Origin of the sequence: Haloferula sp. BvORR071 (assembly GCF_000739615.1) — a bacterium.
Lineage (GTDB): Bacteria > Verrucomicrobiota > Verrucomicrobiia > Verrucomicrobiales > Akkermansiaceae > Haloferula.
The window spans coordinates 1-100,887 of the sequence record NZ_BATP01000061.1; the positions used below are offsets into that span (position 1 = coordinate 1).

The window sequence follows — 100,887 nt, forward strand, 5'->3', positions numbered from 1 at the left end:
TAGGGCGCGCTGGCCTCAGCGCGCCGCGAGCGATGTGGGGATCATCCGAGAGCGTAGAAGAATGTTGAGGTCCCCGCGGATCGCCCGCGGCTTCTTGGGGCCAGGCAGCCCTACCGAAAGCCACCTCCGCGGGGTCCGGGCTTTCCAAGCCAGCGGAAGACCCGCGTTTACGGAAGCGTTTAGACCGGATGCGCCTTGTCCCCTTGGTCCGCCTCGCCGCCTTCATCTCCACCATATCCCTCGCCGCCGCCGAAGAACCCGCAGTCGCCTCCAACACCGCCTTCCTCGAAAACGGCAAAATCAAGCTAGGCGTCGACCTCGGCTCCGGCGGCTCGGTCTTCTGGTTCAGCAATCTCCCCGACGGCCCGAACCTCCTCAACCACGCCGACCGTGGCCGCTTCATCCAGCAGTCCTACTACGGCGCGCCGGATGGCTCGGTCTGGGGCGACAAGCCCTGGCGTTGGAACCCGGTCCAAGGCGGCCACTACCAAGGCAAGCCCGCCAAGCTCCTCGACCAGAAGAAGACCGACACCGAACTCTACACCAAGAGCATCCCCGTGAATTGGGCCGGCGGCCAGTTGTTAGAAGACTGCCGCATGGAAGAATGGATCACTCTAACCGATGACGTCGCCACCATCCGTTTCCGCTTCAGCTACGATGGCCAGCAAGAGCATCCGCCCATGCATCAGGAGCTACCGGCGGTCTTCATGGACTACGCCCTGCCCAAGCTCGTCTTCTACAAAGGCGACCAGCCCTGGACCGGCGCGGCCCTAACCGAGGAAATCCCCGGCTGGCCCAACCAATCCCGCACCTGCGATGAGGAATGGGCCGCCTACATCGGCCCCGATGGCCGCGGCCTCGGCGTCTATTTCCCCGGCAACAAGGAGATCACCTCCTACCGCTACGAAGGCCCGCCCGGCCCCCAAGGCATGGGTTGCTCCTACTTCGCGCCGATCCGCACCATGACGATCAAGCCCGGCTTCCGCCACGACTACTCCATCCACCTCAAGATCGGCACCCCCGAGGAAATCCGCACCGCCTTCACCAAACTCCACGCGGCAAGCGCTAAGAAAGAGTGATCGGTCGTGGAGGCGCTGTCGAAAAACGGCAGGGACCGTCGCTCCGCGCGGCCCGGCTTATCGCACCCCTCCTCAGAGCCCGGCTTGGAACTTTGGGTTGTAGGCATCCCCAGCCTGACCTTTCGCAGAAAGGTCCCTGCCATTCTGACCATCACACAGCCGCTCAGGAAAACTCCGCCTCTTCCAGACGCCGTTTGATCTCGCGCCAACCCGGCAGGAGGCTGGAAAGGAGTTGGTAGAAGCTGCGATTGTGCGCGGGATGCCGCAGGTGGCAAATCTCGTGAACGATCACATAGTCGATGCACGGGGACGGCACATGAATCAGTTCAGGATTCAGGGCGATCCTGCCTTGGCTTCCGGCACTGCCCCAGCGTTTGGGCATTTGGCGGATCTGGAGCTTGGGCTCTGGGAGGCCATGCTTCCGGCACCAATCGTTCCATGCGCTGATCCTTCGAGAGAACTGCTCCTTAGCCCGCTCGCGGAACCATCCGCCCAGCGCCGCTTCCACCTCCGCAGGAGATCGATGCGGGGTTGTCACATGGAAATAGCCGCCCTTCAGCCGCACGCTCGATGACTTCCCGCTCTCCAGCTTGAGACGGTATTGCCGCCCGAGATAGCGGTGGCTCGCCCCGTTCACATAGCGGCGCGGCACAGGCTCCGCGTTCATTCCCAGGAAGCTCCGGCGTTGGGTGGCAATCCAAGCGGCGCGCTTGGCGACCTTGGCAAGAATGTCATCCAAGGATGCCCCGAGCGGCGCGCTGAGCTCCAAACCGCCGTCCGGATGCACGCTGATGGCCAAAGTCCGGCGTGCCGTCCGCTTGAGCAGTGCCAGGCCGGACGTTGTCTGGACAGATTCCGCTTTAGACATCGTCGGTGCGATGAATCGCGATGCTGATCGCCGCCTCAATGATCGCATCCATCTGATCGTAGCTGATGCTGATCCCACGATCCTTCTGGAGCTTGAAAAGGAAGTCGTCCAGATCGTTGCGCATCCGGTTCTGGGCATCCACGTTCTCGCGCCACCGCACCACCGCGTGGCGGCGGATGATGTCCTCCATCGTGCAGGCCGCCTGGGCGAGGATCCGCTCCAGCGCAGCCTCCGGTCCGCCATGCGATTCCGCAGGCTCCTCGCGGAGGGTGGAGGAAAATGTATTCGCGCTTCTCGGGGCCGGCGCTGACATCTTCTCCTTGAGCGCTCCAAAGAGCGCCCGCGACAGGTCGCGCTCCTTCAGCATTTCGGGGGCCTCCTTGGCCCTTCCATCGCGGACTTGGATCATAATCTCCATCACTCGGCTCAGATATTCGGCATCGGAGATCCGCTCGGCGCGGTACTCATCGATCGCCTGTTGGAGCAGCTGAGAAAACTTCCGGTAGAAGAACGGGTCCTCATCCATCTTCTCGGTGATCGTCTTCTTGGTCCGGTTCGCGATCGTGTCGGCTTTGGCCCGGGTGCTCTGAGCCCGGTCCACCTCGGCTTGGAAGGCCTCCCGCTCGAAGATGTTCACCGGATCCACGATCTGGATGATCTCATCCGCTTGCACGTAGGTGTTCAGCATCTTCTGGATCTGCTTCTCGTAGTCGCGGTAGTCGATCTCCTCCGCATACCGCAGCTTCACGCTGGCCCTCAGCTTCTGGAAGAAAGCCGCGTCCCGCTTGTAGCGCTCCACCTTTTCCGGTGCCGTCTCCGTGATCCAGCGCAGGCTGGAGAGCGCCATCTTCAGCACCCGGGAGAAGCGGGATAGCCGCGTGTAGAAGTCATCGCGGACTTCCTTCGCCTCCAGCGCGATCTCGAAAGCCTCCTCGTCCTTCTTGTTGCCGACCGCCTTGAAGACCTCCCAAACGGCATCGTGCAGGGCCGGGAGCTTCTTCAGCTCGGCCTCGATATCGGTGAGAGTCCCGTTCAGATCCGCTGCCTCGAACTTCTCGCCCAGGCTGCCATAGAGCTCCAGTGCATCGTGGAGTTCGCCCACCACGCCGTAGTAGTCGATGATGTATCCGTAATCCTTGCCCGGATACAGCCGGTTCACCCGCGCGATCGCCTGGAGCAGGTTGTGCTCCTTCAGGCTGCGCGCAATGTAGAGCACCACATTGCGCGGCGCGTCGAAGCCGGTGAGCAGCTTGTCCACCACGATCAGCACTTCCGGTTCCTCTCCCTTCTTGAAGGACGAAATGATCTGCCGGTTGTACTCCTTCTCGGAGCCATACTTGGCCATCATGCCCTTCCAGAAGAGTTCCACGCTCTCGTCCTTCTCGGCTTCCTTGTGCTCCTCGGGGTTTTCGATCTCCCCCGGACCGGAAATGATCACCTCGCTGCTGATCTTGCCGAATTGATCCAGGAAGGATTTTAGCAGCAGCGCCTCTTTCTTGCCGGGTGCCGTGAGCTGCCCCTTGAAGCCGGTGCCCTTCCACTGCTTCGCGAAGTGCTGGGACACATCCCAGGCGATCAGATAAAGGCGGCTGTTCAGGCGGTTCAGCTCGTCGCGGGCCGCGAACTTCCGCTTGAGGTCGGACTTCTGCTCCTCATTCAGGCCCTCGCACATCGCCTCGAACATCGGGTCGATCGCCTTCCGGTTGACCTCCTGCAGCACGTGCCGCCCCTCGTAGAGCAGCGGCACCACCGCCTCGTCCTCCACGGCGTCGCGGATGGTATAGGCGGGCTCGATGAAGCCGCCGAATTTCCGCGCGGTGCTCTTCTCCTCCTTCATCAGCGGCGTGCCGGTGAAGCCGATGTAGCAGGCCTTCGGCAGCGCCTTCTGCATCAGGCTGTTCGCCTCGCCGTAGTGGCTGCGGTGGCTTTCGTCCACCAGCACGAAGAGGTTCTCGTCGTCCACCGTGAAGCTCTTCGCTTCCTTCGCCGCCGCCGCGAATTTCTGGATCAGGGTGGTGATCACGGGCACCCGCTCGTCCTTCAGGAGCTGGATCAGGTGGCTGCCGGTCTTCGCCTGCTGCGGGTCCTTGCCGCATTGGTGGAAGGTCTTCCAGATCTGCTCGTCCAGGTCGATCCGGTCGGTCACGATCACCACCCGCGCGTTCGGGATGCCCTTGTCCATCGCCAGCGCCTTGCCCAGCAGGACCATCGCCAGGGATTTGCCAGAGCCTTGGGTCTGCCAGATCACGCCACCCTTGCGGCGGCCCAGCACATCGCGCTGCCGCACCCGCTCTAGCGTGCTGCGGATCGCGAAGTACTGCTGGTAGCGCGCGATCTTCTTCACCGCGCCGCCCTCGTCATAGACGATGAAGCGCCCCGCGAGCTCGATCAGGCGCTCCGGCCGGCACAGTGACCACAGTAGGAAGTCCTGACCAGTGGGCTCGCGCCCGTGCAGGGCCTGTTCCTCAATCTCCTCCTTGGCAAAGGCGAAGAGACCCTTGAAGAGCTTCGCATGCTCGTCCGGGCGCAGCGGGGCGTTCACCGCGGCGCGGACTTCCTCGCGCACATCGTTCATCTCCCGCCACTTCGCCCAGAATTTCGGCGGCGTGCCGGTGGTCGCGTAGCTGCCCTCGTTCTTGTTCAGGGCCAGCAGCACTTGCGCGTGGATGAAGAGCTGGGGAATCTCATCGCTCTCCTGGTTGCGCCGGTTCTGGTTTACCGCCTGTTCCAGCGAGTGCTTCACATCCGGCCGCTTGCACTCGATCACCGCAAAGGGGATCCCGTTGACGAAGCAGACGATGTCCGGCCGCCGCGTTTCATGGCTGCCGCTGCGCGCGACCTCATACTCGGCGGCGATGTGGAAGCTGTTGTTCCAGGGATTCTCCCAATCGATGTAGCGCAGCGTGAAGCCCTTGGTCTCGCCATCGATTGCCTGGTCCAGGCTCTTGCCGAGCGTCAGCAGGTCGTAGATCTTCTCGCTGGTTCGCACCAGGCCCTCGAAGGGGATGTCCCGCAGCGCCTCGATCGCCTTGGCGATGTTCTCCTCGGAGAAGGCGACCTCGCGTCCCTTGAAGGAGATTCGGTTCAGGCGCCGGAGTTGGCGGGCCAGGGTGTCTTCCAGCAGCACCCGGCCCAGCTTGCCCCGGCGTTCCACCGCCACTTCCTCCGTGCTCAGGTAGCCGTAGCCCAGTTGCTGCAGGAAGCGCAGCGCCGGGATCTGGCTGATCGGAGCCTCTTTGAAATCGGGGATCATTGACGTGGCCTCCACTTCCCGTCGTCATCGTAGTTTATCGAGCCGCTTCTACCGCACGCGTTCCATACTTGGTCGAACAGAGGGCGAAGCAACGCTTCAACCGGCTCGTTGAGCGATTCGACCAGTACCTCTTCCGTGAGCAGGTGGTCGCGGTCGATTGCTACATTATCGTAGTGAACGAAATGTGATGGGTTGGCATACATCCAGAATCCTCGGACGTTCAGCAGGCTCAAGCTGAGGGAGTAGGGCAGTGGTATCCCGATTGAACCCAAGGATTTGAGGTAGCCGGGTAACGATTCGAGGATCTTTTGCTCCCAAGCGATCGATGGAATGATTTTGGCCTTAGGGCCATCGTTCCTCATCTGCCTAGGTTCGAGCAATTGCGTCTCGACGGCCTCAATGAACCCTTTCCTGAACAGCTGCACGTAGGACTTCGACTTGCCGTCGTGGTCCGAAGATTTGACCAGAAGCCCGTCGAAATTAAATGTTTGCCCCCATCCGCCTGCATTCATGGGTTTCAGCTGAAAATTTTGATCCGCTTTACGGAGTTCTTCGGTCTGCAAACGGCCCTCACGCCGCACTCCGTCAAGCGGAAGAATATGTAGCACCAAGAGGTGATCGCCCGACAATTGCACGGGCGCTTCACCGCTCACCAAGCGATTGATGCGATCTAGTCGGAAGGATCTCAGACGCTCGGCATAGGTTTCGCCGGCATTGAAGGCGAGGCGGAGCTCATGCACATCGAGGTCATACTTCCCGTTGGAGTTCCGTCCGCAAAAGCGACTCACCCCGCGATGGTTTACCATGTGAGGGGCCGAAAAACTCCGGGGCATGCGGATGATCAAGGCATGCTTTCCTAAGCTCAACGCGACTGCTCGCATCTGCACGCCAATAATTCGAGGTTCGACGAAATCCCTCAGCAGGTTCTCGATCTTCCCTTGAGCCTCGTCGGGGATCAGGTTGTTCAGGCCCACCAGTTCCCCGGCAGCCCCTTCGGTTTCGGAGATCCCGAGCACTAGGTCGCCTCCATCCGTGTTCGCGAACGCCGTCAGATCGCTGAGGAACTCTCGCTTTTGCTCGTCGGTGACATACAGAAGCGCCTGCTTGTATTCGATGTTTTTGCTCTCCGGAATGCGCTCGTCGACGAGTCGCTGGAGGTCTCCTTCGGAGATGGAATCGAGCGCGAGGTGCAGAAGAGACATTGGCAGCGTTAGCAGTTCGGGGTTTAGCTAGGGTCTGAAGTTCACGTTCCAGTTGTAGCGAATGGGATGCCTAGGGCGTGGAAGTAGGGCCTGAAGCTCTCCTTCACGATGTCGCTGATCAGGTCGAGGAAGGGCCCGGGATCGCCATGAACATGGTCGCGGTCCAGTGCGGCGTAGTAGTCCAGGCGACGCTCCACCGGCAGCACCGCAGCGGGATAGCCTGCCTTCAACAGTTCCAGATTCATCAGCAGCCGGGAGGTCCGCCCATTGCCATCGGCGAAGGGATGGATCTTCACGAAATCGCTGTGCACCCGCGCCGCGCGTTCCACCGGGTGGAGATCGGTGGCCTCGTCCTGATACCAGGCGATGAAGCGCTCCATCAGCTCCGGAACCACCACCTGGTCGGGCGGCAGATGCTCCGCGCCGGCGATGCGGACGTTCACGCTCCGGTACCGTCCGGCATTGTCGTCGTCGATGCCCTTCAGGATCAAATGATGCAGCGACTTGATCGTCCACTCGCTCAACGGTCCGGCCTCGCGCACCAGATCCTCCAGCAGCAGGATCGCGTCGCGGTGGTTCACCGCTTCGAGGTGTTCCCGCAGCGATTTGCCGCCGATGGTGATGCCCTCCAGCGCCACCTTGGTTTCGCGCAGGGTCAGGGTGTTGCCCTCGATCGCATTCGAGTGATAGGTCCATCGAACAATCAGGTCCTCCCGCAGATTGGCGACAATCGCCGGGTCCAAGGGCCGGTGTTGGTCGAGGGTTGCCTTGAGCTGGTCGATGGTTGCGTTCATGCCTTGACCCGGATCTTGCCGGTGAGGAGGCGCTGCATCAGGCCGCGCTTCTGTTCGTCGATGGCTTCGCGTTGGCGGCGGAGGAGGCGAATCTCCTCGTCGCAGGCATCCAGAATGTCGGCTATCTTACGTTGTTCTTCGATCGGCGGACAGGGGAATGTGAACTCGGCGAGGTCCGAGAAATAGATTCGGATGCGAACGCTTCCATTGCCGCCCTTAGTAACGAAGGATTCCCACATCCAGGACCTGCGAACGTGGTCGAGGTAAGCAGGCAAGAGCCGATCTTCGAAACAGCGGAAGACAACGTAGTCGCCGCTGACCATCACGGTTTTCTTTCCCTGCCACCGCGCGATAGATCCAATATTGATTCGCATTGGATTGTAGGCGAACCAGTCGTGTTCGAGCAGCTTGCAACGGTGGAAAGTCTCGCCCTTTACATGTTCCCTCATAGGTACAACTCCTTCCGCTTTGGTGACGCCGTGGAGGAGTTCGGTGCCTAGCTTGCTCTTGTTCTGCTCGGAGCAATTCTCGGCCAAGTCTCCCAGTCGCATCTTCTTCCACTTGCCTGCCGCGCCCTTCACCCGCTTTTTGCCGCTGAGGAGCTGTTGCATGAGCGCTTGTTTGCGGCGGTCCTTGGCTGCGGTGAGGGCGTCGTGCTTTTCGAAGGCCTCGTCCCAGATGCTGAGGATCTGGGCGATCTTACCTTGTTCCAGAAGTGGCGGAATATTGACGGCAAGAGTGGTAATGTGCCCTTGGAATAAATTGGTCTGCGCCGATTGGCCTGCCGCCAGGCGCATTTGTTCTTGAACCGCGTCTGACAAGAGTTCTTGGTACAAAAACTCTGCGAGCAGTTCCTCGTGGTTTGGTCTTACAATGGCGACGCTTCTCACCATCGAGAAACGCAGTCCTTCCGGAACAAGGCAAATTCGGCCGATCGATCCTGAGCACGAAATGAGAACATCTCCAGCTTGGGGAGTTATCCTTTTGGAAATTCGCTCGTATTCAGCTTCTGGAATGTAGTCGACTTCATCGAGGCGTAATTTGCCATTGGTAATGTTTCGTGCAGAAAGCAGCAGGACACCTGAGTCGGCGCGTTTTGGGGTCTGATGTTCTCCGTCCGTAATCTTCGAACAAATGTTCCCGAGCTTCGTGCGCCTCCATGAAGAAGGGAGCAAAATTGATTTTTTGCTGTTCACTTTAGATTCTTTCATGTCCCCAGTTCCTCCAAGTATCCCTGCATCTTGGCCCGCACTGCTGCGAGTTCCGTTTCCAATGTGCTGATCTCCTGCTCCACCGCGTCCAAATCGATCTCCGCCTCCTCCTCAAACGTATCCACGTAGCGCGGGATATTTAGATTGAAATCGTTGTCCGCGAGTTCCTGTGGGGTGGCGCGGTAGGCATACTTCTCCACGCTCTCGAAGGCGCGGTAAGTCCCGACGATCTTTGCGAGGTTTTCCTCGGTTAGAACATTCTGATTCTTCGCGTCCTTGAACTCCCGGGAAGCATCGACGAAGAGCACGTCGCCATGGGTCTTCCCCTTGTTGAAGAGCAAAATGGCGGCGGGGATGCCGGTACCGAAGAAGAGATTGGCGGGCAGGCCGATCACCGCTTCGAGCAGGTTGTCCTCGATCAGCTTCTTGCGGATCTTTCCCTCCGCCGCGCCGCGAAAGAGAACCCCGTGTGGGACGACCACACCGATCCGGCCGCTGCCCTCGCGGGCGGTCTCAATCATGTGGGTGATGAAGGCCCAGTCACCCTTCGACTTCGGCGGGATGCCGCGGTGGTAGCGCAGATAGGGATCGGCTTCCGCCGCGTCCTGACCCCACTTGTCGAGTGAGAAGGGTGGATTGGCGACGACGATATCGAACTTCATCAGGTGGTCACCCTCGATCAGTTGCGGGTTGCGCAAGACGTCGCCACGTTCTATCCGGAAATTGTCCATGCCGTGCAGGAACATGTTCATCCGGCACAACGCATGGGTGGTGCCATTCATCTCCTGGCCGAAGAGCGCGAAGTCCCGCTTGTCCGCCTGAAGGCCGACCTTGATCAGCAGCGAGCCGGAGCCGCAGGTGGGATCGCAGATGGTGTCACCCTTCTTCGGGGCCAGCAATAGGGCCAGCAGCTTGGAGACTTGGCCGGGGGTGTAGAACTCGCCGGCCTTCTTCCCGGCATCCGAGGCAAAGCGCTCCAGGAGATACTCGTAAACATTGCCGATCACGTCCTCCTCTCCGACGATCGAGGGCCGCAGGTCGAGCTTGGACGAGGCGAAGTCCTCCAGCAGGTGCTTGAGCTTGGGGTTGCGGTCGCGGGCGTGGCCGAGCTTGGATTCGGAATTGAAGTCCACCTCGCGGAACACGCCTTCCAGCTTGGCCTTGTTGGCCTCCTCGATCCCCGCGAGCGCCACGTTCATCCGCTCGCCGATGTCGGTCGTCGTGCGCTGGGAATAGATGCTGTAGAAGTCGCAGCCCTCCGGCATCTGGAAGCGCTCGCGGGCCATGCGCCGGGCGACCCGGGTTTCATCGCCATCGAACTCGCGCAGGTAGGCCTCGCGGTGGTCGCGCCAGACGTCGGACATGTATTTCCAGAACAGCATCACCAGGATGTAGTTCCGGTAGTTCTCGGCATCCACGACGCCGCGGAAGGTATCGCAGGCACGCCAAGCGACGTCATTGATCTCGGATTGGTTGATCTTGGCCATGGGAAATCGTTCTTATCGGGACTGCTTCTTGGCGAAGCGCTGAAGGGCGGTCTGGAGCAGCAGGCTCTGCTTTTTCTCAAGCAGCCGGGAGAGTTTTCGCTCTTGGAGGGCCAGCTGGTCGAGTTCGACAATGCGGGATTGATCGGGCAGGGGAGGGAGGGGGATCTCAAATTCCGCAAGTGACGCGGTCTGGAGGGTCTGAACCAAGGTGCCGCGGCGGCAGGTATGGAAGTATTGGGCCGCCTCCGTGCTGCGCAGGCACCACGCAAGGTAGGCGGGGTCGATCATCTTCTGGTTCGGCCGCAGAACGAAGAACTGGGCTCCGACAATCACGTTCTCCAGCGGAAGCTCGAAGGCGAGTGCCGTGGTGCGGGTGCCACGGTTCGGGAACAGCACGTCGCCGGGTCGCAGGAACTGGTCGGCGCTGACACTCCCGCCCGGCTCGAAGCGATGGAGTTCCTCCGCCACGAGCTCGCCATCGTCGGAGATGTCGCCAATCCGGATCATGAGGCAGGACCCTGCGGGGTCATGACGGCTCGCGTCACGACCCCGGAGGGTGACTCCATTGCGGATTCTGGCGATGGAGCCGGTTCTGATCACGGGCACTCGGGCAGGGAGAGCAGATTGTTCGGCTGCTCGCCGTCGTTCTCGGTCTTCAGGTACTTCCGGCCAGCGGCGCTCACCGCGACAATGACGCGGACTTTCCTCCCGGCCTCCATCACGTAGAAGTTCCACTTCTTGGCTTCGATGCCGGCGATGGCTTCGTCGACGCTCAGCTTCCAGCGGGTGCCGTTGTCGTTGATCCCCCCGACGTTCTGGATGCGCTCGTGCGCAGCCTGGCGGTGGGTCTTGTTGATGCAGCGGATTTGGACTTCGATGGACATGGTAACAATTGGTCTGTCCCGGCGCCCCGCCTGCCGGTCTCTGGTTTTGCTTGCTGCCAGCCCCTTCTGAGTTCACGGTCAAGTTGCTGAGGCCGCCGCTTTCTTCGGAAGGTGCCGGACGAAAAGGGCTCGGAGACTTGTTCTCCGGGCTCTCTTTTTCGACGGACGGCTGATTCATGCATTAGCTGTGTTCGCTAGACAAGGGGAAATATTGGATTTTTTTGCAAACATGCTAATCGTGCGTGAAGACGCGCGTGTGGAGAGAGAAGACTCAGCTGAGGGTCAAGTCGCTTGACCGCGGTCGCTCGGACCTAAAACTCCTGCCCGCCCTCCTGCTCTGGCGCATCCTCCTTGCCACTCGTCTGGTAGCTCTTGATGGCATCCACCATCCACTTGAATTCATCCGGGTGGACCTTCTGGTAGTTCTGGTAGCCAGCCCTGATCGAGTCCAAGCGCTGGGCCAGATTGTCCGCGGTGAGCTTCACGCCATAGTCCGCTCCGGGACCCTCGATCGGCCAGCCCATGATCCGGGCCTGCATCACGTCGCCCAAGGCCTTGCGGGCGTGGGTTCCGTCCAGGAACCAATGCATCCGCGCCTCGTTGGTGGTCGGCAGCGGCTCACAGTTCATCTCGTGATAGTCGTTGAAGTCCCAGATCTCGGCCGGCGGCGCGTCTGGATGCGCCTTGTTCGAGTCATCGACCAGCTTCACCAAGGTCTCGCGGTCGGTAGAGAAGACCGGATCAGGATCGCCGAAGTACTGATAGACGCTGATGTAGATCCCCAGATTCGGCGGGATCGCGATCTTGAGCGCCACGCCGTGCTTCTTGCAGTCCTCCAGGATCTGCTTGGTCAGGCGGGTCTTCTCCGGGTCGGCAGGGATGCGGCCATTGTTGTCCGCAGCGATCTTGTCGCGTCGGCGCACGCCCTTCATCGCGTGCGGAATCGCGTCGCGGCGGATTCCCGCGGCCACGTTCGGCTTGTCCTGGTGGCGCAGGCGATGGCCTTGCGGCGTGTATTCCGGCAGGACAAAGCCCGGCTTGTTCCGGCGGTTCCAGTAGCCGAGGGTCTTCACTGCGGTCTCGAAGGTCGAAACCCCCGCCACGTAGCGCAGCTCGCGCTCCACCGCATCACCCTTCGGGTTGAAGGGCGACTCCATGTAGCCGGTGCTCTTGATCCCGCTGCCGGAGCCGCTGATGTCACCCAGGTCGATCCCCACGATGGCGGTCTCCAGCGGGCAATGATCCAAGGTGTAGCGGACGATCCCGGCGGTCTCCGGCAAGGTGCCGGCGCTCACCGCCAAGTTCACGGCCTTCTTGCCCTGCCACTGCGGCAGCATCGGGTCATAGGCGATATCCACCCGCGAGGAGCCGAAGAAGCCCACTTGCCACGGCATTGAGCGGGCGATTCCCGCCTTGCCGGTGCGCTGCTGGCGGTAAATCGGCCGGTATTCGGCGAACTTGTCGTCCGTCCACGGGCTCTTGGACACCCACAGCGGGTTGATCCAAGTGTTGAAGGCGGTGAAGACCAGCAGCACGCCCGCCGCGAATCCGAGGATCACGCGGTTGAAGCGGCGGTAGGGCTTGGGGCTCAGGCCGGGCATCGGTTCAGTGCGTCAGAATTGGAAGTAGATGAACTCGCTGACCTTGTCGAACTGGTAGATCGAGCCCGCCACCAGCAGGATGATGAAGGTCGCCCATTGCCAGGTCGGGCGCCACTGCCAGAAGCGCCGCGGACCGGGCGAGCCGGTCTTCCCAGTCAGGCCGCGCAGGCCGAGGGCAGGGTGGTAGCGGCGCATGACCTCCTGTGAGTTTGGCAGGAGCCAGACGATGAGCAGGCACATGAAGGCCCGCTGCGACCACTCGATCTTGATCTCCTGCGAGGCGAGGTTCGGCCAGGATTGCCAGCCGTGGAAACCGAACATCGATGCCAGGATCGACTTGGTGGCCTCCAGCGCCCTCGCCGCCGAGCCATGCACTGGGTCGAGCTCCAGCCCGCCCGCCTTGAAAGGCACCCAAGCCGCGAACACCACGATGCACGTGAGCACGATCGCCACCGGTTTCGGGAGTGCTTTAATCGAGTGTTTCTTTCGAAAAGCGAACCAAGCATGGTTCACGCACAGGAACATCCCATGCATCCCGCCCCACAGAATGTAGGTCCAGCCAGCCCCGTGCCAGAGCCCACCCAGCAGCATCGTGATCAGCAGGTTTGAGTAGCGCAGGAATGGACCCTTCCGATTGCCGCCCAAGGAGAAATACACATAATCCCGCAAAAACCGGGAAAGGGTGATGTGCCACCGTCTCCAGAAGTCCACGATTGAAACACTCTTGTACGGACTATGAAAATTGACCGGCAGCTTGATCCCAAACAGCCGCGCCGCACCGATCGCCATGTCCGAGTAGCCGGAGAAGTCGAAGTAAAGCTGCAGGCCGAAGGAGATCGCCGCAGTCCACGCCTCAGCCATCGTCAGGTCGCGGTCACCACGGGCGGCGAGGATGAAAAGCGGGTTCGCGACCTTCGCCAGGTTGTCGGCGATGACCACCTTCTTGAAGAGGCCGATCGCGAACAGCGAGATCCCCGTCGACAGGTCCATTGAGCGCCGCGAGGGCGAGACCGTCCGCTGGATCTGCGGCATGATCTCGTTGTGGTGGACGATCGGTCCCGCGATGAGCTGCGGGAAGAAGGTGACGAAGAGCAGGAAGTCCAGGAAGTCGTACTGCTTGGTCTTGCCCCGGTAGGCATCGACGAGGAAGGCGATCTTCTGGAAGGTGAAGAAGGACAGGCCCAGCGGCAGGACCACATCCGGCAGATTGAAATGCCCGCCGGTGATCGCCTCGAAGGTCCGCTCGAAGAGGCCGATGTACTTGTAGTAAAACAGGACCCCGAGGTTCGCCGAGAGACCCAAGGCCAGAATCCCGCGCCCCTTGGCAGTGAAGGTATGGGCCGCCAGGTATCTGCCGATGAAGAAGTTGATGCAGCACGAGGTGCAGATCAGCAGCAGGTAGAAGGGCGTCCAGGCGCTGGCCTGATTGGGGTCCGGATTGGGATTCCACCAGCCGTAGTAGACTAGGCTCATGGCGACCAGCCAGACCATGGCCGCCCGCTGGCTGCTCTGGCGCAAGAGCTGGAAGACTACCAGCGTGAGCGGCAGGAATAGGACCAGGAAGGTGTAGCTATTGAAAAGCATCGGGCCGCCGCAAGTGCAGGAACTAGAACTGGAAGTAGATGAACTCGCTCACCTTGTCGAAGGCGCGACCCACCGCGTAGAGCACCCCGAGGGTGAAAAGCGCCCAAGGAACCGTCGGTCGCCAGTGCCACCAGCGGTGCGGGCCAGCCTTCATGTCGGAGAACTCCTTGAGATTCAGCGCCGGTAGGTAGCGCTTCATGAACTGCTGGGTATTCGGGAAGGCCCAGCACAGGACCAAGCCGCCGATGATGGGCTTCCAGGCGCGGTCGTCCTTGACCACGATCATTGAGTCCGGCGGCCAGCCGCTCCAGCCGTGCCCGCCGAACATGGCGTAGAGCATGTTCTGAGCGGCGCCGAAGTCCTTGGACTTGAAAAAGACCCAGCCGATCAGCACGGCGAAGAAGGTCATCCCGATCGCCAGCGGCTTGGGGATCGCGGGCAGGCTCATCTTCTTGCGGAAGGCGAACCAAGCGTGGTTCACGCAGAGCAGGGCGCCATGCAGGGCGCCCCAGATGATGAAGGTCCAGCCAGCCCCGTGCCAGAGGCCGCCCAGCAGCATGGTTACGAAGAGGTTGACGTAGCGGCGGCCTGGACCCTTCCGGTTGCCGCCCAGCGGGATATAGAGGTAGTCCCGCAGGAAGCGCGACAGGGTGATGTGCCATCTCCGCCAGAAATCGACGATCGAGACCGCTTTGTAGGGGCTGTGGAAGTTCAGCGGGAAGCGGATGCCGAAGATCCGCGCCGAGCCCAGCGCCATGTCCGAGTAGCCTGAGAAGTCGAAATAGAGCTGCAGCGTGTAGGACAGAGCCCCGGCCCAAGCCTCCAGCATGGTTGGGTCGCGGCCATCGCCAGCGGCCAGTTCGAAAATCGGACTGGAGGTACGCGCCAGATAGTCCGCCACGACCACCTTCTTGAACAGGCCCAGTGCCAGCAGGGTCAGGCCCACCGACATGTCGTTCGAGTGCAGGCCGCGGTTCTTGTTCTTCGCGAACTGCGGCATCATTTCCCGGTGATGGATCAGCGGGCCCGCGATCAAGTGCGGGAAGAAGGTCACGAAGAGCAGGTAATCCGTGAAGTGGTACTCCTCGGTCTTACCCTTCCAAGCATCCACCAGGTAGGCGATCTGGAGGAAGGTGAAGAAGGAGATCGCCAGCGGCAGGATGATGTGCGGCAACTCCGCCGGAAAACCGGTGAGATTCTGGGAAATCCCCGCCAGGAAAGTCGCATACTTGAAGTAGGCGAGGGTCGAAAGGTTGGCCGCAATTCCCAGTCCCAGTATCGCTTTGCCCGGGCCGGAGTGCTTGAGGGCGGATAAGCGTTTGCCCAGGAAGTAGTTGAAGGTGCAGGATCCGAGGATCATCAGCACGTATTTCGGGCTCCAGGGCTGGGTCGGATCCGGATTCCACCAGCCGTAGAAGGCCAGCGACATCAGCACCAGCCAGCCCAGCGAAAGCCTCAACTTGCTGTGCCGGAGCAGGTGAAACCCGATCGCCACCAACGGCAGGAAGAGCAGGAGGTAGGTGTAGGAATTGAAAAGCATGCCGCCTGTCGCGCCGGAGCCGCGCTTTTTCCAATCGGGGGGAGGCTTTGTCGAGAGTGAAGAGGGCAGGGTTACAGGGCTTCCTACAGGCAGCCCTGCTATCAGCTTGCCTTTCGGCCCGTGGCCGTGTTCCGTAGTTCTGCGGACCCCCTCAGTCCGCGCCCCGCCGTCCCCCCCCCGGTTCCTCCACCTTGGCGCTCCATCCCCGCCATCCCCCGTGAAAACTGCTGCATCCCCCCGTCCAACGATCTCGTTTGGCTTGGCCCTCTCGCTGGCCGCCTTGCTGTGCTGGCTTTTTTCCCACCGCAATCCGGTCCCGGCTGCCAGCCTGCCACTGATTCCGGTCTCCACCTCACCGGTGGTTTCGGAGGCTCCCTCGCTGGTCCAAGGCAAGGACTACACGCTGGTGCACAGTGACGGCAGTCCTGAACCGGCCCCAAAGCGGGAAGCGCCGCAGAAGGCCAAGACTTCCTCCTCGTTCTAGTCCGCTCGAGGAGGCGCTTATTTCTCCACCGAGCCGGACTTCAGGCCTTCCTTCCACTCGAGGTCCCGCTTGCCATCCTGGGTCAGGTAGCGCTGGTAACCGGCACCCACCTCGCTCAGGTAGGCTTCCAGGTTTCCCGCGTTCAGCTTCTTCCCGATCTCTTGCCATTCGGGGTGGGGGAGCTGCCAGCCCATCATCAGCGCCAGCATCTCGGTGCCCACCTCGGGGTGGAAGTGTCCGAGATCATTCCAGTGCTCGATCCGGCCTTCCTTCGGGTTGTCCAGCGGCAGCGGCTCGCAGTTCAGGGGGTGGTAGTTGCAGAAGTCCCAGAGGGTGATCTCCGGGAATTCCTCCTGTAGCTTCACCAGCTCGCGGCGCTCTTTCTCGAACGGAATCACTCCGCTGCCGATGTGCCCGGCCTCGGCGTGCATCAGCGCGTGGTTTGAGTGCAGGAAGAGGATCACCCGGCACTTCCTATCCCGGCATTCCTCTAACAGGGCCCTCAGCTTCTTCAGCTTGCCTTCGTTCAGGGGGCGGTCCGGGCCGGCGGCATCGGTGGTCTCCAGCTCGGTCCGGGTGGTGATGGTGCCTGCGATGAACTTGAGCTGGCTCTTGCCGTGCTCCTTCGGCACTTGGCGCATGCCCCGCGGCCCGTATTCGGCGAGTTGCTTGTGCCGCGAGCGGTCCAGCGTCTCCAGCGTGGCATCAAGCGTGGATAACCCGAAGACGTAGCGCAACTCGTTGTCTGTTCCCGCATCCGGCGAGAAGGGCGAGCTTTCGAAATCGAAGAGCGGTCGGGTGTCCACCTTCGAGGTCAGGTCGCCCGGATCGATCCCCATGATCAAGAGCTTCGCCGGTTCGTGCTCGACGAAGTATTTGGCGATGGCGGTGGTCTCATTGAGGAAGGCCGCATTGCAGCCAAGATTCACCACCGCATCACGGTTCGAGTCTCCGCTGCCCCATCCCTCCAGATTGGGATCGAAGGCATTGGCCACCCGTGAAGAACCGACCATGGCGACATTCCACTGGCCGCTGCGCAAGAGTCCGGCCTTGGTCGTCCGCAAATGCTCCGACTCACCGCGATAAGGGTCGTAAGCGGAGTTCTGCCACGGCACTGGCGTGATTCGCCAAGGATTCACCCGCGTGTTCGCCAAGCCCACCGCCACCAAGCACAGCCCCGCGATCCCGATTACGATCCGGGCATAGCGTTGGGTCTGTCGGCTCCGCGCTTTCATCCGCTCTATCGATCGTGCAGACCTAGCCAGGACACCGGCACCAGCTTCTCCGGCTCCTCGATGCTGTAGCCGAGCGCGTTCGCCCGTGCCTCGAACTTCTCGGGCATGTTGGAGAACGAGGGCTTGAGCTTGTTGAGCAGCGAGCCCTGCTCCTCGCGGAAGGTCTTGAAGTAGGCGCCATTCACATCCGGGCGCACCTCGTGCTTCAGCTCCACCCGCGGCATGCCAAGCCAATCGGTGATCGTATTCAGGATCGGCGCCGGCTCCTTCACGAACTCCTCGTAGCGGAAGATGGCCACGTGCTTGAGATGGCTCATGTCGCTGAGGAAGCGCTCGTAACAAATGATCGAGTGCTCTAACAACTCGGGGATGCTCGTCTTGCTCCACTTCCGCGTCGCGTAAGAAACCGCGAGCGGGTGGCGCAGGATCACGATGAACTTGGATCCCGGATAGAGTGCCTGGAAGTAGCGCAGCCGCACGATGTTCGGCGGGGACTTCTCCAGCAGGAACTTCTTCGACATGTCCCAGTGCTTCGACCACTCCTCGAAGAGCTTGTCGGCATTCGCCGGCGTCGCCAGCGGGTGGGTCTCGTCCATGTGCGAGGCCTTGTCGAAGCCGAAGCGTCCTGGTCCGCCGAACTCGCTGGCGCGCGGATAGACGGTCTGGAGGAACTGCCCCTCATCCTGCGGGAAGCCGGTCTGGATGAAGCCCGTGGCCTCCGGGCTGCCGCGCAGGATCTCATGGACCAGCGAGGTCCCGCTGCGGTGCAAGCCGCCGATGAATACCATTTGGTGCGCGATCATGGAGAAGCTGAGAGCGGAGGGCTGGGAGCGAAGAGAGTTAAGGTTTAGGCTTTAGGAGTGATTCCTTCCACGCCACATCCACGGCGCCGGGCCCGGCGAGATAGGTGCGATAGCCCTCGCGGACAAATGCCAAATACTCTTCGATATTGTCCCGGGTGATCTTGCGTCCCTGGTCGGCCCACTCGGGGTGCTGCAGCTCCCAGCCGAGTGCCCGGCCCAGCACGGATTCGCCCAGCTCTACGTCGTAGTGGCCGAGGTCGTTCCAGTGCTTCATGCGGTCGAGACCCTGCTTGTCCGCTGGCAACAGCTCGCAATTCACGGGGTGGAAATTGCAGAAGTCCCAGTAGCTGACAAAGCCACCCGGGCGCAGCGCGTTCGCTTCCTCGGTGATCTCCAGGATCTTCCGCCGTGTAACCTCGAAGACCGCCGGCGGATTGGCTGCATCCTCGGAGCGCGCATGCAGGAGCGCGTGGACCGGGTGCACAATTAGCACCACCTGATAGGAGCCCTTCGCGCAGTCCTTGAGGAAGCCGCGCAGTAGTTCGGCCTTGTCCTTGTCGATATTGCCGGTGGTGTCTTCCTTCTCGGTCTTGAGCTGGTCGCGGATGAATTTCATCTGCGAGCGCGACTTCGCCACTTCCGGCCGCAGCCGCAACCCGTGTGGGGTGTATTCCCCCGGGCTGTGCTTGCGTGCCCGGCCGAGGGTTTCCAGTGAGGCCTCGAAGGTCGAAAGCCCGACCACGTAGCGCAGCTCCCGGTCGAGGTCGTCCTTTTGCGCGTAGGGCGAGGTGTAGTAGTCCGACTTCGGCCGGGTGTCGTTGTCGTTGCTCATGTCACCGGGGTCGATCCCGATTACCAGCAACTCCGGCTGCTGCCGTTCCAAGAAGTAGCGCGCGGCACCGATCGTCTCGTAGATGAAGCCGCCGCTGCCGCCGAGATTCACCACCCGCTTGCCCTGCCAGCCCGCCGCGTCCGGATTCCAGGCATTGTCCACCCGCGAGGACCCGAAGAGCCCGACCTGCCACTGGCCGGAGCGGATCAACCCGGCCTTCCCGGTGCGGATCTGGCTGGAGAGGTCCTTGTAGGGCTCCAGATTCTTCATCTGCCAAGAGACCGGGGTCACCCGGAAGGGATCCACGAGGGTATTCACCGCCGCGCAGACGGCACAGGCCAGCAGCGCTCCCCCGATCACGAGGAAGGAGTAAAGTCGCTGGGGCCGCATGCGGGAGGGTCGCTTTTGCGGGGGCGGGAAGTCAATGGCCTATGGCGTGCGGCGGCACGACGCCGCTTTGGCTGCGGGTTGGTAATGCTGTGGCAGGCGGCCACGGATTGGCAGAAAGTGGCTATTTGGTTGACGCTTCGGTGATGCTGCAAGAAAGGACCACGAATCGGCAGAGTCTGGGCCACCCCCGGAGCCAGAGCGGCGCCGTGCCGCCGCACTCCATAGGACTTTCCCCTTGCGCATAGCCTTACCCGCCGCCCAAATCCCCTGCGGCGTGCCTGATACCCAGATCGTCTTCCTTCTTTCCATGCCGCGGGCAGGGTCCACCCTGCTGCAGCGCCTCCTGATGGGCAGCGGAGTCGTCAAGACGGTGGGCGAGCCGAGCTTCCTGCTGCGGCTGCTCGGCCTCGGAGGCGATCCGCTCCTGCGGGCCTCGACTTACTCTGAGGCCCTCGTCGAGACCGCCATGGATGACATGCGCAAGGCCTGGGGCGGCTTCGACGCCTGCTGGAAGAAGGGCGTCCATGATATGGCCGTCTCGATCTACAATGGCCTTGCCGGCGGCTTTCCCTACTTCCTCGACAAGACCCCGCGCTACAGCCTGATCGCAGAGGAACTGGTCGAGGTTTTCCCCGAGGCCAAGTTCATCGTCCTCTGGCGGCATCCGCTGGCGGTGATGAACTCGATGAGCACGACCTTCCGCGAGGGCTACTGGGAGCCGAACTCCTTCGATCTCGATCTTTACCATGGCATCGACCAGCTCCGGAAGATTTGTGCCAAGCACGGCGACCGGGTGCACCAGGTGAAGTACGAGGATCTCGCCGCGAACCCGCAGGAGGAGCTCGCCCGCCTCGGCGCCTACCTCGGGATGCCGAATCTGGCTGAAGTGGCCGACAAGGAGTTGGCCAAGGGCAACGAAGGCAAGCTCGGTGACCCGACCGGGGTGAAGAAATACTCGAAGGTCTCCGCCGCCAGTATCTCCGAATGGGAGGGCGGCATCCGCAATTGGTACCGCGAGGGCTGGGTGAAGAAATACTTCAGAGGCGAGCGCGCCGAGTTCTTCCGCTCGATGGGCTACGATCTTCCGCAGAGCATGAAGGAGGGCAAGGTCCCCTTGGGCCTGTTAGACGGCATCCGCGATTGGCTCTATGCGAACCGCGTCCTGAACCGGCGGATCCTTCGTCCGCTGGGGGCCAAGCGCCGCATCAACAAGCAGGCGAAGCGGCGGGGGTATCACGTGACTTTCCGCTGAGGGGGCGCGGCTCTGTCTTAACCGCGGAATCACGCGGAAGCGCGAAATTTGAAAGGCGGAAGACTCAAACTCACTTGCGGCGGCAGGTTAGCCGGCGACCTTGCTTTAGGTGGCTTCCCGGCTGTTCAAATTTCGCGGGTTTCGCGTCTTTTCGCGGTCCAAATCAAAGCCTCTTTAAGTTGCGCGGCGTCTTGCCACGTCATTGTCACACTCGCGGTTTCGTTCTAGTGGCGGCGCTCTCCTTCGATCGGCGCATGCAACGTACTTACTCCTTTGCCTTCTCCCTGATCTTGCTCGCCGTCGCGCATGCCGAGCGGAAGCCGAACATCCTGATCATTGTCGCGGACGACCTCGGTTATGGCGAACTCAGCTCGCAAGGCTTTACCAAGGAGATCCCCACACCGCACATCGATAGCATTGCGGCGAATGGGATCCGCTTCACCAGTGGCTATGTCAGTGGTCCCTACTGTAGCCCCACCCGCGCGGGTCTGCTGACAGGCCGCTATCAGGAACGCTTCGGCCATGAGTTCAACCCCGGCCTGCCTGCCGATCCCTCGAAACCGATGGGCCTGCCGGTGAGCGAGACCACCATCGGCGATCGCTTCAAGGCTGCAGGCTACGCGACCGGCTGGTTCGGGAAGTCCCATCTGGGCGTCGCCCCGGAGTTCCATCCTTTGAAGCGCGGCTTCGATGAGTTCTTCGGCTTCCTCGCACCGGGCTCGCACGACTACCTCACTGCTGGCAAGGGCCAAAACGCCTTGCTCCGTGGCACCGAGCCGGTGCCCTTCTCCGGTTACCTGACCGAGACACTCGCCAGCGAGGCGATCTCCTTTATTGAGCGCAAGAAGGACCAACCGTGGATGGTGTACCTGCCATTCAATGCGGTCCACAGTCCGCTGGAGGCCACCGCGAAGTACGAGGAGCGCTTTACTTCCATCACAGATCCCAAGCGCCGCAAGTTTGCCGCGATGCTCTCCGCGATGGATGATGCCGTGGGCAATGTGCTCGCCAAGCTCCGCGAGCTGAACCTGGAGGAAGACACGCTGGTCTTCTTCTTCAGCGACAATGGTGGTCCCACCGATTCGACCACTTCCCGCAATGGTCCGTTGCGTGGCTACAAGGCCTTCACCTCCGAGGGTGGTATCCGCATTCCCTTCATGGTGCAGTGGAAGGGCAAGCTTCCGGCGGCGAAGGTGGATGATCGCCCGGTGATCCAGCTCGACATCCTGCCGACCAGCCTGGCTGCGGCCGGTGTGGAAGTGGATCAGGCATGGAAGCTCGATGGGGTGAACCTGTTGCCCTACCTCAAGGGCGAGAACCAAGCCGCTCCGCACGAGGCCCTGTATTGGCGCTTCGGCCAGCAGCTCGCGATCCGCAAGGGCGACTGGAAACTGGTGAAGTCCGCCGCCGATGGTGTGATCGAGCGTGCCGAGCCCGGGACTGCCACCGTCGCAGGAGCGAAGCTCTATAATCTCTCCAAGGACATCGGTGAGTCCTCCGACCTCGCTGCGGCGAATCCGCTGAAGGTCGCCGAGCTTTCTGCAGATTGGAATGCGTGGAATGCCACGCTCGTCGCTCCGCTGTGGACCCCGCCGGGCTTTCATCCGCAGGGTGGCCGGATCAAGGGTAAGCAGAATACAGAGGAAGAGACGGAGAAGGTTCTCGTTTCGGCCAAGGGACCATGGCAATCCGGCGATGCCTTGAGCGGTGAACGCTCGCCACGCATCGCGGGCAAGGCCTTCGAAGTCTCCGCTCGCATTGAGCCGGAAGGTCTGGCGCAAGGCGTGATCATCGCCCTCGGCGGAGCGAGCCGCGGCTTTGCCCTACATGTCGCTTCCGGCAAGTTGGTCTTCTCGCTGCGCGAAGATGGTGAAGTCAGCAACATCGCTTCCACGGCTGTCTTGTCCGCAGGGCCGCACCAAGTCGAAGCCAGCCTTGATGCCCAGGGTGCGGTCACGCTCAAAGCTGATGGTGCGGTGGTAGGAGAGGGGAAGTTGAAGGGGCTACTCAAGCGGCAGCCCGCAGCCGGCCTCTCGGTGGGCAGCGACACCGGCTCACCGGTGGGTGACTACCCGGAAGGCAATCCCTTCAAGGGCAAAGTAAGCGATGTCTCTCTAGAGATCGCGGAGTAGCGCAGCTTTGAAAGTTGCGGATGGGGCGTGCGGGGCCTGATGAGCTCCGGGCCCGCCTTGGCCGGGGATGATCCCCCAGCACAACTTGCAAAGTCGTGCTACTTCGCCAGTCCCGTCTTCACCAGCTCTTCCTTCCACTTCACGTCCTCCGCGCCGGTCTCCTTGAGATAGGTCTGATAGTCAGCCCGCAGCTTCGCGATCCGCGCCTCGACGTTGCCGCTGGTGATCTTGTCGCCATAGGCGGCGAGATCAGGATTCTCCACCGGCCAGCCCATCATCTCGGCAAGCATGCCATCGCCCACGTCCTTGGTGAAGTGCTCGAGGTCGCGCCAATGCACCAGCACGGACGGCTCATTCTCCAGGGGGCGCACCCGCTCGCGGTTGTAGGGATGATAGGAATAAAAGTCCCACAGCTCGACCGCCGGGCCGCTGCCGCCTTCCGCATTCAAGCGCTCGACCATTTCCACGAGTGCCTTGCGGTCGGTCTCAAAGGGAACCCAGTCCTTGCCCAGATCCGCGGACTTCGCCTGCAAGAGCACGTGGTTCGGGTGGAAGAACATCACCAGCCGGATTCCCTTCTCGCGGCAGTGCCGGATCATGGTCTCCAGCTTCTCGGCTTTGTCCTTGTTGACCGTTGTGCCCGCACCGGGCTTTGCCGGAACCCGCGCGTCATCGACAAAGCGGTTCTTGATGAAGTTGAGCTGGCCCTTGCCCGGTGCGGCGCCACCGCCCCCGGAGTGTCCCGGCCGGTCGCGGAAGCCGTGGGCATTGTATTCGCCCGGCGTCTTCTTCGACTGCAGCACCAGGGTCTCCAGCGAGGTCTCGAAAGTGGAGACCCCAAAGACGAAGCGCAGCTTGCGGTCCAGCACTCCGTCCGGGTTCAGCGGCGAGGACATGTAGTCGACCATTGGCCGGGTATCGCGCGTGTCGGTTAGATCGCCCGGGTCGATCCCGAAGATCACCAGTTCCGCCGGTTGCCGCGCGATGAAGTACTCGGCCATGGCGATGCTCTCATACATCAGCGCTCCCGGCATCCCGAGGTTCACCGCCTTCTTGTCACCCCAGGCGGGCGACTGCGGGTCGAGCGAACTGATGACCCGCGAGGATCCGAAGATCCCGACCTGCCAGTCCTGGTGCGAAAGGATCAGGCCAGTCTTGCCGGTGCGGGTGCTGGCGGAGATATCGCGATAGGGATCGATCTTCTTGCTCGCCCATGTTGCGCCCGTCACGCGGAAGGGATCGACCCAAGTGTTCACCGCCGCGGTCACCACCGAGGCGAAGATCACCCCGGCGAGGAGGAGCCCCGCATAGCGTTGAGTCTGACGGTTCGTTCGCATCGGGAATGAGCTACTTGGTCTTCTGGATTCCGAAGAGCCCGCGCAGCCAGCGCTTGAAGGCCTTTTTCCGGTAGCGGGCCGCCTCGCCTAACATGTGGTCCGCATACAGGCGGTTCACGGCGGGGGACTCGGCCTTGGGCGGATACTTCAGCGGGAAGCTCATCGCCGCCGTTTTCGCGCGGGCCACAAAGCTGGTGGAATCCGTGGTGTGCGTGGCATCATCGCCGAAGCCGAGGTTCGAGATCTGGTTCACCGCCGGGGAGATGCAGAGGCCGCGGCGCTTCATCACCGCATACTGCCACTGGTAGTCCCACACGTCGTGGTGATGGTGCTCCAGGGTCGAGACCACGCGGTCGCGATGCGCCTCGCGCCGCAAGTTTTCCACGCCCGCCACATCGAAGTCCTGTGCCGTCGCCTCGCGGATGCCCCTCGCGTCGTAGTCGAAATTCTGCCAGGCCCGTGCCCAGGAAGCCCAGCCCCAGGCCTGGGCATAGCGACAGAAGCCGAAACTAGATCCATCGTAGATCTGCTCCGGCCGTGCGGGTGCGAAATTGTTGCCGTTGATGTGCATCACCTCCGCGTCATCGGCATAGCGCTCCAGCAACTCCGCGCAGAAGGGAAAGAAGCTCAGCTCTGGCAGGCAATCGTCCTCCAGGATAATCCCCGAATTCTCCTGCGAGAAGAACCACGAGATCGCATTGCTCGGTCCGCGGCCGCAGCCTTGGTTCACCTCGGAGAAGCGGGTCTTCAGCTCACAGGGCCAATCGACCTTTCCGGCCAGTGCCCGGCAAGCCGCAGTCAGGTCCGCATCGCTCGGCCGGTTCTCCCGCGCGCCATCCACGGCGATGTAGAGCCGTGGCGGCCGGGCATGACGCACCCGCTCGAGGACCTGAAGCGCCAGATCCGGGCGGTTGAAGAGGATCATCAGCACCGGCGGGCACGGGCGTCCCTCTGGGCCATTGGCCGTGGCGGGATGCGTGGTCGTGTCAGGCGGCATGCGGCACCCCCTTGGAATCCCGCATCGCGCCCCGGCGCAACGAAATTCTCCGCCCCGGCGCGTCTCAGGACTTCTTCCCGCGGGTCGAAGTCTGGCGAACGACCCGCTTCGCGGGCAAGGTCACGTCCTGGGCCTTCTGCCGGGACGCGGTCGCAATGCCTGCCGGAGTGGCCAAGCGATCCAGGATGTCCTTTCGCACGTCCGGATTGCATGACATCAGCGCATGGATCGGGCAGGATACGGTCACGTTCTCCGCGCGGGCCCAGTTGCAATTCTGCGAGGGCACGATCATCAGGTCCGCGCAGGTCCGGTAGGTCACCGCCGGCATCTTGCCGAGCTTGTATTCGGTCGAGGCCAGCTTGGTCAGCCAGTCGCTGCCCGGGCGCATCTGGTGGGCACCTTCGCCGTACCATAGCCAAGCGGTCCGGGTCCCGTAGTGGGGTGTGGCCACCGTGATGATCCCATCGCAGCGGCTCGCGCCGCCCAAGTCTTGCAGATAGCTGCGTCCGACCAAGCCGCCCATGCTGAAGCCAATCAGCACGAAGTGCTCGTTCGGCTTCCACTTGGCATCGACCGCCTGCTTCAACTGCTCCGCCAGCGCCGGAAGGCCGTTGCGTGCGTCTGCTGGTTTCAGCGAGGGGCAGATGCACTCGACCCCGCGGGCTTCGAGTTCCCGGCGCAGATGGCCAAAGCAGCGCCACTCGTTCTGGAAGATCCCATGCACCATCACCACCCGGCGCACCGGGATCGGCTGGCTCAGGGGGCTGCTCTCCGCACTGAAGGCGGATCCGGCAAGCGACAGGGCAGCGGCCAAGCAGGCCAAGGCTTTCTTCATCGCGCGCATGGAAGCAGATATTTCACCAACCGCAACCTAACTGAGTCCGCACTTGCTAGCCCGGAGGCCAGTCCAATTGTCGCCCGGCGAGGATGTGGATGTGCAGATGCGGCACCGTCTCACCGCCATTCGGGCCGTTGTTCACGACCAGGCGAAAGCCGGCTGCCGCGAGTCCTTGCTCGCGAGCAACTTTCCCCGCGGTCACGAACAAGTGACCCACCAGTGGCTCATCCGACTCCACCGTCTCCGCGATCCGCGGGATCGGCCGGCGCGGCACGAGGACGAGATGCACCGGTGCCTGCGGCGAGATATCGCGGAAGCACACGCACTGCTCGTCCTCGTAAACGATGTCCCCCGGGATCTCCCGGTCGCAGATCTTCTCGAAAAGGGTCTTCGACATGCAGGGAGCCTAGAGCGGAGGAGTTGGCCCTGGCACGAAGAAATGGCTAGCGCTCCGTATCGAGCTTGAAACGCATCGGCCTGCGCAGGGGATTCCGCTCGCGGTCCATCTCATCAAGAAAGTTCCGGATATCCGCCAGCAAGGCATCACAGCGGTGATCCCATTTTTCAACCGCGCACAGCACCAATGCGGCTTCCTTCAAGCCGGTGAAGCGGATCTCCTCCGCTCCCGCTGCTTGCAGTTCTGCGAGTTCCTCCTTCACCAACCGGAAGAAGGCCAGCTCGAAGCCATTTCCGGCCTCTCGGGCGAGTCGCACCAGCGACAGCGGCACCGGCGGTGCCAGCGCTTCGAGCTTCTCGGCAATATTCTCGCAGCCGATCCGCACCAGCATGTAGCGGACGCGCTCGAAGAGATCGTGCAGGGGCAGCAGGCTCAGCGGGCACTTCGTTTCGAGATAGCTCTCAATGCCCAAGCGGATTTCATCGACGAAGGGGAAGTCGTGACGCTCGGCTGCGGTCGCAGCGCGGCGGATCGCCACCGCCAGCCAGGCGGTGTCGTAGTTCATCACTTGATGACGCCCCACCTGGATGGCGGGACGGGAACCGATTAGGGAAATCACGTCGGAGTTTTTCGGATCAAGTTGAGGCGGGTGTGGGCAGGGTTGTGGGTGAAGCAGCAGTAGCGTGGGAAATGGCGGGAGTGGGGGGCATGGGGGAGTCGTTCAATCTTTGAAAAGGCGGCGTTGCATCGGATCACGCGAGGGCCGGCGCTCGAGCGCCTGGATCTCGCGGATGAATTCGCCCACGTCCTCGAACTGCCGGTAGACCGACACATAGCGGACGTAAGCCACCGGATCGATTTGATGGAGCTTCTCCATCACCTTCGCGCCGATGTTCGAGGAGGGCACTTCGGAGAGGTGATCCTGGTGCAGCTCGGTGAGGATTTCTTCCACCGCGCGGTCCAGCCGGTCCATCGAGACGGGGCGCTTCTCGCAGGCCTTGATCATGCCGCCGATGATCTTCTCGCGGTGAATCGCTTCGCGGGTTCCGTCGCGCTTCACGACGCGGAGCTCGGTCCGCTCGATCTGCTCGTAGGTGGTGTAGCGATAGGTGCAGCCCAGGCATTCCCGGCGGCGGCGGATCGTGGTGCCGTCCTTCGACATCCGAGAGTCGAGCACCTTGTCCTTGAATGAGCCACATTGCACGCACCGCATACACTTCCCCGAAAACGATGAGGTGGAGGGTGCCTACCATCCATGGCGGCGTCAACGTGAAAACTATGCCATATTTAGTAGAATGCTCCGATAGTCCGGATTTGTGGACCTAACTTTTTAAGGAAGGGTGTGAACTTGCCGGTAGGGTCTGCATCCTTATAAAACAAACGCGCCATCCTGGATTCAGGATGGCGCGCGATAAGTCTCAGGCGATGGTCACGCCGCTTACGTCACTTCAAGTCTGCCGGCTTCACGCCCTTCTTGTAGGCATTGTTGCCGAAGCCCGACGGCTCGTATTTGCCAACTGGCGTAGTATCCAGCTTGGCGGGAATCGCCAGCCCGGTGCCCCAGTAGACGGAGTTGGTCACGAAGCGAGCCAGCCCCGGTGAAACGAAATCGGTAGCCGCGCCCATGGTGGTGCAGATCACTTTTTGGGTGCGGCCCTTCTCGGTGGTTCGCTCACGCACCCAGGCCACCGGCATCATCGGCTCGTTCTTCTTGTCCTTGAGAATCTCGTCCTGCGGTTTCATCCCGGTGAGGATGGCACCGCGCAGCAGGACCTTGGCATCGTCGGGCAGCGTCTTCACCTCGTACACATCCGTGGTGCCCCAGACGTCTTCCACCCCGCTCAGCAGGACGTTGCTCTTGTTCGCCTCTTCAATCACCCCGCGGGTGCTCTGCTTGCCATGGGCGCCCCAGTGGTTGACCCAGGTTTCGCCCAGCACCTTCTTGCCGAAGCCGCCGTTGCTGTTGAAGGACCACGACGCATAAGGGCTTTGCTTGTTGTCCTCATAGCTGAAAGCGTGGGTGGAAGTGCGCATCCCTAGCAGTGGCTTACCGGCCTCCACGTAATCCACGAAGTGCTTCATCTCCGCGTCCGGCAGCTCGCGGAAGCGCAGGCTCATAATCAGGAAATCCGCAGAATCCAGCGCCGCCAGACCGGGGATGTTGGTCTGTTCATTCGGGCTGATCTCGCCGCTGTTCTTGTCGATCGCAAAGAGCACGGTGCATTTGAAGCCGTGCTTCTCGGCCAGCATTTTGCCCAGCATCGGAAGCGCTTCCTCGGAGCGGTATTCTTCATCACCGCTGATCAGCACCACGTGCTTGCCTTGGCCGGGACCGCTCTTGCCCTCGAAGACGAGCCATGGGTCATCGGCCATGGCGGTAAGGGTCAGCGTGAGCGGAAGGATGGTGCGGAGAAGTGCTTTCATGAATGGATTTGTGGAATACCGCGCAGCCAAGCGGCTTCTTGCTAGACAGGCAAGGACTCTGCGGAAAAACACAGAAAATCCATAAAAACCAAACACGTTCCGCGCCGCGGCCTAGGGCCAACTCACCCGCGCCCACACCGGGAAGTGATCCGAGGGCCGGTCCTCGACCTTGATTACCCGCTGGATCCCGGTGGCTTCCACTTTAGCCCCTTTGGACACAAGGATATGGTCGATCCGCGGCCAGCCCTCCACCAGCGGCCGCCACAGGTGGAGTGTCTGCTGGCTCTTGCCGCCCGGTGGCAGCATCACGCGAAAGACATCCGTCAGCGGACTTAGCAAGGGCTTCACCGCCGCGCCCGAGAGCTTGACCGCGCCGCCGGTGAAGTAGCTCACCGCCGCATTGTCGGTCCCTGCGTTGAAGTCGCCTAACAGAACCACCGGCTCGTCCTTGAATTGCCGCTGCTCGATCCGCTGGGCGATCAGCACCGCTGCCTTCTCGCGCGAGGGCTGGTTGCGATGATCCCAGTGCGTGTTGTAAACGTAGAGCCCCTTCTTGCTGGCGCGGTCGATCAGTCGCGTCCAAGTCACTACCCGCGGGAAATCGTTGCCCCAAGTCTTCGAGCCCGGCACTTCCGGCGTATCGGAGAGCCAAAAGATCCCTTGTTGGGTGATGTCGCGCTCAAAGCGATCGCGCCGATAGAAGATCCCCGCGTATTCGCCCGCTCGCTTCCCGTCGTCGCGGCCCGCGCCATAGAAGGCATAGTCAGGCATCGAGGCCCACAGATCAGCGCACTGGCCGTGCAGGGCCTCCTGCACACCGATCACGTCGGGATTCATGCCCCGGATCGTGGCGAGCACCCCGCGCATCCGCGTGGGCCAAGCCCGGTAGCCCGTCAGGTCATCGCCCTCGTACTTGATGTTGAAGCTCGCCAGCGTCAGGTGCAGCCGGCCGTCCGGTGACTTCGGTGCGGTATCCACGTAAGGATCACGCTCACGGCGGCAAGAGCATGCCAGTAGCAGACACAATGCTGCCGTGGCAACTCGCTGTAGCGCGTCCCGGCTCCTCATTCGCAGGAATAGCGTCACCCGGCGGGACTATTGTCCCCGCTGGACGGCAGCAACTCAGCGCAGCTCCACCGTAGCTCCTGGGCGGATCAGCGTCGGAATCCGGATCGCATCCCAGTTCGCGAGACGTACGCAACCCGCGCTCCGGGCTCGGCCGATCGTCTCCGGATCCGCAGTGCCGTGCAGGCCGATGCCCGGCTTGCTCAGACCGTTCCAGATGATCCCCACCGGGCTGTTCGGTCCCGACGGGATGTTCAGGGCGTCGTTGCTACGCTTGCCGGTTTCCAGCAGTGACTTGTCGAAGCGCCAGACCGGCAGCTCCACGCTGTTGTTCAGCTTCCAGACGCCGAGGTGAATGAATTGCGGCTTGCCTGGGGTGATCGGGAAGGAGGCCACCAATGCCGTGTTCGGCTCGTGCTTTGCCTTCACCAGCACCGGCTTGGTGCTGCCTTCTTCTTCCTCATCCACTATCAGGGCCGGCGGAGCACCTTCGAAGATCCGTACTTGGTTCTTCTTGGTATCCACCACCGCGTGGCGTTCGGACATCTTCGGATCCGCCTCGTAGCGCTTGCCGGTGATGCTTTCGATGACGAAGGGCTTCACGTTTGGCACAATCAGGCTGCCTTCGCCGGGCTTCACGCTCCAAGTGTTCTTGGCACCGTTGATCTCCAGCAGGAATTCGACGTCGGTATGAAAGCGCTCGGACATGAACTCCGCGACACTGCGGTAGCTCATCTGCTTGGCCTTGGCCTGCTCGGCGTGGTCGTGCGAGAGCCCGCTGTTTACCCACTTCGTGGCGAGTTTCGGGACCTGTGCCGTAGCGAAGGGGTGGGGGACTGTCTTCCTGGCAGCCTCCATTACTGGACCCAAGTCTCCGGGTGCATGGCCATGGACCTCGTTCCAGGAATCCACCGCTTGCACGGTGAAGCGGCCCGGCTTGCCGTCGATGATGCCGGGGCCGAAGTTCGATTGATCGAGGAAAATTTGCAGCCGCACCGCGTCCTCGCCCTTTGGCAGGTCCGCGATCTCCGGTGCATCCGTCTTCACCCCGGTCTTCGGCAGCGGGACTTTCACGCTGCCCACAGGCAGGGGAGTGATCTCAGCAGCGGGAGCCGGGGCCACCGCCGGGGCGGCTGGCACTGCGGAATTGGCCTTCCCCTCCGGAGTAATTTCAGAGGGGTCCACAGGCAGGGCACGCAAAGCGGCTTTGCTTTCTTCGGCAGCAAAGGCAGGGCAAGCGACGGCAGACGAGGCGACTAGGGCAAGGGCGAGCGATTTCCGGAACATCTTCGGCGATTCTGAAGGTCGGGACGCGGGAACTATTCCAGTTTTTCGTCGCTTGTCACGCCGCGAACCCTAACGGTTTTTGGAGCCATCGGGACTTTCGCGAAAGGGAGCCGGATGCGTGGGGTGAATGGAATTCGGAGCCCCTCTCCGGCCCCACCAAAAAACCGCTAAATTCCGCATTGCCAAACCAAATCCCGCACCCTAGCTTCCGCGCTCCGACGCCGAAGAGCCCCTTGGTGTAATGGTAACACTACGGATTTTGATTCCGTCTTTCCAGGTTCGAGTCCTGGGGGGGCTGCTCTTCGAAAAGCTCCGTCGGGTACCCTCAATGCAATCCTCCAAGATTGCCAAAGAAGGTCGATTCAACTAGCGTTCGCCTCGCGACGCCCAAGAGCCCCTTGGTGTAATGGTAACACTACGGATTCTGATTCCGTCTTTCCAGGTTCGAGTCCTGGGGGGGCTGCTCTTCTCCGAAGAACACGAGGTGGCCAAGAGTCCTATAGTGCAATGGTAGCACAACAGGTTCTGACTCTGTTCGTTTTGATTCGAATGTAGATAGGACTGCGCTTTGGTTGCGGCACGAATGGTCGGAAATGCCTGGCGTGAAGCTTGGGCGCCGCGAAGACGATCAACCATGGATCCTCAGGGAGGCGGCGGCTCAATCCGAGCTGACCACCATTGACCCGTGAATGGGGTCTGCGGATTGTCACCGCACTGATACTCCATATCCTCGTCGCTCCGGCTATAGAGTCCCTCATCATCACCGTGGACCTCCACTGCTTTCCACGGATCGAAGATGTGCTGCCGCCACCAAAACCAGCCGGTGCCGGGAGGTTTCGCCACCGCTTCAGGAGCAGCAGGAGATTCGGTCATCCCGAAGCATACACCATCTCCTCGCATTGCAATGATCGAAGAACCTGCTCGCGGTGTCTCCTAATATGTTCCTCGATACGGCTGGGTAGCGTGCGGAATTCTCAAGCCCGTTAACCTTCGCGTAGCGTCCGGAGAAAGCTGGATGGGGGCGTCCCAACCTGTTTCTTCGTGCAAAGCTCCGAATACTACCCCTTCTGAGTGTCATTTCGGAAAAGCAGCCGGAATACGTCGCAACCGCGGCAATATCGGTGACTCTCGATCTTCGGGAATACCCGATACATCCGATGAAACTGCCCGATCTTGATGAACCGCGCCGCGCCCTGATGACTGCAGCTTTGGAAGTCCTCCGTGGCGAAAGCTCCTCAGACCTTTCCATTGCTATACTGTTGGAGTCAGGCGAGCGGGTTCTCGTGGATGCCACCGTGCTCCCTCCACTGAACAACCAGCCGTCGCGCCCAGTCCTCAGGCCTTCGCGCGGCCGAGACGAAGCGACAAGCTACGTTCACCGCCGGATTATGATTTCCCCCCGCAGCAGCTGTTAGTCCTGCGCCACCTACCTTTAGGGAACGATTGCTCCTCCCTCCGGCGCTCCCACGCCGAAGAGCGGTCGGTTCCCGCGGCGTAGGGCTGATGGCCACCGTTTAGTATAGATCGCGGCCTAGGGAGAGATAGGACTGCCCCCTTAGAGCCGAGGCCTGGTTTCCGGGGCCATCGATCAATCTTCGCCAGCGCTTCCCTGTGGCGGCCGGACGGTTGTGGCCTTGAAGATGAGGGTCAGCCCTATAGCGGCAAACGCGATCCCGAGGCATTTACGGCCGATTGGCGGCCAGGGCGCAATACCAGCTCCCGGTATCAAGAGGGCCACACCAATAAAACCGAAGCGGATTCGACGGGGGGATCCTCTTGTGCGGTATGCTCGGCTCTATCTTTTGGCGCCATGTGGTGCAAAGAAAAAGCCCCGATGGTCTTCGCTGGGGTACAACTGCCGGAATCCCCGGGGTTTGTCGATCAGTCAGAAGGTGCAGCCTCAGAGTTGTGACGGCGGCACGCTGGACATACGGCTTTCTTCCTGGGGTTGATCCGCCAGCGGCGCTTGGATCTCTCGATTGGAGATCCGCAGAGGTCGCAGATCGCTGGCAGATCGATCAACGCGAGAGCGGCTGCGGGCAGCAGCAGGGTTGCAACAACTACGGCTAGGGGGGATATAGTCACGGGCTAGGGGGAGGGGTTACCCTTGCGCGGGGGCGTAATAACATCTTCCGAGACCTATTGTCACGATCGGCTTTGCCCCCGTTGCCTCCACCCGGCCTGTTTTTACAAAAGTCGCCCCCATTCCCAACGGTTCGTGCATGCTCCTTCGTACGGGGGACTGGTGTCTTGGGGCGCGGGGTGCTTCCATAGGGCCTGATGCCAGTGCAGCGCATTATCCTCGTTCTCGTTTTCTTCTTCGCCGCGGCCCTTTCCCGGGCCGAGCCGGTCCCGGCGCCCGCCAGAGAGTCGTTCGACATCTATCTCCTGATGGGCCAATCGAACATGGTGGGCCGGGATACGCAGGGGATGGAAGCTCAGGTGGAGAATCCCCAAGTGCTGAGTCTGGGTGCCGACGGGCAGTGGCGGATCGCGCGGGACCCGATTCATGAGAAGGTTGGCCGCATTGAGTGTGGAGTCGGGCCGGGGATCAGCTTCGCGTTGGAGATGCTGAAGGCGGAACCGAAGAAGAATATCGGTCTTGTTCCGTGTGCCGTAGGCGGCACGCCGCTAAAGCGCTGGGTGAAGGGCGGAGATCTCTATGAGCAAGCCGTCGCCAGGGCCAGGCTGGCAGCGAAGGATGGCGTGATCCGTGGCGTGTTGTGGCATCAAGGTGAATCGGATAGCGATGATGCGAAGCACGCCGAGTCTTATGAGGCCCGTCTAACGGGAATGTTCAGGGATCTGCGCGCGGACCTCGGTCAGCCAGATCTTCCGGTTGTCGTCGGCCAGTTGGGAGACTTCCTCGCCTTGCAGCCCGACAAGCATCCTTACGTCGAAACCGTCCGCGCGGCCATCCACCAAATCCCAGCGGTGCTGCCGCACAGTGCCTATGCGGACTCCGCGGGTCTCGCCGACAAGGGCGACAAGCTTCACTTCAGCGCGGGCGCCCAGAAGGAGTTCGGCATTCGCTTTGCCCATGCGATGCAGGCCTTGTTGGTAGGCGGGGACGAAGCTCAAACCAAGGGGGGGACCTTCGATCTCTGGCCGGAGGGCAAGATGCCGGGCAAGGGCAGCCGTGATCTGGAAGGCCCGCGCTCGCCGGAGCGCACTGATGCAACCCGCATCACCAATGTCAGTTGCCCGACGCTCACGCTCTTCCCCGCGCCCGGCAATGCAGTGGCTCCCGCGATGATCGTCTGTCCTGGCGGTGGCTATGGCTATGTGGTGATCGATAAGGAGGGCACGGAGATTGCCGCGTGGCTGAATTCCAAAGGTATCACCGCTCTGGTGCTTAAATACCGTGTGCCTAACAATCGCGACGGTGCCCTTCAAGATGCCCAGCGCGCTCTGAGCCTCACGCGTGCCCGCGCAGCCGAATGGAAGATCGATCCGAAGCGGCTCGGGATCATCGGTTTCTCCGCCGGTGGCCATCTCTCGGCGAAGGCCAGCACTTGCTTTGGCGAACCCAGCTATCCCGCGCTCGATGAGGTCGATCAGCAAAGCTGCCGCCCGGATTTCGCAGTGCTGGTTTATCCGGCCTACCTCGCCGACAAGCAGGGCGAAGTCGCCGCCGATCTCAATCTCAAGGCCGACATCCCACCCACCTTGATCGTCCACAGTGAGGACGACGCTAACTTCGTCCCCGGCAGCAAGGCCTACCACAAGGCGCTCGATGCTGCGCAGAAGCCTCACGAGTTCCTGCTCTACACAAGCGGCGGTCACGGTTACGGCCTGCGCAGCGACCGCGAAGCGAAAGCCTGGCCGGATGCAGCCGCGGAGTGGCTGCGGAAGAACGGCATCAGTAAGCAAGGGTAGCTACTCTAACAAGTGTGCCAGCGCCTGCTGATCCACCGCATGGCGGGTTGCCGTCTCCAGGTCGATCACGCCCTTGCGAACCAAGGTTGCGAGTGAACGCTCCAGCGTGATCATGCCGTCCTCGCCGCCGGTGAGCATGGCATTGCGCAGGTAGTGGTCGTGGCCTTCGCGGATGCCGGTGGCCACCGCCGGCGTGACGATGAGTTTCTCGATCGCCGGTATTACGCTCTTGTTGCGGGTGGGCACCAGGCGCTGCGAAACCACGGCACGCAGGGAAGACGCGAGTTGCACGCGGATGAGCTGCTGCTGGTGCCCTGGAAAGACATCGACGATCCGGTTCACCGCGGAGCTGGCGCTGCCGGAGTGCAGTGTGGCCAGCACGAGGTGGCCGGTCTCCGCCGCGGTCAGCGCCGCGGTGATCGTCGCAAGGTCGCGAAGCTCCCCTAACAGAATCACGTCCGGGTTCTCGCGCAACGCCGCGCGCAGGCCGGAACTGAAGCTTTCGACATCGCTCCCGACCTCGCGCTGGTGGATCAGGCACTGGATCTCGCGGTGCTGATACTCCACCGGGTCCTCGATGGTGATTACGTGCCGGGCCCGGGTGCGGTTGAGATGATCGATCAGTGCGGCCAAGGTGGTGGACTTGCCCGAACCCGAGGTCCCGGTCACCAGCACCAAGCCACCGGTGTAGGTGACTAGCTCCAGCAGAGACTCGGGCAGGTTGAGTTCGGCCAGCGGCGGTATGCGCTCGCGGATCGGCCGCAGCGCTGCTGCCACCCCATCGAGATGCCGGAAGACATTCACCCGGAAACGACAACTGCCGTGGGACAAATCCCAGCGCACAGCGAAGTCGGTGCTGCCGCTCGTTTCGAACTCCTGTCGCGACGCATCGTCGGGAATCAATTGGAGGATCTGCCCGGCATTGGGCGGGCTAGCGTCGATGCGGGATAGCATGCCCTTCCTCCTCACCCGCGGTGGCTTGCCGGATGAGAGGAAGATATCGGAGCTCTCTCCTGCTGCCGCCTGATCGATCGTGGCTAGCAGTTCCACGCTGCCTTGAGGGCTTGCCGGTTGAGCAGGTGCCGCTGGCTTTGCACCGAGGGCGGCGCCCAGATTGCGTTCTAACAGGGCATCCAACCCAGGATCCTCTGCTGTCGGTGGCGCGCCCATGGCATGGATCTCGATCCTGAAATCGCTCGCGCTTTCCTGAATCTTGTAACCGAACTCGGTCTTGTCCGCGGCCTGGAAAGTTCCCTCCTGGAGCCCGTCGCCCGGCTCGGCCCCCGAGCTGGCACCGCTGATTTCACCGGCCATCCGTTGCAGGATGTCGGCCCGGAGTGCGGGCATCGAAAGCCCGATCGTTTCGCCGCCCTTCAAGAGATAGGGGATCGCATCCGAAACCAGTACCAAGCGCTCGGCGTGCTTTTCTTCCATCAGCTTGAGGAATGTATCGATGAGCGCCATGCCGCGGGAGTGGGTGGGAGTGTGGGTGAGTGGTGCGTCGATTCTCAACGCCCCGCATCCAATGCCGCCGGAATCCCGATTTGTCTCTGGTTTAGAAGCTGATCCGCGCAGGGCCGGAGCGAACAAGGGGATCCGATCGATGAGACCTTGCGCTACTGCGATTCCGCCTTGATGGTTTACCATGACGCTCTCTCCTGAACTCCTCGACCACCTCCATGCCTCCGACCGTGGCAGCTTGGCCCGCGAGTGCGACGGGCACTTCTCGCTCTCCGAATTGGAAGAAGCAGCCCACAGCGGCGTCGCCTCCCTCGATCTCGCCGAATGGCTCGGCCGCCACCGCCAAATTACCCTGGCCGACGCCGATGGCCCTGAGCCGATAGCCCACCACACGATGCTCACCGCAGGCAGCCGCGAGGATGCACCCTCGCCCGGTACGGAGAGGAACTACCAAGACGGTCCTGCCGATCTCTAACTGCCCACTATTCCAGATCCCCTCCCCATTTGCGGCAAAGTCGCTTTTGTGCACCTTTTCCGCCGCAAATTTTCCCAGACATCATTCTCTCATCATTTTCCGGGATGTAGTATGGAGACAGCTCGAAGAATTCCTTCACGGCTGGCTTCAACCTGCACTCCTGATGAAAACACCGCTCCTGCTCCTGTCGGCCTTCGGGCTTGGCCTCATCCTTGCCGTGCTCGTGGAGCAGCAGCGGCATGCCGCGCAGATTGAGGTCCAGCGCTCGGCGTGGGCGTCGGAGCAGGCCCGGCTTGAGCTCGAGTCGAATCGTCGCGGGGCGAAACGGGAAACGGTGTCCCGGCCGAGCGCGGAATCGCTCCGACAAGCCTCCGATGCCACCGGTCCCAGCGCGCAGTCCTTGTTGAACGAGCTTGCGAACCTGCCGGTCAATGAGGGCGACAGCCGCGCGACGCGCCGGATGCTGGCGGCTCTGGAGCAGCTCTCCCGGATCGGTCCACAGTCGCTGCCGGCCATCCGCCAATTTCTCGCGACTGGATCTGATGTAACCTACATTCCTCCGGGCAATAAGATGCGCCGCAATGTGAAGGGCCTCGTCAACGCGCTGGTTCCTGCCTCGTTGCGGATGGGCTTGTTTGAGCTGCTGCACCAGACCGGCGGCAAGGATGCTGAGGCGATCCTTGTTGAAGCCCTTGGCCGTACCCGGAGTGGCTTGGAGGTGGCCTTCGTGACTCAGGTCCTCGAGGAAATGGCATCGGGGGATTACAAGAACGAGGCCCTGGCGGCCGCAGGAAGATTGCTTGATGACGGTGCCGCCGGCGACCGGGAGTTGCTCTTTGAAGTGATGAAGCGCTTCGGTGACACCTCCTACGTGGCGACGGTCCAGCGTCAGATCATCCAGTCCGATGGTCGCGTTGATGGGCCGGCCCTGCGCTATCTCCAGCAATCCCTCGGGGCCCAGAGCATGCCTTTCGTGAGCCGCTACTATCAGGACGCGCGCTTATCAGAACCGGGGAGCAAGGAACCGCTCGCGCGGGCGGCTCTTACCTACGTCGGAGCGAGCGAGCAGGCACTCGATCTGTTTCACACCGCTGTCTTCGACCCGTCACTGCTGCCCGACCAGAAGCGAAACTTGGTGGAAGATCTGAATGAAGATGGCCTGGCCAACCGGAAGAATCCGACTCCTGAGGATCTCCAGATCATCGCGAATCGCTACGCCCTGACTCAGTCCTACCTGCAGCAGGATTACGTGCGCAATGACCGCCTGCTCAACGATGCCTTCCGCGAAGCCGACAAGGACTTGCGCAACATGCTGGATCGGGCCGCCACCCAGGCTACGGCCAACCCTGCGAAATGAAGAAGGCGGAAGGTTGCCCTTCCGCCCGCTTCGGTGAACTTCATTCAAGGAGCGCTTAGGCCTCCTTGCCGCAGCACTGCTTGTACTTCTTGCCCGAGCCGCAGGGGCACGGAGCATTTCGGCCCAGTTGGTCGATGTCGAAGCTCGGCGGACGGCGCTTGGGCAGGTTCAGCTTGATGCCGCCTGCCTCTTGATCTTCCACGAACACACTTCCGGAGCTGCCGGTCTGAGCAATGTTCGAGCGGGTGATCTCCGGTTGCTCGGCACTGTGGAGCTCCTGCGGCGAGCCGTGGAGCTGGCGCAGGATCTGTTCAAGGTTGCCGGCGGAGCGGAAGAGGTTCTGCAGCGCTTCCTGCTCGATGTTCGCCATCAGCTGCGAGAACAGCTCGAAGGCTTCGTTCTTATACTCGATCAGCGGATCCTTCTGGCCTTGGGCGCGCAGGTGCACACCTTCGCGCAGGGCGTCCATGTTGTAGAGGTGTGCTTGCCACTGGCGGTCGATCGCCGCCAACATCATCCGTCGCTCTTCCATCTCCAGGATTTCCGGTGGCAGGCCGTCGACCCGCACCTGATAGGTCTCCTTCACCCGCTGCATCAGGAAACTGGCGATCTCCTCCGCAGACTTCGATTCGAAGTCGAGTTCCTCCGCGGTGATCCGGATCGGCAGGGTGGCGCTGATCCAGTGCAGCAGTTCGTTGTAGTCCGGATTGCCCTCGTCGCGGTCGGCCAGGAAGCTTTCGACCTTCTGCGGGATGACTTTCTCGATGATCTCGTTGACCAAATCGCGCGGGTCTTCGGTGCTAAGCACCTCGTTGCGGTAGCCATAGACCACCTCCCGCTGCTTGTTCATCACGTCGTCGAACTCCAGCACCCGCTTGCGCCAGGTGTAGTTGCGTTGCTCGACGCGCTTCTGCGCGGTTTCCACCGACTTGTTCAGCCAAGCGTGTTCGAGGGCTTCGCCTTCCTGCATCCCGAAGCGCTCCATCATCGCGGTCATGCGATCCGCGGCGGCGAAGTTGCGCATCAGGTCGTCTTCGAAAGAAATGTAGAACTGGCTCAGGCCCGGGTCGCCTTGGCGTGCGCAACGGCCGCGGAGCTGGCGGTCCACACGGCGGGACTCATAGCGCTCCGTGCCGATGACGAAGAGGCCACCGAGCTCGGACACGCCCTCGCCCAGCTTGATGTCAGTGCCGCGGCCCGCCATGTTGGTGGACACGGTGACTGCTCCGCGCTGGCCTGCCTTGGAGACGATCTCGGCCTCCTGCATGTGCATCTTCGCGTTCAGCACCGTGTGCGGGATCTTGCTGCGCTTCAGCATGCGTGAGACCGTCTCGGATGCATCCACCGAAGCCGTGCCGACTAGCACTGGCTGGCCCTTGGCATGGGCTTCCTCGATCTTCTTGATCACCGCGTTGTACTTTTCGCGGCGGGTCTTGAAGACTTGGTCGTTGAGGTCGTGGCGCTGGTTCGGCCGGTTCGCCGGGATCGGCAGCACATCCAGTTTGTAGATGTCGGAGAACTCGGCGGCTTCCGTTTCCGCGGTGCCGGTCATGCCGCCCAGCTTCTGATAGAGGCGGAAGTAGTTCTGGATGGTGATGGTGGCGAAGGTCTGGGTCTCCTTCTCGATCGCCACGTTTTCCTTGGCTTCCACCGCCTGGTGCAGGCCGTCCGACCAGCGGCGGCCCGGCATCTCACGGCCGGTGTTTTCATCGACGATGATGACCTTGCCGTCCTTCACCACATACTGAACGTCCTTTTCGTAGACGCAGTAGGCCTTCAGCAATTGGGAGATGTTGTGCATCTTCTCCGCCTGCGAATCCAGCCGCTGCTGTGCCTTGTCCTTGCCTTCGGCACGCTGCTCCTCGGTGAGCGAGAGATTGTTGTCGAGGTCGGCGAAAATCGTGCCGATGTCCGGCAAGGTGAAGGAATCGGGATCTTCCGGCGAGAGGAAGGCTCGGCCCTTCTCCATCAGGTCGGAGTCGTGGCTCTTCTCATCAATCGTAAAGAACAGCTCTTCCTTCAGCGCGAAGAGTTCCTTCTTCTGCGCGTCCTGGTAGAAGGACAACTCGGTCTTCTCCAGCAGGCGGCGGATGTCCGGCTCCTGCATCATGCGCATGAGCTGGCGGTTGCGCGGTTGGCCCAGCTTCACTTTGAAGAGTGAGCGGCCAGCCGCGACGATATCGCCTGCTTCCTGCTCCTTCTTGGCTTCGCTCATCAACTCGTTGCAGAGCGTGGTCTGTGCCCGCACGATTTGCTCCACCGCTGGCTTGTACTTGTCGAACTGGTGGCTGGAGACGGAGGACGGACCGGAAATGATCAGCGGCGTCCGCGCTTCGTCGATCAGGATCGAGTCCACTTCGTCGATCACGGCGAAGTAGTGGCCGCGCTGCACCTGCTCGTCACGGGTGGAGGCCATGCCGTTGTCGCGCAGATAGTCGAACCCGAATTCGGAGTTCGTTCCGTAGGTGATGTCGCACTGGTAGTGCTGGCGGCGATCCCACGGTGCCATCTGGTTCTGGATACAGCCGATGGTCAGGCCCAGGAACTTGAACAGCGAGCCCATCCACTCGGAGTCGCGTCGCGCCAAGTAGTCGTTGACCGTGATCACGTGCACCCCGAGGCCGGTCAGTGCATTCAGATAAGTCGGCAGGGTGGCCACCAGGGTCTTGCCCTCACCGGTCATCATTTCCGCGATCATCCCGCGGTGGATGGCGATACCGCCGACGAACTGCACGTCGAAGTGAACCATCTCCCAACCCAGCGGCTGGTCGCAGACCATGATGGTCTTGCCGCACATCCGGCGCGCGCCGTTCTTCACGACGGCGTAGGCCTCCGGCAGGATCTTCTCAAGATACTTGGCCCGCAGCGGGATGAACTCCATCTCCACTTCGTGGAAGGCGGCCTTGGCTGCCTCGATCGATTCCACGGTGGCGTCTACCTTGGCCGGGAAGGTCGGGAAATCCTCGCGCAGGCGGTTGAGGCGCTCGGTCATGTAGGCCGCAGCGTCGGCCAGACCGTCCTTCTCCATGCGCTCCAGTTGTGGCTTCGTGGCCACCTGTAGCTCATGATAGCGGGACAGGAACTCCTGCCACTTGGCGGTCATTTCCCGCAGCTTCTCCTCCGGCTCCCGCTGCAGCGCTTCCTCGATTTCCTTGATGCGCTCGATGGTCGGGCGGATCCGGCGGATTTCACGCTGGTTCTTTGAGCCGACGATTTTCTGGAGGATCCACTTGATCATGTGCTGGGCAGGTAGGGCACCGGAGTTGCAGCCGGGGCGCACGCAATACACGCGGAATCGCGATCATGCAAGCGGCACGGGAGAGAGCTTTTTAGGCCGATTGTAGCGAGGGTAGGGGATTGGACTACCGAGGGTTACCTGCGAAACTCGAATCGCCTCTCTGGAGTCTGAAAAAGGCCGGCAATATCCCGTCCAGGAACGCCGGAAGTCCCTCGCGTTCAGTAAGCGGTGATGCCCTTGCGACGCGAGGGTCCGAGGATGGAGCGGGAGAATCGCAGGCCAGAGCCAAGAGTCGGCGCCACGAGCCTTCTAAACCTCAGATCTTCATCGCGTTGAACCCGCCATCCACCACCATCTCGGAGCCGGTGATGAAGCCGCCAGCCTTGTTCGAGGCCAGCAGCAGGGTCGCGCCGATCAGGTCGTCCGGGCTGCCGAAGCGGCTCATCGGGGTCTGGCGCAGGATGTCGAGCACCCGGCTCTCGTCCAGCACCTTGCGGTTCTGCTCAGCCGGGAAGAAGCCGGGGACCAGCGTGTTCACGCGGATCGAATACTCGGCCCACTCGCGGGCCAGGTTCTTGGAAAGGTTGTGCACCGCCGCTTTGCTGGCGGAGTAGGTGAAGACCCGCGACAGCGGCACCAGCCCGGACATCGAGCCCAGATTGATGATCGAGGCGGGGATTCCCTCGTTGATGAAATACTTGCCGAAGACTTGGCAGGTCCGGAACACCGCCGTCAGGTTGGTGTCGATGATCCGCTGGAATTCCTCTTCCTCAATCTCCAGGAAGGGGGTGGGGGCATTGATGCCCGCGCCGTTGACCAGGATATTCACCTTGCCGGAGCGTTCGACCACCTGATTGACCAGCTCCTGCAGCGAATCCCGCGAAGTGACGTCCGCCGGCAGGAAGTAGCCCTTGCCACCGAATTCTTCCACCTCGGCCAGAAGGCGCTCCGCCTTCTCGCGGATGCGGCCGACCAGCACCACCTCCGCACCGGCGTGGGCCAGACCTTGGGCCATGCAGCCGCACAATTCGCCGGTTCCACCGATCACCACGGCGGTTTGTCCCTCGAGTCCGAAAAGGTCTTTGAAAAAGGCGGCGGTTTGCATGCGCCGGAGGTTCGGTGGATCGCCCTGTGGCGGCAAGCGGAATGAGCGTTAGCCTTGAAAATTCAACCGCTGAACTCAATTTGTCATACAGCTTGGATCGGCGTCCCTTTGGCTAGGCCTGTCCCCGTCGCCGCCCTAGAATCCCATACTTCGGCGCGAAGAACAGCGACCCGAAAAACAGCAGCCCCTGCACCAGCACGATGCACCCGCCGGTGGAGGCATCCATGTGGTAGCTCGCGAAGATCCCCACCACGGTCGAGCCGACTGCCGACAGCGTGGCAATCAACAGCATCCGGTCGAAACGATCCGTCCACAGCTGCCCGATGCTCCCGGGCGTCACCAGCATCGCTGCCACCAGGATGATCCCGACCGTCTGGATCGCCACTACGATCGCCCCTGCCAGCAAGGCCAGCAGCAGGTAGTTCAGGAAGCGGTCAGGCAGGGCCAGCACCCGGGCTTGGCCTGGATCGAAACAGATTAAGAGCAGGTCCCGGCGCAGCGCCAGAGTGATGCCCAGCACCGCTCCTCCGAGCACCAGGGTTTGGACGATCTGGGTGCGGGCGATGCCTAGGATGTTCCCGACCAGAATATGGTCCAAGTGCATGTCGGACTCAGTGCGGCTGAAAATCACCAGCCCGAAGGCAAAGAGCCCTGTGAAGACCACGCCCATCACCGTGTCCTCCTTGAGGCGGCTGTTGCGCTTGATGAAGCCGGTGCCCACGGCGCAGAGCAACCCAGCCGCGAAGGCTCCCAGCGCCAGCGGCAGCCCGGCGATGTAGGCCAGCACGATCCCGGGCAGCACCGCATGGGAAATCGCGTCGCCCATCAGCGACCAGCCCTTCAACACCAGAAAGCAGGACAGCACCGCGCACATCGCCGCCACCACCGTACCCATCAGCAGGGCATCGCGCATGAAGGCGTAGTTCAGGGGCTCGAAGAACTCGCTCATGCGCTTGTGGAAGTGTCGGCATTGGCAGCCCGGCGGCGGGCCGCGAGCATCCCGTGTTTCGGTCCAAAGACGAAGGCCGCCAGGAAGACCAGGGTTTGCAGCGTGACGATGCAGCCGCCGGTCGCCCCATTGAAATAGTAGCTGGCGTAGGCCCCCGCTAGGGAGGTGACGAGTCCCATGCCGGAGGACAGAAAGATCATCCGCCCGAAACGATCGGTGAGCAGGTAGGCCGTCGCCCCGGGAGTCACCAGCATGGCCACCACCAGGCAAGCACCTACCGCTTGCAGCGCCGCCACCGCCGTGGCCGCCAGCAGGGTCAGCAGCACGACATGCAGCAGTCCTGTCGGCAGGCCCATCGTGCGGGCTTGGTTGGCATCGAAGCAGAAGAGCATCAGATCCTTCCACTTGAGGCCCAGGATCAGCAACGTGATCGCGCTGATCACGATCACCTGAAGGATATCCGGATCGGAAATGCCGAGGATGTTCCCGAGGATGATCGTCTTCAAATCCACCCGCGCGGGGAAGAGCGTGATCAGCACCAGGCCAAGTGCGAAGTAGGTGGTGAAGACGATGCCGATGGTCGCGTCTTCACGGATCCGGCTCTGCGCCTTGATGAAGGCCATGGTTCCCGCGGCGAGCAGCCCGGCAACGAATGCTCCCAAAGTGAAAGGCAGCCCCAGGATGTAGGCCAGGGCCACTCCCGGCACCACCGCGTGCGAGAGCGCATCGCCCATCAGCGACCAGCCCTTGAGCGTTACGAAGGCGGAGAGGAAGCCGCACACCACGCCGATCAAGGCGCTCACGCCGATCGCCTTGAGCATATACTCGTAGTGGAAGGGCGTGAGCAGCGAATTGAGGATCTCAGTCATGCTCCTCCGATCGTTTTCTCAGCAGCTCTTCATGCTGGCCGCGGTCCTTGTATTCCAAGTGGCCGTCCTTGCCGAAGATCAGCGGCCGCTCGTCATCCGTGAGCACGCGCACAGCTCGGCCATCGTGATCCTGGATGGTCGATTCCTCGAAATGGAATTGCCGCAATACCCCACCGAAGGCCGCGGTCAGATTCTCCTCGGTGAAGACCTTTGAGGTCGGCCCGTAGGCCAATACCGTGCGGTTGATCAGCACCACTTGATCGCAGAATTCCGGCACGCTGCCGAGGTTGTGGGTGGAGACCAGGATGATGCAGCCCGTCATCCGCAACTCGCGCAGCAGGGCGATGATCTCCTCCTCGGTCTTCACGTCCACGCCCGTGAAAGGCTCGTCTAACAGAATCACCCGGCCGCCTTGTGCCAGAGCCCGAGCCAGGAAGACGCGCTTCTTCTGGCCGCCGCTCAGCTCTCCAATCTGACGGTCGCGAAAGTCCCACATCGAGACACGCTTGAGGCTTTCTTCCACCTTCACCTTGTCGATTGCCCTCGGGATCCGCAGGAAATTCATCGATCCGTAGCGGCCCATCATTACCACGTCCCACACGCTGACCGGGAACTGCCAGTCCACCTCCTCGGACTGCGGGACATAGGCGACCAGATTGCGCTTCAGCACCTCGCTCACCGGCATGCCGCTGATGCTCACGCGTCCCGCTTTGGGCTTGAGGAAGCCCATGATGCTCTTGAACAGGGTGGACTTGCCGCTGCCATTCACCCCCACCAGCGCGCAGATCGTTCCGCTGCTGAGGTGGAAGCTGGCATCGCGTAGGGCCAAGTGCCCGTTCGCATAGACCATGGTGACCCCCTCGACATCCAGGCGGGGCATGAACTCGGTCGTCTTTGGTTCGCGTGAACTCATCGGGTCGTTGCTTGGAAGCCCTTCAGGATTGTGTCGGCATTCGTCTCCAGCAGCTTCAGGTAAGACGGAGCCGGACCATCCGCTTCGGTAAGTGAATCGACGTAGAGCACTCCGCCGTAGCGGGCACCGGTCTCCTGCGCCACTTGCTGCGCCGGCTTGTCGCTCACCGTGCTTTCCGAGAACACCACCGGAATCTTGTGTTCACGAACGCCGTCGATGACCTTGCGCACCTGTTGTGGCGTGCCTTGGGCATCCGCATTGATCGGCCACAGGTAGAGCTGCTTCAGCCCGTAGTTCGCGCAGAGGTAGGAGAAGGCGCCCTCGCTGCTCACCAGCCAGCGCTGCGTCTCCGGGATCGTGGCGAGCTTCTCGCGCACCGGTTCGTCCAACGCCTTGATCTTCGCGGTGTAGGTCGCCGCGTTGGCGGTGTAGATGGCCTCATTGGCCGGATCCATTTTCACCAGCGCCTTGCGGATGTTCTCCACATACATCACCGCATTGGAGGGCGACATCCAGGCATGCGGATTCGGCTTCCCGCTATAGGGCCCCTCGGTGATTCCCATCGGCGCGATGCCCTCGGTCAGCACCGCGCTCGGCACGTTCTCGACGTTCTGGAAGAACTTCTCGAACCACAGCTCGAGGTTCATTCCATTCCACAGCACCAAGTCCGCCTTCTGGGCCTTCACGATGTCCTTCGGCGTCGGGTCATAGCCGTGGATCTCCGCCCCCGGCCGGGTAATCGACTCGACGATCGCCGCATCTCCGGCCACCTCCCGTGCCATGTCGGCGATAATGGTGAAGCTGGTCACCACCCGCTTCTTGCCGTCCGCGGCCTCCCTCTTGGCTCCCTTGCAGCCACACAGGACTAGGGCGGCCAAGCAAAGCAGGAACCAGGATCTCACGGGCGTTAAGCTGAGGCATTTCATTTTTGTTTCAATGTAGAATTTTAGATTAGGCTAAATTCGCAGTCAAAATTTGGTGCTCACGCCGAGGAATGGGGTGAAATCCGTGGCCGCGTCGGTGAGTCCCAGCCTCACCCCGCCATCGAGCTGCCAGGTCGGCGTGACCGCCCAAGTCATCCCGGTGTTGAAATAGGCCTCCCAATCGGCACCCGATTCCGCGCTCAGGATGCTCACCAGCTCCAAGAACACCGCGGTATTCTCGCTCAGGTCGTGGCTGGTCGTAGCGGAAGTCACAGCCGTGAAGTGATGGCCGCTACCATCCTCGTCTGCCTCGATATCGGCGACACCCATCACCGCGCAGGACCACCCGGCCGGGCCTTCAAAGCCGAAAGGTACGATCAGTCCGCCCTCGAACTCCCCATTGCCGAGATCGTCGTGCGCCGTGGGCAGCTTGACATAGGGCATCAGTGCTAGGGCGGTTGAGCCCTCGTCATTGCCCCACAGATTCCGCTTCAGGCGGATCTCAATGTCGCCGAAACCCTCGTCCCCACCGCGGACATGGCTGAAGAGGGGCAGCACCACTTGCAAATCCGTCGCCTTGTCCAAGCCAACTTTGGCGTTCAGCTCGCCCAGCGTCAGCTCCCGTTCCCGCCCGTCCTTAGCCCATGCGGCGATCTCCATCTCAAACTGAAAATGTCCCGCATCCACCGTGTAGGGGCTCTCAGTGGTATCGGGGCGGTCTGTGCTGAGTTCCCGGAGTTCCGCTCCAATAACGAGGGAGTTGGCAGCAAGAATGATGAGCAGCGAGGAAGCCAAAGGTGGTCGCAGTGGAGGCATGGGGGTTGAATTAGCCTGGGCTAAAATTAATTTTCAATGATAATTTTGATTCTTGCTTGTTCGCAGCCTCCCGGCTGGCCTGAGAGAGTCAGAAAGGCGCTGTCAGATTTACGAGCGCCTCTACGGCGAGCCGCTTCCGAAAGGCGTGCCTCGCTAAGGCGCAAAGGCGCGTCTCACCAAATGGAGTCGACCACCCGATCACTTTTTGCCAACAAGGCTCATGAGATCTCTTTTCGCATTCCTCTTGGGCTTTCTGGCACTGGGAGCCGGGTCACCGTCAACCGCATGCGATTGCATGGGTTCACCTCCACCGTTGAAAGCGCTCGCGAAATGCGATGTCGTCCTGAGCGGTGAAGTGCAATCGATTGGCGAAAGCCCTCAAGTCGGCCTCCATCGGGCGGGCATTGTTGCGAAGGTAGTGGTCAAGCAGTGCTTGAAGGGCGGAGTTGCTGGTGTGGTGGAAATTCACACTGGCTTTGGCGGAGGGGATTGCGGCTACCATTTCGAGGAAGGAAAGAGCTATCTCATCTACGCCAACCGGAGCGATGATGGACGTCTCAACACCGGCATCTGCTTGCGAACGGCTCTCTTGCAGAACGTGGGAGAGGAGGTGTTGGAACTCGAGGGTCGGCTTCCGGAGCCCCGCGATCCTGCGGCTCCTCCGGGCCTCTCATTGGCCGGAAAGATTGACGACGCGGGCTACAATGGACTGATCTTCACGCTGGAGAATCGCCTCCATGATCGGATCTTTTTCTTCAGCTCCGAAGGCACGAGGATCCAGATTTTCAAAGACGGCAAGTGGACCGACTATGCTCCAAATCAAGGAAGCGCTCCACGAGACGAACTCACGATGGAACAGGCCGAGGAGCAGTTCTTCAGGTGGAAGGAGACTTACCTATCCCTCGTAAGTCAGCGGAGTGCCAACTTCATGAACCGTCTCTCCGCGCGGCGAATCTTCGTGCGTATCCCCACCACCCGATTCGCTTGGCGGCTCGGCTTCGACTATCTAACCGAAGCTGAGGTCGACGCCGGGCAGGAGATATCGAGCGCGAAGTCAACGGTCTGGAGCGATGCGATCGTTACCACCACGCTTAAGGCACCTCCGCTGACCTTCTCGCAAGCCTTTCGGACTTCTGGCAATTAGAACGCCCCGTTCAGCTTCCGTCCTGTCCAGAACAAGCTCAGCAGCACGACTACCAGTACCACGCTGGCCCAGTGCGACCATAGCGGCAGGCGGTTTTCGATCGGCCGCGGCTCGGGCAGCGACTCGATCTCCTTGATCAGATCCGGCAGTTGCTCCGGTGAAATCATCCGGCCCTTCGCGATCCGCGCCATCTCCGCCAGCACCTCTGGCCGTGCCGGTTGGCCGGTTTGCTCCAGCTCCACGCCTTGGGCCAGCAGCTTGGTTTCGATTGGTGCCGCGCCCGCTTCATCGATCGAGGCTTTCAGTTTCCACTCGCCCGGCAGGCCGATCTTCATTCGCCCGGAGAATGCGCCCCATGCAGTATTATTCTTTTCTAGTGCGATCCGCTCTTTGGTGCCATCCGGCGCGGTCGCATCTACATACACCGTGCCTTGTTCCAGCGGTGCGCCCGCCGCGTTGAAGGCATTCGCATTGAAGGTCACGGTATCACCCGGCACCGGCCGCTCCGGCGTGAAGTAGAGTCGCACACGCTCACCAGCGGCCATGTTCCGCTGGTACGACATCCAGCGCGCGACCTGGCCCCAGAAGCGGTAGTGATACTTGTCTTCCACGCCGCGGCGCCAGCGCCACGCGGAGTCGATCCCCATGAACAGGACCTTGCCGTTGCCGGCGGCCTTGGTGACGATGAGGGGGATCGGACCGAAGCGTCCCTTACGGTTCTTGTGCACTGCCAGGACCTCGGTGCCGCCCTTCGACTTCACCACCGGCGCATGCCAGTGGAAGCCGGGCAGCGCCTCCCACACCTGTGGATTCGCTTCTTCGGAATCCGCAAGCATCGTCAGCAGGGAGCTGCGGCCTTCACCGGTCAGCATCATCGGCGAGGCCACAGGATCATGGATCCCGCCCTTGTTCTCTGCATCCAGGATCACCGGCATCAGGTCCCACAGCGCGGTATCCTGCAGGGTGAATTCATTGCCCTGCGGGCCCGGCATGAAAACAATCCCGCTCGCTTGGTTCTCCACCAAGCCGCGGATCAGCTCGCAATTCTCCTTCGTCAGTTGGTCTGGACCAACGCCCACGTCACCGATGAAGATGACGTCATACTTCGCGAGCTCCTCGGGCTTCGAGGGGAAATCCTGAATGTAATCCGGTCCGTCGCCCTTGCCGAGCTGCGGATGGAAGAGCAGGCAGGAAAGCTCCACTCCCGGGTCGCGCGCGAGCGCATTGCGCAGGTAGCGGTATTCCCAGCGCGGCAGGGTATCGATCACCAGCACCTTGATGGATTCCGGGCGGCCGGAGAGCGTGAACTTGCGCGAGTTGTTCGCTTCGATCCGCTCGCCATCCGCCATCGGCACGGACAGTTCCAGCGTCGCCGCGCCTTCCTTCTCGATCCGCCACAGGATCGCATCGTAGGTCGTCTGGCCCGGAGCCAGGATGATCTCCTTGGTCTTCTCCCTGCCACTGTCATCCTTCAGGCGCACGATCGTCCGCACTTCCCGCTCCAGCGACGAGCGGATGGAGAAGGGGATCTGTACGTTCTCGCCCACGATCCCGTAGGCGGGGGCCGTGACCGAAAGCATGTCGAGGTCCGGCAGACGCTTCTTGCTGCCCACTGGAATCGTGAACAGCGGCACGCCGCGCTGCAAAAGCTTCTGTGCAGCTACCACCGGCGGCTGGCCGGTGTTGTAGTCGCCGTCCGAGATTATCACCGCCGCGCGCAGGTTGGTCTCGTTTTCTAACAGATCCTCGATCGGTGCGCAGAGGTCGGTGCCGGCCAGTGCCAGTAAGGCGGGATCTTCCGGTGGCGCGGCGAAGGACCGGTCCACCAGTTCGTTCTTCTGACCATCGGCCAGAGGCTCCCACAATGGGTTATCAAGTGCCATCCGCGTCCATTCCGCGCGCGAGACCACCGGACGGTTGGAGGAGAAGAGCTGCGGCACCTCGGCATCCAGCGTCTCCATCGACTTGGACGCATCCCACAGGATCGCGATCCGCGGCTTGGTCTGCGGATGCAGCACCGTCAGCCACTCCGGCTTCCACAGGAGTAGCACGACAATCAGCGCGACGAGAAAGCGCAGGCTCTCCAGCACCGCCGTGCGGCGCGGATGCGGGCTGCGCTTCCACGACAGCACGCAGAGCAGCCCCACGATCACAAGCGCGGTGATCCCGATCGCGAGAGTCGCGGGGGTCGGGGTGAACTGGAGGTTATGGAGGTTGAAGGTCAAAACGGGAAATCAAACTTTGGAGGGTCGACCGGGCAGGGGCACCGCATCGGCCGCGGATTTCTTCGGCAGACACAGCAGGGCCTCCGAAATCAGGAAGAATAGCATGGCGACCAGGAAGCCACGCCAAATATCACTAGGGCCGCTGGAGCTCACCGAAAGGCTCTGGTCTTCGAACAAGCTGTAGCCGGTTCCTTGCAGGAGACCTTTCAGGGCATCGTTGGAGAGGATCTCGGGATCATCCTCCACGGCCGGGCGGTTGAGTGCCATCACCCGCTCGCCGAAGCGTTGGATGCCCGCTTCATAGGCCTCGTTGGATGGCACCGGAGCCCCGTAGTCGTCCAGACGCGCACGGCCTTCTCCCGCCCGGGGTGCCGCTGCCTTCGAACCGATGTCCGCCAGATACCCGGCATCGAATCGCTGTGCACCGTCGGCCACCGCCCGCTGGGCTCCGGGGAGCAGGATATCGGCATCACCAAGGTTCGACCATGTGTAATCCGGCTGGGATCCCACGAACCATGCCGTGCCACGCTCCACCACCCGGCGGGTGACGAAGGTCTTGCCGTCATCCCAGCGGGCAAGCGCGGTCGCTTCACCTTCAGGAAGGCGGCGCTTCACTGCCTTGAAGCGTTCGGCGGGGAGCGGAGTTCCATCCAGGCCGTCCCGCAGCAGGCCATCGTCGTGGTCCCAGGAATCGAGGATGAAATACTTGTCCTTCTCTGCCGTCGTGATCGCGGACCAGCTCAAGCCCAAAAAGCTCGCCGTGCTCTCACCTTGCGGCGCAAAGAAGACCACCACGCCACCATCGATCAGGAAGCGGTTGAGTGTCTCCGCCACTTGGCCGGTGGGTAGCGGTGCCGCCCAGAAGATCGAGGCGATACCATCGGTCTCGAGCCGTGAAAGCGCCGCAGGATCGATCCGCTCGATCGACTGGCTGGCATGACCGGCTGGAGCCGCGGCGATCGAGATGTAGTCGCCGGCTTCGCCCGGCGGAGCAATCAAGAGGCTCTTGATCGGCCGCGCCGGGCCGTAGGCGAAGAAGGCGGCATTGTCCCTCAGGTTGCCGTCGCCGGGGATCGAGAGCCAGCCGTAGCCGGACTCTTCATTCGGGGGTACGGGTATCACCTTGCGAAAGCGGAAATTCTGCCCGGCGACATTCACGTTGGTCGTGCTGCGTGCGCCGCCATTGAGCGTGGCCGTCAGCGGCAGGTTCACCGGTGCGGCGCTGTCGTCGCTGCGGCTGATCTCGATATCCAGCACCAGTTGCGGCCCGGCACGATGTGAGGACAGAAGACGGATCGACTGGTTCGGCGAGGGCTCGCCACCGAGCGACAGGATCCTCAGCTTGGGCGGCTGGGGTAGGGAGGACAGCGCGGCGCGCACAGAGGTCCAGCGATCATTCTCGGGCTTCCAGTTCGACTTCTGCAAATCGGAGGCGATCCACAGCTCCGCCCGTCCTGGCGACTCGGTCAGGAATTCCGCGGCCCTCCCCGCGAGCGTGGCGATATCCGCAGCCGTGTCCGTGGGCGCTGCCGAGGAAATCCGGTCCAGCACGTCCGGGCTGGGTACCTCCTGCGGCTGGCCGGAGGCGCTATCGATCAGCACCAGCCGTGTGCCTTGGAAGTCATTCAGGGCATTCTTTACGCGCTGCAGCGCCAGATCCCGGCGTGGCACGGTGCCGTTCTTCGGCGTCGCTTCCATGCTCGCCGAACGGTCGAGAATCAATACTACCAAGTCCGGCTTCCCGCCGCCCCAGCCGAGCATCCCGCTCAGCAGCGGCCGCGCCGCCGCCGTTGCCAGCGCGGCGATCCCCAGCGCCCGGCAGGTCAAAATAAGAATGTGCCGCAGCTTCTTCTTCCCCCGCGACTCCCGCGTCGCCTTCAGCAGGAACTGCATCGCCGCCCACATCACCGTCTTGTGCCGGCGGCGGTTCAGCAGGTGGATGATGATGGGGATCGAAGCAGCGAACAGCCCCCAGAGCATCCATGATTGAAGGAAGGTCATGATCTAGGAGTGGCCCTTTTTGGGCAGGCGGGCCGTCAGGAAATCTCTCAGCAAGGGTTCGAGCGGTGTGTTCGTGGGTACCAACTGATAATCAGCGGCGGCGTCGTGGCATTTTGCTCGAACCGTTGTCAGGAACTCACGCAACGCACTGTGATACTCGTCCGCGATCAAGTTCGGCTCCACCACCAGCGAGGTGCCGTCTTCCATATCGACGAAGCGGTGCGGCCGATCGAACTCGAAGCCTAGCTCTTGCGGGTCCATCAAGTGGAACACGCAGATGTCGTGCTTGCGGTAACGCAAATGCTGAAGCGCATCCGAGAAGGCCTGCGTATCCGTGAACAGGTCCGAGAGGATTACCACGAAAGCACGCTGGCTGATCTTCTCCGCAATTGTATGTAGAGCCGGGACCAAGCCCGTATCGCCGGATGGCTCGAGTTTCCCCAGCGTGTCGAAGATGTGCTGCAGGTGTGCCGGTCTCCGGCTCGGCGGAACCTCCAGATGTAGCTTGTCCGTGCACACGGAAAGTCCAGCGGCGTCGCCTTGGTTGACCAGCAGGTAAGCGAGCGAAGCGGCAATGCGGTTCGCGTAAGCGATCTTAGCTTCGCCCTGAGGCCCGTGAAACTTCATCGAGCCCGAGGCATCGACCACGAAGTAGGCCCGCAGGTTCGTATCTGCCTCGAATTCCTTGATGTAAAACCGGTCCGATCGCGCAAACGCCTTCCAGTCCAGGCGCCGCGTATCGTCACCCGCGACATACTTGCGATACTCCGCGAACTCCACCGACGACCCGCGATGCGGCGAACGGTGCCTTCCGGCCACATTGCCGATCATCGCCGAGCGCATCTCAACCGGGATCGCTCCAAGCCGCGCTAGCAAACTGCTATCGAGGAACTCGTATTTCATCAATCCTCCCTCATCTCTGCAATCAGCCGCTCAACCACTTTCTTGGACGTCATCCCCTGAGACTCGGCAGCGAAATTGGTGATCACCCGGTGCCCAAGCACAGCGATTGCCACTTCTTCCAAGTCTTCAATGCTGGCCATGTAGCTGCCGCGCAGGGCTGCCCGTGATTTTGCGCCGAGAATCAGATACTGCACGGCACGCGGACCTGCGCCCCATGCCACATAGTCCTTGATCCACGCAGGTGCCTCCGGGGTGCCCGGCCGGGTCTTGCGGACGATCGACACGGCGTAGTCGTAGATATGCTCCGGCACTGGCACCCGGCGGACCAATTGCTGGTAGGCCAGCACCGCATGCCCATCGAGCAGGTGATTGAGCGTCGCCCTCGCCGTTCCCGTCGTCTCGCGGGCGATCCGCTTCTCTTCCTCTGAACTCGGGTAATCCACCTCGATCAGGAACATGAAGCGGTCGAGCTGCGCTTCCGGCAGAGGGTAGGTGCCTTCCTGCTCCACCGGGTTCTGCGTCGCCAACACGAAGAACGGCGGCTGCAGGTCGTAGCTTCGGCCCAGCACCGTCACCTTGAGTTCCTGCATCGCCTCCAGCATCGCCGACTGCGTCTTGGCCGGGGCGCGGTTGATTTCGTCCGCCAGCACGATGTTTGCGAACACCGGACCGCGCACGAATTCAAATTCCCGCCGACCGCCTACCCCGGATTCCTGGATAATATCCGTGCCGGTAATATCCGCCGGCATCAGGTCCGGCGTGAACTGGATGCGGTTGAAGGTCAGGTCGAAGGTTCGCGCCACGGAGGACACCAGCAGAGTCTTTGCCAGCCCCGGGACCCCCATCAGCAGGGCGTGACCGCGGGCAAAGAGACAAATCGCAAGCTGCTCGATGACCTTTTCCTGGCCGATGATCGCCTTCCCGAGTTCCGCCTTTAGCGCCGCGTAGGTTTTCCCCAGTTGGTCGATCGCCGCTACATCATCGGGCGGGAGTTCGTGGTCGGTATGGGAAGGGGCAGCGGGCGGTGCCGTGGAGGAAGGGGTGACAGGATCCGTCGGGGAGGATGCGGAGGGGATGGTTTCTTCCATGAATCAAGCGGTTTGCGGAATTTCAACGAAACTAGAGTGAGCGGTGGCTTTGTCGAGGCGTACGTATGAAAGGAAAGCGGCTTGCGTGGGCTGGGGGAGCAGTCAAGTTGTCAGACATGCGCAAGCTCCTTATGCTGACGGCTCTTTTGGCCGGCTCCGCGATGGCGGAACCGGGTGCTCCAGTCTCGATTTTCAATGGCAAGGACCTCACCGGCTGGCAAAGCGCCACCGGCGGCGAGCCTGGCAAGGGCTGGAAGGTCGAAGACGGGGTCCTGCACCGGACCGAAAAGGCGGGTGATCTCATTTCGGACAAGGAATACGCCGACTTCGAGCTGGAATTTGACTGGAAGATATCGAAAGCGGGCAACAGTGGCGTGAAATACCGCGTCCGCAAGAGCACCGCCGGCTGGATCGGTGCCGAATACCAGGTGCTCGACGACATCGGCCACCCGAATGGCAAGGTCCCGGACACCACCGCCGGATCGCTCTACGAGGTGATCCCCGCCGCCAAGGACAAGGAACTCAAGCCCGTGGGCGAGTGGAACCACTCCAAGGTCGTCGCCAAGGGCAGCAGCCTCGAGCACTGGCTGAACGGCAAGCTGACGGTGAAAATCGACACCACCAGCAAGGAGTGGGAGGCCGGCAAGAAGGACAGCAAGTTCGCCAAAATCTCGGACTTCGCAGGCCCTGGCCCGGGTCATATTCTGCTTCAGGACCACGGCGATGAAGTCTGGTTCCGGGACATTAAAATCCACGAGCTCTGAACTTCGTCGGAAAATTTCGGTTTTCCACTTGCCAGAGGGGGGGCGTCTGCTAAACAGCCCGCCCGCTTCGGGAGGCTGGGCACGTTCACGTGTTTTCCTCCCGGGCTGGCTCTCCGCTTACCACAGCATCACATGGCACGCATTTTCGGTATCGAAATCCCCAACGAGAAGCGCATCGAGGCGTCGTTGCAGTATATGTACGGCGTTGGCTCGACCACCGCTTCCCGTATCCTCGAGCAAGCCGGTATTGACCCGGACATCCGCACCGGTCAGCTGACCGAAGACCAGCTCGTGAAGATCGCCACCGTGATCCAGAGCCAGGGCATCGTCATCGAAGGTGACCTTCGCCGTGAGAAGCAGTCCCAGCTCAAGCGTCTGACCTCGATCAACTGCTACCGCGGCATCCGCCACAAGCGCGGCCTGCCCGTCCGTGGCCAGCGCACCCGCACCAACGCCCGCACCCGCAAGGGCAAGCGCCGCACCGTCGGCGTGAAGAAGTAATCCGCTGGCGCTGAACCCTGAACCTTTTTCCCGAAATGGCTGACGAAGAAACCAACACACCGGCACCGGAAGCCGCCGCGGCTCCTGCTGCCGCTGCGACCCCGGCTGCTCCCGCCGCACCTGCAGCTGCTCCCGCAGCGCCGGCTGCCGAAGAAGCTGTCGCTCCCAAGAAGGACGACAAGAAGCGCGACATTTTCGCCGAGATCGCCGGCGCCGAGGAAACCCAGATCAAGGTTCACAAGGCCAAGGGTTCCAAGAACATCTCCCGCGGCATCGTCCACGTGACGGCCACCTTCAACAACACCATCGTCAGCGTGACCGACTCGAACGGCAACACGCTCGGCTGGTCCAGTGCTGGCAAGATGGGCTTCAAGGGCTCCCGCAAGAGCACCGCCTACGCCGCTCAGGTCGTCTCCCAAGACGCCTGCCGCCAAGCGATGGGCCACGGTCTCAAGGAAGCCGAAGTCCGCGTCAAGGGCCCGGGTTCCGGCCGCGAGTCCGCTGTCCGTGCCGTTCAGGCTCTCGGCATCGAGCTGCTGGCCATCAAGGACGTCACCCCGATCCCGCATAACGGTTGCCGTCCGAAGAAGGCGCGCCGGGTGTAATTGCTAATTTTACAAGATCATGGCTCGCTATACCGGTCCTACCACCAAGATCAGCCGCCGCTTCGGCGTGGCTCTCTTCGGTTCCTCGAAGTCGCTTGAGCGCCGCAATTTCCCGCCGGGCCAGCATGGCCTGCGCGCCGGCCGCAAGAAGAAGAGCGATTACTCCGTCGCCCTCGGCGAAAAGCAGAAGCTCCGCTTCCAATACGGTGTCCTCGAGAAGCAATTCCGCGGCTACTATGAGGAAGCCGCCCGCCGCCGTGGCGTGACCGGCGAGATCCTGCTCCAGCTTCTGGAACTGCGTCTCGACAACGTCTGCTACCGCCTCGGTTTCGCGAACAGCCGTCAGGCTGCCCGCCAGCTCGTCAACCACGGCCACGTGCTCGTGAATGGCAAGCGCGTGGACATCGCTTCCTACCAGGTGAAGCCGGGTGACAAGGTGAAGATCGGCCCGAAGCCGTCTGCCCAACAACTCGCTCTGCGCATGATGGACCTCACCCAATCCTCGCCGCTGGCTGATTGGTTGACCCTTGAGAAGGAAGCCCTCGAAGGCACCATCTCCCGCATCCCCGACAAGGCCGACATCAACCCGCTCGTCAACGAGCAGCTGATCGTCGAACTTTACTCGCGCTAATCGCACGAGCGGATTCCCGAACGATTTCAAAAAGGCCCGGAGGAAACTCCGGGCCTTTTTGTTTTGGGCTTTCGATCAAAGGAGATGGCGGATCGAGTTCCTCGGGAGCTAGCCTTGGTCACTTACTTCCGCCGCGAAGCGTATGATGGATGCCGCTTGTTGTGATGCACTGATAGAACGCGGATTCGATCTATAAGGACGCGGTAGCTCACAGAATAAGGAAAACGCTTCAACGCAGCCTTCCGACGATCATTCGTTGCGGGAGGGAATTTTGTCGGAGAGGTTTGGATGGCCAACAAGATGCGCTCCAGCTCCTAGAAGAACTCGTCGCCCAAGCCGCCCTTGCGCTCGTCATACCAAGCGCAAATATCATCGACCTCCTGCCCGACGGCATGGTGGTAAACGAGTCTCACGCCTACCTGCGGCCTTTGAAGTTCCATGAATAGCTCGTGGGAAATCTCCAAGCTGGGATCTGCCTCGAGCTCTGCCTCACGGCGGTCCAGCATGCCCTCAAGGTCGTCGTTGTAGGAGCCTGGCGGTGGAGAGCCGACCGACTCCCACAGCTCGGCAGCTACCCGAAACCGTTCTGCTGGTTCCAGTTCCATCGCCGCCTCGACAATTGACTCGTAGGACGCCTTCACGGGAAAGAAATACCTCAACCGACGGCGCACTTCAAGTCGCCGTCGGTGGCCTGTTCTCAACTCACTTCAGCTCCGCAGCCGTCCACGGCTTCGGCCCGCGGTCCTTCACCATCTCCCGCACCTTCTTCACCACGTCCGGCGTCACGGCGGGAGCCTTATTCTCCCACTCGTTGCGGACATAGGTCAGCACGTCGGCGATCTTGTCGTCGGTGAAGGTAGGATTGATTCCCAGGGCCGGCATCTCCGCGGTCGGATTGTAAGTCTCGCCTGCCACGGTGATCGGGCCGGTGATGCCGTGCAGCAGAATCTTGATGGTCGTCTCCGGCTTGCCGGTGACCCACTCCGAACCATTCAGCGGCGGCCCGAGCAAGGGCATGCCACCGCCATCCGGACCGTGGCAGGCGAAGCAGGCCGCCTCGCCGCCATAGAGCGCCTTGCCGCGGTCGTAGGAGGCCAGCTCCGCACCCTTCAGGGTAGGACCTTCAGCAGCTTTGGAGCCGCCCTTGGCACCTTGATCCAGCCAGCCGGTGAAGTCCTTGTCCTTGATCGAGGTTAGCTTCGCGAACTCCGCCTCATGGCCATGGAGGCCCGAGATCGCCGCCTCACGGATGAAGCGTGCCTTCGCTTGGTCCTTCAAGAGTGCATCTAGAGCCGCCAGTGCCTTCGGCGTGCCCACCGAGCCCAGCACCCGTGCCAGATAAGGCGCATCCTCTTCCGCAACTGGCTTCAAGGACACCAGCACCGGTTCGAGCTTGGAAAGTTCCCCGCTATCGAGGCGTGTGCTCGCCCACAGCGCGGAGGACTGCAGCTTCGCATCCTTGTCCTTCAGTGCAGCCACCAGATGCTCCGCCTTCAGAGCGCCCATGCCCTCGAGAGTCCAGATCGCATGCGCCCGAGCCACCATATCGCCGGCGTTGGCAAGTTTCACCAGAAAAGGAATCGTCGCCGGATCCTTGCGCTCCACCAGCACCCGCTGCGCCGTCTCGCGGTGCCACGAGTTCGGGTGCATCAGCATCTTCACCAGGTCCAGGCCCTGCAGCGCGGCGATGTCCACCTTCGGCTCCAGCTTCCCGGAAGTACTACGGATCCGGTAGATCCGGCCATTGCCCAGCGCTGGCTTGTCCAGCCCGCGGGAGAGGTGCTGCTCGCGCAGGTAGGTGGTTTGGAAAGTCTTGTGCTGGATGATCCCGTGATAGATGTCCACGATGTAGAGCGAGCCATCCGGCGCGGTGTATGCATTCACCGGGCGGAAACGCTCGTCGGTCGAGGCCAGGAATTCCTTCTCACCCGTCGGGTTCGTGCCCGATAGCTTGCCATCCTTCTCGCTGATCTTGATCGCCTTCACCAGCGCCACGCAGGACTCGGTGACGAATGCCGTGCCATACCAATCCTTCGGGAAATTCGTCCCGCGATAGACTGCGAATCCAGCGGCCGCAGTGCAGTTGATCAGCTTGTGGGTCTTCGGGTCCAGCGTCTGCTCGTTGTAGCCGTTCTCCTTCGCCATATAGCCGCGGTTTACGCCCGGCGTCACGCGGATCGGCCACACCCGGTTGCTGCCGAGCAGCGGGGTGTCGTTGTACTTCATCTTCACCGCCACATTGTCCTGCAGCAGGTTCGGCGCGAGGCTCTCCCCGAAGAGGAAGGCCGAGTTGTTATTGCTGTAAATCCGGCCCCAGTTGTCGCGGGCCACACCCCACTGGCCGCGGAAGGCCGTCGACTCGATGTCCCACTTGTCGCCCACCCGGCGGATCCGCTTGTCGGACTTCGCGAGGTAGAGGTAGTTGTCCAGGTTCGACATCAGCCCGTTCGGCTTGTGCTCCACATTGCCGCCGCTCGCGAATTTCGGATCGATCACTTGGATCTCGCCGCTGGGCTTTAGCCCCTCGCGCTTTTGCCAGCACAGCCGCTCTTGATCCATGAACAGCACTCCGTCGCCATACACGCTGATCGCACGGGGCAGCATCACCTTGTCGAGGAAGATGGTGCTCTTGTCCACCTTGCCATCACCGTCGCTGTCTTCCAGCACACTGATCCGGCCCTGCGGCACACTCTCGCCCTTGCCATCGATGTCCGGCATGTAGCCGCGCATCTCGCAGACCCACATCCGCCCGGCCGGGTCAAAGTCAAGGCACACCGGCTTCTCCACATAGGGCTCCGTCGCCACCGGCTCGATCACGAAGCCCGGCGCTACCTGGAAAGCCTTCAGCGCATCCGCAGGAGATAGCACCGGGGAAGGGGGGATGTCCTTTTCCGGGACAACCGGCTTCATGTTTTCGTGATCCTTCTTGTCACCCTGCTGGGCGGCGAGAGGGAAGGCACAGAGGAGAAAGGCGAGGGCGTGGCGCTTGCGCATGGGTTTGATCAATACGGGTGGGCTGCCCGCGATTTTCGACAACCAAGGCAAAAAGTCAAAATTTGTATGACAGAAACAACGACCTCTTTCGGGGGGCTTTGTCGAAAGCCAGATGGCGACTCCCTGAAGGCATCTGCATCATCCGGCTTCCGCCGATCCCCCTTGAGCGCGCCTCTCCAGGATGCTTCATTCTGCCCATGATCAAGCCCGTCCTTCGCCTGCTCCCGCTGGCTTTTCTAGTCGTGGCCTGCGACAGCAACAAAAAGGCTGCTTCGGCTGCTAAGCCACCCAAGGCGGAAATCGTCGAAGAGGAGGAAGACGCGGCTTCGACCACCGTCTTAGCGCCGACCACAGGCAGCCACGCTCCCGCGCCCAAAGCCATCGCAGTCCCGGAAGAAGGCGCACCAGCGCCTCGCGCCATCGCCGTCTCCGAGGACGAGCTGGCCGCCCCGGCGACCTCTCATCCGAGTCCCTCCCGGCAGCCGCGTTCTCGCACGGTCACGCCCGCTGACAAGACTGCCCAGGAACTCAAGACTGCCGGCCGCAAAACCGCGGAAGCTACCACCGTTGCGGAAGAGCACAGCAAGGACGCCATCGAGATCGCCAAGGAGAAAACCGAGACCGGTCTCCGCAATGCCGCCGGAGCCACCGGCCGTTTCTTCCAAAGGGCAGGGGAGAAGATCGAGGAAGCCGCCAAGGATGCTCAGAATCCCTGAGTGTCTTCTCCTTGAATGGTTCGCTCGCAGGGTTCGCTTCGGGCGGGGTCGGCGGCCTTGATTTGTATCAAGGTGCTTCTGCCGGATCACATCTGTCCGCACTACCGCAAGGGTCTTCCGGAAACAAGTAGAGGGCCTTTGCCAACTGCCTTCTCCGTTCGCGCCGGATGCTCCACACTGCCACTCCGACGGCCCCTGTGGCGATTAACGCTGCTACCCACGGAATCTCCGGGAGTCCGGGGCCGCTTGCGATGACCCAGCCTCCTGCCCAAGCTCCGATTGCGTTGCCGAGATTGAAGGCCCCGATGTTCAGACTCGAAGCCAGAGTCTGCCCGGCTTTGCCTGCGTGCTTGAGCACACTCAATTGGAGCGGTGCCACGGTACCGAATGCCGCTGCTCCCAGTAGCCCCACGAATACCACTGCGGTTGCCTTCTGATGCATCGCCAGACCCATCAAGCCCAGCACCGTTGCCAGCGACACCAGTGATCCCAGCAAGGCCACACCCAGCTTTCTGTCCGCCAATTTTCCTCCCAATAGGTTCCCCGCGATCATCCCCGCGCCGAACAGCAGCAGGATCCCCGACACGGCCTCATCGCTGAAACCCGCCAGCTTCGTCAGCATCGGCTGCACATAGGTGAACACTGCGAAAACACCCGCCCAGCTCAGCACGGTCATCAGCAGTGCCGTCAAAACCTGCTCGCTGAATACCTCCCGCAGCCCGCTTCCGCCACCGCTCTCCACGTGCTCCGCTTCCTGATCTGGCACCAGCACCGCGACTGCCAGCAGTCCTAAGAGTCCCAAGGCCGACACCGCCCAGAACGTCGATCTCCACCCGAGCTGAAGCCCCAGCCAAGCCCCGGCGGGCACGCCCACCAGCGTCGCGAAGGTCAACCCGGTGAACATCACCGAAATCGCCGACGCCTTCCTGTCTTCCCTCACCAATCCCGTCGCCACAACCGATCCCACGCCGAAGAAGGTTCCGTGCGTGAGGGATGTGATCACGCGTGCTACCATCAGCAGCGCATAGTTCGGGGCCAGTGCGCAGGCCACATTTCCCACGATGAAAATTGCCATCAGCGTGAGCAGCACCCGCTTTCTCGGCCAGCGCGCGCTCAGCAGCGTCAGCACTGGTGCCCCTAGGAAAACCCCCAGCGCATACCCGCTGACCAGCAGCCCCGCCGAAGCCACATTCACCTGGAAATCCGCTGCCACCTGCAAGAGCAGACCCATGATCACAAACTCCGTCGTGCCGATGCCGAAGGCTCCCACCGTCAGCGCATAAACCGCCGCAGGCATGTGGGTGCCTGGCGACCCCGAAGTCGAACTGGATGAAGAATGCATGCCCCAGCATGCACAGCCGCCCTTGATACTTCTAATCTCTTGATCTAATCGTAGCGATAGATGACAGCGATCAAAGAAGGGGTCACCGAACTGCGCCATCTCCGCTATTTCTTGGCCATTGCTTCGGAAGGCAGTTTTCGCGGTGCCGCCCGCAAGCTCTTCCTTTCCCAGCCGACTCTTTCCCATCAAATCCGGCAGCTCGAGATGCAGATGGGAGCCACGCTTTTCGAGCGTCTTCCCCGCAGCGCCCGCATGACCGCCGCTGGCCGTATCCTTCACGCCCGCGCGATCCGCATCCTGCGCGAGCTCGACGACGCCAAGCGCGAAATCGCCGACCTCCAGCAGCTCTCTGCCGGGGAACTCCGCATCGGCATCGTCTCTACCGTCAATGTCGCCGTTATCCCTGAGGCGGTCGGCAATTTTCGCAACGCCCACCCCAAGGTCACCGTCTCCGTCCGGGAACTGCCCATGGAGATGCTCGAGGCCGAACTTTTGGCCGGGCACCTTGATCTCGGGATCAGCTTCCTTCCCGGGAAAAGCGGTCACCGCCTCGAAGTCGAGCCGCTCTTCACCGAAAGTCTTGTCGCTGTGCTTCCTCCCAGCCACGTGCTGGCGCGCCGCCGCCGGATCACTCTCCCTGATGTTCTTGCCCATCCCTTGGTCCTGCTCAGCCACGGTTTCTGCACGCGTGAACTCGTCCTCGAGAGCGTGGCCCTCCAAGGACTCGAACACGTCCTCAAGCCTGCCATCGAAATGATCTCGATCGAAGGAGTTCTCTCCACCGTCCGCCAGACCGGGATGCTAACCCTCATGCCCGATGCCGCCGTGCGCTGGGAACTCCACTCCGATCTAGTGGTAAGGCCTCTCCGTGACGCCGAGGAAAAGCTCTCCTTCCGTCGTGTCGGCCTCATCTGGGTCGCAGGCGGCCACCGCTCTGCCGCCGCCCGTTCCTTTGCTGCCGGGGTGAAATCCGTGCTTAAGCTACGCGACTAGCGCGAATCGGGCCCGGCCTCCGTCTGGCGCGTTCTGCAAGTGGATTGGCGCGTGGTGCGAGTGACAGATCGGAGATCTCGGGTAGCTTGGAACCATCGCCTCGAGGCTCTGCAACGCCACGGTGAGAGCAATTTGAGGCACCCGCGAGCATGAACGACCGCTTCCGCATCTCCACTCTCCTTGCCGGCCGCTTGGCCGAGCATGGGCTGGTTCCGGCTGCCATCCTGCGTCTCGCCGGGCTGCCGGCGGCCTTCTTCCAGCAGGAAAAGATCTATGCCACCACAGCCGAACTCTTCGCCCTGTGGCGGGCGGTCGGCGAGCTGAGCGCAGATCCCGCCATCGGCTTGCAACTCGGGAATGAGCCGCGCATGGAGCGTTATCATCCGGCGGCAGTGGCTGCGGTCTGTAGCCGCTCTTATCACGATGCCCTCCAGCGCATGGCGCGCTATAAGCAGCTCACCTGTCCCGAGGAAGTCCGGATCAGCGTCGCGCGCGATGAAGCCATGGTCGAGTTCATCTATCACGAGGCGACCGACGATGAACCCGAAGTGCTGATCGACATGGCTCTCGCCTGGATCCTCTCCGTCGGCCGCCGCGGCACGAATGGCCAGATCATCCCTTTGCGCCTGGAGCTCAAGCGTCCCGCCCGTCACCGCGAGCTCTTGGAGTCTCACTTCGGTTGTCGTGTGAAGTTCAAGGCCGGCCGTAATGCCTTGCTCTTCCGCAAGGCCGATCTCGCGCGTCCCTTCGTGACCTACAATGAGGAGCTGCTGGCCTTGATCGGAGCGCAGCTGGAAACTGAACTCGAAGCGGAGCGAAGTACCGCGAATCTCGGCGAGCAGGTGAAGCGCACTCTCAAGCGATCCTTGGCCGGAAAGCGGCCGACGCTTCAGGAGGTCGCCCGGGAACTCGGCATGAGCACCCGCACACTCCAGCGCAAGCTCGGCGAGGCTGGGATTACCTTCCAGCACCTGGTGGAGGACACCCGACGCGAGCTGGCGCACCACTACTTGAAGCATAGTAGCGTCGAGCTCAACGAGACTGCCTTCCTGCTGGGCTACGAGGACGCCAACTCCTTCTTCCGTGCCTTCCAGCGCTGGGAGGACACCTCGCCCGGTGAATGGCGCACACGGCATCAATTGGCCGTAGGCAGGTCCTGAACCCACCACTAACGAAGCTTTCCCTCAAGCAACGCGGCCATCGCCGCGCTGCCAGTCATCTCCCGGCTTCGCGCCGGGATACCCCAAACCCCTCCAGCAACCCCAAGCAAGAAATCGGATATGGAAATCAAACGAATCGGCTCACAACCCTCCGGCAAAGGCCCGGCGGATTGGTTCACCGGCAACGTCCGCGTGGATCCCTTGTTCACGGCACCCGCTCCGGCCCGCGTTGTTGGTGCCAGTGTGACCTTTGAGCCCGGCGCACGCACTGCGTGGCACACTCATCCCTTGGGCCAGACCCTCATCGTTACCGCCGGCTTCGGGCGGGTGCAGCGCGAGGGCGGTCCCATCGAGGAGATCCGCCCCGGCGATGTCGTCTGGTTCCCGCCGGGACTGAAGCACTGGCACGGCGCCTCACCCACCACCGCCATGACCCACATCGCCATCCAGGAGCAGCTCGACGGCAAGGCCGTCGACTGGCTGGAGCAGGTCGGTGACGAACAATACCAACCCTGAACCACTTTCATTCCAATGACCCAATTATCTAACAGAATCAGCACGCGCAAACTCGGCAACAGCGGCCTTGAAGTCTCCTCCATCGGCCTGGGCTGCATGGGCATGAGCTTCTCCTATGGACCGCCAAAGGACACCAAGGAGATGATCTCCCTCCTGCACGCCGCAGTGGAGCGCGGCGTGACCTTCTTCGACACCGCGGAGGTCTACGGTCCCTTCAGCAACGAAGAATTGTTAGGCGAAGCGCTTGCGCCCTTCCGGGACCAAGTGGTGATCGCCACCAAGTTCGGCTTCGATTTGGTGGAAGGCTTTGATCCGCGCAAAGGCTCACCGGGCTTGAACAGCCGCCCGGAGCATATCAAGGCCGCTGTCGAGGGCTCGCTCAAGCGGCTCAAGGTCGATGTCATCGACCTGCTCTATCAGCATCGCGTCGATCCTGCGGTGCCGATCGAAGATGTCGCCGGAGCCGTGAAGGAGCTGATCGCGGCTGGCAAGGTGAAGCACTTCGGCCTCTCCGAGGCCGGTGCACAAACCATCCGCCGCGCCCATGCCGTTCAGCCGGTGGCAGCCCTTCAAAGCGAGTATTCGCTTTGGACCCGCAAGCCGGAGGACGAAGTGATCCCGACCCTTGAGGAGCTTGGCATCGGCTTTGTGCCCTACAGCCCCTTGGGCAAGGGCTTCCTCACCGGCAAGATGGATGGGAGCACCACCTTCGACAGCTCCGACTTCCGCAGTATGCTGCCTCGCTTCACCCCGGAAGCACTCAAGGCAAACCAAGTGCTGATCGACCTGCTCACAACCATTGCCGAGGACAAGCAGGCCACGCCTGCCCAGATCGCGCTCGCTTGGCTGCTTGCCCAGAAGCCATGGATCGTCCCGATTCCAGGCACCACCAAGCTCAATCGCCTGGAGGAAAACCTCGGTGCAGACTCGATCGTGCTATCCGCGGATGATCTCCGCGGCATTGATCGCGCTGCCGCCGCGATCACCGTGCAGGGAACCCGTTATCCCGAGCGGCTGGAGAAGATGACAGGCCTTTAAGGCGGATGCGAATCGGAGACGAACCCGCCCGAAAATGAAAAGGTCCGGCGCACGCCGGACCTTTTCCTAAATCTAGCTGGTAGTAAATCGCCTCAGCTCTCAGGTCGGATCTGCCCCAAACTCATTCGGGCCCACCGTGCCGCGCAGGCAGCCGCATTCAATGAGTGTCCAGACAGCACCAACGAAAGGGATCAAGTAGATCAGGATCCACACGGCAGGCTTCCCGCGGTCATGCCAGCGCTTGGCTAGCAGCGCGAGGACAATCCAAAACATTGGAATGGCCAGCAACCCGCAAACCCCCAAGACCGCCAGGAAAGCGGCGGGGAGCTCTTGCTGGCTGGGGTCGAACTCGACGGGAGTGGAGCTGGAGTCTGTGCTGGAGCTGGGAGCGGGAACCGCGCTGTCAGGACCGGGAAGTGCACTGGAACTCGCGCTAGGAGTGGCACTAGCGCTTTCCTTGCCAGTGGGCGGTTTAATGGTCAGCGAAGCAACGCCAATCAAGATGCCGCAGATCAAGCTGAAGGCGATAGAGCTGCCAAGATACCACAACCAGAAGGTTCTGCGCGGGATTCTCCCGTTGAAGGAGAACAATACGTCTTTGGCGGCCATCTGCGCCGCAGGATAGCCTGCCGTGGCCTGCGCCGGGCTCCGATAAGGACTTTGTGCACTCATATCGCCCGGTTAGATGACAGAGCCATCAAACCGGGGCAATACTTAAAGGCTGCCGCGCTCGTCACGCGTGCTGCAGATATCTCCGCTGTGCTTCCGTCTCCGGATTTTGCGGCACCTCCTCATTGGCAGGGTTGGTGTCCGCCAGCAGCTCGTCGCGGAACTTCGCGATGATCGCCTCAACCGGCCAGGACGACGCTTCGCCGAACGCGCAGATGGTCCGGCCGTCGATCTGATAGGCCACGCTTTCCAGCGTCGCGATATCCTTCGGGGCTGCCTCTCCGGCCACCAGGCGGTCGGAGATCTTCTTCATCCACATCGAACCTTCGCGGCAGGGTGTGCACTGGCCGCAGGACTCGTGGGCGTAGAAGGCATTGATGTTGTTCAGCACCCACGAGATCTTGCGGGTGTTGTCCAAAACAATCACTCCGCCGGAGCCTGCCATCGAGCCGCAAGCGGCGAGGGAATCGAAATCCATCGGGATGTCCCAGAAGCTCAGCTCGCGCGCGGAACCATCCGGGTTCTTCAAGTTGAACTTCTCTTCGCAGCGCAGGATCTTGGAAGAGGAACCGCCGGGGATCACGGCTTTGAACTCGCGCCCATCCTTCGGGCCGCCGCACATATCGTAGAGCAACTCGCGCATCGTGATCTTGCCGACCTCGACTTCGAAATAGCCCGGCTTCTTCACGTCGCCGGAGACACAAAGAATGCGGGTCCCGGTGTTGTTCTTCACGCCGAGCTTCGCATACTCGTCGCCGCTCATCCGCACGATGTGTTTCACGTGGCAGAGCGACTCGACGTTGTTCACGATCGTCGGGCACATGTAGAGGCCCAGCGCCGCGGGGAAGTAGGGCGGCTTGATCCGCGGATAGGCACGTTTGCCTTCCAGCGATTCGATCAGCCCTGTTTCCTCGCCGCAGATATAAGCGGCCGCACCGCGGTGGACGTAGATATCCACGTTGAAGCCGGAGCCGAGCACGTTGTTGCCGACGAAGTTCTTATCGCGGGCTTCCTGGATCGCCTTCTCAAGGATAAGCGCGGCTTCCGGGAACTCCTCGCGGATGTAGATGTAAGCCACCTTCGCGCCGACCGCGAAGCAGGAGATTACCATTCCCTCGATGAGCTGGTGGGGATCCTGATGGAGGATGTAGCGGTCCTTGAAGGTCCCTGGCTCAGATTCGTCCGCGTTGCAGATGAGATAGACTGGCTTGGTGTTGTTCGGCGGGATGAAGGTCCACTTCAGCCCCGTCGGGAAACCTGCACCGCCACGGCCGCGCAAGCCCGACTTCTTCACCTCCTCTGTGATCGCCTTGGGCTCCATGCCCATCGCCTTCTTCAGATCCTCGTAACCGCCATCGCGCAAGTAACAGTCGATCGAAGGATCCCAGCCCTCGCGGTCGACGTTCTTGAAGATGAGGCGATACTCGCGGGAATCAGGCTGCTTGCCGGCTTTGTAGGTGATCATCGGGCTGCGATCAGAAAAGGGTCGAGACAAGGGAAGGGGAGCTTAGTCCGGATACTTGGCCAGCAGCTCGGCAGCCTTCTCCGCTGCCACACCCTCGTGGAAATCGTCGTTCACCAGGCACACCGGTGCGGTCCCACAGGAAGCTAGGCACTCGGCGAATTCCACCGACCACTTGCCGCAGGGCGAGACGGTCACCGGATGATGATGTGAGTCCGCGCCTGTGCGGTCGATGCCCGTCAGCTCGCAGATCTTATCCATCAGTTCGTGTGAGCCACCCATCGCGCAGGACAGGGTGCGACACACGCGGACATGGAACTTCCCGGGCGCCGATTGCCGGAACCCAGGATAGAAGGTCACCACTTCAAGCACCTTGATCGGTGCGATGCTCAGTCGCTCCGCCACCCAGTCGATCGCCTCCGCGGAAATGAATCCGTGGTGATGCTGGATGAAGTGCAATATCGGCAGCACCGCCGAGCGCTTCTGGTCCTCGGGGAACTGCGCAAGCCGCTGGTCCGCCTCCGCTTCCAGTGCCGGTGTCGGCAGGAAGTCAGGGAAGAACTTCGATCCGGGCGTCTCGTGCGATGCGACGTTTTCTTCGAGCAGGGACTGGGACATTGACGGTGAAACTATTTGCCTACGAGGCTTTGGAGCTTGCCCAGCACGGTGCCTGCGTTGCCCTTTTCAACAACGGTGCCGTCGGGGTTGCAGATCGCGAGGAAGGGAATGCCATCGACGCCGTGGTTGATCTCCTTTTTGAACTTCTCGACCTTGCGGAAGCTCAGGACCGGCCAAGGCATCTTGGCTTCCGCCACATAGCCTTCCATCGCCTTCTCCTCCTGATCGGAAGTGATCAGGTAGATCTCAAACTGGGCGTTCTTGTTCTTGTTGTAGAACTCCACCAGCGAGGGCGTGAACTGGTGGCAGGGCTGGCACCAGGAAGCCGAATAATAGAAGACGTAATACTTCTCCGGATGAGCCAACTCCTTGACCTTGGAGAGTTTCTTGCCCTCCAGCTTTTCCAGGTTCCCGTCCAGGAGCTTGTCGAGCGCGCCTTGCGGCGCGGCTTCTTTCTTGGCCGCGCCGATGAGCGGCTTGAAATCGGCCGGCTTGTCGGCGGCGAAGGACAGTCCGGAGAGGAGGATGCCGAGTAGGATCGTCTTTTTCATAACGAATCGCATATACGCTTAACGGTCACACTCGCCCATCACGAAATCGAGAGAGCCGAGGACCGCCGGAATGTCAGACACCATGTGCCCTGGCAACAGGACAGACAAAGGAGACAGGTTGCAGAAGGAGGGGCTGCGGATCTTCAGGCGGTGGGGAACCCCGCCGCCGGTCGAGTGGATGTAGAAACCAAGCTCGCCCTTCGGGTTTTCAGCGCCGAAGTAGACCTCACCCGCCGGAGCATCAATGCCTTGCGTGGCGACGATGAAGTGGTGGATCAGCTCCTCCATCGACATCAGAACGCGCTCCTTGTCTGGCAGCATGCTCTTGCTGTCGGCCAGATTCACCGGGCCGGAGGGCATGCGGTCGAGGACCTGGCGGCAGATTTTGATCGATTGCTTCAGCTCTTCCATCCGGACCTGATAGCGCGCAAAGCAGTCGCCTTCCTCGGCGATGATTACGTCGAAATCGTACTTCTCGTAGCCGAGGTAGGGGCGGTCCTTGCGAAGGTCGCGGGACACGCCGGAGGCGCGCAGGTTCGGTCCGGTCAGGCCCCAAGCGATGGCGGAATCCTTGGAGATGACCCCGATGTCGCACATGCGATCTTGGTAGATCTTGTTCTTGTCCAACAACTTGGACACTTCTTCGAGGGTCACCTCACACTCTTCGAGGAACTTGCGGACGGCTTGGTCGAAGCCCGGCGGCATGTCGCGGACCTGGCCGCCGACGCGGGTGTAGGAGGTGGTGAAGCGGGCACCGGTGAGCTGCTCGCAGAGGTTGTAGATCTTTTCCCGCTCCGTGAAGGTGTAGAGGAAAACGGTCATGGCGCCGACGTCCATGGCGCAAACTCCGACTCCCAAGAGGTGGGAGGAGATCCGGGCCAGCTCGCAGCAGAGGACGCGGAGTGCTTGGCCGCGGGGCGGCAGTTCCCAGCCCATCAGCTTTTCGACGGCGCAGGCGTAGGCGACGTTGTTGGCCAGTGGGGCGAGGTAATCCAGCCGGTCCGTGTAGGGCACGAACTGGTTGTAATGCATGTTCTCCGCGATCTTCTCGTCGCCGCGGTGAAGGAAGCCCACATCCGGGTCAGCCTTCGTAATGATCTCACCATCAAGCTCCAAGATGAGCCGGAGCACGCCGTGGGTGGCGGGGTGGGAGGGTCCCATGTTGAGGACCATCTTCTCGCCCATCAGGTCGGTGGTCTCCTCGTGATACTCCGCGGCCTTGGCCGCGATGTCGGGGGCTTGGTATTCGGTCGTGGAGGTGCTGCTCATCGGAAGTCCCGGCCCCGGAATCAGGCCCCAAGAGCGCCCGACCCGCAAGGCAGTTTGTGAAAATTTTCACAAAGTCCCACGGAGGGCGAAAAAGGGGGAGGGCGGGGGTATAGAGGGGGCTCTTCAGGGTGATCCAGCCTCCTCGGCGACCCCTGTGAGCAGCTTGGCCGCGGCCTCGCGCTCGGATGGGCTGTGGAGGGCCGCGAGTGCGGTATCGACTAAAACCTGGCGCTGGTCTTTCGCCAAGCGGGCGCAAGCCTCCACCACTTGGGCCCGCAAGGCATCGCCGATGGCATCCTGGTTGCGGTAGGGATTGAAGTGACTGGAGCGGGCGAGCGCGAGGGAGAGCCACATGCGGTCGAGAGTCTCGGGATCGGTTTCGGACCAGAGCGCGGTGATCTCGCGGGCGACATGGTAGTGCTCGTCGGCGGGTCCCTTGAAGTTGCCGCCGGAGTAGTTTGCGCCGTCACCTTCCTGGACCGCGGGGCCTTCGCTGGCGAAGCCGGCGATCAGGGGCGCGAGCTCGCGGAGGTCGAGGGCGAGGCAGGCTAGGAAGACATCATCCATGAAGCCGGGGTGGGATTTGAAGGCGGGCTGGATGTAGGCTGCCAAGCGCTGCTTGCGGTCGGGTCGGTCGTGGGTGAGGCGTTCGAGGGCGGCGAGGCCGACTCGGAAGACGTTATACTCTTTGCCCCATGGGGTGGCTTGGATGGCATCGAGATGGGCGGTGGCGCCGGGCAGGTGCGAGAGTGCTTCCAATGCGGGGGCGAGAGTTGTCATGCCATATTCGCCCATCTGTGGATACTTGAGTTCATCGAGCAGGAGTCCGGCGGCGGTGGTGGCTTGTTCTCCGTCCAGATGGATTTCTGTTAGGAGATCCATGGCTTGGCCGCGGCGGATGTAGTCGGCCTTGTGGGCGCGGATGAGGTCCAGAAGTGCGGGCACGCGGGTCTCGGCGCGGGTGGGGTCGGCTTTGAGTTCGAACTTGGTGACTTCGATGATGAGCTCGTCGAGTTCCTTCGGGGTCAGGAGATCGACCAAGCCTTGGCCGCCTTGCGGGGCGGCGGCACCGAGGGTGCTGAGGAGATTGCGGCGGGTTTCGAGATCGCCTTCGCGGAAGCGGATGGTGAGGAGGTCCTGCCACTCCAGGGGGAAGTTCTTTCTCAGTCGGTCGAGTGCCCAGAGGGAGGTGGCATCGTTGGCATCGATCGCTCTCTTCAAGCGCTTGGCATCGCCGGCCATGTCGAGCTTGGCCAAGGCAGTGGTGATGGGTTCGCGGAGGACGGGGCCGGGGAGGAAGCGCCGCGCTTCCTCAAGCTCGTGATAGCGGTCGCGGTCTTTGCGTTCCTGCTCGGGCGAGTCGAAGTTGAAGTTCGCTCCGGGGCCGCAGCGCTTCTCCAGAGCTTCAAACTCGGCGTCTTGGGCTGCATCCGGCGGAGGGAGCGAGTCCCGCAGGCGGGCGAGCTCGGGACGCAGGTCGAGGATGGCTTCCTCGCTGACGGTCATGACCAGCTTGAGGAGTGCCTGGGGTGGCAAGGAATCCGCCCAGTGCCGGGTGAAGGCCTCGTTGAGGTTTGCGGTGAGTTGCTTGCGCGCGCCCTCATTCAGGCGCGGTGCGAGACGCGCCTCGACCGGTGTCATCAGGTTGCGGCGGTCGAGTTCCGGTGCGACGCGCCAACGATCGCCGAGGTGCTGGGGCAGGGCAGTGGCGAGGAACTCCGCGACGAGATTGATGCAGACCTCGGGGGAGTAATCTCCTTTCCAGCGGGAGCTGATCGAGGAGGCCCAGACGGTTTTGGAAGCGAGCTGCCGCGGTGGCTTGCCATCGGCGAGGAGGTCGAGGCTGCCAAAGCCATCGGCCGTGGAAGACATGATGCCAAGGTCTTCGCTGTCAGGCGTGAAGCTGTGGGAGCGGATGCGATCGAGCCAAAAGAGGGTCTCCGCGATGAAGCCGGCTTCCTCGCGAGAGAGGGGGATGACGCGGGCGGTGTAGCCGGGCTGGTCCGCGAGCGGATTGCCGCCGACCGCGCCGTTGCTGTTGTAGTCGGTGGCGAGCAGCCAGCAGCGGTCGGTGCCGAAGCGGAGGGCGAAGATGTTAGAGCTGAAGCTGTAGCAGCTGGAAGAGTCCCAGTCGTAGAGGAACCAGCCGGACTGCGGCGGGGTGATGCCGTTGCGGTCATCGATGGCGAGCTTCCACTGGTCGCGGTGAGCAGGCGTGCGATTGGCATCCGCGATGGCGAGGGCGGCTTGCTTGGGTGGCATCGACCAGACCTTGGCGGGGACTTCGCTGGCGGGAGAGTCATCGTCTTCACCGAAAGTGCCCGGGCGTTGCTTGCCTTGGAAAAAATGGAAGAGCCCGGCGTCGCTGAGGCCTTTGAGCGAGGCGAAGACGTAGGGCTTGATGGCCGTTGCGGGAGTTGTCGCTGGTCCGAGAGTATCTTCTTTCTCTCCTTGGCTTTCGCCTTCGTCTTTACCGGCGCGCAGCGGATAGCCGAGTCCGCCGGCGTCCGCGATTTGGTCGAGGCTTTCGTCGTCCCTCAATACACGGATGTGGGCGTGCTCCGGGATCGCGCCGGTGGAAAAGGCTTTCTGCTCCGGGTTCCAGAGGAAGGTGAAGCTCGGTTCGCGAGGCCCGGCATCGTGCTGGCTGCGGGGGCCAAAGGCGATTTCCGGAAAGCTATCGCCATCACGGTCATGACATTCGAAGGACCAGACATTGGCGGAACGCGCTTTCTCCGGATGCCAGTTGTAGATGACGCGCAGGAGGGTGCGCGGTTTGCGCTCGATGCTCTGGAGAGTGAACACGGTGATCTCCGTGTCCGGCGCGTTCTTCACCGCGTAATTGGAGGTGTTGGCGAGGTCGAGGATGCCATCGTGGTCGAAGTCGAAGAGGTAGCCGTCGCTGATCAAGTTGTTGCTGCCGAAGGGGCGGATTTCTTTTCCATCGGGAGCGAAGATGAAGAAGGGGCCGCTTTTGATCCGAGTGAGTTCAGGGGTGAGGATGCCGATGACTCCATCCCTGCCGCTGCCGCCGAAGAGTTCCTCGGGCTTTTCGACTTCATACTCGTTGCGGAGAGCGAGTGGCAGACTGGTTTTGAAATTGAAGCTGTAGCTGCCGGTGAGGACTTGGAGGACTTCGTGGCTGCCAGTTGTCGCGGAAGGATGCAGGCGATAGCTGCTGAGGATGGTCCTCTTGCCATCGCAGCCCACGAGGCGGGCGATCTGGGCCTGGCGCTGCGCGGGGTCGGCGAGTTTCGTGAGGTCGGTCTGCTGGAGATCGTCGCCGGCGAGGGCCTGGAGTGCGCAGAGAGCTGGCAGGGGGAGAAGACGGAGGAGCTTCATCGATCTGGATCGCGTGGTTTAGATAGTAGGTAAACACGCGACAAGGCTGCTTCTTGGAAGAAAGCTTCAGATTCGTGCAAGATGCGCTGAATGCGGTGTCCATTTCGTCCGTTGACAGGAGAGATGTTCGCTCCGTTGGTGCAGCGCCATGAAAGTACTATTCCTGAAAGCTATCGTAATCGCCGGCAGTGGATTCCTCGCCACTGGTGCGCTGAGTTCCTGTTCTGAAAAGGCCAAGCAGGAGCGGGCGGCGGAGAAGGCCGCGGAGACCGCGACCGATATCATGGAGGAGAACTGTAAACTCCTGGAGAGCATCAAGGACAAGGAGTCGGCTGGAAAGGCCATTGAGAAGATGGACAGCCTTGCGGATAAATACGGGAAGCTCGCCGAGCAGGCGAAGAAGGCGGGATCGACCCCGCCGGATGCTGCCGCCGAAGCGAAGATGAACGAAAAGTCGAAAGCTCTGGTGGACCGGATGACCAAGGCAACGGCGGCGGCGATGCCGATCATTCAGAGTGATCCGGCGCTGGCGAAGGCCTATATGGACAAGCAAATGCTGATCGCGAAGAAGATGACGGAGGCGCAGGCGAAGTGAGTCTGATTCCGGCGAGGGGTTGAGTCCCCGTTGAAGGCAGTGGGAACCACGGATGGACACGGATTGGCACGGATGAAGATCCGGGTTCCGGTTGTTCTTCGTGGTTCTTTCTGTGCTCCGGTAGAGCAAGGTAGAAAGCAAGAACCGCGGATGGCGCGGATGGCGCGGATGAAGAAGAAGGAAGCAGAGTCGGAGATCCGAACGGGTGGGATCTTCGCTGTTGCTGTTAGTTTGATGGGCCGTGGAGCGCGCTCGGCTTGACTCAGGGTGATCTGAGAGGCTGCCTGGAAATCCAGGTGACGGGAATCGCTCCCGGAAAGGTCGGACGAGAATGAAATGGAGGCCTTACTATGCGACTTGTGGCCGCCGAAGTGCGGCGGTCAGAGACGCGCCGCTACAGGTGAGGATCCGAGAAGGGGCACCCTAAGCCGGACCGTGCGGAGCGACGGTTCGAGCCTGTGGCCGCAGGGAAGCGGGATGGGCTGTGGCGCTCGAAGATCGGCAAGCCACGGGTGCTGTCCCTGCTGTTGGTGCTGCTCTGGTTTACGGTTTCGCTTGCGCGAAGGATCTCCTTTACGGGGCGGCGATCAGGTCGGCGCGTGGAAGAGGTGGCAGGCTGGGAGCCAGGTAGGGGATCGCCTGGTGGAATGAGAGGGAGATTTTGGGCAGCTTGGTGAGCGGAGGATTTCCGCGCACGAGCCGGCGGCGGCGATCGCGCTTGTTGCGGCGCGTGGGGGTGATCGGTCCGGTAACCGGCATGGTGGGCAATGCCGCGGAATGGTACGGGTCAGGGGAGGTGAAGTCCATGAGGATAGGGACTGGGTGTGTGTGTGCCCCATGCTTTGTTCAGGGAGAGGAAAGCGCAAAGCCCGCCGCTCTGCTGGGGATGAGTCGGCGGGCCTTGCTTAGGGCGATATCCTTATGGAGGATTCCGGGGTTTTGCGGAACTACGCGATCGCGTGGGGAGCGGAAGGCGGAAGGCGGAAGGCGGAAGGCGGAAGGCGGAAGGCGGAAGGCGGAAGGCGGAAGGCGGAAGGCGGAAGGCGGAAGGCGGAAGGCGGAAGGCGGGGCTGATCCCAGGTGATCTTCAAGCGCGGTGATCGCGCTGCGCGTGCAGGCAGCTACGATACACCCAGTAGATGAAGACGGCTTGGAAGGGTAGTCTGGCCCAGAGTGCCCATGGTGGGATCTGCATGCGGGGCCAGCCGTGTAGGGCCATGTGCAGATTCGCGGGGAACACCGCCAGCAGCAACGCGATCAATCCCCAGGCGGCAGGTCTTCTGAGGGCGGGGATCAGGACCCCGGCGCCGCCGAGGATTTCCGCGGCTCCGCTCACGGAGTTGAGCAATGCGGGCGAAGGGAAATAGGGCGGGATCATCGAGACGTAGATCCCGGGAACCCGGAAGTGGTTCAGTCCGGCGAGGATGAAGAGGATCCCGAGAAGCGTGCGCGAGACTGCCCTGGAGCGCGGGTCACTCATCCTGGATTTGGGAGTGAGAACGACGGAATCCACGGAACACACGGAAAGAAGAGGAGTTGGGTTTTGGCGGTTCCATGAGCGAACGCTGCATTTCTATTTCCCTGCAAGGCTTCATCTCCGGTGTATTTCGTGGTTTTCCATTTCCACCCGAGCTCATTGCTTCAAGTGTTGGTCGAGGAAAGCGATGGCGGCATCCATCGCCGTGCCGGGGAATAGGAATGCGCCGATATGGCCCTTTCCTTCGAGCCAGAATACTTGCGTGTCGAAGCCGTGCCTGCGGTAGGCTGCCTGCATACGGCGCGCGTGCTCCGGTGGGACCGTGGTGTCAGCGGTGCCCTGATAGATGAAAATCGGCGGACTGGCGGAGGTGACGTGACTCAGCGGCGATGCCTCGTGGACCCGCGCGGGGATGTCCGGGACTTTGGCTCCGAGGAAGGCGTCGACGTCTTCACTGTCGGGAAACAAGCTGAGGTCGAATGGCGCGCTGGCGGTAACGATCGCGCGCAGCTTCTCGGGATTCCCGTCCCTGAGTGCGACCTGTGCGGCGAGATGGCCTCCGGCCGAATATCCGAAGACGGCAATGCGTGTCGGATCGATTCCGTAACGGGTGGCATTTCTCCGCATCCAGTGAATCGCCTCGCGAAGGTCATCGATGGGGGCGGGGTAGCGGAAGCCCGGGGTGCCGCGGTAGCCGGCGTTGACCACCACATAGCCGCGTTTCGCCAGGGCCTTGGCGATCGGAGTCATGGTCCAGCGGTCATCGTCCGCCTTCCAGCTGCCGCCATGGATCAAAAGCACGGCTGGTGCGGGTGGCCGGAGCGGGTCACGAGGGTGATAGACATCGGCGAGGAGCGGGGCCGGCCAAGGGGAAGGGCTGAAGCGCAAGTCGCGCTCGCGCGCTACCCCCTGCGGCACGGGACCGACGAGGGGCATGGTGCAGGAGGCGAAGCTGGGAAGAAGGAGCGCGAGGAGGCCGAGCCATAGATGCCGGGGTGAGAGCGGGTTCATGGGGAGCAGCGGGGACCGATTGGGCGGCCCGCAGGCTCATGGCTCATATCAGGCTTGGGAAAAATCACGCACTACAATGATCCGGTCGGGTGGCCCCAAATTTGACCGCGGGGTATTGCAGGAATCCGACCAGACGATCGACTTCCCCGTATCGGCAAACAGCCAGCGGCGATGGCAAAACCCGTCGCGAGTCCATTCGTGCCGCTCAATGCGGCGGCGAAGCTCTTGCTCGACCCAATCGGCAGCGAAGGAGGCGAACAGCGCGGGTGTGCCTCCACTGTCGCGTCTGGCAAAAACGTCGGGCAGGGTTGGATCAAGATCGGTAACCAGCTGGCCGGTTTCGTCTTCGCCAAGGACCACGCCGGTGCCGTCGAATTCGATTCGAAGGGTACGCAAGCAGACCTTGCTTTCCTGATCGCTGATATCAAGGGCTAGAACCAGTCTATCGTCCCCGCCTCTGCCCACCAAGGTATGGTCAGGTGATGAGCCTGGGATCCGCCAGGCATGTGCGCGATCCCGCAGTGTCTCTGCGAATGCCTGCTCGGCAGCGCTTCGGTAGTGGCCGATTTCAAACCACTCTGATGGGTCTTGAGGCATGGTTGAAAACGGGTGTGACCGACCAGGTTAAGTTCGAGATGGTCTGTGGAGACGGGTGAATTCTCAAGCCTCCTCTTGCAGCCGCTGGAGGGGCTTTTCTTTTGCGCGGTGGATCGCCACGATGCTGCCGTGAAGCTTGCCTTGCTCCGCTCCATTACTTTCTGGTCCGGGATTGTGGTGATGGCATTCCTGTGCTGGGCGTGGCGGCATTCCCTCACGCATGGTGCCTTCGTCGCGCGGGGCAATTACCAGATCATTTCATTCTCCGGCGAGCTTTGCGTTTCTTATCCGAATGGGAAGAGTCTGGATGAGATCCAATTCGGGAGCATTCCTCAGGCGAAGGAGGAGGCAGCACCTCTCTTGACGCTGCCCTGCTTCGCGCGCGGTGTGGGGAAGGAGCCGATCGGGGATGAGGAACCGGTTTATCAGACTGCTCGTGCGGAGGCGCTGGATTATGTCGCGTCGCGAAGTCCGGATGCGTGGCTTCTCTACGTGCCGTACTGGTGCGTGTTGGTGGCGGTGGTGGTTCCTTGGCTTGAGCTGTTGGTGTGGCGGGCGCGGAGGAGGCGGAAGGGACCGGCAAAGGCGCTTGATCAGCTCCGCGAGCCACAGGAGGCAGGCGGGGATTGAGTGCTCTTGTAGGCTTATAGTCCCTGTTGCAGTTTGGCTGCTGCGGTGCGCCTGCTCGCTCGCCAGGAGAGCAAGCCGAGCCAAAGGACGGCGACGGCAAGAAGGATGAGCCAATGAGGGATGAATAGCATCCACGCTTCGCTGCGGAAGCGAGTCATCGATCTCAGGAGCTTGTTCCGCTCGGTCTTTGAAGTGAGGTCTTCGGACGGGAGTTGGTCGATCGGGGTGCCTTGGCCACGGACGAACGCGATCCGCGTGATGGGGAAGTCGGCGGTCCAGTAGGTTGGGTCCAACTCAGAGCGAAAGGTGGTTTTGGAAAAGCGGGTGTTGCTCTCACCAGCGAGAACTCCGACAAAGCCCCCGGAGTTCATCACCGTCATTCGCTGGACATGGATCCCGCTTCCCATCGTGGACGAATCGCGCCATGCCCAGACGATGAAGCCATCACGAGCAGGCCGGACCAGAAGGTGATGGAGCGGTGAAGGGCCAGTTTCATGGATTGATTGCAGCTTTGTTTCGCCTGCGTGCGCGCCAGAAGAGCAAGCCAAGCCAAAGGGTGGCGACTGCGAGGAGGATGAGCCAATAGGGGATGAAGATCACCTTCCAACTGGGAGGATAGGTCAGCGCATCCACCCATTGATCATGGTGATAGGACCGCTTCTGATGTCTCCCGGAGGGATCGTATACCTCGGTGCGAGGTCTCCCTCCTTCCATCAGAAAGGGGGAAGGGAAGGGTTCCGCCACCAAGTTTGACGAAGAGAGATAGGACCGCTCCCACAGCCAGTCCCCAACCGGGGCATTGGGGAGCCACTTCGCGGAAAAGCCGCCAGCGATGCTCGTGACCCAAGTCCCGCCTTGGTTCCAGCGATGATACAGCGTAGTGGCGCGAATCAGCGAATCCGACCAAGCCCAGCAAACAAAGCTCATGACCAGCAAGCCGAACCAAAATATCAAGGAACGATGCAGGGCCAGTTTCACCCCGCGAGCTTGGCGACCGGCGGCAAAAAAGCTATCAGGAAGCAGATATGGCGGGCATCTCTGGAGATGGAGGACGGTCTGGTCGGGTTGGTGGAGGATGAGTAGGAGGTGATTCGGACAGCGCAGCAACCCGCTTCGGGGAGGGATGGTCTTCTTGGGTGGTACTCTGGGCTATGGGATGGAACGGCGTTGCTGTCCCGGGAGGTTTGGGGTGGGTTGTTAGGGTGGCTCGCTGGAAAGGGTAAGTTCGCCCGCGAATGGCTCGTGATTGGGGCGATATCGCAGGGACGCAGAGCAAGCGGGAGCTGGTTTCCGCATGGATCGATCAGGTGATAGGCCAGAAGCATGAGGCGTCCCTTTGGGACGAAGCGAGGTCCACGAAATCGGGGCTAATCACGTGCCATTCGTCGCCGCTCTCCGTTGAGCGGATTTTGAGTGACGGCTCGCTCGACCGCCCAAGCCGGCTAAAGACCGGTGCACCCAGTAGGCTGTCCGTTGGGCGGGCTTTGCTGGACCTGATCGCCCTCGGCGCAAAAAAGAAGGAAGGGATCTTTCGATCCCTTCCTTGCTGTTTTGAAAGTGGTACCCCGACTTGGACTCGAACCAAGGACCAAAAGATTAAGAGTCTTCTGCTCTACCAACTGAGCTATCGAGGCTTTGTGTTTCCTGCCTTGCGGCGGGGCCGGAAGGATGCATTTCGATTCGGGCCGCGCAAGAGGAATTTTGACGGAAATGTGATTTTAGTTCGTCTGGTCCGCCGCTCCTTATTTCGCGGGGAGGAAGAGGATGCAGATGGGATTCGGGGCGGTGGCAGTGGCCTTGGGCTCGCTGAGTTTGCCGGTGGCGGGGTCGAGGGGGAGGGCGGCGATGGAGTTGGTGTCCTGGTGGGCGCAGAGGAGCCATTTACCATCGGGGGTGATGGCGAAGTGGCGGGGGACCTTGCCGCCGCAGGGGGCGATCTGGAGGGAGCTCAGTTTGCCGGAGGCGGCGTCGCGGGCGTAGACGGCGATGCTGTCGTGGCCGCGGTTCGAGGCGTAGACGAACTTGCCATTCGGGTGGACGGCGATCTCGGCGGTGGTGCTGCGGGTCTGGTCGCCCTCCGGAAGGGTGGTGATGGTCTGGAGGGTGGTGAACTTGCCAGCCTTCGCATCGTAGCTGCAGGCGGTGACGGTGTTATCGAGTTCATCGACGATGTAGGCGTGACGGCCGTCGGGCGAGAAGTCGAGGTGGCGTGGGCCAGCGCCTGGGGCTGAGGTCCAGGTGTCCGGGGTCTCAGAGACGGGCTTGGCGGTCTTGGGATCGATGGTCCAGGTGAGAATCTTATCGAGGCCGAGGTCGGTATCGTGGAGGAAGTCGCCGCGGAAGTAGACGCCGTGGGAGTGGGGGCCTTCCTGGCGGCCTTTGTTAGGGCCCATGCCTTCGGTGATTTTCTTGGCGAAGGCGGGCTCCTTCGGGATGCCATCGGCATCGAGGTGAAAGGTGGTGGTGGTGCCATCGCTGTAATTGGCGAGGGCGAGGACGCTGCCGCTTGCATTCAGCGCGAGGTGGCAGGGGTTGTTGCCGGCGGAGGTGGCTTCGGCGAGGAACTCGAGGGTGCTGCCCAACTTGAAGACGGCGACGCTGCCCTGCGGGAAAGCGGTGGATTTGCCGGCGGCGTAGAGGAGTGGCTTGCCGGGATGGAGGGCGAGGAAGCCGGGGCCATTGTATTTGGCGCCGAGTTTGACTTCGCCGAATTGGGCGGTGTCGGGATCGAAGCTGGAGAGGTAGATGCCTTCGCTCTTGCCGCTGCCCCCGGCATTGGTGCCGATGGCGAAGGGGAGGGGGGCGGCGGAGGAGAGGGAGATGGAGGCGAGGCCGAAGAGGAGAAGTCGGGGTTTCATGATTCGGGGATTACGGGGAGGCAAGGGTGGGGGCTTCCAATCGAGTTCGTCATCGGGAATCGAGATAAGATCGATGAGAGAAGAAAGGAAAGCGGAGGTGAGGGATGGACCTCATCTGGGCGAATGGCCGTTCCCCGCATAAGGCGTCCCTTCAGGACGCAATGATGCGCTGGCGCTTACCCGGCACTTCGTGCCGGGCTTTTATGAGTCGTCCCGATTGGGACGAAGCGGCTCAGAATCCGAAGTAGCGCTGGGCGTTGCCACTGCAGACGTCGGCGATGAGCTTGGAGAGGGCGCCGAAGTCATCGGGAAGTTCGCCGCGGTCGGCTTCGGTGCCGATGAGGTTGCAGAGGATGCGGCGGAAGTATTCGTGGCGCGGGAAGGAGAGGAAGGAGCGCGAGTCCGTGAGCATGCCGACGAAGCGGGAGAGAAGGCCGGTGGCGGAGAGTGCGTTGAGCTGGAGTTCCATGCCGTCCTTCTGGTCGGCGAACCACCAGCCGGAGCCGAACTGGATCTTGCCGGGGACAGTACCGTCCTGGAAGGCACCGGTCATGGCGGCGAAGAGGTAGTTGTCGCGCGGGTTGATGTTGTAGAGGATGACCTGCGGGAGTGCGCCGCGGTTGGCGAGGGTGCCGAGGTAGGTGACGAGGGCGGCGCCCTGGCGTTCATCGCCGATGGTATCGAAGCCGGCGTCCGGACCTAACAGGGCGGACATGCGCGGGTTGACATTGCGGAAGGGGCCGAGGTGCAGCTGCTTGGTCCAGCCCTTCGCCGCGTCTTGCTGGCCGAAGAAGACCATGAGGAAGAAGCAGAACTTTTCCTTCTCTTCGTAGCTCACGGGCAGGCCGCGGCGGGCCTTGTCGAAGATGATCGAGGCATCGGCATCATCGCAGGGGATGGCAGGACAGCGGTCGAGGCCGTGGTCGGAGAGGCGGCAGCCGAGGGCGTGGAAGTCGTCGTGGCGCTTCTGGAGGGCCTGGAGGAGATCCGAGACGTGGTGGATGCTGGTATCAGTGACTTCCTCGAGCTTCTCGATCCAGGTGTCGAAGGCCTTGGGTTGGTCGACTTGGAAGGCCTTGTCGGGCCGGAAGGTGGGCAGGACCTTGGTGGCGAGGTTACTGTTAGAGAGGGTCTCGTGATGGCGCAGCGGATCGGCGGGATCGTCGGTGGTGCCGACCATCTTGACCTTGAATTTATCGAGGATGCCGTGGACGCAGAAGTCGGGCTCGGCGAGGCGGGCATTGGCTTGCTCCCAGATCTCATCGGCGGTGTCCGGGCTGAGCAGGGTATTGATGCCGAAGTAGCGGCGCAGCTCGAGATGGGTCCAGTGGTGGATGGGATTGCGGAGCGTGTAGGGCACGGTCTCGGCCCATGCCTGGAACTTCTCGCGCGGGGAGGCGGAGCCGGTGATGTATTCCTCGTCGATGCCGTTGGCGCGGAGCAGGCGCCACTTGTAGTGATCGCCGCCAAGCCAGATGTCGGCGAGGTTGTCCCAGCGGTGATTGGTGGCGATCTCCGCGGGGGAGAGGTGGCAGTGGTAGTCGAAGATCGGCTGGTCCTTGGCGACTTCGTGGAAAAGCCGGCGGGCGGTGGGGGAAGTCAGCAGGAAGGATTCTTCGTCGAGGTACGGCATGGGCTTGGCGGGACGATGGGCGGGAAGGCGGGGGGAGGGCAAGTCCGGCATTGTAAAGTTGTCGGACAAATTTAACCTGCGCCTCAGCGCGCGGGATTCTTCGGTGTCAGCAGGTGGTCGAGACCGAGGAGGGCGAAGCCGCCGGTGAGGAATGCAGTGCCGATCGCGGCAGAGTTCAGGGCGACGCGGAGGGGGCCGAGGTGAGCAAGATCCAGGAAGGGATAGGGAGAATCGCCCCCGTGAGCGAGTGCCCAAATGAGGTAGCTGGCAGGCCAAGAAAGCCAGAGGAAGGGGTGGCTCCAAGTGAGCTTGGCCCTCTCGACATAGGCGACCCAGAGGAGGAGCTGCAGAAGTGGGGGCACGTGGTGGTGGAGGAGGTCTGCCCATAGCTGCTTGCCCTCGGGATTCCACAGTTTGGCGAGAAGGCTCATGTAGATGATCTTCACCATAAGGATGTAGAGCGTGAGGGCGGCTTGGATGGAGGGGCTGCGGAAGAAATTTCCGGGGCGGGATGAGGGCGCGACAAGGCAGATTGCCTGCGCGAGGACGAGCAGGGTATTGGTGAGGATGGTGAAATAGGAGGAGAGCTTCCAGAGGACCGCGGCAGTGCCGAGGCCGCGGGCGGCGAAGAGCTCCGCGGTGACTTGATATTGGAGAGTGAGACCTGCGATGCCGGTGAGGACGATGGCGAGGCGGAGGGGGCGTTCGAGCGTCATGATTGGCCGGGGCCGCGGGGTTCGAGGGTGCTGCCGGGCATGGCGCGGGTGCCGCGGCATTGGGCGAGGCCCCAGCGGGCGAGGGGGAGGAGGAAGTCCTTGGTGCTGCGGCCGCGCTCGGTGAGCTGGTAGATGACGCGGCGGCCGTCGTCGGGGTCGGCGGCGCGCTTGAGCAGGCCGTGGGTGGTCAGGGATTTCAGGCGGTCGGAGAGGATGTTGGTGGCGATGCCTTCGGGTGAGGCCAGGAATTCATCGTAGCGCTGCTTGCCGAGGAAGAGATCGCGGATCACCAGCAGGGTCCAGCGATCGCCGAAGAGATCGAGGGCGCAGGCGACGGGGCAGGGTGAGCGGCGGGCGGATGACTTCACGGCGGGATTTCACTTGCAAAGGACAAGTAAAGCAAGGATGGGTGGATTTACTTGCGAATCACAAGTGAAAGGGGCGGGCCATGAATGAGAGCATTGATGAGGCGGAGATCCAAAAGGGGCTGGAGAAGCCGGGGGCGGGGATTCCCTGGCTGGAGCAGAAGATCGGCGGACTGATGCTGCGGCGGGAGGCGCGCAAGGGTAGCCGCGAACAGTTGCTGGAGGCGTTCTGCGGGACAGCGGAGGAGGTACTGCAATTGGTCGATGGATTAGACGAGGGGCGCGGAAGGAAGCGGGTGCTCATCCCTCGCTTGCGGGGGATTGAGGATTCGAGCCGCTACTGGTCGCCGTACATGATCGTGGAGCACCTGTGCCGGGTGGACGGGCCGGTGCTTGGTTTGGTGCGTTTGCTTGCCGCGGGGAAGACGACGGACCGGAAGTCGGGGCCGGCGGATGTGAAGCCTTCAGTGGAGGCGGGGCCGGAGAGTCTGGAGAAGCTGCGGGGGATCGTGGCGGAGTGGAGGGAGCATCTGCCGGCGGCAGAGAAGCTGGTGGCATCGAAGCGGCACCGGCATTCTTGGTTCGGGAATTTGAACGCGCACCAGTGGCTTTGCATGGGGGTCATGCACCATCGTATCCATCGCAAGCAGCTTGAGGCGGTGCTGGCGGGGTAGTGCCTAACGAGGCCGCTCGAAGATGATAAAGTGCTGCCAGGGGAGGGGGCGCAGGTTCGAGACGAAGCGGAAGCCGAGGGACTCGAATTCGAGTCGGGCCTGGGCTTCGGTCATCTTGTGCAGGGCCTTGATGGGGACGTTGGGATCCTCGGCGCGGAACTCGAGGAGGAAGATTCGGCCGCCGGGTTTGAGTGCCTGGTATAGGGATGTGAGCATCTCGCGCGGGTGGGAGAACTCGTGGTAGGCATCGACCATCAGCGCGGCATCAAGGGTGGCAGCGGGGAGCTTGAGGTCGTCGATCGCGCCGAGATGGGGCTCGACGTTGGTGATCTTGAGCTCGACGGATTTGTTGCGGAGGAAGTCGAGCATCTCCTGCTGGATGTCGACGGCGACGACCTTGCCCTGCGGGACTTTCGGGGAAATACGGAAGCTATAGTAGCCGGAGCCTGCGCCGATATCGGCGATGACGTCGGTGGGCTTCAAGTCTATGGCGGCGATGGCCTTGCTGGGGGCTTCCTCCTGCTCGCGTTCGCCGCGCTCCAGCCAACCGATCGCCGGGTGGCCCATGACTTGGGCGATCTCGCGGCCGTGGAAGAACTTGCCGATGCCATCGCGGGTAGCCGGGGCGAAGGTGTAGGGGGGCGGCTCGGCGGGTGGTTTGGAAACCGTTGGAGCGGGTGGCGGGGTGTTGTCCTTTTGCGGGGCCTGTTCCTTTGCGAGCCATGTCCAGCCTGCGAGGGCGGAAGCGAGGGCCAGGACGAGGAAGAGGGCAACGCGGCTCATTCCGGGAGTGTGTCTGCTGCCACGGCGGAAAGACAACACCAAGTGACCGAAAGGTGCATTGCCGTTTGGAAGCCGGGAGGCTTGGATGGCAGACATGGATCTTACCCCAGACCGCATCTTGGAAACCGGCTTCTCCTTCTGGTCCTCGAAGACTCTTTTGGCAGCCGTGGAAATGGAAGTCTTCACCGTGCTGGCCCGGCAGCCGGCAGGAGTGGATGTCCTGGTGAGGGAACTCGGATTCCACGGGCGCGGGGCGCGTGATTTTTTCGACACCCTGGTGGCCCTGGGATTCCTGGCACGTGAGAACGGGGTCTATCGGAATGCACCGGAAACGGATCTGTTCCTGGACAAGGCGAAGCCGTCGTATGTCGGTGGGATACTGGAGATGTCGAGCCGTCGCCTCTACGGCTTCTGGGATCGACTGCCCCACGCGTTGCGCAGTGGTGAGCCGCAGAACGAAGCGCGGCAGGAAGGTGGAGAGCTGTTTGAGATGGTTTACTCGGATCCCGATCGCCTGCGCGGATTCCTGACCGCCATGACCGGGGTAAGTCGCGGAGCAAACATGACGATCGCGCAGAAGTTCCCGTGGGATAAATACAAGAGCTGTGCGGACGTGGGCACAGCGCAGGGCGACCTGGTGGCGCAGATCGCGCTGGCGCATCCGCATCTCACCGGGATCGGCTACGACCTTGCGGTGGTGAAGCCGATCTTCGAGGACTACATCGCGGGTCTCAGCTTGTCCGACCGTGTGAAGTTCGAGGACGGGGATTTCTTCACGCTGGAAATGCCGAAGGTGGATGTGATCCTGATGGGGCACATCCTCCACGACTGGGATCTGCCGACGAAGAAGATGCTCCTTGAGAAGGCCTACCGTGCCCTGCCGGAAGGTGGCGCGGTGGTGGTCTACGACGCGATCATCGACGACGCGCGGGAGAAGAACGCCTTCGGCCTGCTGATGAGCCTGAACATGCTGATCGAGACGCCAGGGGGCTTCGACTACACCGGAGCGGATTGCATCGGTTGGATGCAGGAAGCGGGCTTTAAGGACTGCCGCGTTGAGCACCTGATCGGCCCCGATTCGATGGTGGTTGGAATCAAATAAGCGTCTGGTGCCTGGAGCACGCTTTACGTTATGCCGGGACTGCTACACAGGGAGTCCTATGAAGATCGCAAGTGTGCTCCTGCTGGTGCTGGGTTTCTCCGTCGTGCATGCCGAGGATGATCTGCAAAAGATCATCGAAGAGCGTGAGGGAGTGCTCAAGCAATTGGTCGAGCTAACCGAGGCCCGTCACAAGGCGGGCGGTGCCTCGCAGGAGGATGTGTTCGAGGCTTCGATGAGGCTGCTCAAATTCAAGGTCAACGTGGTTGCCGATCCTGCCGAGAAGCTTTCGATCCAAGAACAGATCGTGAAGCTTGCGGAGGACAACCTGATGCACGTGAAGAAAATGTTCGAAGCGGGAGCTGCTGTGAAATTCGCGGTGCTCAAGGCGCAGGACAGGACCTTGGAAGAAAAACAAATCCTCTTCGCGCTCAAGGCGGCGAAACCGTGAAGCGCTGGATCGGCTAGAGCATTGGCGGGCCAAGGTGGAAGGGCGAGATGCCGTAACCTTGTGCCCGCCGCTTTTCCTCTTCCTCTTCGGCGGCCTCCTTGCGGCGCTTGGCGAGGTAGGCCTTGCTTTCCTCGATCTCGGCCTTGAGCGCTTCTTCCTGCGGGTCGGGGATCAGGTATTCAGCAGGCAAGGTCTCGCCGCAATGCTCGCAGCGAGGCCGACGGCTGTAGAGGGTGCGGTGGCAGTGCGGACAATTCATCCTCGCCGGACAGAATGGCTGTCCGCGGCGCAGGGGGCGAGTGGAAACCTGCGGCTAGATTACAGCCTCCAAGTCGGCTTCGACCGCGCGGATTTCTTCGGCGATGCTCTCTGCCAAGGTCATGCCCGAGTAAGAGAGCACACTGAGGCCGGAGCGATCTTTGTGCAGTAGCAGGCTGATCGCGCGGGTCATCGGGTGGCCGGAGATGTAGCGCTCGATTTCGGCACGGGTGGCGAAGGCGAAGAGGCCGGCGTAGAACAGAGGCTTCGGGTCGCGCAGAAGCACGGCCTTCTTGTGATGGACGAGATGGAGGGCCAGCTCGCAGGAACGCTGGAGGCGGACGGGATCAGTCTGCTCCAGGTGGGTGAGGTAGGCGGATGCGTTTTCACGGAGTTTGCCGTGGACGATCCAGCGCTGGTTGACCCTTTGCACCGTGGCAAGGGCCTTTTCTGCCTCAGCTACGGGAGCCGGGCAAGTGACTGGGTAGGGCATGGGGTGGGTGTGTGCAGGGTGTAGCGGGACAGCTAATCCCCGCCATCTTAGCACCTTGGGAGAATTGTTCAACCACTCTTGCGCGGGGGGCGGGGGCTCTCTAGGGTCGCCGCCCCGAATGTCCGCCACAACCGCCACCAAGATCCGCTTTACGTCCGCCGCCGCCACCCGTCTCGTGCTCGCCAAGATTGGGAATCCCCAGCGCGAGGAGCCCTTGCAGACCTCCAAGAAGGTCTTTGTTGTCGCGGATGAGGATACGGGCGCGCTGACGTCGCTGTTCGTGAAGCCTTTCAAGAGCCTGGCGGGCTATCGCTTCAGCCATCACTCGTCGCTGGACCAGCACGAAATGAACCAGTGCGCGAAGGCGATTTTCGAGACGCCGGAGGGGCTGCTAGAGAAGGGCTGCGACATCGCGAAGCGGCTCTACTCGAAATCCAACCACCCGAACATCAAGGCGGGGGACCTGTGCGTCGCCCTGGTCGATAACGTCGAGGTGAACGGCGACCTGGTGCAGGCGATCTGCATTCTGAAGTCCGAGAGCGTGGTGCCCTTCCTGAGCATCTCGACCAAGGACGGCGACCTGCATCTGCACACGGAGCAGGGGATCAATCCGGAGAAGATCGACAAGGGCTGCCTGATCCTGAACCACCAGTCGAAGAAGGGCTACTACGTGCTGACCTTCGATCGCTCTGGCAGCGACTCGCGCTTCTGGGTGCGGGATTTCCTGGGAGTGGTGGCGATCACCGACAGCCCTTTCCTGACGAACAAGTTTGCCAATATGGCAGTGGCCTTCACCAAGGAGGAGGAGAAGACCAAGAAGAAGGAGAAGGCCAAGCAAGCCCCCGAAGAGCGGGAGGAAGAGAGCGACGACGCGCCACCGCCGTGGGAATCTGCCAGCGTGGCGAAGGATGCGATGAGCTACTTCGAGGAGAAGGAGCAATTCAGCCTGCAGGAATTCGAGGAGCAGGTACTACGGACGCCGGAAGCGGTGGAGAAATTCCGCAAGCACAAGGAGAAGGTCGAGGAGGAGCAGGGCCAGCGCTTTGACGAGTCCTTCGAGATTTCGAAGAAGGATGTGAGCAAGGCGAAGAAGCGGATCAGCACGGTGGTGAAGCTGGATACCGGCGTGGAGATCCACGTGAAGCCGGGCTTCGCCGATCAGGAAGATCCGGTGCTGGAACGGGGCTTTGATGAAGACAAGGGGATGAAGTTCATCAAGGTGTTCTTCAATGGGGAGGTTTAGGGCACACCTCGTGTGACCTTGGTGCCGTCCTAAAATAGGATAGGTCGTATAGGAGCTATACGACCTATGATTCCGCAGAGTGAATCCCTTGTTAGCGGATCACTCTGCGGGAGCTGAGCGTTTGCGCTCCTGATTTACTTCTGCACGCGCTTGCCGGCCTTGATGGCTTCTTTCCACTCGGTGTTGAGTTCCGGGAGGGTTTTGCCGGTCCACTCTTTCCAGAGGCCTTCTTCGTATTTGCCCTCGCGGCCTGCGGCATTGAGCTTCTGCATCAGGTCCTTGTCCTTCGAGGTCACGACCCAATCGAGGAAGTTGCCGGTGGTGCGGTAGCTGTTGTCGTAGTTTACCTTCTCGGCGCGGTCGGGGCCGAGGCCAGCGCCGTGGCTCTGCGGTTCGTAGAGGAACCAGCGGATGTAGTCGCAAACGCCCTCGGTGACCCAACCAGGAGTGGGCTTTGGATTGCGGTTGGTCTGGGAGGCACGCCAGTAGTTTTGCACGACGTGGCCCATTTCGTGAACGGTGGCACCCTTGGCCTCGCGATTGAGTTCACCGGCAAACCATTTCGCGTTCAGGGTGATTTGGCCGCCTTGGGCAAAGGCCGGCGGGCCGATGGTTGGATCATAAAGGAAGGTCACCACGTCCGGAGCCTTGTAGCCTTGGCTTGGCATCAGCTCCACCAGCTTCGGATACCATTCCTGGATGACCGGCACGAGTTCCTTGTCGCTCCAATCGGTGAGCTCGGGGGCCTTGGTCGAGTTGATGATGTAGCGGAACTTGCCGTCCTTCGACTTGTATTCCTTCACGATCTTCTCGGCGACCTTGAGACGCTCGATTGCGGGACCGCGCGAGCTGATCACATCGATTTCACTGAAGAAGGTATTGCCGAAGGGATCGCTCTTGGAGGTCGGCTCCACGTCGAAGAGCAGATAGCGGTAGTCTCCGAGCACCTTGCCGCCCTGGTTGGTGACTTCGGCGGCATGCTGGCCACCGCCGTTGCCATCCTTCACTCGGGTGTCGACTTCAGCCACCAGGTCCCAGCCAACGGATTTCGGATCGGTGTCGCGCTTGGGAGCGGCGTTGAAGTCCTTGGCTTTGCCGCTGGCGGCGTAAAGCTTGTAGACCTGCGGACCGCGGCTGCCGTTGTGCCAGGAGTAGGTGTCCACGCTCTTGATCGGCGTCTCCTCGCCGAGGTCCACGGCGATGCGTCCGCCTTGGGAGCCTTGGGTGAAGAAGAAATTCGCGCGGGGCTGGTCATCGCCGGTCGGGACCTTGCCGTCGTTCAGCACCGAGAGCTCGGCGCTGCCGCGGTCCTTCTCGCCATCCACCAGGGTGAAGGTCGCCTTGGTCGCGGCGTCGTTGGTGGCCGGCGGGGCGATCGTGTCGAGCTTGAATTCGGCGTCCGCCTGGCCGTGACCTTTGGTCACATTGGCGGCGGCGTGGAGCGTGGAAGTGGCCGCGATCGAAGCGGCGGCGATCAGCAGAGATGCAGCGGAGGATGAGCGCATGCTTTTAACGTCGGGTTGGGATGCGGGTTTAGTCTGTCGTCCCTGTTTTTTGGGGAGATGGCAAGGGGGGCGATTGGAACCTTTCGCCCGATGGCCCGGAAGCTCCCTTTTTAGCTAGTAAAACGGGCAGCAGGCTTAGCCCGCGGAGGGAGGGATCGGGCGCCGGAAGTGGACCAAGGTTTCCAGAACCTCGAAGCCGAGGCGACGGTGGAAGGTGATGCTCTCCTGATTGTCGTATAGGCAGTTGGAGGCCATTTCGAAGCAACCCTGAGCTGCCGCCCAGCGTTCGATCGCGGCGACGAGAGCTCTTCCTACGCCAAGGTGGCGCTGATCCGGCGCCACGTAGATGCCCTCCAGAAAGCCGACCGGCGAGGTGCTGCAATCCTCCGCGTGGGAGCGCAGGCAGGCCTCGGCGAAGCCGCAGGGCTCTGAGCCGGAATCGGAATCGAAGGCCAGGAAGACTGCCAGACCCGGATCGCGAAGGTAGTGTTCCATCTCCGTCTCGTGCTCGGCGCGGCTGCCGTGCGGCCAGAGGGCAAGGCGGAGGACCAGCCATACTTCGTGGTCGGCAGGGGTGGCTTCGCGGATGGTGATCATGTTTCCTGGCACATCTTGCGAAGCGCCAACACTGAGCGCCAGTTGCGGGTGGTGGCCTTCACTTTCAGGGCGCGCTCGAACCAATTGTTGTTGAGCTTGGTGTTACCGTAACCGTGCGGACAGTGGAGGAGGATGGCGCCTTTCAGCCATGCGGCGCGCTCGCCTTCGGCGGCGGGGAGCTTGAGGGCCTCGAAGGCCTTCTCGGTCACGGGCTCGAAGAGGAAGGTGGCGTGGTAGTGGGTTTCCTCGATGTCGCCGGATTTCGGGAGCAGCGGGTTATCGGTGGCGATGGCGTCGAGGTCCTTGGCGGGGAGGACGAGGACCGGTGAATCGACGCCGTGATCTTTCTTGAGGCTAGCCTCGATCATTGAGGCGAGCTTGGCGGGCGTGGTCTTCTTGGCGTCGAAGACGGCATTGCCGCTCTGCAGATAGGTGCGGACATTCTCGCAGCCGAGGTCTGCGAGAAGCGCTTGGAGGGCGGGCATTCGGAGCATGTTCTTGCCCGACACATTGATGCCGCGGAGGAGTGCGAGGTAGGTGCTCATGGCCAATCAATCCGAATTCGGTGAGCATGATCTGAAGGATAAGCGGGCTGCGGTCAAGGTGGCGGCCTTTGTCCTTCCCTGGGATGCTGCGCGCGGCATCCTTCTGGCATGGCGACGCTGACCGAGTCCTTCACAGATCTGGAAACCAGCCGCGGGCTGATGCGGGTGCATAGCTTCACGCCGACGAGTGGCGGGAAGTTTCCGGCGGTCATCTTCTATTCGGAGATCTTTCAGGTAACGGGGCCGATCCGGCGGATGGCGGCGGCGCTGGCGGGGGAGGGATATCTGGTGGTCGTGCCTGAGGTATATCACGAGTTCGAGCCGCTCGGCACGGTGCTGGCCTACGACCAGGTGGGATCGGATCGAGGCAACGAGCTGAAATACACCAAGGAGCTGGCCTCTTACGATGAAGATGTGGACGTGACCGTAAAGTGGCTACAGGGACACGAATCCTGCACCGGCAAGGTGGCGAGCTATGGCGTGTGCCTTGGCGGGCACTTGGCCCTGCGCGCGGGATACCATGAAGGGATCTCGGCGGTGGCGGCTTTCTATCCGACCGATGTGCACTCGGCGACCTTGGGTGCGGGAAAATCAGACGATACGCTGAAGCGGATCGCGGCGATGAAGGCGGCCTTGCTGTTCGTGTGGGGGCGGCAGGATCCGCACATTCCGAAGGAGGGTCGTGAGCTAATCCACCGGACGCTGGAGGAGGCGGGTGTTGCCTTCGAATGGCATGAGTTTAATGCCGCGCATGCCTTCCTGCGGGATGAGGGGCCGAGGTATAATCCCGCACTGGCGCGGGTGTGCATGGGATTACTTGCTAGGTTTCTTGCGGAGAATCTGTCTTCGTAGGCCAGAAGCGCTTTACCTTGGAGCGGTGAATAGCCGTGCGGCTTCTTCAATCGCTGCATTCGCGCGCTTGACGTCATCGGCATGCGGGCCGGGCTTGCTGCCACGCTCCCAGGTGAAGTCCTTGAGGACGGTGTCGATTTTCGCCAAGGCCGCGGCTTGTTCGCTGGTGGGGGATTTGCCGGCCCATTCGTGAAGCAGGCGGAGCTTTTCGAAATCCTCCATGCCATCCCGCATCCGCTCGAAGCGCACCGAACTCCGGTTGCCGGGATAGACGAGGAAGCAATCCCCGGAGGGCCATGAGGTGAAGTCGGTGGACTTCAAGGGATCTTCCACCCAGGAATTGTAGGCCCAGCGCAGGAAGCCATCGAAGCCGCCGGCGTAGGCGAAGATGCCGAGCCACTCCGACTCCGCGGGTGGGGAGAAGGTGAAGGAATTCGGCACTGCCGGACTCGTGCAGACATAGTAGGTGGTTTTCTTTCCAAGCTTGCGGCGGGCTTCCAGTTCTTCAGGCGTGAACTCTCCGGAGGTCTGGATGCTGGGCGAGACGTCCTGAACCTCGCGGGTGGTCTGGCTGGGGTGATTGATCGCGGAGGCGATCGCGAGTTCCGGAGCATGTTTCTTTAGTGTGGCGATCGCTCCACGCATGAGAGCATCGGGGCGTTCGTCCATGCCGATGAGCGTGCGCTCCAGCCAACCCTTCGTGCGTAGGTGGCTGGTGAAGTCCTTGAGGAAACGTCCCCAGTGTTCGTCGTATTCGCGTGTGCCGGGTCGCAATTCCGCATCCACCTCCGCTTGCTTGGCCGCGTCGTAATAGCGGAATTTCAGCGACCACGGGATCATGGTGTAGCAATGGATGCGGGCATTTTTCATCGCGACCTCATCGCTCATGAAGCTCACCCAGGCGTCGAAGGCGTGGTAGTCGTAGCTCCAGCTTCCGTCCTTCTGCTTGGTCCATTTGATCATGGAGGGGAAGGCATCGTAGGTCTGCCCGCCCCATGCTTCATCGATCAGCGTGGTGGTGATGGTCTTCTGTCCTGCCTCTGCCAGTCGCTTCATCAGCGGCTTCATCAGGGCGAAGTGTTCCGGTGACCAGGCGGGCACATCATGCCAGCGGGCGACGGCTTCGGGATGCTGCCAGAGATCGAGATGCACCTGCCAATCGGCGGGGGAGGGGATGCCTGCTGCGAGCACTTCCACCGCCAGCGGGAAGTCCAGGGTGGCGGTATTGCTGCGGACGGTGATCTTGCCCTGATAAAGTCCGGGCTTCGCATTCACCGGGACCTGCACGGATAGCCAGATCGGGCGATTGGTGCCGGCGGCAAGGGGCAGACTCTCTGCGGTATCGATGACGTCGCCCTGCGGTTTGCCGTCGGCAAGCGTGTAGCGGATGAAATTGGAAGTGACTGCCAGCTGATCCGGGCCGTTCAGCACGGCGGGCTCCACTTGCAGGTTCTCATGAGCCGTGTCGGAGGAGATCACGATCTGGGTGCTCACTCTCTCTCCGCGCCAAGCAGTGAGCTTTTGCCCGGTGGCAGCGGGAGTGAGCTCCACCTTGCCAGCCGGTGGATAGCGCCGGTCGAGTGTGCCGACGCCGCCGGCGAGCCCGGTGGCGGGTTGGGACGCGTAGCCTTCGATCTCCACCAGGTGCCCGCCGTTCTTGGCACCCCTTGAGTTCTTCAGGAAGGTGGTGCGCACGTAGCGGACCTCGCGCGGTGCGAAGGAGAACAGGTCCCCCTCTGCGGAGGCGGTAATCGAGTTCGCCGTCTTGTCGCCGAGCATAATCCAGTCCTTGCCGTCGAGGGAGCCTTCGACCTTGTACTGGTAGACGCGCCCGTCGCCCCAGAAGGGGAAGGCGCGGATCGCGGAAAGTTGCTTCGGTGATTCGAGATCGATCTGATGCCAGACCGGGAGATTCTCGCAAGCCCAGTGGTCGGAGGTCTCCTTGTTGCCGTTCACCGCGCGTTCGGGCGTCTGTTTGTCCCAGTGGCCGCTGGCGGTGACCTTGGTGTTGAGGAAAAGATTGGCTTGGGCCTGCCCTGCGACTGCGCCGAGCGGAGGCTCGTAGGAAGAGTGGCGGGCAGGTGCGGCACTGAGCGGAAGGCTCAGCAGCGCGAGGAAGGCCGGGTTCAGGAAGAACAGCAGTCTGGACATTGGCGATTGGATCTTGAGTCAATACGCACGAATTTGAGGAATTAGTGCGATTAAATTCGGTCAATGCCGCTCGAATTCCAGATAGAGCGGGCTGCCGCTGGCTGTGACTTGAAGCTTGCTGCCCGTGGTTGGGCCCAAGGGATCGACACTCGTCGCGGCGAGCGGCATGCGGGTGCCGTGGAGCAGCTTGCCGGGAATATCCTCCAGGACTGCCTGGATTTCCTTCCCATCTGCATTCGGCGTCCACACTGCCCAGATGACTTTCTTTGGATCGGTGCCGTGCTGGTATTCCTGTATGCGGATCTTGCCGGCTTCGTTTCTAACAATCCGGGTGAAGCGGTAGTCGCCGAGCGTCTTTTGCAGATGGCTCACCGCGTGGAAGGATGGCTTCGGTTGCCAGTTCCGCGTGAGGCCGGAGCTGGCGTGGAGGCTGGCCTTGTCCTCGTCGTTGAAGAAGTAGATGTAGGCGCGCTCGACCGGCATGGCGGAGAAGACTAACAGCGAGCGGACGAGCCACTGGGCTTGTTGTTCATCGGTCACGCCGACCCATTGCTTGAAGTCACCGCTGGCCTCCTGCGGTTTGGTGGTGCTGTCGTAGCCAAATTCCGTGATCCACACTGGCTTGCCGGTGGCGTGCTGGTCGCGCCATTTGCAGAGCTCCTCGACGTCCTTGAGGTATTTCGGCAGGGCAGGGTCCTCGGGATAGCTGCGCTTCCAGGTCGGCCAGTTTTCGAGCTGGGCGTAGCTGTGGATGGTGAGCACATCGACGAAGGGAAGGAGCCCATCAAGACAAGTGACGCTCTTCTCGTAGTCACCGCTCTTGCCGGTGGTCAGGTTGCAGGTGGCGATCTTGAGCTTGGGGTCACCGGTGCGGATGCCCTCGGCCATGGACTTGAAGACCTTGGCGTAGTCGGGATCGCTCCACTTTCCGGGCTCGTTGCCGATCTCGATGGATTCGACGAGCTTACGCGAGCCGCCGGGGCCGAACTCCTTGGCGAAGGCGCTGCCGTAGGCCTTGAGGTCGGGCTCGAGATCCTTCCAATCCGCTTGGGGAATGGACTCGAACATCAGGCAGGCATCGGTGGTCCAGCCTTGCTTCTGCCAAGAACCGTAGACGCCGCTCCAGTCGACGCGGTTCTTCGCCTCGGGGAATTTCGGGAGCTGGTCGGTCTCCTTGGCGAGGTCCCACTCCACGGGATGGTAGTCGCGGACCAGTCCGGCGGCGGGGCGGTAGAGCTCCGGTTTGAATTGCACCGTGTGGCCATTGAGGCCGATGAAATCGCGCATCAAGGGGCGCGGCGCGGGGGCGCCGTGGAGCGGGGTGAGGAGCAGGGGAACAAGCAGCAGCAAGGGACGACGGCACATGGCCTCCCTGATACGGGCGGAGGGGCCGCGCATTTCTTCCAAGCGCGGATGATAAAATTCCGCTGGGGTGGCGCTGTCATGGGTGAGACTCGGTCTCCCCCATGGCATCCCACGACACGGAACAAGACTGGAACGATTGGCTGGCCGAGAATGCCAGCCGCTTCCTGCTCTTTGCCCGGCAGCAGACGCGCTGCGGGCACGACGCCGAGGACGTGCTGCAGGATTCCCTGGTGGAGGCTTGGAAACGGGCCGGTGGCAGGCCGGACAATGCACTGGTTTTCGCCACCATCCACCGGCGGGCGATCGATCTGGCCCGCAAGACCGACCGCCGGACCTTCCGTGAGCAGGCCAGCGAAACGCCGGACCTGTTCTGCGGGCCAGCGGACGACGCCGAAATGACCGCCCTGCTGGAGCGGGAAATTCAAAAGTTGCCCGAGGCGCAAAGGGAGGTGCTGACCCTGAAATTCTGGGGTGGCCTGACCTTCGCCGAGGTGGCGGTGGTGCTGGCAATCCCCCAGGGGACGGCAGCCTCGCGCTATCGGCTGGCCGTAGAATCCCTGCGCCAAACTTTGAGCATTTGCACCTTATGAAACATCCGGAGGACGAAATCGAAGCGCTGCTGACCCGGCTGCAGCCCGCCGCGCCGGACGAGGCGCTGATGGCGAGACTGCGCGCGGCCCGGCCCCAGCCCCAAGCCAACTTCAAGTCCAAGCGCAAGATCATCTACCTGTGGGCCCCCTTGGCGGCGGCTGCAGGCGTGGCTCTTGCGCTGCTTCCCAAGCAAGGGCCCGTGGCGGTGGGCACGCCCCCCGGCGTGGTAGGAAATGAGAATACCTCCGCGCCCGCCACGGACGAACTCCAGCCGGTGGGAAGCCTGCAGCATCTTGTGGACGTGGCGGATCTCGGAATCGTCCAGGACGACAACAACATGCCGGTGCGGCTGATCCGCACCCGCTGGATCGATGAGATTATCTACGTCGCGGGGACGGAAGGTACGGAGCCGGTGAAGGAAGGCCGGCTGCGCGAGGAGATCGTGCCGGTGTCACTGCCCATCTACTGACTGAAAAACCTTCAACAGAAATCGAGAACATGAAAACAAGCACAAGCAGCTATTGCCTGTTGGCCGCCCTCGCGGGCTTGGCCTCGGCCCAGGAACCCGCGGTGGAAGGAGCGAAAGCCGTTTCACGCGGCACTGCCATCATCGTGGAGAGCAAGGATGGCAAAACGGAAACAAGGACGATCGATCTTGCGGATGCGGAACCCGGCCAGCCGCGGGTGATTGCCGGCGCGACAATTGGCGCTGGACCCGGTGTGGCGATCGGCGGCGGTGGGGTGATCGGCGGGACTGCCACTCTGGATGGCGTGTCCGGTGACGTGATCGCTGGCGTGCCGACTTTCGAGGCGCGGGATCTGTCCGAGCCGATCCGCTTGGCCTTCCGCACTGCCGAGGATGCCTTTGACGTGCCGCTGCGGACCGGTCCGGTGACCTACCTCGGTGTATCGGCGATTCCGGTGCCGCATGAACTGGCCGTGCACCTGCCGATCGCCGAAGACACCGGCTTGGGCGTCGAAGTCATTGCTCCTGATAGTCCGGCGGAAAAATCGGGACTCCAGAAGAGCGACGTGCTGATGAAGCTGGACGACCAGATCCTGATCCATCCGCGCCAGCTATCGGTGCTTGTGGCAAATCACAAGGAAGGCGAGAGCATCAAGTTGACCTATCTGCGCAAGGGCGAGGTGAAGGAAGCCACGGTGACGCTCGGCCAGCGCGATGTCGCCGCGGCGAAGTCGATCGAGCATCTCGACTCATGGTCCGGCCCGGGCGTGAAGCAGCCTTTGCGGACCTTTTACCGCCACTTCGAGCTACCCGCGCCGCAGGGAGATGCGACCGAGCAGGGCAAGAAGGAGCGGGCCGAACTCGAGCGCCACGTGAATGAAATGCGCAAACTGGCCGAGGACCAGGCTGCTGATGCCAAGGCAAGGGTCAAAGACCTGCTTTCCGAACGGGTCAAGCAGGCTGCCGACGCCGCTTACTCCGCCGAAGTCCAACGGGCGGCCGAAGTGGAACTCAGGAAGGCAAAAGAAGCCCAGGGTGCCGCGGAAGCTGCGACCAAGGGCGAGCTCGACGAGTTGCGGACCAAGCTCGACGCGCTACAGAAGCTGCTTGAAGAGAGGAAGTGAATTCTCATTTCAGCGGGATCTCCAGGCGGACCGGCCAAGAGCCGGTCCGCCTTTTTTCTTCGCGCGGATCGATCAGATTACCGAGTGCATCCAGAAGAGCACCGAGTCGTCGACATTCGCGATCATCCGCACCTGGCTGTCCTGTGAGATGACGAAGCCGATGACGTCGGGCTCGACCGAGCAGAGACGGTAGACCGCGCGGTGGCGGGTGCCGTCTGCTTGCACGTTCCAGTCTGTTAGGGACTGGCCGTCGAGGTCGTGGGCTTGGCTGACTTGGAAGACGGTGCGGTCCACGCGGATTTCGCCACCGAAGCCGATCACGCGGACGCGCTGGTCCACGACCATGGCGCCATCGACCTGCATCAGGTCGGAGAAGAAACGGGCGAGCTCGTAGAAGCCTTCTTCCAGGCGATCGAGTTCGGCATCATGGCTGCCGCGGAAGATCCGGCGCGCATCCTCCAGCGTCGATCCCGGCGGGCAGAGCATGCCGATGCGGCGGATGATCGACTTCATGAGATGTGGGAAGCGCAATCCGGCGGCATCCTCCTCAGCGGTGTACTTGCAATCGATCCAGCGGGTGGCGGTCTCCACGCCCTTGGCTCCCTCCGGCAGGAAGACGACGCTGCCGCCGTGGCCGCTGGTGCGGACCAGGTTGATCACCCGCTTGATGAACTGCACCGAGATGAGGTGGGCCATCTGGGCGTAGTCATCGGTGCTGAGATTCGGCGGCAGGCAGCCATCGGCCAGCTCCGCGACCATGTTGCAGCGCATGGGCTCGAAGCGCTGGCTGAGCAAGGGCGACTCGAAGACGTCGAGCCTCGGACCGTGGAATTCGCGGCCGCGCCATTCGCCAATGAGCTGGTAGTTATCGTAGAAGATCAACCAGCCGGGATCGCGCACGTGGATGATAGGGTGGGGGATGCCTTCTCCCGCGGGCTTGCGGCCGCCGGCGACCATATTCATCCAGCGCGTGCCGGTGTTGATGATGCCCCAGATCCGGAAGCCGCGGCCCTTCGCAGGCCAGATCGCCACCGCGGAGTGGAAGAAGCTGGCGGCCGGGCTCAGGCGTTTGATTTCGTTTTGGTTGAAGGGATGGGCCGTCGAGAGGCGCATCGCGTGGACGCCATCGGGAGGGCCTCCGTCCGCGGTGAATGCCTCCGGCGGAGCGATCACCACGCGGGCGCGGACCGGGCGGCCCTCCTCCTTGAGCAGGCTGGAGGAATAGAGGGCATTGCAGGCCTCGCGGAGTTCCGCCTCCGTGGGCGCGCCGGGCTGATCCCGCAGCAGCTCGTGCAAGCGGGTGACCATGCTGGTGAGATCGAGCGGGGCGCTAGGGATGACGGACATGGGTGACGTGGTTCCGAAATAAAGCGGAGTTGGGCCGCGTTTCAACAAGTCCGGTGATTTTCCGCCGGACTGGACCACAGCCCATTACCCAAGAACCCTATGACCTCGACCTCCCTTTTCCGGCTGCTTCTCACGGCCGGTCTGATCCTCGGCTCCTCCTTTGCCCACGGGCAAGAGCGCAAGCGCGTGGTGGCCTACGTGCCGAACTGGATCGATCTGCCCGAATTTGCGAAGACGATCGACTACGACAAGGTCACGCACATCAACATCGCCTTCGAGAATCCGAAGGACGACAGCGGTGAGCTTTCCTTCAATCCCCGCAACGAGGAGCTGATCCGCCGGGCCAAGGCCGCGAAGGTCAAGGTGTTGATGTCGATCGGAGGTGGCTCGGCCTCGACCAATGAGGAGATGAAGGCGCGCTACGACAAGCTGATGGGCGAAGCCGGGCGGAAGCAGTTCGCGGAGAAGCTGGTGGCCTATCTTGAGGCGCACAAGCTGGACGGAATCGACGTGGACCTCGAAGGCCCTGCGATCACGGACAACTACGGCGGCTTCATGGCGGAACTCTCCGCGGCGACCAAGGCGAAGAAGTTGTTGCTGACTGCGGCGCTGTCGAAGGGCTACGGCGGTGACCACGTGCCTGACTCGGTTCTGGGACAACTCGATTTCCTGAACATCATGGCCTACGACGCGACCGGGACCTGGGATCCGAATCGCCACGGTCAACATTCGTCCATGGAGTTCGCCAAGGAGGCGACGAAGTATTGGACCGGACGCGGCTTGGAGAAGTCGAAGGCGGTGCTGGGCGTGCCCTTCTACGGCTACGGCTTCGGCAATGCCTTCAGGAAGTCAGGCTATTCCTATGCGGATGTGGTGGCGCAGTTCCCCGAAGGGCACACCGTGGACCAGTCGGGAGAGACCATCTGGTACAACGGCATCCCGACTATCCAGGCGAAGTCCAAGCTGGTGATGGACGAGGGCTACGGCGGCGTGATGATCTGGTCCCTCGATCAAGACGTGAAAGGGGAGAAGTCCCTGCTCGCGGCGATCGACGGGGTGCTGCAGCCGAAGAAGGATGGGGCGGCCCCCAAGGCCAAATAGTCCGCTTTGCCCTAGCTCAGTAGACTCCGCTAAAGCGGCCCGCGCGCTGGTTGTTCTCGGGTGTTAGATCGATCTGTCCATTGCCCAAGGCTACTGACACAGAGACATCTCCGGCGATGCTGTTGGCATTTGCGGGGACTGTGAACGATTGGCTTGCTCCGGGGGCGATGGTGGTGGCGTTGATCTTGGTCGAAATGCCGCTGCTGGTGATTTCCAACAGGCTATTGATCAAGATCTCGGTGCCGCGGTTCTGCACGGTGACCTCGATCTGCTGCGGGAGATTGGGCCCGGCGGCGGGTAGCAGGCGCAGGCAGGTGATCGCGGCGTCGTAGCGGCCGCGGACATTGCGGTTCATCAGGCGGGCGAGGTTGAGGACGCCGCTGCCATATTCGCTGTCGGGGCCGGGGGCGCCTTCGTCGTCGGCATTGGCGAGGACGAGCTTGGCGGCTTCGGTGGCGGAGACGCGGCGACCCGAGCCATCGGACATGGTGGCGGCGATGGCGGCGACCACCAGCGGCGCGCTGGCGGAGGTGCCACTGATGCTGACGTAGCCGCCATTGCTCCCGGCGGCATTCACGCCGTAGCCGGGAGCGGTGAGGCCGAGGCCGCTGCCGAGATTCGAGAAGGCCATGCGCTCGCCACTGGCATCGATGGCACCGACGCCGATCACTCCCGGATAGGCCGCGGGGTATTTTGCCTGCTGCACGCCTTCATTGCCGGAGGCAGCCACCACGATGATGCCTGAATCCAAGGCCATGCGGATGGCATCGCCCAAGAGCGGGCAGTCTTCCTGCTCGCCGAGCGAGAGATTAAGGATCTCCGCGCCAGCATCCATCGCCGCGGGGATGCCCGCGGCGACTACATAGG

General features: G+C 61.9%; 92 protein-coding genes and 3 tRNA genes. 31 read left to right on the forward strand and 64 right to left on the reverse strand.

The features are described 5' to 3' along the window. Positions 1 to 188 precede the first annotated feature (188 nt). The gene (locus tag BV071_RS31495) at positions 189 to 1,079 is read left to right on the forward strand and encodes a hypothetical protein (protein ID WP_035616160.1); all 891 of its coding nucleotides are present in this window, start codon (positions 189 to 191) and stop codon (positions 1,077 to 1,079) included. Between the two features lie 163 nt (positions 1,080 to 1,242). On the opposite strand, the gene BV071_RS31500 is transcribed toward BV071_RS31495, so the two are convergent. From BV071_RS31500 to BV071_RS31550, 11 genes are all read right to left on the reverse strand, one after another. After that, positions 1,243 to 1,947 carry a SprT family zinc-dependent metalloprotease gene (locus BV071_RS31500; protein WP_035616162.1) on the reverse strand — a complete coding sequence of 235 codons (705 nt, stop codon included), beginning with the start codon at positions 1,945 to 1,947 and terminating at the stop codon, positions 1,243 to 1,245. Next, positions 1,940 to 5,200 carry a type I restriction endonuclease subunit R gene (locus BV071_RS31505; protein ID WP_035616165.1) on the reverse strand — a complete coding sequence of 1,087 codons (3,261 nt, stop codon included), beginning with the start codon at positions 5,198 to 5,200 and terminating at the stop codon, positions 1,940 to 1,942. The genes BV071_RS31500 and BV071_RS31505 overlap by 8 nt, the downstream gene beginning before the upstream one ends. Beyond that, complete coding sequence (locus BV071_RS31510) at positions 5,197 to 6,402, reverse strand: ATP-binding protein (protein ID WP_035616167.1); 1,206 nt, start codon at positions 6,400 to 6,402, stop codon at positions 5,197 to 5,199. Before BV071_RS31510 ends, BV071_RS31505 begins: the two co-directional genes overlap by 4 nt. Positions 6,403 to 6,443: 41 nt before the next feature. Beyond that, positions 6,444 to 7,196, reverse strand: a complete 753-nt coding sequence (locus BV071_RS31515; RefSeq protein WP_035616169.1) for a Fic family protein — start codon at positions 7,194 to 7,196, stop codon at positions 6,444 to 6,446. Continuing rightward, a complete protein-coding gene (locus tag BV071_RS31520) occupies positions 7,193 to 8,407 on the reverse strand; it encodes a restriction endonuclease subunit S (RefSeq protein WP_075091064.1) in 1,215 nt (404 codons plus the stop codon). The genes BV071_RS31515 and BV071_RS31520 overlap by 4 nt, the downstream gene beginning before the upstream one ends. Beyond that, positions 8,404 to 9,894 carry a type I restriction-modification system subunit M gene (locus BV071_RS31525; RefSeq protein ID WP_035616172.1) on the reverse strand — a complete coding sequence of 497 codons (1,491 nt, stop codon included), beginning with the start codon at positions 9,892 to 9,894 and terminating at the stop codon, positions 8,404 to 8,406. Before BV071_RS31525 ends, BV071_RS31520 begins: the two co-directional genes overlap by 4 nt. A 12-nt stretch (positions 9,895 to 9,906) precedes the next feature. Further along, positions 9,907 to 10,401: a restriction endonuclease subunit S gene (locus tag BV071_RS31530; protein ID WP_035616175.1), complete on the reverse strand. Its 495-nt coding sequence runs from the start codon at positions 10,399 to 10,401 to the stop codon at positions 9,907 to 9,909. Between the two features lie 89 nt (positions 10,402 to 10,490). After that, positions 10,491 to 10,778 carry a DUF3892 domain-containing protein gene (locus BV071_RS31535; protein WP_035616177.1) on the reverse strand — a complete coding sequence of 96 codons (288 nt, stop codon included), beginning with the start codon at positions 10,776 to 10,778 and terminating at the stop codon, positions 10,491 to 10,493. 311 nt (positions 10,779 to 11,089) lie between these two features. Further along, on the reverse strand, positions 11,090 to 12,379 hold the full coding sequence (locus BV071_RS31540) for a hypothetical protein (protein WP_035616179.1): 1,290 nt from the start codon (positions 12,377 to 12,379) through the stop codon (positions 11,090 to 11,092). A 12-nt stretch (positions 12,380 to 12,391) separates the two neighbouring features. After that, positions 12,392 to 13,963 (reverse strand): MBOAT family O-acyltransferase, encoded by a 1,572-nt coding sequence (locus tag BV071_RS31545; protein ID WP_035616181.1) that lies wholly within the window; start codon positions 13,961 to 13,963, stop codon positions 12,392 to 12,394. A gap of 22 nt (positions 13,964 to 13,985) precedes the next feature. Next, positions 13,986 to 15,503, reverse strand: a complete 1,518-nt coding sequence (locus BV071_RS31550; protein WP_035616184.1) for an MBOAT family protein — start codon at positions 15,501 to 15,503, stop codon at positions 13,986 to 13,988. Between the two features lie 217 nt (positions 15,504 to 15,720). On the opposite strand from BV071_RS31550, the gene BV071_RS31555 reads away from it, so the two are divergent. After that, on the forward strand, positions 15,721 to 15,987 hold the full coding sequence (locus BV071_RS31555; protein WP_265595139.1) for a hypothetical protein: 267 nt from the start codon (positions 15,721 to 15,723) through the stop codon (positions 15,985 to 15,987). Positions 15,988 to 16,004: 17 nt separating this feature from the next. Here the strand turns inward: BV071_RS31555 and BV071_RS31560 are convergent, their stop codons facing one another. From BV071_RS31560 to BV071_RS31570, 3 genes are read right to left on the reverse strand one after another with little or no spacing between them, the layout of a single operon-like run. Then, entirely contained in the window at positions 16,005 to 17,222 is a 1,218-nt protein-coding gene (locus BV071_RS31560) for a hypothetical protein (protein ID WP_035616190.1), read from the reverse strand. Between the two features lie 5 nt (positions 17,223 to 17,227). Continuing rightward, positions 17,228 to 18,025: a sulfotransferase gene (locus BV071_RS31565; protein WP_035616191.1), complete on the reverse strand. Its 798-nt coding sequence runs from the start codon at positions 18,023 to 18,025 to the stop codon at positions 17,228 to 17,230. A 37-nt stretch (positions 18,026 to 18,062) separates the two neighbouring features. Beyond that, a complete protein-coding gene (locus BV071_RS31570; RefSeq protein ID WP_035616193.1) occupies positions 18,063 to 19,247 on the reverse strand; it encodes a hypothetical protein in 1,185 nt (394 codons plus the stop codon). Between the two features lie 274 nt (positions 19,248 to 19,521). Between BV071_RS31570 and BV071_RS31575 the strand changes: the two genes are divergently transcribed. Both BV071_RS31575 and BV071_RS31580 read left to right on the forward strand, forming a co-directional pair. After that, positions 19,522 to 20,499 carry a sulfotransferase gene (locus BV071_RS31575; protein ID WP_035616195.1) on the forward strand — a complete coding sequence of 326 codons (978 nt, stop codon included), beginning with the start codon at positions 19,522 to 19,524 and terminating at the stop codon, positions 20,497 to 20,499. A gap of 254 nt (positions 20,500 to 20,753) precedes the next feature. Continuing rightward, positions 20,754 to 22,631, forward strand: coding sequence for a sulfatase-like hydrolase/transferase (locus tag BV071_RS31580; protein ID WP_081886379.1), 1,878 nt, complete (start codon positions 20,754 to 20,756; stop codon positions 22,629 to 22,631). A gap of 98 nt (positions 22,632 to 22,729) precedes the next feature. On the opposite strand, the gene BV071_RS31585 is transcribed toward BV071_RS31580, so the two are convergent. The 9 genes from BV071_RS31585 to BV071_RS31625 form a co-directional block, all read right to left on the reverse strand. After that, entirely contained in the window at positions 22,730 to 23,968 is a 1,239-nt protein-coding gene (locus tag BV071_RS31585) for a hypothetical protein (RefSeq protein WP_035616197.1), read from the reverse strand. Between the two features lie 10 nt (positions 23,969 to 23,978). Next, positions 23,979 to 24,965 (reverse strand): hypothetical protein, encoded by a 987-nt coding sequence (locus tag BV071_RS31590; protein ID WP_052574120.1) that lies wholly within the window; start codon positions 24,963 to 24,965, stop codon positions 23,979 to 23,981. Positions 24,966 to 25,029: 64 nt separating this feature from the next. Further along, positions 25,030 to 25,800, reverse strand: a complete 771-nt coding sequence (locus BV071_RS34055) for an alpha/beta fold hydrolase (RefSeq protein ID WP_265595140.1) — start codon at positions 25,798 to 25,800, stop codon at positions 25,030 to 25,032. 55 nt (positions 25,801 to 25,855) lie between these two features. After that, entirely contained in the window at positions 25,856 to 26,200 is a 345-nt protein-coding gene (locus BV071_RS31600) for a histidine triad nucleotide-binding protein (protein ID WP_035616200.1), read from the reverse strand. Positions 26,201 to 26,246: 46 nt separating this feature from the next. Beyond that, positions 26,247 to 26,765, reverse strand: coding sequence for a hypothetical protein (locus BV071_RS31605; RefSeq protein WP_035616203.1), 519 nt, complete (start codon positions 26,763 to 26,765; stop codon positions 26,247 to 26,249). A gap of 156 nt (positions 26,766 to 26,921) precedes the next feature. Further along, positions 26,922 to 27,413, reverse strand: a complete 492-nt coding sequence (nrdR, locus tag BV071_RS31610; RefSeq protein ID WP_035616205.1) for a transcriptional regulator NrdR — start codon at positions 27,411 to 27,413, stop codon at positions 26,922 to 26,924. A 230-nt stretch (positions 27,414 to 27,643) separates the two neighbouring features. After that, positions 27,644 to 28,624, reverse strand: a complete 981-nt coding sequence (locus BV071_RS31615) for a ThuA domain-containing protein (RefSeq protein WP_035616207.1) — start codon at positions 28,622 to 28,624, stop codon at positions 27,644 to 27,646. 111 nt (positions 28,625 to 28,735) lie between these two features. Next, positions 28,736 to 29,602, reverse strand: a complete 867-nt coding sequence (locus tag BV071_RS34060; protein WP_052574122.1) for an endonuclease/exonuclease/phosphatase family protein — start codon at positions 29,600 to 29,602, stop codon at positions 28,736 to 28,738. A 144-nt stretch (positions 29,603 to 29,746) separates the two neighbouring features. Next, positions 29,747 to 30,976 carry a L,D-transpeptidase gene (locus BV071_RS31625; RefSeq protein ID WP_035616210.1) on the reverse strand — a complete coding sequence of 410 codons (1,230 nt, stop codon included), beginning with the start codon at positions 30,974 to 30,976 and terminating at the stop codon, positions 29,747 to 29,749. A gap of 227 nt (positions 30,977 to 31,203) precedes the next feature. Here BV071_RS31625 and BV071_RS31630 point away from each other — a divergent pair. Beyond that, positions 31,204 to 31,274, forward strand: a tRNA-Gln gene (locus tag BV071_RS31630). Positions 31,275 to 31,368: 94 nt separating this feature from the next. Beyond that, a tRNA-Gln gene (locus tag BV071_RS31635) sits at positions 31,369 to 31,439 on the forward strand. 179 nt (positions 31,440 to 31,618) lie between these two features. Here the strand turns inward: BV071_RS31635 and BV071_RS31640 are convergent. Then, complete coding sequence (locus BV071_RS31640) at positions 31,619 to 31,849, reverse strand: hypothetical protein (RefSeq protein WP_035616212.1); 231 nt, start codon at positions 31,847 to 31,849, stop codon at positions 31,619 to 31,621. 1,407 nt (positions 31,850 to 33,256) lie between these two features. Here BV071_RS31640 and BV071_RS35015 point away from each other — a divergent pair. Then, a complete protein-coding gene (locus BV071_RS35015; RefSeq protein WP_081886370.1) occupies positions 33,257 to 34,855 on the forward strand; it encodes a sialate O-acetylesterase in 1,599 nt (532 codons plus the stop codon). On the opposite strand, the gene BV071_RS35020 is transcribed toward BV071_RS35015, so the two are convergent. Continuing rightward, positions 34,856 to 36,367 (reverse strand): PilT/PilU family type 4a pilus ATPase, encoded by a 1,512-nt coding sequence (locus tag BV071_RS35020; protein ID WP_052574123.1) that lies wholly within the window; start codon positions 36,365 to 36,367, stop codon positions 34,856 to 34,858. It abuts the gene before it with no gap. Between the two features lie 133 nt (positions 36,368 to 36,500). Here BV071_RS35020 and BV071_RS31655 point away from each other — a divergent pair, with 133 nt between their 5' ends. Together BV071_RS31655 and BV071_RS31660 are read left to right on the forward strand one after the other, a co-directional pair. Beyond that, positions 36,501 to 36,791 carry a hypothetical protein gene (locus tag BV071_RS31655; RefSeq protein ID WP_035616213.1) on the forward strand — a complete coding sequence of 97 codons (291 nt, stop codon included), beginning with the start codon at positions 36,501 to 36,503 and terminating at the stop codon, positions 36,789 to 36,791. 163 nt (positions 36,792 to 36,954) lie between these two features. Beyond that, a complete protein-coding gene (locus BV071_RS31660; RefSeq protein ID WP_035616215.1) occupies positions 36,955 to 38,148 on the forward strand; it encodes a hypothetical protein in 1,194 nt (397 codons plus the stop codon). Positions 38,149 to 38,203: 55 nt separating this feature from the next. On the opposite strand, the gene secA is transcribed toward BV071_RS31660, so the two are convergent. The 7 genes from secA to BV071_RS31695 all read right to left on the reverse strand — a co-directional run bounded on the left by secA (position 38,204) and on the right by BV071_RS31695 (position 46,961). Beyond that, on the reverse strand, positions 38,204 to 41,386 hold the full coding sequence (gene secA, locus BV071_RS31665) for a preprotein translocase subunit SecA (protein WP_035616216.1): 3,183 nt from the start codon (positions 41,384 to 41,386) through the stop codon (positions 38,204 to 38,206). Between the two features lie 316 nt (positions 41,387 to 41,702). After that, a complete protein-coding gene (locus BV071_RS31670) occupies positions 41,703 to 42,491 on the reverse strand; it encodes an SDR family oxidoreductase (protein ID WP_035616217.1) in 789 nt (262 codons plus the stop codon). A gap of 112 nt (positions 42,492 to 42,603) precedes the next feature. Then, on the reverse strand, positions 42,604 to 43,440 hold the full coding sequence (locus tag BV071_RS31675) for a metal ABC transporter permease (protein ID WP_035616218.1): 837 nt from the start codon (positions 43,438 to 43,440) through the stop codon (positions 42,604 to 42,606). After that, positions 43,437 to 44,309: a metal ABC transporter permease gene (locus BV071_RS31680; protein WP_035616223.1), complete on the reverse strand. Its 873-nt coding sequence runs from the start codon at positions 44,307 to 44,309 to the stop codon at positions 43,437 to 43,439. Before BV071_RS31680 ends, BV071_RS31675 begins: the two co-directional genes overlap by 4 nt. Further along, complete coding sequence (locus BV071_RS31685) at positions 44,302 to 45,222, reverse strand: ATP-binding cassette domain-containing protein (protein ID WP_081886372.1); 921 nt, start codon at positions 45,220 to 45,222, stop codon at positions 44,302 to 44,304. The genes BV071_RS31680 and BV071_RS31685 overlap by 8 nt, the downstream gene beginning before the upstream one ends. Then, positions 45,219 to 46,085: a metal ABC transporter substrate-binding protein gene (locus BV071_RS31690; RefSeq protein WP_265595151.1), complete on the reverse strand. Its 867-nt coding sequence runs from the start codon at positions 46,083 to 46,085 to the stop codon at positions 45,219 to 45,221. The genes BV071_RS31685 and BV071_RS31690 overlap by 4 nt, the downstream gene beginning before the upstream one ends. Positions 46,086 to 46,190: 105 nt before the next feature. Further along, positions 46,191 to 46,961 (reverse strand): transporter, encoded by a 771-nt coding sequence (locus BV071_RS31695; RefSeq protein WP_081886373.1) that lies wholly within the window; start codon positions 46,959 to 46,961, stop codon positions 46,191 to 46,193. 313 nt (positions 46,962 to 47,274) lie between these two features. Here BV071_RS31695 and BV071_RS34065 point away from each other — a divergent pair, with 313 nt between their 5' ends. Further along, the gene (locus BV071_RS34065; RefSeq protein ID WP_052574125.1) at positions 47,275 to 48,105 is read left to right on the forward strand and encodes a hypothetical protein; all 831 of its coding nucleotides are present in this window, start codon (positions 47,275 to 47,277) and stop codon (positions 48,103 to 48,105) included. Here the strand turns inward: BV071_RS34065 and BV071_RS31705 are convergent. The 4 genes from BV071_RS31705 to BV071_RS31720 are packed head-to-tail and all read right to left on the reverse strand — an operon-like array spanning position 48,102 to position 54,322. After that, positions 48,102 to 50,330: a hypothetical protein gene (locus BV071_RS31705; protein ID WP_035616231.1), complete on the reverse strand. Its 2,229-nt coding sequence runs from the start codon at positions 50,328 to 50,330 to the stop codon at positions 48,102 to 48,104. The two genes, BV071_RS34065 and BV071_RS31705, sit on opposite strands and share 4 nt — an antisense overlap. 9 nt (positions 50,331 to 50,339) lie before the next feature. Then, on the reverse strand, positions 50,340 to 52,331 hold the full coding sequence (locus BV071_RS31710) for a BatA and WFA domain-containing protein (protein ID WP_035616232.1): 1,992 nt from the start codon (positions 52,329 to 52,331) through the stop codon (positions 50,340 to 50,342). Between the two features lie 3 nt (positions 52,332 to 52,334). Further along, the gene (locus BV071_RS31715; RefSeq protein ID WP_035616234.1) at positions 52,335 to 53,234 is read right to left on the reverse strand and encodes a DUF58 domain-containing protein; all 900 of its coding nucleotides are present in this window, start codon (positions 53,232 to 53,234) and stop codon (positions 52,335 to 52,337) included. Beyond that, positions 53,234 to 54,322, reverse strand: coding sequence for an AAA family ATPase (locus BV071_RS31720; RefSeq protein ID WP_052574126.1), 1,089 nt, complete (start codon positions 54,320 to 54,322; stop codon positions 53,234 to 53,236). The genes BV071_RS31715 and BV071_RS31720 overlap by 1 nt, the downstream gene beginning before the upstream one ends. Before the next feature lie 116 nt (positions 54,323 to 54,438). On the opposite strand from BV071_RS31720, the gene BV071_RS31725 reads away from it, so the two are divergent. The 4 genes from BV071_RS31725 to rpsD all read left to right on the forward strand — a co-directional run bounded on the left by BV071_RS31725 (position 54,439) and on the right by rpsD (position 56,823). Next, positions 54,439 to 55,086: a DUF1080 domain-containing protein gene (locus BV071_RS31725; RefSeq protein WP_035616237.1), complete on the forward strand. Its 648-nt coding sequence runs from the start codon at positions 54,439 to 54,441 to the stop codon at positions 55,084 to 55,086. Positions 55,087 to 55,218: 132 nt separating this feature from the next. Then, positions 55,219 to 55,587, forward strand: coding sequence for a 30S ribosomal protein S13 (rpsM, locus tag BV071_RS31730; protein WP_035616239.1), 369 nt, complete (start codon positions 55,219 to 55,221; stop codon positions 55,585 to 55,587). 35 nt (positions 55,588 to 55,622) lie between these two features. Then, positions 55,623 to 56,192: a 30S ribosomal protein S11 gene (gene rpsK, locus BV071_RS31735; RefSeq protein ID WP_075091066.1), complete on the forward strand. Its 570-nt coding sequence runs from the start codon at positions 55,623 to 55,625 to the stop codon at positions 56,190 to 56,192. Between the two features lie 19 nt (positions 56,193 to 56,211). After that, the gene (rpsD, locus tag BV071_RS31740) at positions 56,212 to 56,823 is read left to right on the forward strand and encodes a 30S ribosomal protein S4 (protein ID WP_035616242.1); all 612 of its coding nucleotides are present in this window, start codon (positions 56,212 to 56,214) and stop codon (positions 56,821 to 56,823) included. Between the two features lie 314 nt (positions 56,824 to 57,137). On the opposite strand, the gene BV071_RS31745 is transcribed toward rpsD, so the two are convergent. Further along, on the reverse strand, positions 57,138 to 57,464 hold the full coding sequence (locus BV071_RS31745) for an addiction module protein (RefSeq protein WP_265595141.1): 327 nt from the start codon (positions 57,462 to 57,464) through the stop codon (positions 57,138 to 57,140). Between the two features lie 61 nt (positions 57,465 to 57,525). Then, positions 57,526 to 59,817: a HEAT repeat domain-containing protein gene (locus tag BV071_RS31750; protein ID WP_035616245.1), complete on the reverse strand. Its 2,292-nt coding sequence runs from the start codon at positions 59,815 to 59,817 to the stop codon at positions 57,526 to 57,528. A 197-nt stretch (positions 59,818 to 60,014) separates the two neighbouring features. Between BV071_RS31750 and BV071_RS31755 the strand changes: the two genes are divergently transcribed. Beyond that, on the forward strand, positions 60,015 to 60,533 hold the full coding sequence (locus BV071_RS31755; RefSeq protein WP_035616257.1) for a hypothetical protein: 519 nt from the start codon (positions 60,015 to 60,017) through the stop codon (positions 60,531 to 60,533). 67 nt (positions 60,534 to 60,600) lie between these two features. On the opposite strand, the gene BV071_RS31760 is transcribed toward BV071_RS31755, so the two are convergent. Continuing rightward, on the reverse strand, positions 60,601 to 61,830 hold the full coding sequence (locus BV071_RS31760; RefSeq protein ID WP_075091067.1) for an MFS transporter: 1,230 nt from the start codon (positions 61,828 to 61,830) through the stop codon (positions 60,601 to 60,603). A gap of 297 nt (positions 61,831 to 62,127) precedes the next feature. On the opposite strand from BV071_RS31760, the gene BV071_RS31765 reads away from it, so the two are divergent. From BV071_RS31765 to BV071_RS31780, 4 genes are all read left to right on the forward strand, one after another. Beyond that, the gene (locus BV071_RS31765) at positions 62,128 to 62,868 is read left to right on the forward strand and encodes a LysR family transcriptional regulator substrate-binding protein (protein ID WP_265595142.1); all 741 of its coding nucleotides are present in this window, start codon (positions 62,128 to 62,130) and stop codon (positions 62,866 to 62,868) included. Between the two features lie 149 nt (positions 62,869 to 63,017). Continuing rightward, positions 63,018 to 64,028: an AraC family transcriptional regulator gene (locus BV071_RS31770; RefSeq protein WP_052574127.1), complete on the forward strand. Its 1,011-nt coding sequence runs from the start codon at positions 63,018 to 63,020 to the stop codon at positions 64,026 to 64,028. A gap of 120 nt (positions 64,029 to 64,148) precedes the next feature. Next, positions 64,149 to 64,544, forward strand: coding sequence for a cupin domain-containing protein (locus tag BV071_RS31775; RefSeq protein WP_035616260.1), 396 nt, complete (start codon positions 64,149 to 64,151; stop codon positions 64,542 to 64,544). A gap of 36 nt (positions 64,545 to 64,580) precedes the next feature. After that, entirely contained in the window at positions 64,581 to 65,582 is a 1,002-nt protein-coding gene (locus BV071_RS31780) for an aldo/keto reductase (protein ID WP_343123415.1), read from the forward strand. 99 nt (positions 65,583 to 65,681) lie between these two features. Here BV071_RS31780 and BV071_RS34610 read toward each other — a convergent pair whose 3' ends face one another. The 6 genes from BV071_RS34610 to BV071_RS31810 all read right to left on the reverse strand — a co-directional run bounded on the left by BV071_RS34610 (position 65,682) and on the right by BV071_RS31810 (position 73,493). Beyond that, on the reverse strand, positions 65,682 to 66,254 hold the full coding sequence (locus BV071_RS34610; RefSeq protein WP_081886376.1) for a DUF805 domain-containing protein: 573 nt from the start codon (positions 66,252 to 66,254) through the stop codon (positions 65,682 to 65,684). A gap of 61 nt (positions 66,255 to 66,315) precedes the next feature. Continuing rightward, on the reverse strand, positions 66,316 to 67,716 hold the full coding sequence (nuoF, locus tag BV071_RS31790) for an NADH-quinone oxidoreductase subunit NuoF (RefSeq protein ID WP_052574129.1): 1,401 nt from the start codon (positions 67,714 to 67,716) through the stop codon (positions 66,316 to 66,318). Positions 67,717 to 67,758: 42 nt separating this feature from the next. Then, positions 67,759 to 68,331: an NAD(P)H-dependent oxidoreductase subunit E gene (locus BV071_RS31795; protein ID WP_052574130.1), complete on the reverse strand. Its 573-nt coding sequence runs from the start codon at positions 68,329 to 68,331 to the stop codon at positions 67,759 to 67,761. Positions 68,332 to 68,342: 11 nt separating this feature from the next. Beyond that, positions 68,343 to 68,882, reverse strand: a complete 540-nt coding sequence (locus BV071_RS31800) for a thioredoxin-like domain-containing protein (RefSeq protein WP_035616275.1) — start codon at positions 68,880 to 68,882, stop codon at positions 68,343 to 68,345. Between the two features lie 18 nt (positions 68,883 to 68,900). Beyond that, positions 68,901 to 70,151, reverse strand: coding sequence for an NADH dehydrogenase (quinone) subunit D (nuoD, locus tag BV071_RS31805; RefSeq protein ID WP_035616278.1), 1,251 nt, complete (start codon positions 70,149 to 70,151; stop codon positions 68,901 to 68,903). Positions 70,152 to 70,274: 123 nt separating this feature from the next. After that, positions 70,275 to 73,493, reverse strand: coding sequence for a hypothetical protein (locus BV071_RS31810; RefSeq protein ID WP_035616279.1), 3,219 nt, complete (start codon positions 73,491 to 73,493; stop codon positions 70,275 to 70,277). A gap of 148 nt (positions 73,494 to 73,641) precedes the next feature. Here BV071_RS31810 and BV071_RS31815 point away from each other — a divergent pair, with 148 nt between their 5' ends. Continuing rightward, entirely contained in the window at positions 73,642 to 74,088 is a 447-nt protein-coding gene (locus BV071_RS31815) for a hypothetical protein (protein WP_035616281.1), read from the forward strand. Between the two features lie 573 nt (positions 74,089 to 74,661). On the opposite strand, the gene BV071_RS31820 is transcribed toward BV071_RS31815, so the two are convergent. From BV071_RS31820 to BV071_RS36035, 4 genes are all read right to left on the reverse strand, one after another. Further along, positions 74,662 to 74,895 (reverse strand): hypothetical protein, encoded by a 234-nt coding sequence (locus BV071_RS31820; protein WP_265595143.1) that lies wholly within the window; start codon positions 74,893 to 74,895, stop codon positions 74,662 to 74,664. Positions 74,896 to 75,175: 280 nt separating this feature from the next. Continuing rightward, the gene (locus BV071_RS31825) at positions 75,176 to 75,568 is read right to left on the reverse strand and encodes a DoxX family membrane protein (protein WP_052574131.1); all 393 of its coding nucleotides are present in this window, start codon (positions 75,566 to 75,568) and stop codon (positions 75,176 to 75,178) included. Positions 75,569 to 75,721: 153 nt separating this feature from the next. Beyond that, positions 75,722 to 76,576: an alpha/beta hydrolase gene (locus tag BV071_RS31830; RefSeq protein ID WP_052574132.1), complete on the reverse strand. Its 855-nt coding sequence runs from the start codon at positions 76,574 to 76,576 to the stop codon at positions 75,722 to 75,724. A gap of 48 nt (positions 76,577 to 76,624) precedes the next feature. Next, positions 76,625 to 77,173: a hypothetical protein gene (locus BV071_RS36035; RefSeq protein WP_265595144.1), complete on the reverse strand. Its 549-nt coding sequence runs from the start codon at positions 77,171 to 77,173 to the stop codon at positions 76,625 to 76,627. A gap of 108 nt (positions 77,174 to 77,281) precedes the next feature. Between BV071_RS36035 and BV071_RS31840 the strand changes: the two genes are divergently transcribed. Continuing rightward, entirely contained in the window at positions 77,282 to 77,803 is a 522-nt protein-coding gene (locus BV071_RS31840; RefSeq protein ID WP_265595145.1) for a hypothetical protein, read from the forward strand. A gap of 120 nt (positions 77,804 to 77,923) precedes the next feature. Then, positions 77,924 to 78,085: a hypothetical protein gene (locus BV071_RS36040; RefSeq protein ID WP_265595146.1), complete on the forward strand. Its 162-nt coding sequence runs from the start codon at positions 77,924 to 77,926 to the stop codon at positions 78,083 to 78,085. A gap of 1,276 nt (positions 78,086 to 79,361) precedes the next feature. Here the strand turns inward: BV071_RS36040 and BV071_RS31855 are convergent. From BV071_RS31855 to BV071_RS31875, 5 genes are all read right to left on the reverse strand, one after another. Then, positions 79,362 to 79,437 (reverse strand) — tRNA-Lys (locus tag BV071_RS31855). Between the two features lie 108 nt (positions 79,438 to 79,545). Then, positions 79,546 to 80,661 carry a lactonase family protein gene (locus BV071_RS31860; RefSeq protein WP_052574133.1) on the reverse strand — a complete coding sequence of 372 codons (1,116 nt, stop codon included), beginning with the start codon at positions 80,659 to 80,661 and terminating at the stop codon, positions 79,546 to 79,548. A 232-nt stretch (positions 80,662 to 80,893) separates the two neighbouring features. After that, positions 80,894 to 82,294 (reverse strand): glucuronate isomerase, encoded by a 1,401-nt coding sequence (uxaC, locus tag BV071_RS31865; RefSeq protein ID WP_035616367.1) that lies wholly within the window; start codon positions 82,292 to 82,294, stop codon positions 80,894 to 80,896. A gap of 83 nt (positions 82,295 to 82,377) precedes the next feature. Further along, the gene (locus BV071_RS31870) at positions 82,378 to 83,010 is read right to left on the reverse strand and encodes a Pr6Pr family membrane protein (RefSeq protein WP_035616295.1); all 633 of its coding nucleotides are present in this window, start codon (positions 83,008 to 83,010) and stop codon (positions 82,378 to 82,380) included. Beyond that, on the reverse strand, positions 83,007 to 83,378 hold the full coding sequence (locus BV071_RS31875; protein ID WP_035616296.1) for a helix-turn-helix domain-containing protein: 372 nt from the start codon (positions 83,376 to 83,378) through the stop codon (positions 83,007 to 83,009). Before BV071_RS31875 ends, BV071_RS31870 begins: the two co-directional genes overlap by 4 nt. Positions 83,379 to 83,458: 80 nt before the next feature. Here BV071_RS31875 and BV071_RS31880 point away from each other — a divergent pair, with 80 nt between their 5' ends. Then, complete coding sequence (locus BV071_RS31880; protein ID WP_035616297.1) at positions 83,459 to 84,049, forward strand: DinB family protein; 591 nt, start codon at positions 83,459 to 83,461, stop codon at positions 84,047 to 84,049. Positions 84,050 to 84,052: 3 nt separating this feature from the next. Here the strand turns inward: BV071_RS31880 and BV071_RS31885 are convergent, their stop codons facing one another. Further along, complete coding sequence (locus BV071_RS31885; RefSeq protein ID WP_035616299.1) at positions 84,053 to 84,832, reverse strand: class I SAM-dependent methyltransferase; 780 nt, start codon at positions 84,830 to 84,832, stop codon at positions 84,053 to 84,055. Positions 84,833 to 84,917: 85 nt separating this feature from the next. Here BV071_RS31885 and BV071_RS31890 point away from each other — a divergent pair, with 85 nt between their 5' ends. Further along, positions 84,918 to 85,934 (forward strand): methyltransferase, encoded by a 1,017-nt coding sequence (locus tag BV071_RS31890; RefSeq protein WP_343123414.1) that lies wholly within the window; start codon positions 84,918 to 84,920, stop codon positions 85,932 to 85,934. Between the two features lie 58 nt (positions 85,935 to 85,992). Next, entirely contained in the window at positions 85,993 to 86,382 is a 390-nt protein-coding gene (locus BV071_RS31895; protein ID WP_035616301.1) for a hypothetical protein, read from the forward strand. A 13-nt stretch (positions 86,383 to 86,395) separates the two neighbouring features. Here the strand turns inward: BV071_RS31895 and BV071_RS36045 are convergent, their stop codons facing one another. Both BV071_RS36045 and BV071_RS31900 read right to left on the reverse strand, forming a co-directional pair. Continuing rightward, the gene (locus tag BV071_RS36045) at positions 86,396 to 86,641 is read right to left on the reverse strand and encodes a hypothetical protein (protein WP_265595148.1); all 246 of its coding nucleotides are present in this window, start codon (positions 86,639 to 86,641) and stop codon (positions 86,396 to 86,398) included. A gap of 54 nt (positions 86,642 to 86,695) precedes the next feature. Further along, positions 86,696 to 87,133 carry a hypothetical protein gene (locus tag BV071_RS31900; protein WP_035616303.1) on the reverse strand — a complete coding sequence of 146 codons (438 nt, stop codon included), beginning with the start codon at positions 87,131 to 87,133 and terminating at the stop codon, positions 86,696 to 86,698. Between the two features lie 118 nt (positions 87,134 to 87,251). Between BV071_RS31900 and BV071_RS31905 the strand changes: the two genes are divergently transcribed. Then, entirely contained in the window at positions 87,252 to 88,376 is a 1,125-nt protein-coding gene (locus BV071_RS31905) for a nucleoid-associated protein (RefSeq protein ID WP_035616305.1), read from the forward strand. 134 nt (positions 88,377 to 88,510) lie between these two features. Here the strand turns inward: BV071_RS31905 and BV071_RS34075 are convergent, their stop codons facing one another. The 3 genes from BV071_RS34075 to BV071_RS31920 form a co-directional block, all read right to left on the reverse strand. Next, positions 88,511 to 89,881 carry a basic secretory protein-like protein gene (locus tag BV071_RS34075; protein WP_052574134.1) on the reverse strand — a complete coding sequence of 457 codons (1,371 nt, stop codon included), beginning with the start codon at positions 89,879 to 89,881 and terminating at the stop codon, positions 88,511 to 88,513. Positions 89,882 to 90,016: 135 nt separating this feature from the next. Next, complete coding sequence (locus tag BV071_RS31915) at positions 90,017 to 90,478, reverse strand: GNAT family N-acetyltransferase (protein WP_052574135.1); 462 nt, start codon at positions 90,476 to 90,478, stop codon at positions 90,017 to 90,019. Then, positions 90,475 to 91,023 (reverse strand): DUF1697 domain-containing protein, encoded by a 549-nt coding sequence (locus tag BV071_RS31920; protein ID WP_035616308.1) that lies wholly within the window; start codon positions 91,021 to 91,023, stop codon positions 90,475 to 90,477. Before BV071_RS31920 ends, BV071_RS31915 begins: the two co-directional genes overlap by 4 nt. 108 nt (positions 91,024 to 91,131) lie before the next feature. On the opposite strand from BV071_RS31920, the gene BV071_RS31925 reads away from it, so the two are divergent. Then, positions 91,132 to 91,875, forward strand: a complete 744-nt coding sequence (locus BV071_RS31925) for a dienelactone hydrolase family protein (RefSeq protein WP_035616311.1) — start codon at positions 91,132 to 91,134, stop codon at positions 91,873 to 91,875. A 12-nt stretch (positions 91,876 to 91,887) separates the two neighbouring features. Here BV071_RS31925 and BV071_RS34080 read toward each other — a convergent pair whose 3' ends face one another. Both BV071_RS34080 and BV071_RS31935 read right to left on the reverse strand, forming a co-directional pair. Then, positions 91,888 to 94,026, reverse strand: coding sequence for a glycoside hydrolase domain-containing protein (locus BV071_RS34080; RefSeq protein WP_052574136.1), 2,139 nt, complete (start codon positions 94,024 to 94,026; stop codon positions 91,888 to 91,890). Positions 94,027 to 94,086: 60 nt separating this feature from the next. Next, the gene (locus tag BV071_RS31935; protein WP_265595149.1) at positions 94,087 to 95,424 is read right to left on the reverse strand and encodes a hypothetical protein; all 1,338 of its coding nucleotides are present in this window, start codon (positions 95,422 to 95,424) and stop codon (positions 94,087 to 94,089) included. Positions 95,425 to 95,492: 68 nt separating this feature from the next. On the opposite strand from BV071_RS31935, the gene BV071_RS31940 reads away from it, so the two are divergent. The 3 genes from BV071_RS31940 to BV071_RS31950 are packed head-to-tail and all read left to right on the forward strand — an operon-like array spanning position 95,493 to position 97,572. Continuing rightward, positions 95,493 to 95,981 (forward strand): RNA polymerase sigma factor, encoded by a 489-nt coding sequence (locus tag BV071_RS31940; protein WP_035616316.1) that lies wholly within the window; start codon positions 95,493 to 95,495, stop codon positions 95,979 to 95,981. Further along, complete coding sequence (locus BV071_RS31945) at positions 95,978 to 96,451, forward strand: hypothetical protein (RefSeq protein WP_035616318.1); 474 nt, start codon at positions 95,978 to 95,980, stop codon at positions 96,449 to 96,451. The genes BV071_RS31940 and BV071_RS31945 overlap by 4 nt, the downstream gene beginning before the upstream one ends. A gap of 29 nt (positions 96,452 to 96,480) precedes the next feature. Continuing rightward, the gene (locus tag BV071_RS31950; protein ID WP_035616320.1) at positions 96,481 to 97,572 is read left to right on the forward strand and encodes a PDZ domain-containing protein; all 1,092 of its coding nucleotides are present in this window, start codon (positions 96,481 to 96,483) and stop codon (positions 97,570 to 97,572) included. 72 nt (positions 97,573 to 97,644) lie between these two features. On the opposite strand, the gene BV071_RS31955 is transcribed toward BV071_RS31950, so the two are convergent. Next, complete coding sequence (locus BV071_RS31955; RefSeq protein ID WP_035616322.1) at positions 97,645 to 98,919, reverse strand: putative sensor domain DACNV-containing protein; 1,275 nt, start codon at positions 98,917 to 98,919, stop codon at positions 97,645 to 97,647. Between the two features lie 99 nt (positions 98,920 to 99,018). Here BV071_RS31955 and BV071_RS31960 point away from each other — a divergent pair, with 99 nt between their 5' ends. Then, positions 99,019 to 100,020: a glycosyl hydrolase family 18 protein gene (locus BV071_RS31960; RefSeq protein ID WP_052574137.1), complete on the forward strand. Its 1,002-nt coding sequence runs from the start codon at positions 99,019 to 99,021 to the stop codon at positions 100,018 to 100,020. 16 nt (positions 100,021 to 100,036) lie between these two features. Here BV071_RS31960 and BV071_RS31965 read toward each other — a convergent pair. Beyond that, the coding region (locus tag BV071_RS31965) for a S8 family serine peptidase (RefSeq protein WP_035616380.1) at positions 100,037 to 100,887 on the reverse strand (851 nt) is incomplete at its 5' end.

What these genes read in the sequence shown, in the direction of transcription:
- BV071_RS31495 (WP_035616160.1), top strand. Translation starts at nt 189, where the DNA reads ATGCGCCTTGTCCCCTTGGTCCGCCTCGCCGCCTTCATCTCCACCATA.
- BV071_RS31500 (WP_035616162.1), bottom strand. Translation starts at nt 1,947, where the DNA reads ATGTCTAAAGCGGAATCTGTCCAGACAACGTCCGGCCTGGCACTGCTC.
- BV071_RS31505 (WP_035616165.1), bottom strand. Translation starts at nt 5,200, where the DNA reads ATGATCCCCGATTTCAAAGAGGCTCCGATCAGCCAGATCCCGGCGCTG.
- BV071_RS31510 (WP_035616167.1), bottom strand. Translation starts at nt 6,402, where the DNA reads ATGTCTCTTCTGCACCTCGCGCTCGATTCCATCTCCGAAGGAGACCTC.
- BV071_RS31515 (WP_035616169.1), bottom strand. Translation starts at nt 7,196, where the DNA reads ATGAACGCAACCATCGACCAGCTCAAGGCAACCCTCGACCAACACCGG.
- BV071_RS31520 (WP_075091064.1), bottom strand. Translation starts at nt 8,407, where the DNA reads ATGAAAGAATCTAAAGTGAACAGCAAAAAATCAATTTTGCTCCCTTCT.
- BV071_RS31525 (WP_035616172.1), bottom strand. Translation starts at nt 9,894, where the DNA reads ATGGCCAAGATCAACCAATCCGAGATCAATGACGTCGCTTGGCGTGCC.
- BV071_RS31530 (WP_035616175.1), bottom strand. Translation starts at nt 10,401, where the DNA reads ATGATCCGGATTGGCGACATCTCCGACGATGGCGAGCTCGTGGCGGAG.
- BV071_RS31535 (WP_035616177.1), bottom strand. Translation starts at nt 10,778, where the DNA reads ATGTCCATCGAAGTCCAAATCCGCTGCATCAACAAGACCCACCGCCAG.
- BV071_RS31540 (WP_035616179.1), bottom strand. Translation starts at nt 12,379, where the DNA reads ATGCCCGGCCTGAGCCCCAAGCCCTACCGCCGCTTCAACCGCGTGATC.
- BV071_RS31545 (WP_035616181.1), bottom strand. Translation starts at nt 13,963, where the DNA reads ATGCTTTTCAATAGCTACACCTTCCTGGTCCTATTCCTGCCGCTCACG.
- BV071_RS31550 (WP_035616184.1), bottom strand. Translation starts at nt 15,503, where the DNA reads ATGCTTTTCAATTCCTACACCTACCTCCTGCTCTTCCTGCCGTTGGTG.
- BV071_RS31560 (WP_035616190.1), bottom strand. Translation starts at nt 17,222, where the DNA reads ATGAAAGCGCGGAGCCGACAGACCCAACGCTATGCCCGGATCGTAATC.
- BV071_RS31565 (WP_035616191.1), bottom strand. Translation starts at nt 18,025, where the DNA reads ATGATCGCGCACCAAATGGTATTCATCGGCGGCTTGCACCGCAGCGGG.
- BV071_RS31570 (WP_035616193.1), bottom strand. Translation starts at nt 19,247, where the DNA reads ATGCGGCCCCAGCGACTTTACTCCTTCCTCGTGATCGGGGGAGCGCTG.
- BV071_RS31580 (WP_081886379.1), top strand. Translation starts at nt 20,754, where the DNA reads ATGCAACGTACTTACTCCTTTGCCTTCTCCCTGATCTTGCTCGCCGTC.
- BV071_RS31585 (WP_035616197.1), bottom strand. Translation starts at nt 23,968, where the DNA reads ATGCGAACGAACCGTCAGACTCAACGCTATGCGGGGCTCCTCCTCGCC.
- BV071_RS31590 (WP_052574120.1), bottom strand. Translation starts at nt 24,965, where the DNA reads ATGCCGCCTGACACGACCACGCATCCCGCCACGGCCAATGGCCCAGAG.
- BV071_RS34055 (WP_265595140.1), bottom strand. Translation starts at nt 25,800, where the DNA reads ATGAAGAAAGCCTTGGCCTGCTTGGCCGCTGCCCTGTCGCTTGCCGGA.
- BV071_RS31600 (WP_035616200.1), bottom strand. Translation starts at nt 26,200, where the DNA reads ATGTCGAAGACCCTTTTCGAGAAGATCTGCGACCGGGAGATCCCGGGG.
- BV071_RS31605 (WP_035616203.1), bottom strand. Translation starts at nt 26,765, where the DNA reads ATGAACTACGACACCGCCTGGCTGGCGGTGGCGATCCGCCGCGCTGCG.
- nrdR (WP_035616205.1), bottom strand. Translation starts at nt 27,413, where the DNA reads ATGCGGTGCGTGCAATGTGGCTCATTCAAGGACAAGGTGCTCGACTCT.
- BV071_RS31615 (WP_035616207.1), bottom strand. Translation starts at nt 28,624, where the DNA reads ATGAAAGCACTTCTCCGCACCATCCTTCCGCTCACGCTGACCCTTACC.
- BV071_RS31625 (WP_035616210.1), bottom strand. Translation starts at nt 30,976, where the DNA reads ATGTTCCGGAAATCGCTCGCCCTTGCCCTAGTCGCCTCGTCTGCCGTC.
- BV071_RS31640 (WP_035616212.1), bottom strand. Translation starts at nt 31,849, where the DNA reads ATGACCGAATCTCCTGCTGCTCCTGAAGCGGTGGCGAAACCTCCCGGC.
- BV071_RS35015 (WP_081886370.1), top strand. Translation starts at nt 33,257, where the DNA reads ATGCCAGTGCAGCGCATTATCCTCGTTCTCGTTTTCTTCTTCGCCGCG.
- BV071_RS31655 (WP_035616213.1), top strand. Translation starts at nt 36,501, where the DNA reads ATGACGCTCTCTCCTGAACTCCTCGACCACCTCCATGCCTCCGACCGT.
- BV071_RS31660 (WP_035616215.1), top strand. Translation starts at nt 36,955, where the DNA reads ATGAAAACACCGCTCCTGCTCCTGTCGGCCTTCGGGCTTGGCCTCATC.
- secA (WP_035616216.1), bottom strand. Translation starts at nt 41,386, where the DNA reads ATGATCAAGTGGATCCTCCAGAAAATCGTCGGCTCAAAGAACCAGCGT.
- BV071_RS31670 (WP_035616217.1), bottom strand. Translation starts at nt 42,491, where the DNA reads ATGCAAACCGCCGCCTTTTTCAAAGACCTTTTCGGACTCGAGGGACAA.
- BV071_RS31675 (WP_035616218.1), bottom strand. Translation starts at nt 43,440, where the DNA reads ATGAGCGAGTTCTTCGAGCCCCTGAACTACGCCTTCATGCGCGATGCC.
- BV071_RS31680 (WP_035616223.1), bottom strand. Translation starts at nt 44,309, where the DNA reads ATGACTGAGATCCTCAATTCGCTGCTCACGCCCTTCCACTACGAGTAT.
- BV071_RS31685 (WP_081886372.1), bottom strand. Translation starts at nt 45,222, where the DNA reads ATGAGTTCACGCGAACCAAAGACGACCGAGTTCATGCCCCGCCTGGAT.
- BV071_RS31695 (WP_081886373.1), bottom strand. Translation starts at nt 46,961, where the DNA reads ATGCCTCCACTGCGACCACCTTTGGCTTCCTCGCTGCTCATCATTCTT.
- BV071_RS31710 (WP_035616232.1), bottom strand. Translation starts at nt 52,331, where the DNA reads ATGACCTTCCTTCAATCATGGATGCTCTGGGGGCTGTTCGCTGCTTCG.
- BV071_RS31715 (WP_035616234.1), bottom strand. Translation starts at nt 53,234, where the DNA reads ATGAAATACGAGTTCCTCGATAGCAGTTTGCTAGCGCGGCTTGGAGCG.
- BV071_RS31720 (WP_052574126.1), bottom strand. Translation starts at nt 54,322, where the DNA reads ATGGAAGAAACCATCCCCTCCGCATCCTCCCCGACGGATCCTGTCACC.
- BV071_RS31725 (WP_035616237.1), top strand. Translation starts at nt 54,439, where the DNA reads ATGCGCAAGCTCCTTATGCTGACGGCTCTTTTGGCCGGCTCCGCGATG.
- rpsM (WP_035616239.1), top strand. Translation starts at nt 55,219, where the DNA reads ATGGCACGCATTTTCGGTATCGAAATCCCCAACGAGAAGCGCATCGAG.
- rpsK (WP_075091066.1), top strand. Translation starts at nt 55,623, where the DNA reads ATGGCTGACGAAGAAACCAACACACCGGCACCGGAAGCCGCCGCGGCT.
- rpsD (WP_035616242.1), top strand. Translation starts at nt 56,212, where the DNA reads ATGGCTCGCTATACCGGTCCTACCACCAAGATCAGCCGCCGCTTCGGC.
- BV071_RS31750 (WP_035616245.1), bottom strand. Translation starts at nt 59,817, where the DNA reads ATGCGCAAGCGCCACGCCCTCGCCTTTCTCCTCTGTGCCTTCCCTCTC.
- BV071_RS31755 (WP_035616257.1), top strand. Translation starts at nt 60,015, where the DNA reads ATGATCAAGCCCGTCCTTCGCCTGCTCCCGCTGGCTTTTCTAGTCGTG.
- BV071_RS31760 (WP_075091067.1), bottom strand. Translation starts at nt 61,830, where the DNA reads ATGCCTGCGGCGGTTTATGCGCTGACGGTGGGAGCCTTCGGCATCGGC.
- BV071_RS31765 (WP_265595142.1), top strand. Translation starts at nt 62,128, where the DNA reads ATGACCGCCGCTGGCCGTATCCTTCACGCCCGCGCGATCCGCATCCTG.
- BV071_RS31770 (WP_052574127.1), top strand. Translation starts at nt 63,018, where the DNA reads ATGAACGACCGCTTCCGCATCTCCACTCTCCTTGCCGGCCGCTTGGCC.
- BV071_RS31775 (WP_035616260.1), top strand. Translation starts at nt 64,149, where the DNA reads ATGGAAATCAAACGAATCGGCTCACAACCCTCCGGCAAAGGCCCGGCG.
- BV071_RS34610 (WP_081886376.1), bottom strand. Translation starts at nt 66,254, where the DNA reads ATGAGTGCACAAAGTCCTTATCGGAGCCCGGCGCAGGCCACGGCAGGC.
- nuoF (WP_052574129.1), bottom strand. Translation starts at nt 67,716, where the DNA reads ATGATCACCTACAAAGCCGGCAAGCAGCCTGATTCCCGCGAGTATCGC.
- BV071_RS31795 (WP_052574130.1), bottom strand. Translation starts at nt 68,331, where the DNA reads ATGTCCCAGTCCCTGCTCGAAGAAAACGTCGCATCGCACGAGACGCCC.
- BV071_RS31800 (WP_035616275.1), bottom strand. Translation starts at nt 68,882, where the DNA reads ATGAAAAAGACGATCCTACTCGGCATCCTCCTCTCCGGACTGTCCTTC.
- nuoD (WP_035616278.1), bottom strand. Translation starts at nt 70,151, where the DNA reads ATGAGCAGCACCTCCACGACCGAATACCAAGCCCCCGACATCGCGGCC.
- BV071_RS31810 (WP_035616279.1), bottom strand. Translation starts at nt 73,493, where the DNA reads ATGAAGCTCCTCCGTCTTCTCCCCCTGCCAGCTCTCTGCGCACTCCAG.
- BV071_RS31815 (WP_035616281.1), top strand. Translation starts at nt 73,642, where the DNA reads ATGAAAGTACTATTCCTGAAAGCTATCGTAATCGCCGGCAGTGGATTC.
- BV071_RS31820 (WP_265595143.1), bottom strand. Translation starts at nt 74,895, where the DNA reads ATGGACTTCACCTCCCCTGACCCGTACCATTCCGCGGCATTGCCCACC.
- BV071_RS31825 (WP_052574131.1), bottom strand. Translation starts at nt 75,568, where the DNA reads ATGAGTGACCCGCGCTCCAGGGCAGTCTCGCGCACGCTTCTCGGGATC.
- BV071_RS31830 (WP_052574132.1), bottom strand. Translation starts at nt 76,576, where the DNA reads ATGAACCCGCTCTCACCCCGGCATCTATGGCTCGGCCTCCTCGCGCTC.
- BV071_RS36035 (WP_265595144.1), bottom strand. Translation starts at nt 77,173, where the DNA reads ATGCCTCAAGACCCATCAGAGTGGTTTGAAATCGGCCACTACCGAAGC.
- BV071_RS36040 (WP_265595146.1), top strand. Translation starts at nt 77,924, where the DNA reads ATGAATAGCATCCACGCTTCGCTGCGGAAGCGAGTCATCGATCTCAGG.
- BV071_RS31860 (WP_052574133.1), bottom strand. Translation starts at nt 80,661, where the DNA reads ATGAAACCCCGACTTCTCCTCTTCGGCCTCGCCTCCATCTCCCTCTCC.
- uxaC (WP_035616367.1), bottom strand. Translation starts at nt 82,294, where the DNA reads ATGCCGTACCTCGACGAAGAATCCTTCCTGCTGACTTCCCCCACCGCC.
- BV071_RS31870 (WP_035616295.1), bottom strand. Translation starts at nt 83,010, where the DNA reads ATGACGCTCGAACGCCCCCTCCGCCTCGCCATCGTCCTCACCGGCATC.
- BV071_RS31880 (WP_035616297.1), top strand. Translation starts at nt 83,459, where the DNA reads ATGAATGAGAGCATTGATGAGGCGGAGATCCAAAAGGGGCTGGAGAAG.
- BV071_RS31885 (WP_035616299.1), bottom strand. Translation starts at nt 84,832, where the DNA reads ATGAGCCGCGTTGCCCTCTTCCTCGTCCTGGCCCTCGCTTCCGCCCTC.
- BV071_RS31890 (WP_343123414.1), top strand. Translation starts at nt 84,918, where the DNA reads ATGGCAGACATGGATCTTACCCCAGACCGCATCTTGGAAACCGGCTTC.
- BV071_RS31895 (WP_035616301.1), top strand. Translation starts at nt 85,993, where the DNA reads ATGAAGATCGCAAGTGTGCTCCTGCTGGTGCTGGGTTTCTCCGTCGTG.
- BV071_RS36045 (WP_265595148.1), bottom strand. Translation starts at nt 86,641, where the DNA reads ATGAATTGTCCGCACTGCCACCGCACCCTCTACAGCCGTCGGCCTCGC.
- BV071_RS31900 (WP_035616303.1), bottom strand. Translation starts at nt 87,133, where the DNA reads ATGCCCTACCCAGTCACTTGCCCGGCTCCCGTAGCTGAGGCAGAAAAG.
- BV071_RS31905 (WP_035616305.1), top strand. Translation starts at nt 87,252, where the DNA reads ATGTCCGCCACAACCGCCACCAAGATCCGCTTTACGTCCGCCGCCGCC.
- BV071_RS34075 (WP_052574134.1), bottom strand. Translation starts at nt 89,881, where the DNA reads ATGCGCTCATCCTCCGCTGCATCTCTGCTGATCGCCGCCGCTTCGATC.
- BV071_RS31915 (WP_052574135.1), bottom strand. Translation starts at nt 90,478, where the DNA reads ATGATCACCATCCGCGAAGCCACCCCTGCCGACCACGAAGTATGGCTG.
- BV071_RS31920 (WP_035616308.1), bottom strand. Translation starts at nt 91,023, where the DNA reads ATGAGCACCTACCTCGCACTCCTCCGCGGCATCAATGTGTCGGGCAAG.
- BV071_RS31925 (WP_035616311.1), top strand. Translation starts at nt 91,132, where the DNA reads ATGGCGACGCTGACCGAGTCCTTCACAGATCTGGAAACCAGCCGCGGG.
- BV071_RS34080 (WP_052574136.1), bottom strand. Translation starts at nt 94,026, where the DNA reads ATGTCCAGACTGCTGTTCTTCCTGAACCCGGCCTTCCTCGCGCTGCTG.
- BV071_RS31935 (WP_265595149.1), bottom strand. Translation starts at nt 95,424, where the DNA reads ATGCGCGGCCCCTCCGCCCGTATCAGGGAGGCCATGTGCCGTCGTCCC.
- BV071_RS31940 (WP_035616316.1), top strand. Translation starts at nt 95,493, where the DNA reads ATGGCATCCCACGACACGGAACAAGACTGGAACGATTGGCTGGCCGAG.
- BV071_RS31945 (WP_035616318.1), top strand. Translation starts at nt 95,978, where the DNA reads ATGAAACATCCGGAGGACGAAATCGAAGCGCTGCTGACCCGGCTGCAG.
- BV071_RS31950 (WP_035616320.1), top strand. Translation starts at nt 96,481, where the DNA reads ATGAAAACAAGCACAAGCAGCTATTGCCTGTTGGCCGCCCTCGCGGGC.
- BV071_RS31955 (WP_035616322.1), bottom strand. Translation starts at nt 98,919, where the DNA reads ATGTCCGTCATCCCTAGCGCCCCGCTCGATCTCACCAGCATGGTCACC.
- BV071_RS31960 (WP_052574137.1), top strand. Translation starts at nt 99,019, where the DNA reads ATGACCTCGACCTCCCTTTTCCGGCTGCTTCTCACGGCCGGTCTGATC.